Source organism: Allocellulophaga tsushimaensis, assembly GCF_055383085.1.
In genome coordinates this window covers 3,633,298-3,748,640 of record NZ_AP039451.1, presented here as the reverse complement: position 1 = coordinate 3,748,640, position 115,343 = coordinate 3,633,298, and the positions used below count along the sequence as shown (strand labels likewise).

The following is a 115,343-nucleotide window of genomic DNA, read 5'->3' as shown; positions in this document are numbered from 1 at the left end:
CATGTGCAATGCAAATTTTCTGGAGATTTAAATATAGATTTATTTAAGCAGGCATGGGAAGCAACTGTAAAACGACATCAAATTTTGAGGACTTCTGTACATTGGAAAAATATCGAGAAACCAATACAAGTAGTAAGACCCGAAATCCCAACAAATTGGAATGTATATGATTGGTCTGATAAGTCCCTAGAAGACCAAGAAGAGCGTTTAAAAAAGTTTAAAGCAGATAAAAACGAAAGGACTATAGATTTTGAAAAAGGTCCATTAGCTAAACTTAATCTTATAAAATATAACAGTAGTGAACATCTATTCATTTGGAATTGTCATCATCTATTACTAGATGGTTGGTCTAGTAGCATAATTTTAAAAGATGTTTTTACGTATTATGAAAGTTTTTCTACAGGAGATAAGGCATCTTTAAATACACTTCCTTCGCAAAAGGCTTATATACAATTTATTCAAAGTATAGATCAAAATAAAACAAGTGATTTTTGGAAAAACACCTTTAAAAACACGTTTGAATCTTCTTTATTTAATAAAAATAAAAGCGTCTTAAAAAGGGAAAGTGTATATAATCATATGATTATTTCTGAAGACCTTACCAATAGTCTAAATACGCTTGCAAGAAATTATAAAGTAACACCAAATTCTTTATTTTTAGGAATATGGTCTATAGTACTCAGCGCTTACTTTCAAAATGAAAAAATTGTTTTTGGAAATACAGTATCAGGTAGAAACATCCCTTTTCCAAATATAGATTTAATGACAGGTATGTTTATGAATGTTTTACCTGTACATGGACATATAGAAAAAGAAGAAGATTTATCCTCTTTTTTTCAAAACATACAAAAACAACAGCAAGAAGCAAGGAATTATGAACACGTTTCGAATGATGATATATTGTCATGGCTAGAATGGCCCGTAGGAAATCCATTATATGACAGTTTATTTATTTTTGAAAATTACCCATGGAGCAATATAGAAAGTGCTGGAGTAAAGGTAAATAATTTTGAAAGCGGAATTACATCTACTTATCCAGTGACTTTTACAGTAACTATAGGCAAGCAGCTAGAATTTCATTTAATGACAAGCCCCGAGGTTGTCTCTGAAGAAACTAGATTATGGCTTATTAAAAACATAAAACTATTATTAGAAAACCTAGTAAAGATTAACGATGGCACTCAAGGTCAATTACTATTAGAAATACCACCTTTTATTGGAGATAAAGAATATACCCAAAATGATTTAAAAGAAAGTAATAAAAATATTAAAGATTATGTAGCTCCAAAAAATGAAACGGAATTAAAGCTTGCTGGTATTTGGGAGATAGTTCTTGGGCATAAAAACATAGGGATTCATGATAATTTCTTTGATTTAGGGGGGAAATCTCTGTTGGCAGTACAAATGTTTCGTTTAATTGAGAAAGAGATAGGAGTTAAATTACCACCAACTACTTTATTAGAGAATCCTACGATATCCACTATTGCTAGTGTCATAAATGAAGGAAAAGAAATACCCTCATGGAAATATTTAATTCCAGTACGATCTAGAGGGGAGGAGAAACCTCTTTTTTGTATTCATGGAGGAGGTGGTCATGTTTTCTTCTTTAATCCTTTAGCTAGTGCTTTAAATAAAAATACTCCAGTATACGCATTGCAACCCTCAGGGATGAATGAGGAGGATAGTTTGCACAATAGTATAGAAGAGATGGCAATAGCGTATGCTGATGAGATGCGCCTAGTTCAAAAAGAAGGACCTTACAATATTCTAGTGTATTGCTTTAGTACAGCAGTTGGGATAGAAATTTCTCGATATCTAAATACATTAGGAGAAAAAACGCATATGATTATTGTGGATAGTATGCCAGAGCAAGAAAACTTTAGAAATCCATATGTAATGAAATTAAGGATACAAGGATTTTTAAAAAGATTCTTACATAACCCTTTCTCTGCAATAAAGGGAATGATATTAAATCAATCCGTTAAATATTTGAAGCCAATATGGAAACGAATTTTTGCTGCTAATGAAGAAAAAAAATTAGAAAAAGTTCAATCAAATTTATCAAAGGCTTATGTTAATTATTCGTGGTCTCAAAAATATAATGCAAAAACATCTTTGTTATTAACCAATAAACATAAAACAATAAATGATAAATATATTGAAAGTTGGAAAAGATTATCAGATGAAGATATTCAATCTTTTCCTGTAGAAGGCAAGCATTATCAATTATTTGATGGAGAATATGCTAAAAAAATGGCTAAGGTAATAGATCATATTTTACTTGAAAAAAACAAATAAATCTAAAATAAAAACACTTCGCTTCATAAACTTTACTTAATAAGCATTAAATGGCGCATATTGCATTGATTATGACTGGTTTAACAGGTAGTCTTAATAGTAGTTTTGAAATTGCATCTAAATTAATTTCAGAAGGACATACCATTACTTATCTTTCAGTATTAGATGTAAAAGAAAAAGTAGAGTATTATGGAATCAAATATGTACAATTACCTAAAGTACATTTTTCATTTTCTCATGTAAATACAGAAATAAAAAATGCTTCTTGGATTAAAAAATTTCGATACCATCTAAAGAATAAACCTGAAATTTATACTGAAAGTAGAAGAATTCTAGGTTTAGATAAATTCGAAAAAATAATAAGAGCATTAAAGATTGATAAAGCTATAATAGATCAGGAATTACATGATTTGATTTTTGTTTGCTTTAAGTTTAAAATTCCTACTACCCTTTTTTGTTCTTGGTTTTTTAATGATATTGAATACGGATTAAAACTTCCGCCTATGCGAACAGACATAGTGCCAGGTGAAGGGTTTAGAGGAAGTGCTTTAGGAATATTAAAAAGTTGGATAATTATAAAGTTAAGAGTATATGCTAGGATTATTTTACTTAAACTTACTTTTAAAGGGTATAGAAGAGTAACTTTATTAAAATATGCTAAAGAAAATGATTTCCCTATAAAAACACTCATTTCTAGTAATTTACCGGAGTTATTTGTGTACACCAATTTGCCTATTATTTCTTTAACAATGAAAGAGATGGATTTCCCTCATAAACAAGTTAAAAACTTTATTTATGCTGGTCCAATGGTACATGAAAAAAGAGAGATTAAAACAAATCAAAAAATAAATGAAATAATTGATGATGTTGTAAAAATTAAACAAGAGACAAAAAGAAAACTAATATATTGTTCGGCAGGAAGTATATTAACGCCAGAACTGTCTTTTATTAATAAGGTAATTCAGGCAGTTGAAAAAGATGATAATTGGTTACTTATAATAAGTCTGGGAGGTAAATTAACAGCTGATACTTTTAAAACTAAATCTAAAAACATTTATTTGCTTGATTGGGTACCACAAATGAAAGTATTAAAATATGCAGATTGTTGCATTACTCATGCGGGCATTAATACAATTAACGAATGTATACATTATGCCGTTCCTATGCTGGCTTATTCTGGAAAAGTTGCTGATGAAAATGGCAATGCTGCCAGAGTTCATTATCATGGTTTAGGAATCATGGGAGATAAGGATAAGGATAGTTCTTTAGAAATACGAAATAATATTAAAAGAATTTTTGATGAACCTTCGTTTATAGAAAAAGCTCAATTTTTCAGTAAAACGTATCAGGAGTATAGAAAGAAAGAATTAAGCCAATTTCTTAATTAAACTAAACAGATAATATATAGAACTACTTAGATGAAGTTATCAATTTTTCCTTTCGCAAAAATACATGATAACAAAATTCATTTATGGAATATTATAACTTCAGATATATCAGATCAAAAACTACAAGTATATTATGATTTGCTTTCTAAAGATGAAAAGCTTAGAGCAAGTAAATTTCGTTTTAAAAAAGATCGCAAAACGTATATAGTTGCCAGAGGTGTTTTACGAAAACTATCTGGATATTATTTAAAAGAAAAGCCAGAAGCTATTGTTTTTGAATATGAACAATATGGAAGGCCAAAATATAAAAACCACACGCATTTAAAATTTAATGTTTCACATTCTGGCGATAGTATTATTATAGGATTTGTTAAAGAATATGAATTTGGAGTAGATGTAGAAGAAATAAAAGAAGATTTTGATGTGATAGATATTGCTCATAATTTTTTTTCTAAACAAGAAATAGCTAAACTAGATAGTTTACCAAAAACGGAGCAATTTATTGCATTTTATCGTTGTTGGACGCGCAAAGAATCTTTTATTAAAGCTAAGGGTAGTGGACTTTCTTTTCCGTTACATTTATTTTCAATGTCTTTACATACTGATGATTCTGCTGAATTATTGGAAACGCAATGGAATGCTTTAGAGAAAAAAAAATGGAAAGTATTTACTTTTATACCTCAAAAAGGATATCGGGCTGCCATATCTGTGTATGGTAAAGTTGATACCGTTGCTTATTTAGATTGGAGTAATTATAAAGATTAACACGACTAATACTACAATATTCAAAAAATAACAATTTTAATTAATCTTTAAGATTAAAAAAGCTTGTTTAAAAAACTTTTCATAGTACTTTAGCAGATTGATTTTTATACATGATTCAAGAAACTATTATTGCTATATTATGGAGCCTTTCGCCATTTGGAGAAGCTAAAGTGGGCATACCTTACGGTATTTCTAAAGGGATTAATGCTTATGTAGTTTTTATCGTATGCTTTCTTGCAAACGTACTTGTATTCCCCATAATGATGTTTTTTTTAGAAAAAGTAAATTTTTATCTCTTAAAATGGAACTTTTATAAAAAATCAGCCATTTTTGTGGCCAGAAGAGCTAAAAATGGTTCAGGTGATAAAATAAAAAAATATGGTTTTTGGGGACTTATTTTCTTTGTTATGATTCCATTACCCGGAACTGGTGTATATGCTGGTAGTATTGCAACGTATCTATTTAAAATAGAAAAGAAGAAAGGTTTTTTAGCAAATGTAATAGGTATATTTTTCTCTTCACTCATTGTTTGGCTTATTGCTTATTTTTCGATAAAAATATAAGACAGTATATTCTGCTTTTACGCTAAAAAATACCAATTAGTTATATGATAATGAACAGATCAGATTTTATTTTTTAAAATGAAATAATAATATAGCTGTATTTTTGAAAGTAAGAATAATCATTAATTTAAATCAGCTCAGATCGTGTTAAGGAATAGGTGTTTTATGATGAGGTTAGTTTTATTGACACTAATAAGTATCTTGTTTTTTTCTTGTAATAAAACAGAAAAAATAGTGCAAACCAATACCATAGATTTTAATTTTGATTGGAAATTTTCAAAAGAAGAAGGAATAGTTAGTGCTGAACAAATAAGTTTTGATGCTGCTAATTGGAGAAATTTAAGATTACCACATGATTGGAGTATAGAAGGTCCATTTTCTGAAGAAGATGGTGCAGGTGCTACAGCATTTTTACCAGGGGGGATAGGTTGGTATAGAAAGTCTTTTAAAATGCCAAGCGAAGCCAAAGAAAAAGTAACATGGATAAATTTTGATGGGATCTATAATAATTCAGAAGTATGGATTAATGGTCATTTGTTAGGCAAAAGGCCTTATGGTTATATAGGTTTCACATATGATTTAACGCCATATTTAAATTATGGCGAAACCGAGAATATCATAGCTGTAAAAGTAGATAGAACAGCTTTTATAGATTGCCGCTGGTATTCAGGATCTGGGATTTATAGAAATGTAAAACTTACCACTGTAAACAAAATACACATTCCCAATTGGGGAACAACTATAAATACTATAAATGCTACTGCCGAGAAAGCTGAGATTTTAATTAAAAATAAGGTGTTCAATACGTTTAAAGAAGGTCAGAAAATTAAGGTAAAAACAACTATTTTTAATGCTAATCGTATTGTCGTAGCCAGTGAGAGTGAAGATGTGACCATAGCTAGTGGCCAACAAAAGAATATTGAACAGCATATTAGTATTACTAAGCCAAAGTTATGGAATACAGAGACCCCAAATATGTATACTGCAGAAACGCAACTGTTGAAGAATGGCGAAATTTTAGATGTTTATACAAATTCTTTCGGCATTAGAACCATAGATTACAGTAATAATGGGTTTTTATTAAATGGAGAACAAGTAACCTTTAAAGGAGTTTGTTTACATCATGATGCTGGTTTAGTAGGTGCAGCGGTGCCTAAAGACGTTTGGGAAAGGAGACTTCAAATATTAAAAGAAGGAGGCTGTAATGCTATAAGAACTGCACATAATCCACCATCAGAAGAATTCTTAGACCTTTGTGACGAATTAGGGTTTTTAGTACAAGATGAAGCCTTTGACGAATGGAATAATCCTAAAGACAAAAGAAATAATTACAACCAACAGAAAGAAGAAGAAGTTACTAAAGGCTATACGGAACATATTTTAGAATGGGCAGAAAGAGACATTAAAAATATGGTTAATAGAGATAAAAATCACCCCTCTATAGTGATGTGGAGTTTGGGAAATGAAATAGAGTGGACCTATCCAGAACATGCTGAAGCGGTTGGGTATTGGGAAAGTGAGGAAGTAGACTATTATCATGATGAACCACCGCACACCATTGCAGAAATTAAAGCCAGATATAAAAAAGCAGATACTGCCCAATATAAATTGCCATTAATGGCACAAAAATTATCTAAGTGGGTAAAAGAAGAAGACCTCACAAGGCCAGTTACGGCAAATCTAGTGATACCATCGGTAAGTTTCTTTAATGGGTATACAGATGCTTTAGATATCGTAGGTTTAAGCTATAGGCAGTCTGTTTATGATTATTTGCATAAAAACTATCCAGATAAAATGCTACTTGGAACAGAGAATTGGGGACAATGGCATGAATGGAAACAAGTAGAAGAAAAAGAATATGTCCATGGCATTTTTTTATGGACAGGGATTTCTTATATGGGAGAATCTAGAGAATGGCCAAAGAAAGGGAGTAGGAGTGGTTTATTAGATTTTGCAGGCTTTAAAAATGCAAGCTATCATTTGTTTAAAACACTTTGGAACAACGAGCCACATATTTACATGAGTACCGTAAAAATGGAGAATTCACCATATGATCTTGTTGAAGGAAAGTTACTTTCCAAACGCAGAAACGAAAAATGGATTCCAAAATGGGGTTGGCATCAATATAATGAACACTGGAATTATAAAGAAAAACAAGAAGTTGTTATAGAAGTAATGACCAATTGCGAATTTGTAGAATTGTTTTTAAATGGAACTTCTTTAGGAATAGAAAAATTGAGTGACCATAATGATGATAAAATACTAAAGTGGCTAGTGCCCTACACTTCAGGAGAATTAATTGCAAAAGGGACTACCAAAAATGGGAAAGAAATTAGATACTCTATAAAAACAGCTACAGATTTTAAAGCATTAGAAATAAAAGCAGACCGTAAAAAAATAAAAGCAAACGGATATGATGTAGTGCATATAGAAGTTCAATTAACGGATAAATTAGGAAATCCTATAAAAACAGAGGAGAAAAAAGTAACTTTTACAATAGATGGAGATGTAAAATTATTAGGAGTAGATAATGGTGCTATTAATAATGTACAACCCATACAAACAGATCATATAGTAACAGCTAAAGGGCGTTGTATGCTACTCATTCAATCTAACAAAAACGCAGGAAAAGTTAAAATTAAAGCAACGGCAGATGGCGTAGTGAGTCAAGAATTAATGATTGCTATTACAGATAAATAAAAGAATGCGCTACTTTAAATTGAGCATTCTCTATGGTCTACACTAAACTATATCTTTTTTACATATTTAGTAATTAGCACTGTTAATATAGGCCCTACTTTCCCTTCAATAAACTCAGCATTTTCATGATCTACAGAAATTCTACGAACAGCAGTACCTTGTTTGGCAACTTGGCTAGATCCTTTTATTTTTAAATCTTTAATAAGAACAACACTATCTCCGTTTTGTAGAATCACACCATTAACATCTCTATGAATTACTTTATCATCAGGGTCCTCACCTTCACCAGTAGCCTGAGCATATGTAAGCTCATCTTCTTCTAAATACATCATATCAAGTAAGTCTTGTGGCCATACTTTTTTGCGTAAACGCGATAACATTCTCCAAGCAACCACCTTTACTGGCGTATGTTCGCTCCACATACTATCATTTAAACAACGCCAATGGTTTTCTTCTGTAGCCTCAGCATCTTCAATTTGCGTAATACAAGTTTCACAAGCCATAAGGCTATCATTCAAATTTTTTTCTGTGCTAGGAGCAACTACGTAAACATTTAATTTTTCTGTATTTGCACATAATTCGCAAGCATTATTGCTACGCTTTTGTAAATCTCTTTCTAAACTCATACAATGATTTCTAAGAAATCAAAAGTACAGTATTTATTTTGTTCATAATTATTACAGCTTACCTGTTTTTTTTATGAACACAGATTCTATTTTTGTAGCTTTTTAATCATATGAATCAACTTAAAGTAGGAGATAAAGTGTATAATGTAAAACAAGATGGTTTTGCAGATTTTGCTAGATATTCTTTTTCAGAAGTAATAAGACTTACTAAAACTTTAGCGATTTTAAAAAACGGAGTACGCTTGTTAAACCAGCCTAAAACTTCCTATATTATCAGTGATATAGGATATTCGGTCTATAAAAACTACGGAACACATTGGCATCTAGTTACTTTACAAGCTATTAGAGATGCACAAATAGAGAATGCTAAAATAGCGGCTTATGATTGGTTTGAAGAAAAGGAGTTTACCATAAAAGAGAAGCAAATTATTTATCAAGAATTTAAAAAAATGGAATCCTAATTTAATTCACAATCAGACACGCTGTTTTAATACACATAAAAACCTCTTATGATACTATTAATTTCTCCAGAAAACGATATCCCTAATGAAATTGATACCTTACATCAACTTTTTAAAGCGGGTTTAATACATTATCATTTAAGAAAACCTCATAAAACTATTCAAGAATATGAGAGGTATATAGCACAGATCTCACCTGAATATCATAAATATGTGATATTGCATAATTTCCATGAACTTATAGAACAGCATCACAATTTAAAAGGAATTCATTTAGAAGAACAAAAATGGAGAGACACAGCAGATGGTTTAAACAACTATGTTCTTCATTTTAAAAAAAATGGAAATACCGTTAGCAGCTCATATCATGAACCAGAAGATTTAGAAAAACAGCCAGTGATTTTTGATTATTATATTTTAAGCCCTGTTTTTGGTGCGATATCAAAATCTGATATGAAAGGGCGCGGATTTGATGTAAGTCATATGTCAAAATTTATTGTAGGTATGGGTGGTATTAATGCGCATACAACCCCAAAAGCATTAGCATTGGGTTTTAAAGGAGTAGGTGCATTAGGAGGTATATGGAATAGCACAGATCCAATACAAAGTTTTATAGACATTAAAAAAGCGCTAGAAAAATAGCCTTCTACAGCTTAATATTTTTTAACTCATCATATCAATTTGCATATGTAAACTCAAAATTGTAGTTTTAAAAACTTAATATTTTAGTTTACAATGATTCAAACTAACCTTAAATTTATCAGAGAGGAGAAAGGCTTTTCCCAGGAGCAATTTGCAACAGCTTTAAACTGGACAAAATCTAATATCGGCTCCTATGAAGAAGGCAGAGCATTACCTTCTATAGATAAATTAATTCAACTTTCAGATTTTACTAAAATTCCTATTGATATTTTGGTGCGGAATGATTTGAGAAAATCTGGGGCAACATCATTTATTGAAGTGGGTAATCAAAGAGTTTTATTTCCGATACTAGTAGATAGTGATGATGAGAATTTAATAGAAATTGTTCCAATAAAAGCTTCTGCGGGTTATTTATCTGGGTATGATGATCCAGAATATATAGAACAATTACAAAAAATAAAACTTCCATTTTTGCCAACAGGTAAACACAGAGCATTTCCTATTAAAGGAGATTCTATGCTGCCCATGAAAGATGGTTCTTTTGTTGTAGGGCGTTTTATAGAAGATAGGAGTGAAATTAAAACAGGCAGAACTTATGTGCTACTTACTTTAAATGACGGAATGGTATATAAGCGGGTAATGAATAATATTGCTTTAAATAGCTCTTTATTATTAATGTCTGACAATAAAACGTATCATGATTATAGTATTCCTATAGAAGAGGTTTTAGAATTATGGGAATTTACCTGTAGTATTAATACGCAAGAATACAGTGAAGAAGAACTAAAATTAAGTAGCATAATGAATATGTTTAATGCATTAGGAGTAGAATTAAAAGCTTTAGAAAAGGTTTTAAAATGATGTACAGTATCATAGATGTAGAAACAACTGGTAGTACCAATCGTATTACTGAAATTTCTATTTTTAAGTATGATGGTGATCAAGTGGTAGATGAGTTTACCTCTCTCGTAAATCCAGAAATACAAATACCTGTGCATATTACTGTTCTAACGGGTATTGACAATGCTCTAGTGGCAAAGGCACCTACTTTTAGTGAAATTGCGCAGCAAGTACTAGAAATTACAGAAGACAGTATTTTTGTAGCACATAATGTAAATTTTGATTTTAACGTAATTCAAAAAGAATTTCAATTAGTAGATATAGCATTTAAGAGAAAGAAGCTATGTACTGTTAGACTTTCTAGAAAACTTTTTCCAGGATACAAATCGTATAGTTTAGGGAAATTATGCAAAGCTTTAGAAATTCCATTAAAAGACAGACACCGTGCTAGGGGTGATGCTGCCGCTACAGTTGTGTTATTTGAACGTTTGTTAAACGCTCCAGATGCTCAAAAAATATTCAATTCTTTTTTAAATAAAAATTCTCAAGAAGCTACGTTACCACCTAACTTGCCTAAAAAAGTATTTAATGCCTTACCCAGTCTTCCAGGTATTTATATGTTTAAAAATAAAAAAGGAAAGATCATATATGTAGGAAAAGCTAAAAATATCAAAAAAAGAGTTCTGAGTCATTTTTATAGTAAAACCCAGAAATCTATAGATATGGTTAGAGAAATTGCAGATATTAATTTTGAGCAATCAGGAAGCGAATTAGTGGCTTTATTAATGGAAGACGCTGCTATAAAACATTATTTTCCTATATACAATAGCGCTTCTAAAAGAGCACCTCAATCCTATGGTTTATATAGTTATGAAGATAGGAATGGTGTTATACATTTAGCTATAAGTAGTACTAAATTAGTGCAACACCCAATAATTACTTTTTTTACTAGTGCAGCTGCTAGAGCCTATTTAGAAAAGAGTTGTTTAAAGCATAGCTTATGCCCTAAGTATTGTCATTTGCAAGAAGATGTAAAAGAGTGTAACCATTATAAGATAAAAAATTGTAAAGGCATATGCAAACAAGAAGAATCTATTGTTGCTTATAATGATAGAGTAGCACAAGCTATACAAGAAATTAATGCTACTATTTCTAGGGATATTATTTTAAAAGAAAAAGGACGAACTAATGACGAAGATGCATTTATTCTTATTAAAAAGGGGGTTTATGTTGGCTATGGTTTTGTAGAACGAACAGAGACAATAGCGCATACAGATGATTTAAATAATTTTTTAATTCCACAAAAAGATAATATAAACGTGCAAAAAATACTGAGGAGTAAATTACTCTCTGTTCCATTATAAATTTTATCACCTAGTTTAGGACTCAATTATTTAAATGTTAAGAAGTGTATTCTAATTGTTTTGTATTGAATGTAGGGGATCTGTTCTGAGGTAGTTTATGAAATTAAAAGAAATTATCTACTAATTTTTTTCTTCCAGTAGGTAGTAAGCATTAGAATTAAATTACTATCACTAAAACCTTTTCTAATTTTTTTGAATGCTATTGCCATTTGTGCTTCTACAGTTTTTACGGAGATGTTTAATTGTAGTGCAATAGTTTTATATTTTATTCCTTCAACTTTGTTTAAATGAATAATTTCTTTACACCTAGGGGGTAGAGAAGCTACAATCTCTTTCATTTTTTGAATTCTTTTTTCTAAAAGCTCATTGTCTTCCAGTATATGGTCTCTTAAAGCACGTTCCCATATAACATCTAAATTTTTTTCTCGTTTTTTAGTCAATTTTGTGGTATCAATAAAACCGTTATAGGCAATAGTATAGAGGTAATTTTTTGGAGAATTACCTTCTCTTAATTTTGTTCTATTTTCCCAAAGATCAATAAAAGCTTGCTGTACAATATCTTCAGCTTGCGTTTTATTTTTTGTATATGAAATAATATAGGCAAGGATGCGATTGTAGTAAGATTCAAATAAATATTTGAAACCTGCTTTATTACCCTCCTTTAAAGCCTTAACAGCTTTTATATCATCCATATAAATTAAAACTTACTAAAATAGATTCCTCTAAAATATAAAGATTAGAAAAAAAATAAATAATTGTTAGGGGTTTTTTTTCTTTTTCAGTAATAATAATATAAGGTATTATTATAAAACAATTAAAAACAGATAATATTGTGAATTCTATAATCATTAAACTTCTTGATGGGTCTATTACAGCAATAGAAAAAGAACAACTTCTAAAATGGCTCGAGGATTCTGAAAATCAATTGATTTTAGAAAAAATTATTAAAGAAAATAACGATTTAAATCTTGCAACATTAGATGATGATGTATCATCTGCTTATGAAAAAGTAATTAGCAAAATAGAAAAAACAGATAAACCAGTAAAAAGATTACTCCCAGTTTGGGTAAAATATGCAGCGGTAGCAGCTGTTATTTTAGGTTTTGCATTCCTATATCAACAAAATGCTAGTGTAGAAAGTAAACCTAATGATGGTATAGTGCTTAAAGAGGAAGCTATTATCTTAAAGCTAGCTAATGGAGAAATACAAACTATAGATGTTTCAAGTACAAAAGAAGTTAGAGATAAGAACGGTATATTAATAGGCAACCAGACCAAAAGTCAATTGAATTATAGTGCTAATACTTCTAATAAAGAGCTTATTTATAATACATTAGAAGTGCCTTATGGCAAAAGATTTCAATTGGTTCTCTCAGACGGAACAAATGTGCATTTAAATGCAGGAACTTCCTTAACCTATCCTATTAATTTTGTTGCTGATCTCCCAAGAGAGGTGTTTTTAAAAGGAGAAGCTTATTTTGATGTTATGGAAAATAAAGAAAACCCTTTTATAGTACACGCAGAAGAAGTTAATGTAAAAGTTTTAGGGACAGAATTTAATGTTTCTTCTTATCAAGAAGATAAGGTGTTTAGCACTGTTTTATTGGAAGGGAGTGTAGAAGTATATCAAAATGATACAGCACTGAATGATAAAAATAGCATTATAATAGTTCCAGAACAAGGAGCTTTTTGGAATACAGTGGATAAAGAAATGACAGTATCCAAGGTAAATACTAGTCTATATACCTCATGGAGAAGTGGAAGCCTTAAACTTAAAAACACCCCTTTTAAAATTATACGTAAAAAGCTAGAGCGGCAATATAATGTTCGTATCATTAATCATAATAAATTATTAGATGAACAAGTGTATAATGCACATTTTGACATTGAAGATATTGAAGAAATTTTAAAAATTCTAAATGAAAGTTACTCAATTAACTATGAGATAAGAAATAATGAAATTATTATTAATTAAAACCAAAACATGAAATAAAAAAGTAAAAAAGACTCAAAAAAAATCGAGAAATGCGCTAACATTTCTCGATCAAAATAGAGTCAATCAAATAGGCGTCTAACCAATTAACTCAATACTAAATTATGAAAAACTTTCCTAAGGTGGAGGCAATTCACCTTTATCGATTAAAATTTGACTTAAAAATGAAGTTAACCACTTTACTTCTCTTTACAACTCTATTACAATTACAAGCCAATATTGGCTATGGACAAAATCAAAAAATATCATTAGATCTTGAAAATGTAAGCATAGAAAAAGTCTTTGATGAAATAGAGTATTTAACTGAATTTAAATTTTTTGTAAATACAGCTGAAGTAGATCTAAAAAGAATTGTTTCAATAAAAGCCAAGAACGAAAGAGTACTACAAATACTTAATAGACTTTTTAATGCTAATGAAGTTGTTTATAAGGTAATCAATAAACAAATTGTTATAAAAAAAGCATCAGACTTAGGGGGTGGAAGTACAAATTCATTATCAAAACAACCTAATGATACATCATTACAAATGGCCATTAGTGGAAAAGTAATAGATGCTAACGGTTTTCCATTGCCAGCAGCAGCAGTATACATAGAAGGAAAAATAGAGGAAGGAGTTGCAACAGATTTTGATGGTAACTATGAAATAACTGTTAATAATGGAGATATTCTTGTTTTTTCTTTTGTAGGGTATTTTCCAGAAAAAATAACAGTAACTGATGGAGTAGCTATAATAAATGTTACTTTAAAAGAAAATGTAAGCTCTTTAGATGAGGTAGTGGTAGTGTCTACAGGATATCAAACTATTTCAAAAGAAAGGTCTACAGGGTCTTTTGAGCAAGTAAAAGAACAAACATTAGGTGTAAAAACAAACCAAAGTATCTTTTCTAAGATAGAAGGTGAAGTAACAGGGGTTACAACAGATGTAAACGGAAATTTTATCATTAGAGGGATTAGTACTATAAGTGCAAATACAGAACCATTAGTAGTGGTAGATGGTTTTCCAATAGAACAAGGAGTGAATACTATAAATCCTAATGATGTAGAAAGTATTACAATTTTAAAAGATGCTGCTGCTGCTTCCATATGGGGTATTAGAGCAGCTAACGGTGTTATTGTTATTGTTACTAAAAAAGGTAACCGTGCTTCTGGCCTTTCTATAGAAGCATCTGTTAATACAGCCATTACGCCAGAACCTAACTTACTAGATGCACCTATTGGAGATGCGGCTACGCAGATTGCGTACCAAAGAGCGCTGGTAGATGGTGGTTATTATAACCAAAATCAATTACCTTCAGATACGTTAAATGTACTAGCATTACGCGTTCTAAATCCCGCGGCAGAAATTTTATTATTACAAGAACGTGGAGATATAACAGGAGCAGAAGCAGCATCTAGACTCCAACAATTAAGCACTATAGATAGTAGAAGAGAATATGCAGATATAATACAAAGACCAGAAATTTGGAGACAGTATAATCTTGCTATTTCAGGAGGTAACGAAAAATATAATTTTAGATCCTCCATTACCTATAATGGTAACGATAGACAGAATATAAATACCAACGCAGATCAGCTTGTAATTAACTTTACCAATGTCTACGATTTAACCAAAAAGTTAAAATTAAATGGTTCTGTTAATTTTTCGCAATCCAAAGAAAGACTTCCTTTTTCTTTTGTGAATGATGGTGTTTCTACAACTGGAAATCGAATTGCAAATGCGGCTCAGTTTCTTGAATTTGTTCCTGTTACACAGCAAATCTTAGATAATAATGGAAATTTTGTACCTATGGGTGGACCATTGAGCTTTGGGTTAAATCAACAAAGTTCTGATTTGGCGTTAAGTAATGGACTTCCATACGAATGGACCTATAATCTAAAACAAGAATTAGATAATGCAGATAATGTAGCAAGGCAAACAGCTATACGTTTACAAACAGGGTTGCACTATGAAATTTTTAAAGGACTTGATTTTAGTACTACTTACCAATACGAATGGTCACAAAATAGCCTCCGGAACTTTTATAATGAGAATACGCATTTTACCAGAAACAGAGTAAATATATACACACAATTAGATGCTATGGGGCTAGCAACTTCAAACCCTATTCCTCTTGGAGGTATTTTAGATGAGTCTTTTGGCAATCAAAAAGCATATACCTTTAGAACACAATTAAACTTTAACCGTTCTTTTGTGGATAGGAAACATGATATTACGGCGATAGCAGGTTACGAAGCGCGTAGAACTTCTTTTGAAAATTCAACGAGCCGATTATATGGGTTTGATGATCAAACATTGATTAATGTGTCGGTAGATTTTGTAACACAATTTCCACGGTCTCTTGGAAATAGAATAGACCCAATACCAGATAATAGCAACGTTGAATTTATTGAGAACAGATTTATTTCTTATTATGCCAATGCAGCCTATACCTATGATAATACCTATACCATTTCTGCCAGTACCCGTTTAGATGATACCAATCTTTTTGGTGCTTCAGAAAAATTTAAAAATATTCCTTTATATTCTGTAGGTTTAAAATGGAATATAACAAATGATCTATTTACGGATAGTGATGCTATTAATAATTTAAACCTAAGGGCTACCTATGGAATTAATGGTAATGTTGATAGAGGTACTTCACCTTTTTCATTAGCCGTGTCAAGAATTAATTTTTTTCCTTTTCTTAATGCAAGAAGTCTTACTATCAACAATGCACCAAATCCAGAATTACGTTTAGAAAGGACAGAAACCATTAATCTAGGACTAGACTTTTCGCTCTTTAATAATTTTATGAATGGTAGTTTTGAATATTATAAAAAAGATAGTGAAGACCTTTTAACGGCCAGCAGTCTTAATCCCACTTTAGGTTTACCACGAACTTTTTTTAATGTTGGTTCATTGCGTAACGAGGGGTTAGATATCAACCTTAATTTTAAAATAGCGCAATCAAATAATTTTAATTACACAACAACAACTAACTTTAGTGTAAATACCAATACCTTACTCGAAGTAGACCAAAGCAGCAATGACATTAGAGATTTTATAAATGGATCTCTTATTGCGCCAGATATTGCTTTACAAACTATTTATAGTTATAATTTCGGAGGGTTGGATCGTAATGGTGCACCACAATTTATAGATGAAAATAATAGCATAGTTGATGTATCAACTGGTATTGGCAATACGGATGCTCTTATAGAAGAGGGGACTTTATTACCAAAATATTATGGTTCTTGGATTAATGACCTTAGTTATAAGAATTTTTATTTAAGGACATTATTTACATTTAAGGCTGGTCATGTGTTTAGGAATTCTACAGGTAGCTTTATACCATCCTTTGCTCCAGATATTAATGTAGCCTCAAATTTTAATGACCGTTGGCAAGTGCGCGGAGATGAAAACCGCACAAATGTACCCGCATTGCCTTCCCAAAACGAATCTTTTGCGCTGGGCTATGCGCAATATGGAGACACGGATATATTCGTGGATAAAGCAGATCATATACGATTTAGTCAATTAAATTTTGGTTATAATTTCAATACACCTGAAATCTTGGAGCGTTTGGGTATCTCATCTTTAAATATTGGGTTGCAAGCAGATAATATTGCGGTTTGGGATTTTAATAAATGGGGCGTAGATCCAGAAAGCACTTTTATTCCCAGAAGACCAACCTATACGTTAAATATTTCTGCATCATTCTAAAAATACAAATATGAAAAAAATTATAAATAATACATTGCTTTTAATACTATTTATTAGCATAAGTTCTTGTAATAGAGAAGAATTCCTAGATATACAACCAAGAGGGTTTGTAATACCATCTACAATAGAAGATTTTCAACAGTTACTAGATAATACAGAAGTTTTTTTAATTAGTGATTTACCCCCGGATATTGAGTTAACCTTGGAGGAGCGACGTAACTTAGGTATTACAAATGGCTTTGCGCAAAAGCATAGTATTACCAGATATATGTCAGATAATTCTATGTTTACCGATGATTTAGCTGATGCCTTCTTTTTTGGGCCAATAGAAACAAGAGCTTACCTTTATGATGAAACAATCTATAACCCTAATGAAAATGATGGAGATTGGGATAATTATTATGGAGACATTTACTTGGCTAATATTGTCATAGAGGGTTTAGAGACAGCCGAAGGTGAAGTTACGGAGAAAAATAACGTAGAAGCGCAAGCTAGATTGCATAGGGCTTATGCATATTTTGGTCTTGTAAATTTGTATGCTGCACATTACAATGCTCAAACAGCTAGTACAGATTTAGGGGTGCCCATACGAGAAGGAATTAGTTTTGATAATGTAGATTTAACCAGAGCATCTGTACAGGAGGTATATGATTTAATTATAGAAGACCTTCGTTTTGGTATTGAGAATTTAGAAGATTTGCCTGCCGATAATTTAGTTTTTAGGCCTTCCAGAGCAGCTGCCCATGCCTTGTTGGCAAGGACATTTCTATATCAAGGAAGATATGATGAGGCATTGAATGAGGCCAATAATGCTTTGACAATTTTTGGTGCGATACGAGATATTAATAATGATCTCATACAGCCAAATTTTGGAATACGGTTTGCACCAGACGCCGCAAATGATCCGCAAATACTTTGGTTTAAAACGAGTTTAAATCCTTTCGCCAATCAAGTAGCTTCAGACGAATTATTAGGTCTTTATGAAAATAATGACCTAAGACAAGAATGGTATATTCCTTCTAGTTCGTTTTTTGGAGGTGATTTTCAAGCTCTATTTTTTGCACAAGATTTAGTTACACTTGGTGGTGGAGATGGTATTAATACCCCAGAAATTTATTTAATACGAGCAGAATGTAATGCACGCTTAGGAAATATTGCCGCAGCAAATGAAGATTTAAATGCGCTAAGAGTGAATCGTTTTTCACCAGATAATTTTATCCCGGTGAATATTACAGATCCACAAGCATTGCTACAATTTGTAAAGGATGAACGTAGACGCGAATTCCCAGTAGATGAAGAGCGTTTATTTGATATTAAACGCTACAATTTATTGGATAATGATGGGATATCACTTACCCGTTCCTTAAGAGGGCAGACCAATACTATTGAACCTGGTAGCCCAAGGTTTGTCCTTCCAATAGGAAATCTCTACATACAAACCAATCCAGAAATAATACAGAATCCTAGATAAGCTAAAACGATACCGATGAAAAAAATAATATATACTATTACCTTGATTAGTATTTTCTTTTCCTGTACTAAAGAAGATGAAAAACCCCTTATTGTACAGATAGAAAATTTAACAGCAAACTTACCTATCAATGCTAATATTGGTGATGTTATTGGCGAATTTAATGGAACTTCTAATCAAGGCTCTTTAAAATATACGATAATGTCTCAAACCCCCAGTGGTATTTTCACTCTTGGTGAAGATTATGGGGAACTTATTGTAGCTACTGATGCTGTAGACGAACTAGCTATTGGCACTACAGTTCTCTTAGAAATTAGTGTGCGTAAAGATGCTATTACCCAAACTGCTATGGCAGAAGTTACGGTAATTGCTCCACCGCCAGATGTTAGTCCATGGATTGGTCCTTTGTTGGTTGTACAGAGCGAAGGTGGACTCCCGTTTTTCCCTCCAGAAGTACAGGCCATAGCCGAAGCAGGGGATCAAGCTGGTATTTTGGTGCTAAGTGGAACGGATCCCTTTGGCTTGGCTTGTGCTGATTTTTCTCAAGTAACTCTAATATTTGGTCCCTTAGAAACAGCAACAACAGGGCCTGTGACCCTGCAAACAGCAGATTATCCTTGTGCTCCCAATTTTGTTTTGCCAGCTTTACAAGGGCAGGGTTCGTATGATTTAACAACCAATACCATCACTCTGGAATACGCCGTGCCCGATTTTGGATTAGCAGGAGTAAAAACGATTGTACCAAATTGAGTAAATGTTTTGAGTTATACAGAGGTCAGGGTATTAAGAACTATATAAAATAGAATCTCCATTTTCTCTAAACCAAATTTTCAAATTCCGAAAACGATTTTGAATTAGTCTATTAACAAGTAAGAGAGATGATAAAAGGTTGCTGTTTTATCACAGTAACCTTTTTAAAGGTAACATTAATTTAAATTTATATTCATTAATCTTTAGCATAAAAAATAATATACCCTTTAGAATGTAACTAAACCAATTATTTATATGTTTCATATTGATGAATATTATAATTTATTAAAATAATAAATAAAAAAATGATAAAAAAAATAGTACCAGTATTATATATTGTAGGAATGTTATTTACTTCTTGCAAAAATGAAAATCTAACAAACTATAGTGTTGTTTATGGGAAAATAAAGAATAATGAAGCTAAAAGTATTATCATTCGTACAGATAATACTGTTATAGATTCAATAGCTATTGCCCCAGATGGTAGTTTTAGGGATACTTTGTATCTAGATTCAAAAACCTATCAGGCGATAACCGAGCAAAACAGGTATGATTTGCATCTAGAAGCGGGTTACGATCTTAAAATAAACTATGATGCCAATGACCTACATAATAGCATTCTGGTAAGTGGTGAAGGTGCGGTTATAAATTCCTATTTATTTGCCAAAATGAATAAAAAGGATGAATTACAAAATGAAATGCGTAGTTATTTAACGCTTGATGAAGAAAGCTTTGTAACTAAAATCAAAGATAATAATACAGCTATAGAAGCTTTATTAACATCAAATAATACAATTCCTGAAACATTTGTAAATTATGAAAAAAGAAATTTACATTATGAGTTTCTTGGTTCTATGAATGTTTATAAACAAATGCATGGTTTTATTGCGAATGATCCAGAATTTAAAGTCTCTAAAGCTTTTTTAAAAGAATTTGAAAATTTGGATTATAATAATGAAAAAGATTTTGAAGCTTTTGATAGCTATAAAAATCTTGTAAATAATTATTATGCGGATAAAGCATATAAATTAGTAAAAAAAGAAGGGCTTGATGAAGGAGTTGCATCAATGCAAGTTTTTGCTACTATAAAAAATGAAACTATTAAGAATGCATTGTTATTTGATAATGCAAAATATAATATTACATTCACAACAGATTTAGATGAGTATTATAAGAAGTATCTATCTATTTCCACCAATACAGCACATGAAAATGAGATCACAAAAATATATAAAGAATTAAAATTATTAGACGAAGGGCAACCGTCTCCTAAGTTTATAGCCTATGAAAATTATGCGGGCGGAACACAATCGCTTGATGATTTTAAAGGAAAGTACGTGTATATTGATGTTTGGGCTACTTGGTGTCGTCCTTGTATTGCAGAAGTACCAGCCTTAAAAAAAATAGAAAAAGAGTATCATAATAAAAATATTGAATTTGTAAGTATTTCTACAGATAATAAAAATGATTATGAGAAATGGAAACTTATGGTTAAAGAAAAAAGCCTTGGAGGCATTCAATTATATGCTGATAACTCTTTTGATTCCTCTTTTATACAAGAATATAAAATAATGGCAATTCCTAGATTTATTTTAATCGATCCTCAAGGGAATATTATTTCCGCTAATGCTCCTAGACCATCAGAAGCAGAACTAGTTCAATTATTTGATAAACATAATATTTAATATTATTTTAATCTATACCCTCAGAAATTTAAACTGAGGGTATTTTTATATACTGTTTTTTAACTTTAAAATTGTAAGTTGAGATACCCTACTTTTTTAGCGGAATCTTGGTTACAAATCCTCAGCCTTTGAGGTTATTTCCTTATGCTGTGTCCAAGTCTTGTCCAGAGATTTACTCCCTTTTATTTGTATTTATAACTGTAAGCGTTTACACATCAACACTTTATTTGCCAAAAGTACTTTAAAGTTAGTTTCCCTTTGTGAATGTAAAATCCTATGAATAATGGGAAGTATTGAGTGTTAATAATTCCTTTTCAGCACTATTTTTTCAGTTTCACAAACTTTTAACATGTTAATAGATAGTATATGCAGTTATTTTTGTCTGTATCTGTAGATTGGAGGAGTTGTATTAATTCCGCTTTTTAGAAATCTTAAGAATTACTAATTAAAATAATTATTGTATGAAAACAAAATTACTAAGAAAATTTATGCTTTTTGCAGCACTTATACTCTCGGTGGGTATATATGCACAAGCAGATCCAGTGTTTACAGCACTGAACCCTAGTACACAAGAAGTAACGATTACAAATATTGGAAATGCATCAGTAGATATTGGAAGTTATCAGTTATGTACAGATGGCTTTAGATATGATGCAATATCTTCTTTAACTACAGCGAGTACTTTATTAGCAGCAAATACATCAATTACAGTTTCTTGGAATGATATTCCAACCGCTGGTAATGGAACCTTAATGTTATTTGCTAACACTAATTTTAACTCATCAAGTCCTGATGATGTATTAGATCATGTACGTTGGGGTAATAGTAGTTTTAGAGTAGCACAAGGTGTTGCAGCAGGCCGATGGAGTTCAGCAGATGATAGTGTAACTTGCCCAGCACCATATAGTACAGGCGGAACCAGAGGCGGTAATTCAATAGCATGGGGTGATGCAGATGGAGGTACTATAAGTCTTAATGTGGCACAGACCAATGCATTAAATGTAAATGGAACCACTCGTATCGATGGTGATTTAGCAGTGAGTATTTGTGTAGATGGTCGTCCAGATCCAATCGCAGTAAACCATGTTACTCAGGCCACGAATCGTTCTTACCTATATGTAATTACGGATGATAGTCCAGAGGAGAACATTTTAAATATAACAGCAAGTAATGAGATCAGTTTAGATGGCGCCGGAGTAGGCACATGCTTAATCTGGGGTTGGAGTTATGCTGGATTTGGTGGTGTAGCAGGATCATTAGCGACCTTCCAAGGGAGACCTTTACAAGAGATGCGCGATGCTGATTGTTCTTCTGTATCAGAGCAGTTTGTTACAGTAGTAAGAGAAGTTGCAGATGCAGGAACTATCGCTATAGATATAACAGCAACGGGTAATCCAAATAGTACTACAGTAGTTACTGATGAGTTTAATGCTAGTATTTGTGTAGATGGTAGAGCAGATGATATTATCGTTAGCCACAATACCCCATCTACGAATCTAACCTACATGTATGTAGTTACAGATGATAGTCCACAGGAGATGATTTTAGCTATTACACCAAGTAGTGCTATAGATTTAGATGGCGCAGGCCCAGGCACATGTTTAATTTGGGGATGGAATTATCGCGGTTTAGATCAGGCCTCATTTGTAGGTCAGCCATTACAATCCTTACGTGATGCTGATTGTTCAGATATCTCCACACAGTTTATTACTGTAGTAAGAGAATCGGCAAATGGAGGTACCGTATTTATTGATGAAACAGCTACAGGCGATGCACAGGGAACAACAACGATAAACAATGCTACGTCAGCGACTATTGTAGTTGGTGATGCTATTGCAAATCCAATTGTAGTAGGTCATAGTAATCCAGGCTCAGAGACTTTATCATACAGATATGTAATTACAGATCAGGCTACAGGTTTAATTTTAAATGTAGTAGCTACCAATAGTATAGATTTAAATGGTGTAGCACCAGGGATTTGTGAAGTTTGGGGCTGGAGTTATAGAGGAGTACCTAATAATGGATTAGATCAGATAGGGGAACCTTTATCTGCATTAGACAATTTAGATTGTTCAGACATTTCAGATAATGCAGTAATTATCGAACGTGTAGGCGCAGTAGCACCACAAGGAGCAGAAGCAGTGTTTACAGCACTGAACCCTAGCACACAAGAAGTAACGATTACAAATATTGGAAATGCATCAGTAGATATTGGAAGTTATCAGTTATGTACAGATGGCTTTAGATATGATGCAATATCTTCTTTAACTACAGCGAGTACTTTATTAGCAGCAAATACATCAATTACAGTTTCTTGGAATGATATTCCAACCGCTGGTAATGGAACCTTAATGTTATTTGCTAACACTAATTTTAACTCATCAAGTCCTGATGATGTATTAGATCATGTACGTTGGGGTAATAGTAGTTTTAGAGTAGCACAAGGTGTTGCAGCAGGCCGATGGAGTTCAGCAGATGATAGTGTAACTTGTCCAGCACCATATAGTACAGGTGGAACCAGAGGCGGTAATTCAATAGCATGGGGTGATGCAGATGGAGGTACTATAAGTCTTAATGTGGCACAGACCAATGCATTAAATGTAAATGGAACCACTCGTATCGATGGTGATTTAGCAGTGAGTATCTGTGTAGATGGTCGTCCAGATCCAATCGCAGTAAACCATGTTACTCAGGCCACGAATCGTTCTTACCTATATGTAATTACGGATGATAGTCCAGAGGAGAACATTTTAAATATAACAGCAAGTAATGAGATCAGTTTAGATGGCGCCGGAGTAGGCACATGTTTAATCTGGGGTTGGAGTTATGCTGGATTTGGTGGTGTAGCAGGATCATTAGCGACCTTCCAAGGGAGACCTTTACAAGAGATGCGCGATGCTGATTGTTCCTCTGTATCCGAGCAGTTTGTTACAGTAGTAAGAGAAGTTGCAGATGCAGGAACTATCGCTATAGATATAACAGCAACGGGTAATCCAAATAGTACTACAGTAGTTACTGATGAGTTTAATGCTAGTATTTGTGTAGATGGTAGAGCAGATGATATTATCGTTAGCCACAATACCCCATCTACGAATCTAACCTACATGTATGTAGTTACAGATGATAGTCCACAGGAGATGATTTTAGCTATTACACCAAGTAGTGCTATAGATTTAGATGGCGCAGGCCCAGGCACATGTTTAATTTGGGGATGGAATTATCGCGGTTTAGATCAGGCCTCATTTGTAGGTCAGCCATTACAATCCTTACGTGATGCTGATTGTTCAGATATCTCCACACAGTTTATTACTGTAGTAAGAGAATCGGCAAATGGAGGTACCGTATTTATTGATGAAACAGCTACAGGCGATGCACAGGGAACAACAACGATAAACAATGCTACGTCAGCGACTATTGTAGTTGGTGATGCTATTGCAAATCCAATTGTAGTAGGTCATAGTAATCCAGGCTCAGAGACTTTATCATACAGATATGTAATTACAGATCAGGCTACAGGTTTAATTTTAAATGTAGTAGCTACCAATAGTATAGATTTAAATGGTGTAGCACCAGGGATTTGTGAAGTTTGGGGCTGGAGTTATAGAGGAGTACCTAATAATGGATTAGATCAGATAGGGGAACCTTTATCTGCATTAGACAATTTAGATTGTTCAGACATTTCAGATAATGCAGTAATTATCGAACGTGTAGGCGCAGTAGCACCACAAGGAGCAGAAGCAGTGTTTACAGCACTGAACCCTAGCACACAAGAAGTAACGATTACAAATATTGGAAATGCATCAGTAGATATTGGAAGTTATCAGTTATGTACAGATGGCTTTAGATATGATGCAATATCTTCTTTAACTACAGCGAGTACTTTATTAGCAGCAAATACATCAATTACAGTTTCTTGGAATGATATTCCAACCGCTGGTAATGGAACCTTAATGTTATTTGCTAACACTAATTTTAACTCATCAAGTCCTGATGATGTATTAGATCATGTACGTTGGGGTAATAGTAGTTTTAGAGTAGCACAAGGTGTTGCAGCAGGCCGATGGAGTTCAGCAGATGATAGTGTAACTTGCCCAGCACCATATAGTACAGGCGGAACCAGAGGCGGTAATTCAATAGCATGGGGTGATGCAGATGGAGGTACTATAAGTCTTAATGTGGCACAGACCAATGCATTAAATGTAAATGGAACCACTCGTATCGATGGTGATTTAGCAGTGAGTATTTGTGTAGATGGTCGTCCAGATCCAATCGCAGTAAACCATGTTACTCAGGCCACGAATCGTTCTTACCTATATGTAATTACGGATGATAGTCCAGAGGAGAACATTTTAAATATAACAGCAAGTAATGAGATCAGTTTAGATGGCGCCGGAGTAGGCACATGCTTAATCTGGGGTTGGAGTTATGCTGGATTTGGTGGTGTAGCAGGATCATTAGCGACCTTCCAAGGGAGACCTTTACAAGAGATGCGCGATGCTGATTGTTCTTCTGTATCAGAGCAGTTTGTTACAGTAGTAAGAGAAGTTGCAGATGCAGGAACTATCGCTATAGATATAACAGCAACGGGTAATCCAAATAGTACTACAGTAGTTACTGATGAGTTTAATGCTAGTATTTGTGTAGATGGTAGAGCAGATGATATTATCGTTAGCCACAATACCCCATCTACGAATCTAACCTACATGTATGTAGTTACAGATGATAGTCCACAGGAGATGATTTTAGCTATTACACCAAGTAGTGCTATAGATTTAGATGGCGCAGGCCCAGGCACATGTTTAATTTGGGGATGGAATTATCGCGGTTTAGATCAGGCCTCATTTGTAGGTCAGCCATTACAATCCTTACGTGATGCTGATTGTTCAGATATCTCCACACAGTTTATTACTGTAGTAAGAGAATCGGCAAATGGAGGTACCGTATTTATTGATGAAACAGCTACAGGCGATGCACAGGGAACAACAACGATAAACAATGCTACGTCAGCGACTATTGTAGTTGGTGATGCTATTGCAAATCCAATTGTAGTAGGTCATAGTAATCCAGGCTCAGAGACTTTATCATACAGATATGTAATTACAGATCAGGCTACAGGTTTAATTTTAAATGTAGTAGCTACCAATAGTATAGATTTAAATGGTGTAGCACCAGGGATTTGTGAAGTTTGGGGCTGGAGTTATAGAGGAGTACCTAATAATGGATTAGATCAGATAGGGGAACCTTTATCTGCATTAGACAATTTAGATTGTTCAGACATTTCAGATAATGCAGTAATTATCGAACGTGTAGGCGCAGTAGCACCACAAGGAGCAGAAGCAGTATTTACAGCACTGAACCCTAGTACACAAGAAGTAACGATTACAAATATTGGAAATGCATCAGTAGATATTGGAAGTTATCAGTTATGTACAGATGGCTTTAGATATGATGCAATATCTTCTTTAACTACAGCGAGTACTTTATTAGCAGCAAATACATCAATTACAGTTTCTTGGAATGATATTCCAACTGCTGGTAATGGAACCTTAATGTTATTTGCTAACACTAATTTTAACTCATCAAGTCCTGATGATGTATTAGATCATGTACGTTGGGGTAATAGTAGTTTTAGAGTAGCACAAGGTGTTGCAGCAGGCCGATGGAGTTCAGCAGATGATAGTGTAACTTGCCCAGCACCATATAGTACAGGCGGAACCAGAGGCGGTAATTCAATAGCATGGGGTGATGCAGATGGAGGTACTATAAGTCTTAATGTGGCACAGACCAATGCATTAAATGTAAATGGAACCACTCGTATTGATGGTGATTTAGCAGTGAGTATTTGTGTAGATGGTCGTCCAGATCCAATCGCAGTAAACCATGTTACTCAGGCCACGAATCGTTCTTACCTATATGTAATTACGGATGATAGTCCAGAGGAGAACATTTTAAATATAACAGCAAGTAATGAGATCAGTTTAGATGGCGCCGGAGTCGGCACATGTTTAATCTGGGGTTGGAGTTATGCTGGATTTGGTGGTGTAGCAGGATCATTAGCGACCTTCCAAGGGAGACCTTTACAAGAGATGCGCGATGCTGATTGTTCTTCTGTATCAGAGCAGTTTGTTACAGTAGTAAGAGAAGTTGCAGATGCAGGAACTATCGCTATAGATATATCAGCAACGGGTAATCCAAATAGTACTACAGTAGTTACTGATGAGTTTAATGCTAGTATTTGTGTAGATGGTAGAGCAGATGATATTATCGTTAGCCACAATACCCCATCTACGAATCTAACCTACATGTATGTAGTTACAGATGATAGTCCACAGGAGATGATCTTAGCTATTACACCAAGTAGTGCTATAGATTTAGATGGCGCAGGCCCAGGCACATGTTTAATTTGGGGATGGAATTATCGCGGTTTAGATCAGGCCTCATTTGTAGGTCAGCCATTACAATCCTTACGTGATGCTGATTGTTCAGATATCTCCACACAGTTTATTACTGTAGTAAGAGAATCGGCAAATGGAGGTACCGTATTTATTGATGAAACAGCTACAGGCGATGCACAGGGAACAACAACGATAAACAATGCTACGTCAGCGACTATTGTAGTTGGTGATGCTATTGCAAATCCAATTGTAGTAGGTCATAGTAATCCAGGCTCAGAGACTTTATCATACAGATATGTAATTACAGATCAGGCTACAGGTTTAATTTTAAATGTAGTAGCTACCAATAGTATAGATTTAAATGGTGTAGCACCAGGGATTTGTGAAGTTTGGGGCTGGAGTTATAGAGGAGTACCTAATAATGGATTAGATCAGATAGGGGAACCTTTATCTGCATTAGACAATTTAGATTGTTCAGACATTTCAGATAATGCAGTAATTATCGAACGTGTAGGTGCAGTAGCACCACAAGGCGGCGATGCAGTATTTACTTCATTAGATCCATCTACAGATCAGGTAACGATTACTAATATTGGCGATGCATCAGTAGATATTGGAAGTTATCAGTTATGTACAGATGGCTTTATCTATGCAGCTGTTAGTAGTTTAACAACAGCTTCAACGGTATTAGCACCTAATACTTCTATTAGCGTAACTTGGGAGCCTATCCCAACAGCAAGTGGAACCTTAATGTTATTTACTAATAGCAACTTTGGATCATCGGATCCAGAAATCTTAAGAGATTTTGTACGTTGGGGAAGCACCAGTAGTTTTAGAATAGCACAGGGAGTAAGTTCAGGTAGATGGAGTTCAGCAGATGATAGTGTAACTTGTCCAGCACCATATAGTACAGGCGGAACCAGAGGCGGTAATTCAATAGCTTGGGGTGATGCAGATGGAGGTACTATAAGTCTTAATGTGGCACAGACCAATGCATTAAATGTAAATGGAACCACTCGTATCGATGGTGATTTAGCAGTGAGTATTTGTGTAGATGGTCGTCCAGATCCAATCGCAGTAAACCATGTTACTCAGGCCACGAATCGTTCTTACCTATATGTAATTACGGATGATAGTCCAGAGGAGAACATTTTAAATATAACAGCAAGTAATGAGATCAGTTTAGATGGCGCCGGAGTCGGCACATGTTTAATCTGGGGTTGGAGTTATGCTGGATTTGGTGGTGTAGCAGGATCATTAGCTACCTTCCAAGGGAGACCTTTACAAGAGATGCGCGATGCTGATTGTTCCTCTGTATCAGAGCAGTTTGTTACAGTAGTAAGAGAAGAGGCAGACGGCGGAACAGTAGCTATAGATTTAGACGCGACGGGTAATCCAAATGGAACTACAAGTTTCAATGGTGATACAGAAGCAGTAATATGTATAGATTCACGTCCAGATCCAATTGTAGTATCACATGTGAATCCAGGTGCTGAGAACTTATCATATAGATATGTAATTACGGATCAGGCAACAGGTTTAATTTTAAATGTAGTTGCTACCAATAGTATAGATCTTAATGGTGTAGCACCAGGAACTTGTGAAATCTGGGGATGGAGTTACAGAGGTGTACCAGGAAATGGATTGAATCAGGTAGGTGAACCATTATCGGTATTAGATGATTTACCATGTTCAGATATTTCAGATAATGCAGTAATTATTATCAGAGAAGCTGCAGAAGCAGGTACTATTGCAATAGATGTTACAGCAACAGGTAATCCTAATGGAACTACTGAAGTAGCTGCGGATGGATCTAGTGCTACAATTGTAGTAGATGGTCTTGCAGATGATTTAATCATAACAAGAGATACACCATCAGTAAACTTATCATATAGATATGTAATTACTGATAATAGCCCAGCAGCAACAATCCTAAATATCGTAAATAGTAATACTATTAATTTAGATGATGAAGGAGTAGGAGTGTGTCAGATATGGGGATGGTCTTACAGAGGATTAGATCAGGATTCATTTATTGGAGAACCTTTACAAGCTTTACGAGATGCCGATTGTTCAGATATTACTGATGATAGTATTAGAGTTGTTCGAAATACTGGCATAGGTAATCAAAACTTTACAATAGAAGCTATTGGTGAAAGTTGTGAAACTAGTGATGATGGATCTATTACAATTAGTTCTGTAAATGATTTAACGTACAATGTAACGGTAACTTTTAATGATGCAGCACTTGTAACAAGAGAATTCACAAGTACAACAACATTTGCAGATTTAGAGCAAGGAACGTATACGGTATGTATTACTACTGATAGTGTAGATGGATTTGAGCAGTGTTTTACTGTAGTAGTAGATGAACCTCAAAACTTAGATGTTATAGAGAATTTATTTGGTAATGCAGTTACACTTCAGTTACGAGGAGGCGTAAATTATGAAATTGATCTTAATGGTGAGTTATTTACAACAACTGATACTGAAATCACCCTTGATTTAGTTGCAGGAGAAAATAAATTATCTGTACGAACTGATAAAGATTGTCAAGGAATATACACTAGTAGTATTATGATTAATTCAAATGAGTTTACGGTATTCCCTAATCCAGTTGAAGATAATTTAAATATACTATTTGATAGTAATACAACTCCTGAAAACAGTACAGTGATCATTTATGATATTGCTGGAAAATCAGTTAAAAGTTATATCGTTGATACACCTTCTGTACAAACATCATTAGACGTATCAGATTTACCAGCAGGATTATATATCTTGAGTGTGAATGGAGTGAATAATGTTAAAATTTTAAAGAAATAATAAAATGAAAAAAATAAATTTTTTAATAGCAATATTAGCCTTCTCAAGTGTCTTTGTTTCTTGTAAGAACGATGATCCTGTGGAAGAACCTATTCAGCCTGCAGCAGCAATGTTGATATTTCCTGAGGAAGATAGAATATGTACTACTGGGATTTTTGTATCTGAGACAGAGAGTCGTGTAACTTTTTTATGGAGTGCAGCAGAAGATGCAGATACTTACGATGTAATATTGACAAATCTTGCTGATAATTCGGTAGAAACTTTAACTTCTACAACAAATCAGTTAGATATTACTTTACTGCAAAATGCACAATATTCGTGGGCAGTAGTATCAAGATCTAATGAAAGTGAATTAACGGCAGAGAGTCCTACGTTCAGGTTTTACAATGCAGAAGAAGGAGCGAGAAACTTTTCTCCTTTCCCTACTGAGTTATTAAGTCCTGAAAACGGAGAAACAGTATCTGGTACTTCAACTACTTTAATGTGGGAAGGTGCTGATCCTAATGGAGTAGAGAATATTGCATCTTACAATGTGTTTATAGGAACATCTATGGACTTATCTACTCCGCTTAGTAGTACAGAAGCTACTTCTATAAGCAGTGGAGATTTAAGTGCTGGAACGCAGTACTATTGGAGAGTAGAAACTGTTGATCATTTTGGGAGTTTAACAAGTTCTCAAGTATATAGTTTTAAAACGCAATAAGTAAGGGTTTTATAATTTTTGTAAAAGGGATTAACTTTTAAAGTTAATCCCTTTTCTTGTTATTGTAAAAAACTAAAGCATGAGTAAATATTAATTTCCTTACATTTAAAGAAAATATAGATTACATGCTCAAAAAAGTTTATGGGAGTGCTGTTTTTGGAGTAGAAGCTACCACCATCACTATAGAAGTAAATGTAGACAAAGGAATAGGCTATCATTTAGTAGGGCTTCCAGATAATGCCATAAAAGAAAGTAATTATAGAATTGCTGCTGCACTAAAAAATAATGGATATAAAATTCCTGGAAAAAAATTGACCATAAATATGGCACCTGCAGATCTTAGAAAAGAAGGCTCTGCATACGATCTTACTTTGGCTATAGGAATACTGACTGCTTCGGGTCAAATAAAATCAGAAGACATCGAAAACTATATCATTATGGGAGAACTTTCTTTAGACGGAAGTTTACAGCCTATAAAAGGAGCATTACCCATAGCGATTAAAGCAAAAGAAGAAGGCTATAAAGGTTTTATTTTACCCAAAGAAAATGCTAGAGAAGCCGCTATTGTTAGTGATTTAGAGGTGTATGGTATTGAAAATATATCACAGGTGATTAATTTCTTTGATAATGGTGATGCTTTAGAGCAAACTAGTATAGACACCCGCGCAGAATTTTATAAAAGTTTAGATTTTCCTGAATTCGATTTTTCTGATGTAAAAGGACAAGAAAGTATTAAACGTTGTATGGAGATTGCTGCTGCTGGCGGACATAATATTATTCTGATCGGTCCGCCTGGTGCAGGTAAAACAATGCTAGCCAAAAGATTACCCTCTATTTTACCGCCTATGACTTTACATGAAGCATTAGAAACTACTAAGATACATAGTGTAGTGGGCAAAATAAAGAATATGGGACTTATGAATCAAAGGCCATTCAGAAGTCCACATCATACCATATCAGATGTAGCACTTGTAGGTGGAGGCGCATACCCACAACCAGGAGAAATATCCTTATCACATAATGGTGTTTTATTTTTAGATGAATTGCCAGAATTTAAGCGTGGGGTTTTAGAAGTAATGCGACAGCCCTTAGAAGATAGAGAAGTGACTATTTCTAGGGCGCGCTTTACGGTAACCTACCCAAGTAGTTTTATGCTGGTTGCTAGTATGAATCCAAGCCCAGGAGGTTATTTTAATGATCCAGATGCACCAGTAACTTCCTCACCTGCAGAGATGCAACGCTATTTAAGTAAAATTTCGGGGCCATTATTAGACCGTATTGATATTCATATAGAAGTAACACCCGTTCCATTTGATAAACTCTCCGAAGAGCGAAAAGGAGAGGGGAGTGTAGCCATTAGGAAACGGGTAACCGCTGCCAGAGAAATACAAACCCAACGCTTTGCAGCAATGGAAAATGTACATTACAATGCGCAAATGAATACCAAACAAATTCGTGCCTATTGTAAAATGGACGATGCTTCTAAAGAATTGCTTAAAAATGCTATGGAGCGCTTAAACCTTTCTGCAAGAGCCTATGATCGAATTCTAAAAGTAGCCAGAACCATTGCAGATTTAACCGCCTCAGAATCGGTTACAGGTACGCATATAGCAGAAGCCATACAGTATCGTTCTTTAGATAGAGAAGGTTGGTTGGGGTAATAATGAGCACCAGTGAGACACATGATTATTGACCGCAATAGTGCAACTACCGCAAAGCTGCTGAATCACATATAAGCAAAAAAAACACCTATTGAATATTCAATAGGTGCCATTACATTATACTATTTTGTTTTAAAGAGAAGTCGATTTTAAAGTCCACAGCTGTAAGTTTCCTTCAAGAACTTGTTCCTTTTGACCATATATAAGAAACATTTCATCATTAACAATAGTCATTGCATGAATAGTTTCGTTTTCTGGGCTGCTTAGATTAGTTTCAAGCTCAGTAAAGGAGCCATTTTCTGTATTATATACACCTAAGTAGGGTTCTCTATCTATAGGCAAGCCATCTATATCTCTGGTAATAATACTACCAGCAACATAAATAAGGTTACCATATCGTTTTACAAAAGTAAGGTCTAATTTAGTGGGCATTTGTTCAATTGAAACTATTTCGGCTTTAGTCGTATCTATAATATAAATATCATTTGTTGCAGGTGATCCATCAAACTCATAGGTCCCTCCAAAAACGTATAACTTACCATTGACAACTTCTCCCCGCGCACCATAAAGAGGGGCTGCTAAATATATAAAGTCACTTACCGCTCCCGTTTCAATATCAAACTTTGCGATTCTAGCATCTCTACCAGATAAAAGCGCATCTCCGCCGATAAGATAGATATTGTTATCTGAAACGGCAGCTCCAAATCTAGTTAACTGTAGACTATCGTCAAATTGTGCATAATATTGTGTCAGGGGATCTTCAATTATACCTAGATTATAGGTGCTTACCTTTTTACCACCTACAACTAATAGTTTATCTTTATTGATGATTAACTGTTTTGACGCTAAATCTTGAACAAAAGAAATGGCTTCTGTCTGATCTCCACTTGCAATATCCATTTTAATGACCCTTTCTGGCAGTGGTCCTCCTGGATCTCCTAAATCGTCCTCGCGAGTCGCAATATAAAGACTATTATCTACTAAAGAACCTATAATATCTGGAGCATAGCCATCTATGCCATTAGAAAAAAATGAGTTGCTATCTTCAAATTCAAGTCTTGATGTAGGAACTGCTTCATAATCTTCTTCTGACTTTACATTTAAAGTGATTCTTAACTGCGCTCCGCCATCTAGCTGTATTATTAAAGTTATAACACCTTCTTCGGAAATAGTTATTTCAATCTTATTGTCTCCTGCAATCAGATTTAAACCACTATTTGACTGGAATACAAGGTTAAAAATTTCAGGAGATACATAATTTTCAGTCATCGTTTCATCACTATTATTGGCGTTGGTGTTAATTGTATTGTTTTGGCGCCATTCAAGTGTTAAATTAAAATTAGATATGCCTTTTCCTGTTGAAGATGAGTTTTTAAAAATAAACTCGTCATCTTTTATGTTAAAATTATCGGAAACATTAAATGTTCCATTGGTATTGATTAGTTCTGCAACTTCGGCTTTCCAACTTTTTTTAGTATCATTCGTTAACAAATTAACTGAACTTTCTTGTACCTCTTCAAGTGTAGGTGGTGTAGTAGGTTCTTCAGCTTCATTTTCATTTATTGCTTTTTCTTCTTCATTAATGTTAATAACTTCTGTTGTTGTACAATTGTAAAGACAAATAGAAATTATTAATAAGGCTAGGTAAATTTTTGGTTTGATCATATTTGGGTTTTATAAAGGTTATTAAGTTTTATAGTTGTAAAATTCACAAACTATAAAACTTATAAGAACTTAACGAGTTTTTAACATTTTTAGTGTAATAAGCCTTAGAAGACCAGACTATTGGGGGAGTGGTGTACCATGAATGGCCGTTTTTCAGCAGAAATGAAAGAAACAGTGATAACTTGAAAACAATAGTATTTTGAAAAAGTGTATTTGTAGTGAGTTGCCTGTTAATCTTGATGAATACAAACTAATTACAAATAAGTTACGTGTACTTTATGAGATAGTTAATAAGAATATATGTTGTTGTTAAGAACAATTTTTATATCTGTTTGGTAACAACTATGTACAATTAAGTTAAATGTTATTAATTAATAAGAAGCATTTTTCTGCTCATATTCCACATTATTAAAGATTAAAAAACATTTACTCATAAAACAGATTATTCTACACAATAAATCGATCCGTTCACTCATCTCTTTTCTTTTTCACTTGTTAAAGAAGCAAATTTGATTCATCAATATATAAACAACTAAAACATTCAGAATCATGTTAAACTTTACAGGGAATCAAAATGAAATAAATCCTAACCCAAATAATTGTTGTGGTGGATTTGCATTAGCTGCAGTAATCAATCAATTAAATCTTACTGGAGGACTACCAGCTTTGGTTTTACCAAGCCATGGCATTACAGGTTTTATAGCTGGGAAAGATACTGCAAACAATAAACTTGGTGCACGTACTTATGAAGCCATACAGAATATTCAGAACAATTATGGGGAAGGCGGTGCACAAGAAAATTTTGTAAATAATGCAGCTATTATTGTTGATGGAACGAGAAGATCACTACCATCTGCAATAGTAATTACTGCGATTATGACAGGGATAAGTGCAGCAAACATTACGGTTAATTATAATAAGGTTGAGCTGTTGGCATTAGGATTCCCTTCAAACGTAATTAATGCAGAAGTGAATATGCTTAGAAGCTTAGGTGTTACAGTAAACAATATAAAGGATTTAGCATATGATGCTCCTGAAGATGGGGAGTTTGATATCATTTTATGTAATGATGGTGCTCACTGGATTTCAGATGATGCAGCGGCATATTATAATCCACATGATGGCACAAATGATAATCCGCTTGCAGGTATATCAGGCATTTTTTCTGACTTATACATTAGAATTTCTTAATAAAGATTTTTCATAAACTTCATATAAAAACCAGCTATTTCTGCTTCTAGATAAAAGTAGAATTGGTTAAAATAAAGGGATAACGCTTAGCTCCCATCTTAAAGTCTAGGCATCAATAATATATTAAGATGGACATTGAAATCACATTTATCAACAACTCGAATGACATGAACAACTCTAATGTTGTTATCTTTCAAAAAAACGTTGCAACAAACTTTGATTCTACTGCTATTGCATGGAAAGTAATCCAAAATTGTGGACGAGACTGGACACACAAATTTACTTACCCAATGGCATTTGAAGTAGCTGCTGCTGATTCTTATGGGAATGTATCGGACATGAAACCTGCTGTAAATGGCCAAAAATGGTCAGTAGTTCGGTCTAATTCTGGAGATATTCTTCAGTTAGATAGTAACCCGGCAGCTAGCCCAAATGAAGTAGAAGTAAAGAATGAATTAGGAACAAGTTCCATAGATGCACAAATCTATAAAAGTGGAACGTTATTAGCTACCAAGACAGGAATTTCTCCAGAAGAAAAAGGCGTGTTTCAATTTCAACCTGAAATTTATGTTGGTGTAAACTCACAAGTTGAAGAGGGAAAAGAAATAAACTCTGCTATTATAAAAGATTTCAATCAGAAATTTTCTTTGTTCGGTTTAACCAAGGCAAATTTAATTATGACTGGTGGTGGTGTTGGTCCAACAGCAACACCATTTGTTTTTGATTTAGTTCCTACTTCATAAGTAAAACCAAATATATTTTGGGAGAAGTTATTGGACTGGGTGCTTGCAAGAAAAATCATTTAGTGTTATAAAGTCTTATTGCAGGAAAACCTGTGAAAAGAATGGTCTAACAACAAAAATTATTTTAAAACATTTATCAGGTAACACCCAGTTTCAATTAATGCGATCGCTTTCTGAATTTTTGATTTAATCTTTTTATAAAAATACAATGAACACTAAAATAACATTTATCAATAAATCGTTTGATGCAAATAATTCCAAGGTGGTTATCTTTCAAAAAAGTGTTGCTACTAATTTAAAATCTACTTCTACAGCTTGGAAAGTAATAGAACATTGCGGATATAACTGGAGTCATGAGTTTATATACAGCTCTTCGTTTGATGTTGCTGTAAAAGATTCATATAATAATCATTCTGATAAAAAAGCTGCAACTCCAGGTGATAAATGGGTAGTAAAACAAAATCGAAGAGGGAATAGTATTGAGTTAGATAGTAGCAATGCTGTAAACAGAGATGAAGTAGAAGTAAAAAACGAATTGGATTTGGGATCTATAGATGCTCATGTATATAAACAAGGTAGTATCGTAGTTTCTAGAAAAGGAATTCCTCCTGGACAAAAAGCTATTTTTAAACTTGAGCCTTATATCTACGTAGGAGTGCATGCACAGGTATACGAAGGAGAAGCATTAAATGCTGCAATTTTAAACGATAAAAATATGCAATTTTCCTTAAGAGGTATTAATGAAGCACAACTCATTATGACTGGAGGAGGAGTAGGGCGTTCGGCAGTTCCTTTTGAGTTTGAATTAGTTCCCATATCATAAATAAAAACAAAAATAATCTGTAAATAAAAATAATATGCTTAGTCTCAACCCACTAAATAATCAGCTAATAATAGATAATATTATATCATTTCATAGAACAGGAAAACTCCTTAAAGATTCTCTTGCTGAAGGAATAAAAATAAATGACAAAGAGAACCTTCAAATAGATTATGGATTTAATGAAGAAATAAATGGTTCCATTATAATTAAAAGAGGGCAATTTGAAGTAATAGAAGTGACCAACGAAAGTGGAACATTTGTAAAACTGGAAAAGTATAACCATTCAAAACACTCTAATAGAACAAAACAAGATTATACAGAAGCTTTAAAATGTAAAAACTTAAACAAAGACCAAAAAAAAGCCTCTGCATTAATCATTCTCTTGTCCGAATCTTGTAGGTCGGAAATGGTTTTAGCAACAATGATGAAATTGTTAAATAGTACTGTTTTTTCTCCATTGTCAACAGATGTATGGGCTGGTTTAGAGTTTGCTTTTAAAAATTATGGAAAAACTACACAATTCTTAGAGTATAAAATTAAAGCAGGTGAAGAACCTTGGAAGCCATTAATAGTCAAAAATTATCTTGATTATATTGATTCTGATAAATTTACGGGTAAAAAGGCAGAAGTAAGAAAATATATAGAAGAGATAGATGAATACCTTCAAGAAGACACTAATTTCTCTAATCAACCAAATCTTACTACTACTTATCCGTATAGTTATACTTTAGATCTAAGAAGTTCGAAAAAATTTATATTCGAATTTTCATTCGAGAACAATTCGGAAGATATGTGTAACCCATCTATTTCTCGTTATATTTCTTACCGTATATTACGTAATGATTCGCCTAGTGGAGTTAAAGAATGGGACGGTTGTCTTTTTCTAAATAAAGAAAAACCTTTCCATCTAAAATTTGAAGATAAAAATGATTTAAAAGGAACTCTGAAGCTTTTTAGGAATTTTGGTAGAGATTTTATTTGGTTAGACAGTAAATATGGCTATAAGCTAGAAGAGGATATTGAAGGGAATATATTAGAAATCCCTAGAGATTAATTTTATTAAATGCTATTCTTACTTATCATAATGCCTATTATTGGCAGTCTGTAATTTTAGAAATTAACAGTAATTCTCATCAAATTTAAATGCCATGTACACATACGAATTAGACGCTTGCGGAGATAAACAATTTATTTTTGAGTTTTCTTTTGAAAACACATCTGATTGTAATGAATTTAACTCATATTATGTGTCTTATAGACTTCTAAGAAAAGACAAACCCAAAAAGGTTTTTGAGTGGAGTGGATGCCTTTCTACAACTAGTACAGAAACATTTAAACTGTCTTTCCCAGATGAAATTAACATTAATGGGAGTATGTGTCTTTTTAATAATGGTGAAGCAGATTTTATTTGGATTGATGCTTGGTACTGCCAAAATTTAATTGAACATTTTGAGGGGAATATTTTGGAGATTCCGAGTCACATTACTCCACCAACTCCTATAATTCCACCAGTGATTCCCATTGATCCTACAATGCCAAATAATAATATTTCTGAAAAAGAATTTATTTTACCTGCTGAATATGATGATTTATTTCCATACCTATATGTTAGAAAATGGCCAGATCTTACCTTAGAAGAAGAAAGTTATTTTGTAACATATATAAATAATATAGGTGCTACCACTTTATACAACAATTTTTTGTCTCATTTTAATGATGGTGTTCCAAAGCCTGATGCACGTAAATCGATTATAGAAGAGACATTTAATTTTATAAATAGCACAACCACATATCAAGAAGAATATATTGAAAATACGCGAGAGTTAGCATTTCCATTTAAGATATTTCCAGAACTGTATAACACAATTCAAGAATCACATTTCACAAATAAAGCAGAGTTTAAAGCTTTTCTTTTAATGGAATTAGACATGGATCAAGAAGCTATTGAAAAATTTATTTATTCAAAAGATTATGCAGCAGTAAAAGATCGTGTATGGCAGAATGTATTTGCACTTAGTGTACTTGGTTTTTATAATATTAAAACACTAGAGGATGAAATAAAAATGCTATTGGTCTGTAATTTTTTAGAAACTTTGTTTCCCATATCTTATCAACCCCCTGTAATAATAAGTCATTTATTAAAAACTTCTGTTATACTTCCAGAACCAGTTTTTCCATTGCCTTTAGCAAACAACACTAAAACAAAGTCTTTGGAGAGCGAAAAAGTAGTTATTCCATATGCTATTGGAGATCTACATATGATACAGCACAAATTAATTGGCTATAAAACAGGAGAGATTGCACATATAGAAAATGTATTACCAGGAGAAATAAAAGAACGCAGTAATGCATCATCTAATGAAATTACAGAAACCTCTAGATTAGATAATGAGACCATTACAAACAATCATCAAATATTGGAAGGAAGCTTAGAAGCACTTAGTAATGAAATTAAAAATACACTTACTGGTACAGACACAAATGATGATAATTATACTAAATTAGAAACAAGTTATGGCCCTCCAACAACATTAATACTTAACGGTGATGTTACAAAAACAAGGACTCCAGATTTAAAAGATGATACAGTACATACGGACTTTGCAAAAAAAGTACTGAACAAAGCAATAATACGCATGAATCATCTTATAAAGCAGGTTTACACCAAAAAACAAGTTAACAAAACAGAAGAAGCTGTTATTCATACCTTGGATAATAGAAATAATGATTGTAATGTGCGTGGGATTTACAATTGGGTAAATAAAGTATATTCCGCACGAGTTATTGATTATGGGAATCGATTTTTACTAGAGTTTTTAATTGATCATCCTTTACCTAAATTAGAATCTTATATATCACTTACTGAAAAGGGATTAATACCCCTCGCTAAGCGAAAACCTGCAATTAGTTCTTTTAAGTCTATAAAAAGTGATAATTATGCAATGCTAGCAGCGGAATATGGAGTGTTAGATGTTCCACTGCCTCCTGAAGAACAGATAGTTTCTTATATTTTTTTTAATGCAGATAATGTTGTCACTAGTCAAGAAGTTTCTATAGAAGAAGGATATATACCAGTTGAAGCAGATGTAAGTTATTCTATAGACATAGATATGGATTTACTTGTTGGAGCTACCATAATCAAACTAAGTAAAGGAACGCAAACGATACGTAATCCTTTGTCTACTAAAACTAACACTTTGGAATTAGAAGTTGATCAAAAAAAATCATTATTTGTGGAAACTGTTTCTGTGAGTACTACTGCTATTCCTGTAGTATTAACTCATATGACATCATATGCCGCTCCACCAACCAAAGGTTTTTATATATCCATTACGGTAAAGAGCTGCCCTTCTCAAAATTTAATGAACCAATGGCGTATAAGAGTATATGATGCAATTACCAAGGCATATAAGACTAATATTACTAAAAGTAAGCTTGCTATAGATCGGCTGGAGCATAAAAATATGGCTAGAAAGAAAGAACTGTTAAACCAGTCTATTAAAAGTACCTGTAAGAAGATTTTATATGATATTTATTTAGAAAAAAATGAAACAAAAACGATAAAGGAAGTTTTTGTTGATGATTCCTTATATGTAGAAGCAACAGCACCAGAATATGACCAGTTTTTTGAACAAGCAATGGAATGGAATGAGAGTACTTACGAATTTTTTAATTCTGACAATCCATTTTCAACAGCGCTGATCAATAATTCTATAGAAGAGTTTATAACGGACCAATCTTTTCTAGATTATTCCGATCAAAAAAAATTAAGGGTTATGATTCCTGTGGACCCTAATTTTAATTATAAAATACTCTATTATTTAAGTACAGGTTTTATATCATACATACAAAACACTATTAGTCCTTTAGTTGCTGAAGACAAAACTATTGCTGTAGCACTTAAAAAAGTCAGTGAAAGGAATCATAACGCATGCATACATAATCAACCATGGGAAATACAAGTACCAACTAATATGCAATGGTTGCAAGACGAGGAAGAATTACCTATTTGTACTGCGTTTAACAACATAGCCTAAGACAATGAATTTACCTTTTTCAAAAGCCGGAATCGATACGCCTGTAGGTACTGTTATTGCCTACGCAGGGATTATAAATGAAACACAAAAAGATAATACTACAGGCACTATTAATAATATCCAAGCCTATGGTTGGGTGGTTTGCGATGGGAGAGAACTACTTGTTTCTGAATATCCTGAACTTTTTCAGGCTATTGGTTTTTTATATAGCCCAAATGGTGGTGCTCCTATAGATGTTTCAAAACTGCCTGCGGATCAAAAATTTAAAGTTCCAGATTATCGAGGATATTTTTTAAGAGGTGCTTCTGGAAATTCTAAAAATGACCCTGACGCAAACGAAAGAACATTTGCAAATGGCAAAAAGGTTACTGTTGGTGAAAATAAAACAGGTTCTCTTCAGGAAGACGCATTGCAAACGCATCAACATCAATATGAACAGACCAAAGCTAATGTAACAGCCGCTACAGGACCCAATACAATAGCCATCTCTCCAGGAATTATAGCGTTAACATCAGAACCAACAGATTCTGAGGCCGCCACTCCAGGTGGTATACGAGTAAGTTCAGAAACAAGAGCTAAAAATGTGTATGTAAATTACTTGATAAAGTTTGCTTATCTATAATTTACCTTGGAAAATAAGGATTCTTTTTCTTCAACAATTAATTAATTTATAAAATTAAAGAGTAAAGACTATCAATTTATAATTAAAATAAAATGATAAGCGTTAAATAGTTCTGAACTGCCTAAAAATACTGTTCTTATATGTTTTGCTGACTGGAATTTTATTCTTCCCAAGAAGTAACATGTTGCCTTCAAAACCTGTAATGGTAGTTATGTTAACAACATAACTGCGATGTACTCTAAAAAAAACATCCGATGGTAATAATTGTTCAATTTTTTTAAGTACCATTGAGTATAGAAAGCGGCCACATTGTGTATGTATAGTAGTATAATTACTTTCTGCTTCTAGAAACAAGATTTCTTTTAATAAAACACGCTCAAAATGGTTGTCTTTTTTAAGAAAAAGACTTTCACTAATTTTAAGCACTTGGTTAGGAGTAGGTTTAAAATTTGTACTAGCCAATACATTAAGTTCTGGTTTACGCTTGGAAAAATTCTCCAAAGCCATTTCTATAGATACCATTACCTGTCTTTTATTAAAAGGTTTTAAAATAAAGGCGTAAGGTTTAGTATTGGTTTTTACTAAATTTATGGTACGTGTATCTGCATAAGAAGTTAAAAATATATACGGTATGTTATAATGGGTGTCTAAATGTTTTGCAAGCGCTATGCCTGTTTCATTCCCTTTTAACATAATATCTATGAGTACAATATCGATATCTGATTTTTGTATTAAAAGCTGTTTAGCTTTTACAACAGAAGCTGCTATTCCAGAAACCTCATAACCAGAATCTAAAAGTTCAAAAGCAATATCTTTTGCTACTAAATTCTCATCTTCTACAATAAGTAACTTCACTTTTTTAATTTCTCCAATCATAATGAACTTATTTTTTTAAGCAACATTTAATTTTACTTGCCAATGTGTACCTTCATTATCTAATTTTTTTATCGTTCCTTCTAATTGTGCTATTAATGAATGAATTAATTTTAATCCAAAAGAATTCTTTTTCTCACCTTCATTATAATTAAACCCTTTACCATTATCTATAATTTGAATGGTTAAGTTTGCATTAACCTCATTGACTTTTATAGTTAGTGAAGGATTCTCAACATTCTCATAGGCGTATTTAAGGGAGTTTACAACTAGTTCATTTACAATTAAGGCTAAAGGAACGGCAGTATCAATAGAAATATTGATATTCATAAGTTCAAATTTAGGCTCAAAATGGGCATTGTATCCATGAAATAGCCCCAATACCAATTCTTCTAAATATTCTTTGAGCACAATGCGAGTTTCTGAGCCTTCTTGATAAAGCTTTCGGTGTACTAATGACAGTGCTTCTACTCTGTCTTTTCCTGTTTCCAAAGCTTCTTTAGCAGGGTGCCCTACCAATTCACGACTTTGTAAGCTAAGTAGACTGGAAATCATTTGTAAATTATTTTTTACGCGATGGTTCAGTTCTTGAAGTAATAGTGCTTTTTCTTTTTCTCTTTGGCTAATAATTTCTTTTTGTTTTATTAATTGTGCATTGGTATTTTTTACTCGTTTATTTATTTTAAAAATCCAATACAGAAAGGCAAGTGTAGCTAATACGCCTCCGCTCAGGGTCCATAATAAGTATTTTTGATTAGAATTTACCTTATTCAATAAATCAATTGTAGACTCTCGCTTTTCAATTTCATATCCCGCTTTTAAACGTTCTATTTCTTTAATATTTTTTTTGTTGACCAAACTATCTTGATATACCTGAAATAGTTGTTGATAATGTAACGCTCTAGAATATTTTTCTTGACTTTCATAGAATTGAGTCAGCTTTTTACTAAAATCTCTTATTTGTTCTTTAAGTCCTGATCCTTGAGCTATAGTAATAGCTTCCATAAGTTTTTCTTCAGCCAGTTTTGGTTTTTTTTCTTTTCGGTATACCTCACCAAGTTCTGCTAAATAGACAGATGTAGCATAAGAATCACCTAAGTCCCTTAAAATGCGTATGGATTGTTGTAAATTGGTTTTGGCTGATGATAGGCTATCTTGAGTGTTATACACCATGCCTAAATTACCTTTTGCATAGCCCTCTGCAATATTATTTTTTACGATTTTATTATTATCAATAACCTTTTTAAAACTAACCTTGGCACTATCTAAATAATTTGCTAGTCTATAAACTTCACCTAAATTTATTAATGTATAGATGAGATTACTTTCTTGATCATGGTTTTCATAAATATGAATTGATTTTTTTAAGTTTTGGATGGCTGCACTATAATTTTCATTACTTATAAAATTATTTGCCAATAATGAATAGGAAGCCGCTTGCTCTTTTTCAAGATTTAAAGAGTCATAAATATTTAATGCTTCAAAAGTAGATTTTATTGATATATTATTATTTCCTAAAGTATGTTGTTTCACACTAATTACTTCTAATACCTTGGCTTGCAATACTATATTTTCTATTTCTTTTGCTGCAGTTAATGCAATTTTTGAGTAATATAATGCACTATCAATATTTGAATGTGTTAATGCATAATCTTTTAAAGTAGTTATAGATTTTTCCGATATACTTCCCTTTTCTAATAGTTTTAGTATGCTATCAATTCTTTTCGTGTTTTGAGAATTAGCAAAGAGCGAAATAATAGTGGCTATTGTAAATACAATCTTTTTTTTATTAAAACTCATTATTTTAATAGCATTTAAGAATATTATCCTCTACCTGATGAAGTTAAACGAATTACGGGATCTAAAATAAAATAATAGTTTTTTTCAGTGTTATAACCTTTCAATTTTAAGTTTGCCGAAAAGATAATACTATAGGCTAACATGGTATCGGATATTTTTTTACAAGTTCTAATCTTACATTCTCTTTTTTTATTAGGAGCTATATATAAAGTACCATCTGGTGCAGGGTAAATGGTTTTGATGCGCTTGCCATTTTTTTTATAGAGTTTAAAAATAGTAGCCCATGGAGTATCTGGATTTCCTTTTAATCGATCAACATGTTTACGATCTATATTAATCACTTTACAACATACCAATTGCATGTTTTTTATAGTTAGCGATGGATCATTAAAAACAAGATTAATTGTAATCTTTGTATCTGGATGAATAGTGGCATATTCCTGATTTTCTAAATCGATAAAATTATCTACACGTATAGGCGAATATGGGGTGCCTATACCCATGTAACTACCGTCTAAGGCAGCTTTTAACTCTTTTATTTTTATGGTAAACTTTGGCTGGTTTTTTTTGCTTGTTTTTATACTATCATGCTTATCAGCTTTTTCTTCTAAATGTAAATTAATAGTAGCTTCCATATCGGTTTAGAACAAATGGTTAAGATTATTAATTGCTTAAGGTAGGAAAAAGTTTTATAAATCAGTAGTACCATCAATACTTTTGTTAAATTCCTATTTTATGTTTTACAAATAAAAGACTTTACGACCTTAAAAGAGTTGAAAAGTATAAACGTTAGAAAACCGAAACATCTGCAACTACAACTCCGCACGTATTTATAAAAAAACAATTATGAAATATAAACTATTAATCGCGGCTTTAGTATTATTTTCTTTTTCTTGTATAGATACACCAGCCAATGACCCTGATGAACCAACCCCTGCAATTGTTTCAGGGCTAACACTATCTTTAAGCAATTCTTCTTTTGAAGATTCGTATACTGCTTTAAGAAATACCATTGATGCAAATCCTAATATACGCATTATAGCAGAAATAAATCATCAAGCAAATGCAAATTCGGTAGATTTGGAATTAAACCCTGCACGGATTATCTTTTTTGGTAATCCAAATTTAGGAACACCATTAATGCAAAGAAATCAATTAGCAGGTTTAGACCTACCTCAAAAGATTTTAGTATACCAAGACAATGCTGATGATGTATATTTGGGTTTTAATGCTACGGATTACCTAGTTAGCAGACATCAATTAGAAGGCGTAGCAACTTTACCAACAATTAATGATGCGCTTACTAATATAACGACTAATGTAAGTGGTAATGAAATTATAGTATCGCCTAGTACAGTAGTGATTTCTGGAGAACAGATTATGACTAAAATAAGTACCCAGAATTTTGAAGACACCTACAATACTTTAAGAACTACAATTGATAATAACCCTAATCTTAGAATAGTAGCAGAAGTAAATCACCAAGAAAATGCATTGAATAATGGCTTAGAATTACGACCAACACGCTTAATTATTTTTGGAAATCCAAATTTAGGAACTCCATTAATGCAAAATAGCATCACAACAGCTATAGATTTACCACAAAAAATGTTGGTTTGGGAAGATGAAGCTGGAATCGTAAATGTTTCTTATAACGCTGCAGATTTTCTTAAATCACGTCATGGAATTGAAGAAAATGATGCTGTTTTACAAACCATACAAATGGCTTTAGATAATATTTCTAATGCTGCTGCTGGTTTATAGTAGTATCCTATCATAAATTATTTAAAAAAGGATGTGTAATTTATAAATTGTATGTCCTTTTTTGTTTAGTATATCTATGTTACATTTTTGGGCTATTTATAGTATTTTAGGTACTAATTATTAGTATCTCACCTACAGTAATTTTTTTGATTTCAGTTTATCATATATGGGTAAAATTCAAAGGTTGAAAGCTTTTTAGAGGGCTATTACATAGTAATCAATATTAAAGTCAATTAAATTTATTATTTAAATTTAAAATATAGTGCAATAGCCATAAATAACGTGATGCTAAAAAATACTAAATACAGTATAAAACATAGATTTAGATATATTTTTTTAAAACTGATGAAAACTTTTTGGGTACCTAATTTTATAAGATATAAAAAGAAAGCGGGAACAAACAAGAACAAAGGAATGGATACGACCATAACTCCTAAGTTCATTGCAATTTCTGGGTAACCCATCTGCATGTTAGTATACTCAGTTGAAAAATAGAACGCTACAAAATTTAAAATAATTAAAACAAAAACAATTAAAGCTTTTTTCATCTATTTAATCAGTAAAAACAAATATATAGAAAATTAAAATTTAATTGTTTTAAATGCTATTTTTAGTATTTTGTAGAGTACAATACTATCTAATCATCTTTACATTCTCTTTTAACCCTTCTATAATCCCTACAATATTTGCTACCGTTTTATTGAGGTAATATTTTATTAAAGTATGTGGAATACGAATTGTAGTAAAGCCGTTTTTAAAAGAATTCATTGCTTCTTCTAAATCTAAAATGGCTTGCTCATGAGATATGGTATTTAACTCCGTATCTATTTCTATATTTAATTTAACTCTAGAAATTGCAATATCAACAGATTTCTTGCCGTCCCACCATTCTAGCATTGCATTTACACCAACGGCTTTTAAGCCATAGTATAGCTGTATCGATTCTTTTGGCGTTTCTCTAAGTTTTACAAGCTTATCTATACGAACTTTATGCTGTTTGCACAGTTCTACTCCATATTGGTCAAAGGAGTTTTTATGCTCTATATAGCTAAGATGATTGTTACATTCTAAACAATTCATTCTAGTAGGTTAAATTAATTAAGTTTGGGACTATTATAACCGTATCTTTTTAGTAATATTATATTTTTACAAGAAGTTTTAGACGAACGACATTTTTTTAGATGAAATGCATCGTTTTATTCTAATTTAGCAAATATCTTGTAAGAATTTTGCTATAATTTTAATTAGAAGAACTTATATTTATTAATACTGTTTAATTTATGAATAAGAAACAATTTATTTGTTACAGCCTACTAATAGCACTTTTTTTTTCATGCAAAGAAAAACCAACCGTGATAGTTGATACAGAACTAGATCCAATACCTGAGTTAACGCTAAAAGAGGCAAACCGCTTAGCTACGCTACCTCTTGAGTGTATGCAAATAGAATTCCCCAATAGACTAGGGCAAACTTTAAACGATACAACGCATATTGATACTCCAAAAGCACTGCATCCTGCATTTTATGGTTGTTTTGATTGGCATTCTTCTGTACATGGGCATTGGTCTTTGGTGTCTTTATTAAAGCAATATCCAAATTTAAAAGAAGCGGATATCATTCGTAAGAAGCTAATTGCTAATATATCGGAAGAAAACATTAAAGCAGAAGTTGCATATTTTAAATTAAAGGGTAATAGTTCCTATGAGCGAACCTATGGCTGGGCTTGGGTTTTAAAATTAGCAGAAGAAATACATACTTGGAACGATCCCCTAGCTAGAGATTTAGAGAAAAACTTACAGCCTTTAACAGATTATATTGTTGAGGCTTACATTACATTTTTGCCTAAATTAAATTATCCGATACGAGTAGGAGAACATAGTAATACCGCATTTGGTCTTTCTATGGCTTTAGATTATGCAGAAACGTTGAATAATACCTTATTAAAAAAAGAAATTGAAACCTGTGCATTGCGTTTTTATGCTAATGATGTAAGGTGCCCTTTACAATGGGAACCTAGTGGGTTTGATTTTTTATCTCCATGTTTAGAAGAAGCAAACCTCATGAGAAGAATATATGCTAAAGCAGATTTTAAAATTTGGTTTGATCAGTTTTTACCACAATTAACAGAAGCTAACTTTAAATTAGAAGAAGGAAAAGTAGCAGATAGAACGGATGGTAAATTAGTTCATTTAGATGGCCTTAATTTTAGTAGAGCGTGGTGTTTGTATGGTATCGCAAAAACATTACCAGAATACCATCATTTAAAACAAATTGCAACAGAACATATTGCATATTCATTACCAAATATAGTAGATGGTAATTATAGTGGTACACATTGGTTAGGTACCTTTGCACTTTATGCATTAAACACCGCAGAATAATGTTTAAAAAAATAGGACCTGGTGTATTAGTAGCAGCAGCCTTTATTGGTCCCGGAACAGTAACGGCATGCACGTTAGCAGGAGCAAATTTTGGCTACGCATTGTTATGGGCAATGTTACTCTCGGTAATAGCTACTATAGTGTTACAAGAAATGGCAGCAAGGCTAGGCATTGTAACCCAAAAAGGATTGGCAGATGTGATAAGAGAGGAACTTAAAGTACCATGGTTAAGGGCCATAGTAGTTCTTATAATTCTGTCTGCAATTATTGTTGGAAATGCTGCATATGAAGCAGGAAATATTGGAGGTGCAACACTGGGTTTAGAAGCTCTGTTTGGCAACAACTATATAGCGTTTTACCCTATGATAGTAGGGTTAATAGCATTTATACTGCTATTTTTTGGCAACTATAAGCTATTAGAAAAAATACTAGTCTCTTTAGTTATTTTAATGAGTTTGTCATTTATCATTACTGCTGTTGTTACAAAACCCAATATTTCATTATTACTAAAAGGTTTACTAATCCCTAGTACACCAAGAGAGAGTTTATTAACTATTATAGCCTTAATAGGAACTACAGTAGTCCCGTATAATTTATTTTTACATGCTTCTTTAGTCAGTGAAAAATGGAAATCTAAATCGGACTTAAAAAAAGTACGGCAAGATACTTTTGTTGCTATAGGTTTAGGAGGTATTGTTTCTATGGCTATCATAGTAGCAGCCTCTACAATAAGTAAAGGAGAAATTAAAAATATTACAGATTTGGCAGAAAGCTTAGAACCTTTATATGGGAATACTGCTAAATATTTTATGGGAGTAGGACTTTTTGCAGCTGGTATTACATCGGCTATTACAGCTCCCTTAGCGGCAGCCTATGTAGCAAATAGTTGCTTTGGTTGGAAAGCCAGTTTAAAAGATTGGAAATTTAAACTAGTATGGATTCTAATATTGAGTTTGGGCGTGTTTTTTCTTTCTTTCAACATAAAACCAATACAAATTATAAAATTTGCTCAAATTGCCAATGGCATATTACTGCCAGTTATAGCGATACTTTTATTGTGGGTAGTGAATAAATCATCTGTTCTTGGAAGCTATAAAAACACTACTTTTCAGAATTTATTAGGAATTATAATTATTATAATTACATTAATTTTAGGAACAAAAGCTATTCTAAAAGTTTTTGGCTTCTAATTAATGCTAGTCTCTTGTATTAAAATGATAAAAATTGATATAAATTGTGATGTAGGTGAGGGGATAGGAAATGAAGAAAGCCTAATGCCTTATATTTCTTCTTGTAATATAGCCTGTGGGGGCCATTCGGGAGATGCTGATACAATTCATAAAGTCATCAGTTTAGCAAAAACGCATAAAGTTAATATAGGAGCACATCCTTCCTATCCAGATAAAGAAAATTTTGGAAGAAAATCAATACAGATTACTCCAAAAGAATTAATAGAAACCATACAAAAGCAATTAGAATATATCATAAAAATTGCAAAAACTCATAAAGTAACACTACATCATATTAAACCACATGGGGCTTTGTATAATGATGTAGCTAAAAATAGTAGTATTGCAAAATCATTTTTGAAAGCTATAGAGCACTATAAAAAAACACTGTATTTGTTTGTTCCATATAAGTCCATTATATCTGAAGAAGCAACGAAACAAGGCTTTAAAACTAAATATGAGGCTTTTGCTGATAGGAATTATAATACAGACTTAAGTTTAGTTTCTAGAAATATACCTAATGCAGTTATAGAAAATCCAGAAGATGTTTTACAACATATGGTTGGTATGGTAAAAAACCAAAAAGTAAAGACAGTAAAAGGATCACAAGTAAAAATTAAAGCAGATACCTATTGCGTTCATGGAGACACTCCTTCCGCTCTAGAAATAGTTACTTATCTTACTCAAGAATTGCCTAACTATAATATTGAAATTCAATAGTGAAAAAATATGCCATAGAAATAAGACCCTTTGGAACACATGCTATCTTAATTGAATGGCCAAAACGTGTAGATGAAACCATCTTACATGATATTTTGCAATTTAATTTATACCTCAAAACACATGGTTTTCAAGATAAAAATTGGGAATTTATACCTGCATACAATTCATTAACCTTAATAAACAGAAAAAAGCCTTTAGTTTTCAATGAGCTTAAAACACAATTGGAGCATTGGTATCAAAAAAGAACAGCGACAGTATTAGAGGACAATTATGTATGGCGAATTCCAGTTTGTTATGACGAAACATTTGGAATAGACATAGAAGAAACTGCAAATACATTACAGCTAAGTAAAGAAAAATTAATAAAATTACATACTACAAATATATATACAGTTTATGGAATTGGTTTCTTACCCGGTTTTTTATATTTAGGAGGATTACCAAAAACATTAGAAATCTCAAGAAGAGAAACACCTCGCTTAAAAGTGATGAAAGGAGCTGTAGGATTAGCAGGAAAACAAACTGGAATTTATCCTCAAGAATCTCCGGGAGGTTGGAATATTATAGGGAATAGTGTAGTGCCCATTTTCAATGCTGAAAATACCCCTCCATGTGTTATAAAAGTGGGCGATAAGGTACAGTTTTATCAGATTTCAAAAGCAGCATATGATTTGAAAAAGATAGAGGTAGAAGTAGGTATTTATGAACTAGAAAAAAAGAAGATGAATGCTTAATGTTCTAAAAGCTGGTTTTTACACTACTGTGCAAGACTCAGGAAGATTTGGGTACAGAGATAAAGGAGTACCCATTTCTGGCGCAATGGATATTGAAACCGTAACTATTTTAAATAAATTGTTGGAAAATGAGCCAGATAATGCTGTTTTAGAAATAACAATGACTGGCCCTACTTTAGAATTTGAAGTACCTACTTACATTGTCCTTGGTGGTGCAGAATTTCATGCTACTTTAAATAATGAACCTATATACAATTATCAAGTGTATAAAATTAATGCAGGTGACATTATTTCGTACGGAAGACTAGAAAAAGGCTTTAGAGGCTATTTGGCTATTAAAAATGGGTTTCAGACCCCAGTTATTTTAGATAGCAGGTCGTTTTATGATCCAATAACTTCAAGTGCTATAGTACATAGTAAATCTACAGTAAACTATATGCCGATTGATTTATTTGAACCTAAACTAATCGGTTTAAAAGTAGATTGTTTTATAAATGATAAAGTTTTACAGGTTTCACGTGGTCCAGAATTTTCATTATTATCAGATAAGCAATTAGAAAGTTTATTTGCTAAAACATATACAGTTGCTATGGAAAATAATAGAATGGCATATCAATTAAAAGAAACTATTACAGGCCATTCGTTTTCCATGCTTACTTCTGCTACACTTCCTGGAACTATACAATTTACACCTTCAGGGAAATTAATTATTTTAATGAAAGACGGGCAAACTACTGGCGGTTACCCACGTATCTTGCAACTCTCTGATAAGGCAATCGCAATTTTATCACAAAAAAAATCTGGAGATAAAATAAGGTTTAAATTAATGTAGTGCAATTGCGTAATTATTTTAGACTAATTTTTAATTGAACATGTAATACTTTAAAACGACCGTACTATAGCGCATATGATAGAAAATAATATAGAACTTTATCCAGACTCTGAAAAAGTGTTTGTAGATCCATCATTAGGAATATATTTTAGGCCTCTTTTTACATTTTGTACTAAAAAAAACGATAAAAATTATAAAATTCATTTACTCGGAACTGATGGTTTATTTTGTGTAAACAAATACAAATATTCAGAAAATAATTTTTTTGGTTTTAAGTATGAGAACGGATTATATGATTTTTTGGGAGATATAAAAGTATTTAGAAATTATGAATTAATAGCGCGAGTTTATGATTTTTTGCTAAACGACTTTATTAAAGAAAAAGAGTATTACATTAAAAATAAAATAACTATTGAGAATTATTTAAATGTAATTAAACCAAGACTTATTGAAATTGATACTAAAAGGTTTGATGATATTAAATATTATGTAGCAGCATTTTACAGTTATAAATTCACTAAATACTACTATAAAAAATATGGAGTTCATAAACATATATCAGTGTTAACAGAAAACTATGGGGAAAATAAAGAACCATTACTTTTAAGTAATTCCGATTCAATTTTAGAAGAGTTTTTTACAAATCTAAAATATAATTTAGTAAATGAATACGAAATAAATCCTAATATGTATGTTGGTGCAACAGAACGATCTAGGTTTATGTCTGTTATAGGGGGTGGTGATGTATTGCCATGCTAAATACAAAAGAAGAGATCATATACATATTAGAATACCATTCATAAAACATGAAGAGCAATAATTATTATTCATCTTCATAATTCCCTAAATAATCAACATTATAATTTCCTTTTAAAAATTCTTTAGATCGTTAAATGTTTTTACAAAAGAAGAGATTAATTCATAAAGGTCACTTCTCAATAAAAAAATACTTGTTACCCTTTTTAATTTTTTTTGATGTTTTTTCAAAAAATAAGACCGTTAGATATTAAAATCTATATTTTTTCTAAAAAAAACAACTAAAAAGGTATTACTCGCTTTAGTGGTACCTATAATTTGATTGAAGTTTATACTTTCATTCTTAATTAATAAACAACTTCAAGGTAAACCTAAGAGATATTCGTAAGGAAATAACTTAAAAATATAAAAACAACTCTTGAAACGTTTAAATATAGATTATCGAGTAAAAACCTAAAAACAAATCAATGGAAAACGACAAATCAAGACCAAATACGGTACCACAAGAAGCAATCTGGAATGTTTCTCAAAACGAATGGGAACTTGGAGAAAAAAATGAGCAAGGAAAACATATTGGAGAGTGGAAATGGTGGCTAGCTCCAAATGGGCATTTATGCTGCCATACTTTTTTTGATGACAACGGAGTTCTTTTAAGCTTTAAACGATTTCATCCAAATGGGGAAGTTTCTAGATATGGTACCTATGAAAATGGTGTGGAAATAGAAGATGTATATTTAAAATCTTCAGAACCAACTACAGAAATTTTTGCATATGGAAATACAGATGATACCGTTTATAAGGCAGTAAAAAGAGCTGGAGTACCTATTGAATATGATTATTTTGATAAGGAAGGGAATCACCTAAACCCTCCAATTGAAAAGAAAGCTTTAGTAGATGACAAAATTGTTATTGCTACAGAAGAAGAAGTAGCCGAAATAAAAGAGAAAATTCTTGTGAAAGGAAAAAGTTTCTTGAGAAAAGATTTTGAAGATGCATTTTACCAAGAGACTATTTTACCAATGGCTAGAGAGCAAGATCAGCAAATGCTGCATCATATAGCTAGTTCAGGATTATCTAATCAAAAAGATTTTATTTTTCATGATGGAGATTTACATCTTAGTAATTTACATTGTTTAGCTCATTTAGGCATTAGTGTGCTGGTGATAAAAGGTAACTTAATAGTTGATGGAAGCATTAACCTTGAAGATGATTTGATGCAAATGTTATTGGTAAAAGGTAATGTAACCGCTACGAATGTTATTACAAGTGGTGTATTGTTGGTTTATGGAGATTTAGCAGTTTCTGGATGTTTATTGGGTGATTACAACAAAGGTTCTGCTGTTATTGAGGGTAACTTAAGTGCAAAATTCTTTAACCCAGAAGAATACTTTTTTGAAGTTAATGGGACGATCAACTTTACCCACGCTTTTGGTAATTCATGGCGATTAAACCAAAATGAAAACCCAGAGGCTTTTAATTGGAATGAGCGTAAATTATCGGAATTTATAGCAGTTTTACATGAAAATATTCACGAAGCAGCGAGTTTTAAAGAAAATACAAGTTTATTGGATGCTAATTGCGGCGAACAAGGTTTGTTTGAATATATAGATCGATATGAATTAATCACCTATATATTAATTGATAAGCCTGTTTTTAAGAATTAATTTTTTAATCATAAAGGATTCTTTAAAAATAGTTGTATACCATATATTCAAAATGATAAAGGTCAGTATATAATTTACTTGTTGTTCTAGGGGAGCATAATGAAATTTAATTTACTGGCCTTATGGTAATTATATTAAAATAACTTTTTAATCTTCTTTGCTAAAAGTAAGGAAAGTGTGTAAGGTGGATATCTTAAAGGAATATCTAACCAATTTCCTTTTTTAAGAATCACTTTTTGATGTGAAAAGGTATCAAAAGAAGTTTTACCATGGTATGTGCCAATACCACTACTTCCAACGCCACCAAACGGAAGGTTTTTATTGGCAATATGACTAACAGTATCATTAATAGCGCCACCACCAAAACTATAGGTAGCTAGTATTTTTTCTTGAAACGTTTTATTTGTACTGAAAACATAGGTAGCCAAAGGCTTTCCATACTTAGATATGTATCTTTCGATATCTTGCTCATTTTCATAAGCAATAATAGGAAGAAGAGGTCCAAAAATTTCACCTTCCATTAGTTTACTTTCCATGTTAGGTTCATTAATTAACGTGGGAGCTATAAAACGATCAGAATCATCAAAATTACCTCCAAAAAGAATTTCTTCATCCACTAACATACTTTTTAAGTTGTTATAATGAGCTTCGCTCACCATTCTTGCATAGTATTTAGAAGCAACTAATTCATCACCATAAAAACCTGTAATGCTCTTTTTTAGCGCTGTAATTAATTTTTGTTTTACATTTTTATGTACTAAAATATAGTCAGTAGCAATACAAGTCTGTCCTGCATTTAAAAATTTGCCCCAAGCAATGCGCTTTGCTGCTAAGGCAATATGAGCAGTATCATCTACAATACATGGATTTTTACCACCTAACTCTAAAGTAACGGGGGTTAAATGTTTTGCAGCACTTTCATATACAATTTGTCCTACTCTAGAACTTCCTGTAAAAAAGATATAATCCCATTTTTCTTTCAATAGCTTCTGAGAAACTTCAACACCACCTTCAAAAACAATAGCATGTTCTGGTGTAAAAACTTTAGTGATAATAGTTGCAATAATTTTTGAAGTATTTGGTGTAATTTCAGATGGTTTTACAACTGCAGTATTACCTGCAGCAATGGCACCAATAAGTGGCGCTATTGCTAATTGAAAAGGGTAGTTCCAAGGTGCTATAATTAATACCGTACCATAAGGTTCATTGTATATATAGTTAGATGAAGGCCAATTAACCCAGGTATCTCTAACTTTTTTAGGACGAGACCATGAATTCAATTTTTTAATGGCTAAACTTAATTCCGCCAAAACAAATTGTGTTTCTGCTATGATAGTTTCAAATTTCGGTTTTTTAAAATCAACATAAATAGCATCACAAATAGCATCTTCTTGTGCTATAATTTCATTTTGTAAAGCAAGCAGTGCTTTTTTTCTAAATACAATAGATTTGGTTTGCTGTGATCTAAAGAAAATGTGTTGTTTTTTTAATTTCTCTTCCATTATACAAATTTACTTAAATCATATTTTTTTGGGATATAAGTTTTCTTTTACTTATTTTTATCCTAATGAAAAATACAAGCATCAATAATATTTTAGTTGTCATTATTCCATTTCCGGGGTGATGTAGCTATATATTGATCATAAAAAGCCTGCATCTTAACCGTTAGATGCAGGCTTTTTTTATGCATTTTAATGAAAAAAAATAAGGATAAAATAATCTTTAAAAGTATTGAATATGGGATATAAATACAGTTTAAAATACTGATTATCAAATAATTAAATATATAATAACAAAATTGAATTTGAACTAGTAGAAAATGTTAAAAAATTATGATTTTGTAAACATTTATCTTTGAAAAGATAGAAGAAAACCAACAAATACAAAGAAATACAAGTAATATTCTAAATGGAATTAAATAAATATAGTAAAAGCGTCACCCAAGATTCAACCCAACCTGCAGCCCAAGCAATGCTATACGCTATAGGTTTTAAAGATGAAGATTTTAGCAAACCACTTGTAGGTGTAGCTAGTACAGGTTTTGAAGGTAACCCATGTAATATGCACTTAAATGATCTGGCAAAATTAGTCAAAGCTGGAGTCAATTCTGAAGAAGCTGTTGGATTAATTTTTAATACGATTGGGGTTAGTGATGGTATTTCTATGGGAACTCCAGGAATGCGTTTTTCTTTGCCTTCTAGAGATATTATTGCAGATTCTATGGAGACTGTGGTGCAAGGCATGTCTTATGACGGTCTAGTAACGGTTGTGGGTTGCGATAAAAATATGCCCGGTGCATTAATAGCAATGTTACGTTTAAATCGTCCATCCATATTAGTGTTTGGAGGAACAACAGCCTCTGGTTGCCACAATGATAAAACATTAGATATTGTTTCTGCTTTTGAGGCATGGGGAGAAAAGGTAGCAGGAACAATGCAAGAAGATGAATTTAAGAATATCATAAAAAAATCTATTCCTGGAGCAGGAGCCTGTGGTGGTATGTATACAGCTAATACTATGGCATCTGCAATTGAAGCTTTAGGAATGGCTTTACCCTATAACTCTTCTAACCCAGCTATCAGCAAAAATAAAGAGGTTGAGTGTATCGAAGCTGGTAAAAAAATGTTCTATTTATTAGAAAATGATATCAAACCATTAGATATTGTTACACGCAAATCATTAGAAAATGCAATCCGCCTAGTAACTATTATGGGAGGGTCTACTAATGCTGTTTTACATTTTTTAGCCATTGCCAGAGCAGCAGATATTGATTTTACTTTAAAAGATTTCCAACATATTAGTGATACCACACCTTTTATTGCAGATTTAAAACCGAGTGGTAAATATTTAATGGAAGATGTGCATCGTATTGGTGGTATTCCAGCAGTACTAAAATACTTATTAAAAAATGGTTTATTACATGGCGATTGTATGACGGTTACTGGAAAAACATTAGCAGAAAATTTAGCTGATGTTCCAGATTTACAAGAAGGTCAAGATGTTATAAAAACATTAGAAAATCCTATCAAGGCAACAGGTCACTTACGTATGCTATATGGAAATTTAGCAACCAATGGTTCTGTAGCAAAAATTACCGGGAAAGAAGGTTTGTTGTTTAAAGGTACTGCTAAGGTTTTTGATAGTGAATATGATGCTAATGACGGCATTAGAGACGGTAAAGTGCAAAAAGGAGATGTTGTTGTAATACGTTATGAGGGTCCAAAAGGAGGTCCGGGAATGCCAGAAATGTTAAAGCCCACAGCAGCTATTATGGGCGCTGGCTTAGGTAAAGATGTAGCCTTAATAACAGATGGTCGTTTTTCTGGTGGTACACATGGTTTTGTTGTGGGTCATATTTCTCCAGAAGCACAAGAAGGTGGTGTTATTGGCTTAGTACAAGATGGTGATATCATTACTATAGATGCAGAAACAAATGCTATTAATGTAGCAGTTACAGATAAAGAATTAGCGAAACGTAAAGAGGCTTGGATACAGCCAGAATTAAAGTTTAAAAAAGGGGTATTATACAAATATGCTCGTTCCGTATCATCAGCAGCACAAGGTTGTGTTACAGATGAATTTTAAAAAAAGCCTATGGAAGTTATAAAGGAAAGAAAGGCAAAAATTAATACAAAGAAAACAATGAAAATAACTGGAGCAGAAGCAATTATACATTGCTTATTAGCAGAGGGAGTAGATTTAATCTATGGATATCCTGGAGGAGCTATTATGCCAGTTTATGATGAATTATATAAATTTCAAGATAAACTAACGCATATATTAACACGCCATGAGCAAGCAGCTGCACATGCAGCACAGGGTTATGCCAGAGTTTCTGGTAAAGTTGGTGTAGCTATGGCAACCTCAGGCCCTGGAGCCACTAATCTGGTTACAGGTTTGGCAGATGCCCAAATAGATTCTACTCCAATAGTATGTATTACAGGGCAGGTGGCATCTCATTTATTAGGTTCAGATGCATTCCAGGAAACAGATATTGTTGGTATTTCCACACCAATTACCAAATGGAATTATCAAATTACGAAAGCAGAAGAAATCCCAATCATATTAGCAAAAGCATTTTTTATAGCAAGATCTGGTCGTCCAGGACCAGTTTTAATTGATATTACAAAAGATGCACAATTTGCAGAATTCGATTTTTCATACGAAAAATGTAAAGGAGTTCGAAGTTATGTTCCCGTTCCAAAGCCAGAAATTAGTGCAATAGATGCAGCGGCAGCATTAATTAATAATGCTAAAAAACCTTTTATTGTTTTTGGTCAAGGTGTTATACTAGGCAAAGCCGAAGAAGAACTGAAAGCTTTAGTGGAAAAAGCAGGTATTCCAGCTGCCTGGACTATACTAGGATTATCTGCAATGGATACAGACCACCCTTTAAATGTAGGGATGGTTGGGATGCATGGAAATTACGGACCAAACTTGTTAACGAATGAATGTGATGTGCTCATTGCTATTGGAATGCGTTTTGATGACCGAGTTACCGGTAGTCTTGATACCTATGCAAAACAAGCTAAAGTTATCCATTTTGAAATAGATCCTGCAGAAGTTAATAAAAATGTAAAAGCAGATGTAGCCGTTTTAGGGAATTCAAAAGAAACCTTAAGCTTACTCTTACCAAAGATTCATAATAATAGTCATGAATCTTGGCATGAAGCCTTTAAAAAGAAATACGAATTAGAGTTTAATGAAGTGATTAAAACCGATTTGAAGCCTACTAACGATGGTATTAGTATGGCTGAAGTAATCGAAGAAATCAATATTGCTTCAAAAAACAAAGCTGTAATAGTTACAGATGTTGGGCAACACCAAATGGTAGCTTGTAGATATGCTAAGTTTAGCCAAACAAAAAGTAATATTACCTCAGGAGGTTTAGGAACTATGGGCTTTGCATTACCCGCAGCAATAGGCGCTAAAATGGGCGCTATGGATAGAGAAGTAGTAGCTATTATTGGTGATGGTGGTTACCAAATGAATATTCAGGAATTAGGAACTATTTTTCAGAATAAAACACCAGTAAAAATTGTAGTGCTGAATAATGATCATTTAGGAATGGTACGCCAATGGCAAGAGTTGTTTTTTGAAAGTCGCTATGCATCTACAGTCATGGTAAATCCAGATTTTGTAAAAATAGCGGAAGGCTATGCTATAAAATCAACTAGAGTAAAAGAACGTAAAGATTTAAAAGCAATTGTAGCAGAAATGATGGCATCTAAAGATGCTTATTTCTTAGAGGTATGTGTAGAAAAAGAAGAAAATGTTTTTCCAATGATACCCACTGGAGCTTCTGTTTCTGATATGCGTTTAAAATAAGAACATATTTTATGAACGATTCTAACATACAAGACATTCCAAAATTACATAATGCTATTGCACGTAAATCCGAAGAAATTGGATTTACAATGCCGTCGGATTTGTATATAGGAACATTGTTAAAAACATTGATTAGTTCTAAACCTAAAGCAAGGCTATTAGAGTTGGGTACTGGTATAGGTTTAAGTTTGTCTTGGATGATAGAAGGCATGGATACTGAATCTAAACTAATTTCTATAGATAATGATCCAGCGCTTATTGATATTGCAACAACATATTTTGGATCGGACAAACGAGTTGAATTGCTATGTGAAGACGGTTCTAAATGGATTAAAAATTATAAAGGCGAAAAATTTGACCTTGTTTTTGCGGATGCTTGGCCTGGAAAATATAGTGAACTAGATGAACTTTTAAGTTTTATTAAAGTGGGCGGATTTTATATTATTGATGATATGACGCCTCAGCCAAATTGGCCAGAAGGTCATGAAAAAAAAGCAAAACGGTTAATAGACTATTTAGAGAACAAACAAGATTTTAATTGTACAAAACTAAATTGGTCTACAGGAGTAATTATAGCTGTAAAAAAAGAATAAATATCGCTCTCTATTACGATAGATAGTGGTTTAGAAATGTAGTAGTAAAATGGAAAAAAAGTGGTTTACGATTTCAGTATATTCTGAAAATAATGTTGGTTTATTGAACAGGATTTCAGGAATATTTTTAAAAAGACATATTAATATAGAGAGTTTAAATGTTTCAAAATCTGAAATAGAAAATGTCTCTAAATTTACTGTTGTAGTACATTCAGGAAATGAAATTGTACGTAAAATTGTGAGTCAGATAGAGAAACAAATAGAAGTGATAAAAGCCTATTATCATGTAGATGATGAGACTATTTATCAAGAATCAGTAATGTTTAAAATAGACTCTAGTTTATTGTTTGATGAACGCAGTATTCAAAACATTATTAAAGATCATAATGCTACTATAGTAACTGTATCTAGAGCTTATTTTGTTTTAGCAAAAACAGGCAGAAAACACGAAATAGACCAAATGTATAACGAGTTAGTTCCTTACGGTATTATGCAATTTGTACGTTCTGGAAGAATAGCAGTTACCAAGGAAGAAATGCCAGTTACAGCATTATTAGAAAGATTTCAAGAAAATTAAATAATCAATAAATAAATCAAACGAGTTTAGAAAATGGCAAATTATTTTAATACACTATCATTAAGAGAACAATTGACCCAGTTGGGGAAATGTAGATTTATGTCATCCAGCGAGTTTTCTGATGGTGTATCCGCTTTAAAAGGTAAAAAAGTTGTTATCGTAGGTTGTGGAGCACAAGGCTTAAACCAAGGCTTAAATATGAGAGATTCTGGTTTAGATATCTCTTATACTTTGCGTGAAGCAGCGATTAAAGAACAACGTCAATCTTATAAAAATGCGACTGAGAACAATTTTAATGTGGGCACTTATGAAGAATTGATACCAACTGCAGATGTAGTAGTTAATCTTACACCAGATAAGCAGCATACAGCTGTTGTTAATGCAATTATGCCATTAATGAAAAAAGGAGCTACTTTATCGTATTCTCATGGTTTTAATATTGTAGAAGAAGGGATGCAAATCCGTGAAGATTTAACGGTTATTATGGTAGCACCAAAATGCCCAGGATCTGAAGTAAGAGAAGAATACAAAAGAGGTTTTGGAGTACCAACACTTATTGCTGTACACCCAGATAATGACCCAGAAGGTAAAGGGTATGCACAAGCAAAAGCCTATGCTGTAGCAACAGGAGGGGATAGAGCAGGTGTTTTAGAATCTTCTTTCGTAGCAGAAGTAAAATCAGATTTAATGGGAGAACAAACTATTTTATGTGGTTTGTTGCAAACAGGTTCTATTCTTTGTTTTAATAAAATGATAGAAAAAGGGATAGATGCTGGTTATGCTTCTAAATTAATTCAATACGGATGGGAAACCATTACAGAAGGATTAAAATATGGTGGTATCACTAATATGATGGATCGTTTATCAAATCCTGATAAAATTCAAGCCTTTGAGATTGCAGAAGAATTAAAGACTATTATGCGTCCACTATTCCAAAAGCATATGGACGATATTATTCAAGGAGAGTTTTCTAAAACAATGATGGAAGATTGGGCAAATGATGATAAAAACTTATTGACATGGAGAGCTGCAACAGGAGAAACCGCATTTGAAAAAACACCAGCAGGAGCTGTTGAAATATCAGAACAAGAATTTTATGACAATGGTATATTAATGGTAGCTATGGTTAGAGCAGGAGTAGAGCTAGCCTTTGAAGCTATGACAGATTCAGGAATTATTGAAGAATCTGCCTATTACGAGTCATTGCACGAAACGCCATTAATTGCAAATACCATTGCAAGAAAAAAACTATTTGAAATGAATAGAGTTATTTCTGATACAGCAGAATATGGCTGTTATTTATTTGACCATGCTTGTAAACCACTGTTAGAAGATTTTATGAAAACAGTAGATACAAATGTAATAGGAAAACCTTCAGGGAAAGGGAATGGAGTAGATAACGCAAAATTAATTGCTGTAAATAAAGCATTGAGAGAACACCCGGTAGAAATAGTAGGTGCTAGATTAAGAGCATCTATGACCGCTATGAAACCAATAGTTTAATTTGAATTAGTCTACTTTATTAGGGCACGAAATAATCCTAATAAAGAAAATTTTACGATGGTGTACTTCGGCAGCTTTAACTAAAAGCTGCCTTTTTTATAACTTTTATTCAGAAATGATGAATGAAAAATTAAAACCTATTCATTTCCCTAGTATTACTGCTATTAAAAAAGCAGCTAAAACCATACGGCAAGTAGCAGATGTAACGCCACTAACTAAAAGTATTCGCTATTCTAATGCATATGGCGCAAATGTTCTATTAAAGCGAGAAGATCTTCATAGAGTGCGTTCCTATAAAATAAGAGGTGCTTTTCATAAAATTAGTAGTCTTTCTAAAAAAGAAATGGAAAATGGTATTGTATGTGCTAGTGCTGGTAACCATGCGCAAGGCGTTGCTTTTGCCTGCAATCATCTCGGAATACATGGTGTTATATATATGCCTTCTGTAACTCCTAAGCAAAAAGTAGAACAGACAAAGTTATTTGGAGGTGATAAAATTACTGTAGTTTTAGAAGGAGATACTTTTGATGATGCATCATATGCTGCAAAAGAATTAAGTAAAAGAGAAGAAAAAACATATATCCATCCTTTTGATGATATAAAAATAATTGAAGGACAAGCTACTGTTGGTTTAGAACTAGTAGTACAAGCTAAAGATCCGATAGATTATATTTTTGTAGCTGTAGGAGGAGGAGGGCTAGCCTCAGGTTTATGCAGTGTTTTTAAAGAACTTTCTCCAGATACTAAAATTATTGGAGTAGAACCAGAAGGAGCCGCATCTATGACAACTTCTATTACAAATGGTAAAAATACGGCCTTGCAACATATTGATAAATTTATAGATGGTGCAGCAGTAAAAAGAGTAGGAGATTTAACATTTGCTATTTGTAATGATTACCTTAATGAAATGATAACGATTCCTGAAGGTAAAGTTTGCCAAACAATTTTAGATTTATATAACAGGGATGCTATAGTAGTAGAACCAGCTGGGGCATTAACGGTAACTGCATTAGATTTCTATAAAGAAAAGATTACAGGAAAAAACGTAATATGTATTATTAGTGGTAGCAATAATGATATTACGAGAACAGCAGAAATTAAGGAACGGGCACTTTTATATGGGCAATTAAAACATTACTTTATTATTAGGTTTCCGCAACGAGCAGGAGCATTAAAGCAATTTGTAGGATCAATTTTAGGACCCAACGATGATATTACACATTTTGAGTATTCTAAAAAATCTAGTAAAGAAAATGCCCCAGCCATAGTTGGTATAGAATTAAAAAGCCCAGATGATTTACAACCATTGATTCACCGGATGAAAAAAGAAAAGTTTTTTGGAGAATACCTTAATGATAAACCAGATTTATTTCAATATTTAATATAACAAAACAACACATATGAGCACTATTCAAACAATACCTTCAGCATTTCAGATCACAGAAACAATAGACCAAAGAGCATATTTGGTGAATGGAGAACTTAAAGAATGGAAAGGGAATACTACAGAGATTTATTCTACCATATCTTCTACAGAAGCGTATCAACCAACAGTACTGGGAAGTATTCCTGATATGGGAGAACCAGAAGCTTTAGAAGCTTTAGATGCCGCTTTAAATGCATATAGCAGAGGACAAGGAGTTTGGCCAACCATGCATGTAAAAGATAGAATTGAATGCATGGAAAACTTCGTTAAAAAAATGGAGACGAAGCGAGAAGAAATTGTAAAATTATTGATGTGGGAAATTGGTAAATCCCTACCAGATTCTCAAAAAGAATTTGACCGTACTGTAGAATATGTGTACGATACCATTGAAGATTATAAACAGCTAGATCGAAATGCTGCTAAATTTCAAAAACATGGGGGTGTTTATGCACATGTAAAAAGAGGTCCATTAGGTGTTGTTTTATGTTTAGGACCATATAACTATCCGTTAAACGAAACATTTGCATTGCTTATTCCTGCAATTATTATGGGTAACACCGCTATATTTAAACCCGCAAAACATGGTGTTTTATTAATTACGCATCTGTTAGAAGCTTTTCAAAGCTGTTTTCCTAAAGGGGTGATTAATATTTTATTCGGTAGGGGTAGAGCTGTTGCTGCGCCTATTATGAAAACAGGAAAAGTAGATGTGTTGGCATTAATTGGTAATAGTAAATCTGCTAATGCACTTCAAAATCAACATCCTAAAAGTAATAGATTACGCCTTGTTTTGGGCTTAGAAGCAAAGAACCCAGCCATTGTTTTACCAGATGCAGATTTAGATTTGGCTATAGAAGAGTGTATTGCAGGAACCTTATCGTTTAATGGGCAACGTTGTACCGCTTTAAAAGTAGTTTATGTTCATGAAGATATTGCAGAAGAATTTAATAAAAGATATGCAGCTAAAGTAGATGCGTTAAAATTTGGAAATCCATGGGAATCTGATGTTAAATTAACACCATTACCAGAACCCAATAAACCAGCTTACATACAAGAACTTATAGATGATGCCCAAGCTAAAGGAGCTAAGGTTATTAATAAAAAAGGAGGACAGCATTCTGATAATTATATTTGGCCAGCTGTTTTATATCCAGTCTCTAAAGATATGCGAGTATACCAAGAAGAACAATTTGGACCAGTAGTTCCCATACTTTCTTTTAAAGATATAGAAGAACCTTTAGATGATATGGCGGCTTCTAATTATGGACAACAAGTAAGTTTATTTGGTAGAGATGTATATGCTTTAGCACCTTTAATAGATACTTTGGTGAACTTAGTTTGTAGAGTAAATTTAAACAGTTCTTGCCAAAGAGGACCAGATGTATATCCCTTTACAGGAAGAAAAGATTCTGCACAAGCTACTCTAAGTGTGCATGATGCTTTACGTTCTTTTTCTATAAGGACCTTTGTAGCTTTTAAGGATAACGAATTAAATACAGCAATTGTAGAACAGTTATTAGATGCTAAGTTATCTAATTTTGTAAGTACAGATTATATTTTATAACGAATAAGAAAGCTCTGCATAACTAGTTATGCAGAGCTATTCTTTTTTATTCTTCTAAAGCGCCACCATCTATCCAGGCTCTAATTAAGTCAATATTTTCTTGTGGTAATCTACCAGAAGGAGGCATAAAACCACTATTTGTATTTCTGAAAATACTTTCGGCTCTACTGCTTACACTTTCAAAAGATACCAAGTCAAAAGGAGCTCCTCTCGTTGGAGGATCGGTATGGCATGCTAAACAGTTGTTAGAAATAAGGGGTGCAATATCTGCGTTATATGTAATTGCTGTAGTATCCCCATTATCAGTGTTTCCATTGCTAGTATCTCCGTTCCCTGTATCTTCATTTCCTGTGTCGCCATTGCCAGTATTCCCTTCAGCATTTGCATCTGGTTGTTCAACAACTTCTTGATCAATTGGTAATTCAGATTCAGTAGTGTCATCATTAGAGCAGCTTAAAACAAAGAACGCTACTATTGGCAGTAAAAATTTTAATTTATTTTTCATAGCTATATTAAATATATTATTTTCTATTTTCTATTTTCTGTGTCAAAGAAACAATATAGTATCAGGCACTACTTTATAAAGTTTGGTGAGCTGGAAAATGGACCTTTAAAAATGAATAAAACTTGAAAAATAGATATCTAGAATATTCATTTAACTTCATGATGAATTTCCGATATGCCATAAATATTAGTGTTTTCTTTGTTAAGTATTACAATCAATTTCAATTTAAAAAAGAAAAGCCCCGTTAAACGAAGCTTTAAATGTTAGCTGTAATATGATAAAAAATTTAGATGTTTTTTGCTAGCCAATCACCAACTTCACTGGTTTTATGTCCTTTAGCCCCTTCAGCTAAATCTTCGGTAACTACACCTTGTTCTAAAGATTTATTCACAACAGCTCGTATGGCTGAAGCTTCTTCGGTTAGTTTAAAATCTTCAAATAACATAGCCGCAGATAAAACGGTAGCTAATGGATTTGCAATATCTTTACCTGCTGCTTGCGGGTAGGACCCATGAATAGGTTCGTATAATCTAGCCTTTTCTCCAACTGAAGCTGAGGGCATTAAACCCATAGAGCCAGAAATAACAGAAGCTTCATCCGTCAAAATATCTCCGAAAAGATTTTCTGTGATCAACACATCATATGAATTTGGCCATTGTACCAAACGCATAGCAACTGCATCAACAAACTCATAGGATACTGTTACTTCTGGATAGTCTTTTTCCATTGCTTGTACAGTTTCTCTCCAAAGTCTTGAAGATTCTAATACATTAGCTTTATCAACACAACATAGTTTTTTTGTACGTGTCATAGCTAACTCGAAACCTTTTTTTGCTAAACGTTGTATTTCTTCTCTAGTGTAAGTACAGGTATCAAAAGCGGTATTCCCATTATCTTTTCTACCTCTTTCTCCAAAATAGATTCCGCCAGTTAATTCTCTTAGGAAGACTAAATCTGTTCCTTCAATGCGTTCTTTTTTTAATGGCGATTTATCAATTAAGGAAGGGAAGGTAAATGTAGGTCTCACATTAGCAAAAAGCCCTAATTTTTGACGCATTTTAAGTAAACCCTGCTCTGGACGTACTTTTGCAGAGGGATCATTATCAAATCTTGGATGTCCAATTGCACCAAAAAGAACCGCATCAGATGCAACACAAATTTCATGCGTACTGTCTGGATAAGGTTCTCCTACAGCATCAATAGCAGCAGCACCTGTTAATGCAGGTGTCCAATTAATTTCGTGATTGTATTTTGTAGCTACAGCATTACAAACTTTTACTGCTTGATCTATTACTTCGGGTCCTATTCCGTCTCCTGCAAGTAGGGCAATATTTAATTTCATTTTTTAAGCGTTATATGTATTTGGTTAGTTAAGACAATTGTAAAAATAGAATTGCCTATGTATTTTTAATTATATAATATTCAACATTTTTTCAGTTGCTTTTATTGCAGAAACTGTCTGATCAGAATCTAACCCACGGGTAATAAACTCTTTCTTGCTATTTTCCCAAGTAATAATAGTTTCACATAATGCATCAGAATTACTACCTGGTGGAATACGAACGGCATAATCTATTAAATTTGGAAGCGGTATTTTTTTAGCTTTATACACTTTTCTTATGGCATTGATAAATGCGTCAAACTGACCGTCCCCTGAAGCATGTTCTTCATAGGTTTCACCATCTATTTCAACCGATACTGTAGTAGAAGGTTGTAAACCTTTAGAATGTGTTAACACATATGATTTTATGATAACCTTCTCTTGATAGCCTTCACTATCTAAAACATCTGAGATGATATATGGTAAATCTTCTTTGGTAACTCGTTCTTTCTTGTCTCCAAGTTCAATAATACGTTGTGTAACTTTTTTTAACTCATCATCATTTAGGGTGAGCCCTAATTCTTGTAAATTTTTTAAAATATTGGCTTTCCCAGAAGTTTTTCCTAGTGCATATTGTCTTTTTCTCCCAAAACGTTCTGGTAGTAAATCATTAAAATAGAGGTTTTTTTTACTGTCTCCATCAGCATGAATACCAGCGGTTTGTGTAAAGACATTTGCACCAACAATGGGTTTGTTAGCAGGGATTCCAAAACCAGTAAATGCAGACACTAATTTACTTACTTTAAAAAGAGACGATTCTTTTACAGCAATTTCTACATCTGGCATAAAATCATTTATCACAGCAACAACACTTGCTAAAGGGGCATTACCAGCTCGTTCCCCCATTCCATTAACCGTTAAGTGTAATCCATGGCAACCTGCTTTTAAGGCTTCCATTACATTGGCAACACTTAAATCATAATCATTATGTCCATGAAAATCAAAATGGAGTGCTGGGTATTTTTTTACAATAGCAACAATATAGTCAAAGGTTTCTGTATGTGTTAAAACACCCAATGTATCTGGTAATAATACCCTGCTTATGGGTTGTGTTGCTAAGAAATCTAAAAATTGATATACATATTCTTGAGAGTTACGCATTCCGTTACTCCAATCTTCTAAATATACATTGGTTTTTATTCCAAAACTTTCGGCTAATGCAATGGTTTCTGCAACCTCAGAAAAATGCTGTTCTGGCGTTTTTTTAAGCTGATGTGTTAAGTGATTTAATGATCCCTTTGTTAAAAGATTTTGAACTTTAGCTCCAGCTTTTTGCATCCAACCTAAAGAGACACCTTTATCTACAAAGGATAATACTTCAACTTTATCCAAATAATTATTTTCTGATGCCCATTCGGTTATTTGCTGAACTGCCAACAATTCGCCATCAGAAACTCTAGCAGAGGCAACTTCTATGCGGTCTACTTTTAATTCTTGTAGTAATAATTTGGCTAAGGTTAGTTTTTCTGAAATTGAAAAAGACACTCCTGAGGTTTGTTCCCCATCACGAAGTGTGGTATCCATTATTTCAATTTTTCTTGTCATTCTTGGATTGGTCTTTCAGGATAGCATTTCTCAATAATAAAAAAGTATCATTAAGATCATTTATTCCAGTAATTTTTTACAAAGGAGTATTTGCTGCAAATGTTTTAATTTCTTCTCTAATATTGGTTAAGTAATCAATATCATCAAAACCATTCAACATGTTTTCTTTCTTATATTTATTGATATCAAAAGATTCACTTTCTCCAGTGGTTAATAAAGTTACTTTTTGTTCTGGTAAATTTACTTCTATTTCAGTATCTGGATTTGCTTTAATAGCACTAAATATTTTGGCTGCAAATGCTTCACTAACTTGTACTGGAAGTACACCAATATTTAAGCAATTTCCTTTAAATATATCTGCAAAGAAACTAGAAATTACACAGCGAAAACCATAATCATAAACAGCCCATGCTGCGTGCTCACGAGAAGATCCAGAACCAAAGTTTCTACCACCTACAAGAATTTTACCAGAGTAAGTAGCATCATTTAATACAAAGTCAGTTTTTGGAGAATCATCAGTATTGTATCTCCAATCACGGAATAAGTTATCTCCAAAACCAACACGTTCTGTTGCTTTTAAGAAGCGTGCAGGAATAATTTGATCTGTATCTACATTTTCTATGGGTAGGGGTACAGCGGTACTTTTTAATATTTCGAATTTATCGTATGCCATTTTTGATTAGCTTTAGGCTATTAGCGCTTGGCTATAGCAGTATTTTATATTTATTTTGGCTAGAGGCGAATTGCCAGTAGCAAGAAGCGAATTAGCTATGCCAATTCTTTTTCCATTAACTCACGTGGATCTGTAACTTTTCCAGTAACTGCTGCGGCAGCTGCAACTAGAGGTGAAGCTAGTAAGGTCCTTGATCCAGGTCCTTGACGCCCTTCAAAGTTTCTGTTACTTGTACTTACAGCTAGTTTTCCAGCGGGTACTTTATCATCATTCATTGCTAAACAAGCCGAACAACCTGGTTCACGTAATTCAAAACCAGCTTTATGAATAATGTCTAGAATACCTTCAGCTTTTATAGCAGCTTCTACTTGGTGAGACCCTGGGACTAACCATGCCGTAACATTAGCCGCTTTTTTACGCCCTTTAATAATAGATGCAAACGCTCTAAAATCTTCAATACGTCCGTTTGTACAACTTCCAATAAATACAAAATCAATTGGCTTGCCTATCATGTCTTCACCTTCATTAAAGGCCATATAGTTTAAAGATTTTTGATAGGTAGCAACAGCACCTTCTACATCAGTAGCTATAGGAATACGTTTAGAAATTCCCATTCCCATTCCTGGGTTAGTACCATAAGTAATCATAGGCTCTATATCTTGTGCATCAAAATGTAATTCTTTGTCAAAAATAGCTCCATCATCAGTCTTTAAAGTTTCCCAATAAGTCATTGCTTTATCCCAAGCTGCACCAGTGGGTGTAAACTCTCTCCCTTTTACATATTCAAAAGTTTTCTCATCAGGAGCAATCATTCCACCTCGGGCACCCATTTCTATACTTAAATTGCAAACGGTCATTCGCCCTTCCATGGTCATGTTTTCAAAGACATCACCTGCATATTCTGCAAAGTAACCCGTTGCACCAGAAGTAGTTAATTTAGATATGATATAAAGTGCTACATCTTTTGGAGTAACGCCAAAGTTTAGTTTTCCATTTACGTTAATACGCATTTTTTTAGGTTTAGGCTGCATAATACATTGCGTAGCTAATACCATTTCTACTTCAGAAGTTCCAATACCAAATGCAATTGCTCCAAAGGCACCGTGAGTAGAGGTGTGCGAGTCTCCACATACAATTGTGGCTCCAGGTTGGGTAATACCATATTCTGGACCTACTACATGCACAATTCCATTTTTTTCATGACCCAATCCCCAATGGCTAATACCATGTGCTTTTGCATTTTCTTCTAAAGCTTTTAGTTGATTAGCAGAAAGCGGATCTTTAACGGGTAAGTGTTGATTGATTGTGGGCGTGTTATGGTCGGCAGTAGCAAATGTTTTTGAAGGATATAAAACATCGATTCCTCTATTTTTTAAGCCTAAAAAGGCAACAGGACTCGTTACCTCATGAACCATATGGCGATCTATAAACAATACATCAGGACCATCTTCTACATGTTTTACTACATGCGAATCCCAAACTTTATCAAATAATGTCTTTTTTGTACTCATAATCTACTTTGAATTCTGGTAAACAAAACTATTAAAACGAGTTCTTTTACGAAATTTTCATGTTCATAAATTACGATGTTCAACGGCGCTTATGATTCCTTTTTATTACAGATTAAAATATCTTTTTTTGGAGGGTTAAAGTAGATAATTTAACAGAACTGTAACAGGTATAGAAGATTGAGGATGTTATTTTCGTAGCCTAGTATTTTTAATCAATTGTTTAACACACTATTTAATTATGAAACATTTCAACTATAAAACGTATTTGAGTTTAGCTGTTTTACTTTTTTTGACAGCTTTCACAACAATTTCAGCACAATTAACTGTACCGGCAAGTAGCCAAGAAGCGGCCGTAACCCAGCGAGTAGGAATTACCGACATTACCATCCACTACAATAGACCTTATGTAAAAGGAAGAAAAATATGGGGCGGATTAGTTCCTTATGGTTTTAATGATTTAGGTTTTGGAACATCTAAATCAGCACCATGGAGAGCAGGAGCAGATTACAATACTACTATAGCATTTACACATGACGTTGTTATTGAAGGAAATCCTGTAAAAGCAGGAAAGTATGGATTGTTTTTTGCTATTGAAGAAAACGGAGAAGTGACCGGTATTCTTTCTAGCAACACTACTTCATGGGGTAGTTATTTTTATGACGAAAAAGAAGATGTTTTACGTTTTAAGACGACGGCTAAAGATACCGAAGTATCTAAAGAAATATTAACTTATGAGTTTAATACTGTTGAAGCAACAAACGCAACTGCATCATTGCTTTGGGAAAAGAAAGAAATCCCTTTTAAAATAGAAGTTGATGTTCAAAATATAGTTCTAGAAGGTATTGCAAACGACTTACGTAATCCAAACGGATTTCAGCAGTCTGCTTGGGATCAAGCAGCTAACTATGCCTTTAATGCTGGAGAGTTAGATAAAGCTTTAGAATGGGTTAATAGTTCTATCAGTGGTCAGTTTTTCAGTAAAGAAAGCTTTAATAACCTTTCTTTAAAATCTAGAATTTTAGCTAAACAAGGAAAAACTTCAGAATCTGATGCTTTAATGGATAAAGCGCTTACAATGGGAACTTCTAATGAGATTTATCAGGTGGGGAGCCAGCTTTTGGCTGCTAAAAACTTAGATAAAGCCTTAAAAGTGATGAAGACTAATGTAAAAAATAATAAAGGTGCTTTTCCAAGTAATTATGGATTAGCAAGAGTATATTCAGCTAAAGGAGATTTTAAAAATGCTTTAAAGTCAGCTAATAAATCTATGACAGTTGCTCCAGAAAATTTTAAAAGAAGATTACAAGGTGTAATTGATAAGCTTAAAAAAGGAGAAGATTTCAATCAATAATCATTTTTGATGCAATACTTCGAAACAAATTTTCGTGGTATTTTATAAAAATCATGTTCGTATTAAAAAATCCCAATCGTTTTCGGTTGGGATTTTTTATTTTATGCGAATACCAATTGCCATAATAAGTTTAATGTTATTTATGATTTAAGTTTGTATAGTTAATGGAGGTAGTTACATAAAGGTTAACCTTTTACATATGGAATTATAATTTTAGATACCACTTTCTCTATTTCATAAATTTTTATTGTTCTCAACCAAAGAAGATCTCATATAAATACCTTCCAGGAAAAAAAGTAAAGCCGCCTGCAATAAGAATAGCACCAAAATACAGTAATATCATTTTTCTTTTATGCGATTTTATATTTCCTTTTTTTATGGCAGTGTAGGCTGTTGGAACGGTATAAATTGTTAGAAAACTGAAACAATGTATCCATCCAAAATGATTTAATATTTTTGGACCCACTTGTGCAGGCATAAATAAGGTAATAACAGCTGTTACTAGCATTAATATCATATATATTCTACCCGCTTTTCTATGGAATATAGTTCCTTTTTTTATTAATAATAATACCGTTCCAATAACAAAACATGGAATAACAGTAAGTAAATGAAAAAACATTAATTCTTTATATTCCATAACATATTACCTAATTTTTAATTTAGTTTTCTGTATTTATCAAATAGAGTACTATATCATCTGTATAAAGCTTTAGAAAACGAGTACCCTTACTTAAAAGTAATGATATTTATGTATAATGTTAATGGGTAAATTGTAAAATCAGTAAACTCTTGTCATGGAGCACCTTAAATGAATTGAAAATAATAGCAAGATGATTTCAACTATATTTTTCTATTTTTGAAATAAGATACCTATTTACATGAGTAAATTTTTAGATAAGCTTTATAAAAATCAATCTATAGGATATAAGTATTTTATTTATATCATATCTACAGTATTAATTGTTTTCTTTTTTCCTAAAGGCGGTAAATTTAAATATGAGTTTCAAAAAGGTAAACCTTGGCAGTATGATAATTATTATGCTCCTCTTGATTTTTCAATAAAAAAAAGTGAAGCAGAAATAATTGAAGAAGAGCAAGCAATAAAAAACAATCAAATTTTATATTACACATACAACCAAGATATTGTTGAGGAAGTTTACCGTATGTTCTCTTCGGAAATAAAAACCATTTTTGTAAACGATAGTATTAATACAACCCAAAGGCAAACATTAACTAGGTTGGGAAAAGAAGTACTAGATAATATTTATAAATATGGCGTGCTTGATGCCGAGCAAGTAAACGTAAAAAAGAAGACCATAAGTCTTTTAAAAAATAAAGAAGAGCAGAAAATTAATTCCAGTCAGTTATATGTTCTTAAAGATGTGAATGCTATTATTTCAAGTATTTTAGAAAAAAGAGGCTACATAAATTTAAAAACACAATACCAACAACTATTTTTTGGCATTATTAAGCCTAATGTTTTCTATAATGATATACTTTCTAAAACGGCTTTAGAAGCAGAACTCTCTAAAATTTCTTATACAAGAGGAACAATAGATGAAGGAAAATTAATTATAGCAAAAGGAGAAGTTGTTGAAGCAGAAAATTTTAAAATATTAAATTCTGTCAAAGCTGAATACGAATCAGAATTATGGAGAGCCAGTAACTACTATTTTATCATTATTGGTTATGCAATTTTAGTTGCATTAGTACTAATGATGTTGTTGCTTTTTTTAAAGAAATATAGAAGCGAGATTTTTGAAAATAATACTAAAGTAACTTTTATTTTCTTTAATATCATTTTCATGGTTTTTTTAACTACCATGGTAGTAAAGTATAATGGAGACTATGTTTTTGTAGTTCCATTGTGTATTTTACCTATGATATTGAAAACCTTTTTTGATGCTCGTTTAGGGCTTTTTGTGCATGTATTAACAGTGCTTATATTGGGTTTTGTAGTGCCTAATAGTTTTGAATATATTTTTCTACAAACAATTACTGGTATTGTAACCATACTTACCGTTTCTGAATTTTACAAAAGAGCAAATTTATTTATATCGGTAGGGCAGATCACATTAATATATATTATTGGTTATTTAGCTTTTCATGTTATACATGAAGGCGATTTAAAAAATATACAATGGTTGGTTTTTGGATTATTTCTACTAAATGGATTAATAACGTTAGTAGCACATCCTTTGATTTATATTTATGAGAAAATTTTTGGTTTAGTTTCCGATGTTTCTTTGTTAGAATTATCAGATACAAACTCAAAATTACTTAAAGAACTTTCCGATAAAGCTCCGGGAACTTTCCATCATTCATTGCAAGTAGCTAATATAGCAGAAGCTGCTGCTAATGAAATTGGAGCTAATGCTATGTTGGTTAGAGTGGGTGCTTTGTATCATGATATCGGTAAAATGATTAATCCTAACTATTTTACAGAAAACCAAATTACCAATGTAAACCCACATGATGAATTACAACCTAAAGACAGTGCTAGGATTATAATAGATCATGTTATTGGAGGGATAGAAATCGCTAGAAAAAATAACCTTCCGGATAGAGTTATTGATTTTATTAGGGTACACCACGGAACTAGCTTAGTTTACTATTTTTATAAAAAGCAAGAAAGTATTGATGAGAAGGTAGATATAGAAGATTTTAGATACCCAGGCCCAATTCCATTCTCTAAAGAAACGGCAATTTTAATGATGGCAGATGCTATTGAAGCGGCTTCTAAGAGTTTAAAAAACCCAACATTTCTAATGATAGATGAGTTTGTAGAAAAAATAATTACAGCTCAAATGAATGCAAATCAATTTTTAAATGCAGATATCACATTTAAAGAAATAGAAGCAATTAAGAAAATTTTAAAACAAAAACTCACTAATATTTATCACTTAAGAGTAGAGTATCCAGAATAATATTTTTAGGATAAAAAAAATTAAAAAAAAGTTGTGTTATAATCTACTAAAAAGTACATTTGCAACCGCATTTTAATGTGCATTTTAAAAAATGGAGAGGTGCCTGAGTGGCCGAAAGGAGCGGTTTGCTAAATCGTCGTACCTAGAAATAGGTACCCAGGGTTCGAATCCCTGTCTCTCCGCATTATAAGGATAACCTTCGGGGTGTAGCGTAGCCCGGTTATCGCGCCGCGTTTGGGACGCGGAGGTCGCAGGTTCGAATCCTGCCACCCCGACAAAAACAAAACCTGTAAATCTTAGATTTACAGGTTTTTTGTCTTTAAAAAACAAGTGTAAGAACCAACGTTAATTGTTTTGTTTTTTGCTTTAGTATTTGCTTTGTAGTTATCTTCAGTATTGTTGCTTTTGGATTTTAAAAAATTAAGAACATTAAATCACGCATCTATTTTATAATTAATAGTAACTCGTGTGCCTTCTCCAGGGATGGTATTGATAAATAAGCGTCCATTAATATAGCTGATACGTTCTTTCATGTAAAAAAGCCCCATACCACCATCACTATCGTTTTTTGGTGTTTTTTCTAAATCAGTCATATTAAAACCTTTACCGTCATCTGATATCACTAGACTTAAAATATCTTCTTGATGTTTTATATTTACTAATATATAGTTTGCATCAGCATATTTTATAGCATTATTAACGGCTTCTTGTACTGCTCTGTAAATATTTGTTTCAGCTAAAGAGTCAAATCGAATAGTGGTTTCTGTGGTATTTTCGAAAAGAATATTCTTTCCTGTTAATTTAGAAAGTTCAATAGTCATTTTGTGTAGGGCCGGAAAAATACCATGATCACTAAGTTCAGGAGGGGTTAAATTAAAAGTAGCAGTACGTACGCCTTTAATAAGATCAGCCGTAAGTTCTTTTAGATACGAAACCTTTTCAATAGTTTTTGCTTTGTGATCTAGGTTTATAGATTCTATATTAAATTTTAAAGCAGTCAACATTTGTCCAATTCCATCATGAATGTCTTTAGCGATACGTTTGCGCTCTTCTTCCTGGCCTTCAACAACAAGGCTGGCTTGTAATTTTTTTTGTGAAATGCGCTCTTCAAAACTTTGTTGGGTAAGCAGTGCTAGTTTTAATTCGTTCTTTTTACGGGCAGTAATATCAGAACATAGAATTAGAATACTTTGCTTTTCAATAGACTTTTGTATGGGAACAATAGACATATCTAACCAAAATTCTTGCTTGTACTTTGTTGTTATTTTTAATTCTTCCGAACGAATTACATTTTTCCGATTACTTTTTAAAACTTCTTTTAAATACTCTTGCTGCCCTTCATCTGTAGTTAAGATCTCTGATAATGGTTTTTTAATATCATTTTTTTGATACCCTAATAGGTTTAAAAATTTCTTACTAATAAAAACAATACTCCCGTCTTTACGGATACTAGCAAATAATGCAGCATTATCGATAACAAAATTGAGTTCTTGTAGTTCTTGTAACGATTTTTCTTTTTCTAAATAAAGATGTTCAATTTCTTTAGCATTTGTTTCAGATTTTTTCTGACTTGTAATAAGATCAGTAATTGTATTTCTAATTTGTACAGATAATGGTTTAAAAATAAATATGATTTCTAAGAGTAAAATTAGTAGCGAAAAGGCAACTAGCAAAAATTCTTTGTGCTTTAAATTTTGTAGTTTTTCTTTACTTCTCATATCATAAGTATTCACAATCGTATCCATTTTTTGTAAAAAAGAACGTTCGTTAGCTAGTAGTATACCCGTGGCATTTTTGAATTTTTCTTCTGAAACTATAGGGGTTACAAGAATATCCTCCACAGCAGTTACCATTGCGGTGTAATTTGGAGCTGCTTTTTTAAAGAGTATTAAAATTTCAGAATCCTTTTCTGCTACTAATTTTAAGGAGTCATTACCAAACTGTAATGCATTATGTGATGTTTTCCATATGGTTAATGTAGCTTTTATTTCATTTAAAATTTTTGCTTTTTCTATTGGGAATGTGGTTTGTCCCAGCAGTAAAACTTCTTTTGTTAATTTTTGACTAAAAGCACGTTGTCTCCCTGCAATATTAATGACTTTAGAATCATTTAATTGCAAATTTAAGTGTCTTTGTATTAATACCTGAGAAATTACTATGGTTAAGGCGATACAAGCAAAAGCTAATAAATACCATTTTCTGATTCTCAGAAATGTACTGGTATCTAATGCTTTATTGCTCTTAGCAGTTTTCATTTAAAATGTATGAATTTTTTATAAATTCCCTTAAGAAATTGCTTTAGTAATGAGTGTTACTGCGTTTTCAGATAACGGAAGTTTTAATGCTGTTTTTTGCCCATTCTCAGACATTTTACGCCATGTTTTTTGAACAATGTCTATTGTTTTTTCTTCTGGGTGTTTTGCCGCAAAGGGTTCAAAATAATACTCTAGAAAAACCAAACAGATGACATCTTCTAAGACCTGTGTTTCTTCGTTTTTTTTTAACTGCTTTTTCTGAATCAAAAAAGAAACTTTATCAATACTATCTTGTGAATAACCAACATCGGTTAAAATAGCTGCTGCTTTTTTAGCATGATATACTTTTAGATCTTGCCGCCATTTTAAATAGCCAGTACGGTTCATTTCATAACTATCTCTAGCAATCTCCCATCTGCAAATATGCTGGCAACGTGCTGTTAATTGTAATTCTTCTGAGGCATTGGGTGCAAAATCATCTAATTTAGTCGTCATACGCATGGCGTATAACAATTCTTTGGGATAGGTTTTTCCTTGGTAAACTTCTGTATTAGGGTCTTTTTGGTTTGCTGCATCAAAAAGTGCAAATGCTTTTAGTTGTTTTTCTGATTTTGGCATGTATTATTCTTGTTTTACTCAAAGATACAAAGACCTATTTAGCTTTTTTAATACCAGAATAGATAATCTTGTTCTTATTCCGAAAAGCCTACATAGACAACATCATTTTCAATTTTTACAGGATATGTAGCTATTGCATCTAAAGTTCCGTTTAGGTTTTCGCCTGTTTTTAATGAAAACGTATTTTTGTGTAAGGGGCAGGCTACTTTGGGCTCCATATTGTCTTCACCAATCATCCCGCGAGAAAGCACCATTTCCATCTTATGTGGACAAAGGTTTTGACAGGCATACCATTTGCCTTCTCTTGTAAAATTAAAAACCGCTATTTGTTTTTCTTTGTACTTAATACAAGCACCACCATTTTTTGGAAATTTAGATATTTCTGCAGCTTTAAACCAGACTTTCACTTCTTCTACAGTTGTTGCTTTATATGTTTCCAATCCTATCATTTTGTTTAGTTTATTAAGTAGTTTATGAGTTTAGGGGTTTATAAGTTTAAAAGGTTAATAGGGTTGGGTTTTATACATTTTAAAAATTATTTTCCTCTATTCTCTATTCTCTATTCTCTATTCTCTATTCTCTATTCTCTATTCTAGTTTATGAGTTTAAGGGTTTATAAGTTTAAAAGGTTGATTTTTTGCATTTTAAAAATTATTTTCCTCTTTCCTCTTTCCTCTTTCCTCTTTCCTCTTTCCTCTTTCCTCTTTCCTTTTTCCTTTTTCCTCTATCCTCTATCCTCAATTTTAGTTTAGATAGTTTATGGGTTTAAAAAGTTTATTTATTTTCTAATGGAGAAAAACTATTTTCCTCAAACCTCAAACCTCAAACCTCAAACCTCAAACCTCAAACCTCAAACCTAAGCCCATTCCTTAGGCATTTTCTGATCTCTTAATGCCACAAACTCAATATTTTCATCAGTATCTTCAGAATTTACAAAATGGGTATAGCGCGCTCTTATTTCAGGGGTTTCTACTGCTTCTTTCCATTCACACTTATACGTGTCTACCAAGTTTTGCATTTCTTTATCTAATTCTGCTACAATACCAAGAGAATCATTAATAACCACATTTTTAAGATAAGTAATTCCTCCCTCCAGTTTATCTAACCAAGGAGCAGTTCTCATCAATGGCTGAGCTGTTTTAATATAGAACATAATAAACCGGTCTACATATTTAATAGCCGTTTCTTTATCTACTTTTTCTGCTAATAGTTCAGCATGTTTAGGATTTGCACCCCCATTACCACCTACATACACATTCCAACCACCTTCTACAGCAATAAAACCAAAATCTTTACCACGTGCTTCTGCACATTCTCTTATGCATCCAGAAACCCCGCCTTTAAACTTATGTGGTGAACGGATACCTTTGTATCGGTTTTCTATTTCTATGGCAAAACTAACGCTCTCATCCATCCCATATCTACACCAGGTAGACCCTACACAGCTTTTTACTGTACGTAACGATTTTCCGTAAGCCTGACCTGTTTCAAAGCCTTCTGCAATGAGTTCCTCCCAGATAAGTGGTAGTTCGTGCAATTTAGCACCAAACATATCAATACGTTGTCCGCCCGTAATTTTTGTATATAAATCGTATTTCTGTGCAATTCTTCCCATGGCCATCAATTGTTTTGGAGAAATTTCTCCGCCTGCAACTCTAGGGACTACAGAATAGGTGCCATTTCGTTGGATATTGGCTAAATACCGATCGTTAGTATCTTGTATGGTATTTTGTTTATTAGCCGTTTCGTTATAAATACTCGCAAAAATAGCAGCAACCGCAGGTTTACAAACCTCACAGCCATTTCCTTTGCCTACAGTATCTAAAAGCTCATCGTAATCTTGTATTTGCCTTAGTTTTACCAAATCAAATAGTTCTTGTCTGGAATATTCAAAATGCTCGCAAATTTGAACTTTTACTGTTTTTCCTAACGTTTTTAGACTTTCGGTAACTAAATCAGAAACCATAGGTTTACAACCACCACATCCACTAGTAGCTTTAGTAGCTTTAGAAACAGCTTTTACCGTTTCGTTACCATCATCAATAACAGAGCAGCAAATAGCTCCTTTTGTAACCGCTTCACAAGAGCAAACCACAGCTGTGTCTGGTAAATCCATAGCACTACCAAAAGAAGTATCACCTTCACCACGGCTACCTAAAATAAGGTCTTCAGGGTTCTCAGGTAGAGCCATTTCATTTTGGTATAATTGCAATAACATATTATAATCTTCAGCATCGCCTACCAGAATACCACCTAATAATTTTTTTCCATCTTTAGAAACATTAATTCGTTTATATAAACCTTGTAACTTATTTTCAAAAACAATAGCATGGGCTTCTTCATCAGAGGTAAAAGGATTTCCAAAACTAGCAACATCCACACCAATTAATTTTAATTTGGTAGACATGTCTATACTTTCTGCCATGAGTGTAGTTCCGCCTAATATTTGTGAAACAGCAACACTAGCCATTTCATAGCCTGGCGCTACTAGTCCATATATCATTTCTTTATATAAAGCAACTTCACCTATTGCAAAAATATTTGGATCAGAGGTACGCATGGTATGATCTACTACGATACCGCCACGAATACCTACTTCTAGGTCACATGTTTTAGCAAGTTCATCTCTAGGTCTAATTCCTGCAGAAATCACTAACATATCTACATCGAGATGATCACCACTATTAAATTCCATTCCAGTAATAGCACCATTTCCGGAAATTTGGCTAGTAGCTTTATTAAGGTGAACTTTTATTCCTAATTCGTTCATTTTAGTTTCTAAAGCTTGACTCCCAACATCATCTAACTGTCTTGGCATTAAACGGGGCGCAAATTCTACTACATGTGGTTCTAAGCCCATATCCATAACAGCTTTTGCAGCTTCTAAACCTAGTAATCCACCACCAAGCACAGCAGCTTTACCACCTTTAATGGTATCTGCATATGCCATAGTTTCTTCTAAATCCTCTATAGTACGGTATACAAAAACACCTTTTTTTTCTACGCCTTTTATCGGTGGAACAAATGGCGCGGAACCAGTAGCAAGCACTAAATAATCATAAGAAAATGATTTTCCGCTAAGTGTAGTAATTGTTTTTGTAATACGATGTATATCTGTAACTCTTTCATTAGTGTATAACGCTATATTATTTTCAGCATACCATGATCTTGGTGCTAGGCTTAAGCGTTCGGCATCTCCATTTTCAAAAAATTCACTTAAATGCACTCTGTCATACGCTACACGAGGTTCTTCTCCAAAAACAATGATTTTGTATTGCTCTTTACCAGCTTCAGCAATAAATTTTTCACAAAACTTATAACCAACCATTCCATTTCCGATTACTATAATAGTTTGCATACGTACTTATGTTTAGTTTATGAATCAAAATTAAGTATTATTACGTATTTTTTTATTGATTTTATCGAAATAATCAGATATCCTTATTGCGAAATCAACAAAACTTACCAGTATATTTTGAAAGTATGAAACTCAATGAATACTAAAATATTCTTCGAATCCCCTTAAATACTTATGATTTTGAAGTTTTTTTATTTGTAGCTCTATTTTTTTGATGTATCATACGTATTTCAATATTACTATAGCATTAAAATGAATTGTTATCAACCTATAAGTTTGGATTTTTCTCATGTATGATTACTGACTCATACTGTTTATAGGAGTTAAAGAAGATGTATATAATTCGTAAAAATAGATATATAAATTTATAATTCTGCAAATACAACATTCAGAATATTGTTTTATCGTAATAATACGTATTAAAAATCATTTTAATTTACTATAATACGTATTAATACGTATTAATTGTTTTACTTTGTTTTGCTAACATGATATTAATGAATACAACACCACAAAAAGCAACCACATTAAATTTATTAAACTTTAAAAGTATCTCTACCCGTACTTTTTGGATTACATCCATAGCATTTTTCATTTGCTTCTTCTCCTGGTTTGGGATTGTTCCTTTTATGCCAGACGTAGTAAAAGATTTGGGTTTAAGTCCATCGCAAAAATGGAACTCCATTATATTGGCAGTAACAGGTACTGTATTTGCGAGATTGATAATTGGTAAACTCTGCGATACATACGGACCGCGTTTATGTTATACCTATCTGTTAATCCTTGGCGCTATACCCGTTATACTAATAGGTTTTGTGCAAACACCATTACAGTTTTTAATCTGTAGATTATTTATAGGGTTTATAGGCGCATCATTTGTAATAACACAATTCCATACTTCTATAATGTTTGCACCCAATATTGTAGGAACAGCAAATGCTACTTCTGCAGGTTGGGGTAATTTAGGTGGAGGCGCTAATAGATTAGGAATGCCTTTAATAGCCGCTGCAGTGGTAAGTTTTGGTATTGCTGATGAAATTGCTTGGCGTTACTCTATGGTGATAGCAGGTGTTATTTGTTTACTAATGGGAATATGCTATTATTTCTTTACACAAGATACACCACAAGGTAATTTTAAGGAATTAAAAGCAACTGGTAAAATGCCAACCTTTAAAAAGGATGAAGTTTCTTTTGTGTCAACGCTTAAAGATTATAGAGTTTGGATTTTATTTCTAGTTTATGCAGCTTGTTTTGGAATGGAGCTTACCGTTTATGGCACTATGGACGATTATTTGCAAAATACCTTTGGTTTAGAACGTACAACAGCTGGTAACCTAGTATTGTCTTTTGCACTAATGAATATTTTTGCGAGAACATTAGGTGGTTTCTTTGGAGATAAATTCGGGAAATTAAAAGGCTTACGAGGAAGAGTCCTTTTCTTATCCGTAATCTTAGCGGTAGAAGGTATTATGCTTTCTATCTTTTCAACAACAACAAGTTTTGTTATTGGGGTACTGTTTTTGGTGCTTTTTAGCCTAACGGTTCAAATGGCAGAAGGAGCCACATTTTCAGTAGTTCCTTTCATCAATAAAAAAGCAATAGGGTCTATATCTGGAATTGTAGGTGCAGGGGGTAATGTAGGCGCATTTTTAGCTGCATTATTATTAAAATCTAAATCTGCTATTGCTGAGAGTAATGCTATAGCAGCAAATCAGTCTCTTGGCAAAGAAGCTATAAAAGCAGCACAATCTTTAGCGGCAGCAAATGCAGTTTCTAGTGGATATTTTATAATTGGTTGCTTAGTAATTGTTTGTGCAGTAGCAACTTTAGCCATTAAATTTTCTACAGCTGATGAGAATGCTGTAGCGGAAGAAGTAAAAAAAGAACCCGTATTAGTTTTGGCTGATAAATAAGTAAAACCAATTAAATGACAGATAGCATCACAACTTTAAACAAGTCTACCGCGAATACTAAAAAAGGATCATTAGTTGGGTTTTCTTGTTTGGCGTGTGAAAATAAGCGTTGTTTAATTAAAAGAAATATAGGATCGCCTATAGTATCTAAATTATCGCAGACTAGTAAAACAGAAATTCGTTGTAAAAAAGGACAACAATTTATTATAGAAGGAGCACCTGTTAATGGCCTTTTCTTTATCCTAAAAGGGAAAGTAAAAGTATTTAGAACAGGGATTAATGGTAAAGAACAAATTGTTCGTTTTGCTAAAGAAGGTGAAATTATAGGGCACAGAGGCTTTGGAACTGCCGAATATTATTCCATAGCAGCTATTGCTTTAGAAGATAGTGTACTGTGCTATTTCTCTAAAGATATTTTACAAGAAGTGTTGCATAGCGACCCTACTTTCACGTATGATTTAATGCTCTTTTACGCCAATGAGCTTAATAAGAGTGAAGCAAAAGTAAAATCGCTTTCTCAAATGACGGTTCGCGAGCGTGTTATTGATACTTTATTATACATCAACCGAAAATTTGGACAGACTAATGGTTTTTTAAATTTACCGCTTAGCCGAAAAGAATATGCAGATTATGCAGGAACTACAGAAGAGCAGGTCATTCGTATTTTCTCAATCTTAAAGAAAGAAGAACTCATAATGGCTAAAGCAAAAAAAATTGGTATTGTTGATGTTGCTTTACTCAAAAAGGAAATCTCGGAGCATAACTTTTATCTGGATTCTTAATAATTCATACTTTAATTTTTTTTAGAATTTAAGTTTTATCATAGTTGTTAACATTATAATAAATGAAACTTAAAAAAAATCACTATTAAAATATTATACGCAATACATTATAAAATCAATTGCTAATAAAGTTTATTTTAAAAAGAAATTTAAAAACATCATTTTTATTTAATCCTTAAGCTCTTTTTCCAATATCTACAATTTTGGATAATGGATTAAATAGATTCACTTTTAAGGCATTATTTTTGGTATATATTTTAGTACACATTCTAATTAAAATTTTAAATATTAGATTCTTGTTTTGTGTGTAAAGAAGTTAGGTTTAATTAAATAAATCAATATGAAGTTCAAAATTATTATTACCATTGTATTAACAGGAATTGTACAAAGTGTATATGCCTATCCAATTACTCCTAGGCCTTTGCGTAATTTGGTAATGGAATCAGAATTTATTGTTTATGCTGATGTAATTCGAATAGAAAAAATAGAAACTGAAAACTATTGGAGTCAAACAAAAGCAATATTGGTTATTAAAGAAATATTACAAGGGAAAATAAAAAAAGACACTTTAGAGGTAATTTTTAATTCTAATATGATTTGTCCTTCACCAGCTAGATATGAAAATGGAACAACTGTGTTAGCTTTTTTAGATAAACAAAAGAATAACTATTCAACACATGCGCTTTCATATGGTTCAAAAACAATTGATGCAATTGCATATAAATCATACAAGATTAGAATTATTGAAATGCAAAATATCTTACAAATAAAAAATGAAGAGGAGAAGATTCAAAAAACAATAGATTGGTTTATAGCTTGCGCTATTAACACAAATACAAGATGGGAAGGAGTTTATGAGCTTTCCCCTCGAGGTGATTTTATGTCATATTATGATCAAGATAAAGATACTATTATCAGAAAATATGAATTGAATGATGCTCAAAAGTTAAAGCTGAGAAAAGCACTTTTTGAAATAGGTAAATTAACTTATGCTGATATAGGTTTAATTGATTTAGTTGAAGATAATAATGACAAAAAAGTAACTGATTTCCTTATTAGAAAACTAAAAGAAAAAGATTTAGAAAAAACATGGTATCAAAGCTTTTTAATGAAAAGAGTTGCTGAGTGTATGAATAGAGATGATTTAAGGGGAATTGTTTTAGAAATAGAAGAACTTGACTATAAGGATAAGAAAAGAAAAGAAAAAGAGAATGAATTAACTAAAAAGTTTTTGAAAAAAATATAAAACTATATAACAAAAATGTAGAGTTCATAAATTCTAAAATATTTAAAATCTATACTGAATTTATAAGTGATTGAAAAACAATAAAATACTCTTAAAACCTGCTTTTTAGCAGGTTTTTTTATGGTGTAAAAAGCTAGTTCTTTATGGTTGATGACATGAAATAGAAATGCACATACGTATAAATTTGCCTTGAATAAGTATTAATACGTAGTTTAATATAAAACGAGACCAATATGAAATCAACCTTAATGAAATCAACTTTTTTAGTAGCAGGTGCACTTTTACTTTTTGCCTGTGGAGGTAAAGAAAAGAAAAAAGAAGTTACAGATGAAGCAGAAACAACTTCAAAAACGGAAATGTTAACAATAGAAAAGCCACAATTAAAGTTTGGTTTTATAAAGTTAACAGATATGGCACCATTAGCCATTGCTAAAGAAAAAGGCTTTTTTGAAGATGAAGGTTTATATGTTTCTGTAGAAGCACAATCTAACTGGAAAAATATTTTAGATAGAGTAATTGATGGTCAATTAGATGGCTCGCATATGTTAGCAGGTCAGCCCATTGCAGCTCAAGCAGGTTTTGGACGTCAGGCAGAATTGGTAACGCCATATTCTATGGATTTAAACGGAAATGGAATTACTGTTTCTAATGATGTTTGGTCTAAAATGAAACCTAATGTAAAAAAAGATGCCGCTGGTAAACCTGTGCATCCAATATCAGCTGAAGCATTAAAGCCAGTCATAGAAGAATATAAAGGGAATGGTAAGCCGTTTAAAATGGGGATGGTTTTTCCGGTATCTACACACAACTATGAAATTAGATATTGGTTAGCAGCTTCTGGAATTCACCCTGGGATGTATACAGCAGATAATATCCAAGGACAAGTAGATGCTGAAGTATTATTATCAGTAACACCACCACCACAAATGCCAGCTACTTTAGAATCGGGTACTATTTATGGCTACTGTGTTGGGGAGCCATGGAACCAACAAGCTGTATTTAAAGGTATTGGAGTACCAGTAACAACAAACTATGATATCTGGAAAAATAACCCTGAAAAAGTTTTTGTTTTAACAAAAGAATTTACTGAGAAATATCCCAACACTACAATAGCAATAACAAAAGCTTTAATTAGAGCAGGTAAATGGTTAGATGAGCCAGGGAATAGAACAGAAGCTGTTGAAATTTTATCTAGACCAGAATATGTAGGTGCACCAGTAAATGTATTGGCCAATTCTATGACAGGTACCTTTGAGTTTGAAAAAGGAGATAAAAGAGAGATGCCAGACTTTAATGTATTTTACCGTTACGATGCAACATATCCCTTTTATTCTGACGCAGTTTGGTTTTTAACACAAATGCGCAGATGGGGGCAAATTCCTGAAGCAAAACCTGCAGATTGGTATGCTACAAAAGCAAAGGATATTTATCGTCCAGATATCTGGAAAAAAGCAGCAGAATTATTAGTAGCTGAAGGACAAATTCCTGCATCAGATATTCCAACTACAGACGGTTACAAACCAGCTACTACAGATTTTATAGATGGTAATAAGTTTGATGGTAAAGATCCAATAGGCTATATCAATAGTTTTAAAATTGGAAATAAAGAGCAATAAAAAATAAATTTTGGTTTTAGGGAGTGTTGAATTTTTCAACCATAAGATATCAGGAGGAGTATGACTAGCTTCTCCTGATTTCACTAAAACTTTAAAACCAGTAGTCCCATTTCATTTTTTTAAAAAAATCAATTCAATACGTTAATTCCCTAAAAAAACGATTATGAAAGATAAGTCAATACACCTTTTAAACTTTGTAGGTTTAAGTTTTTTTGAGCCAGCAATTCGCATAGCAGCGGGAGAAGAAATTAAAAAAAATGCAATAGTACTTTTTCGTAAAGTAATACTTCCTATAATATCCATTATAGCATTCTTACTCCTATGGTCATTAGGAGCAAAGCAATTGCATGATATGGAAGTTTCTTACAAAAGAGAGGCTGCATTTAAAAGTGGAGGCGAAGTAGCAGCGCAACAATTTGATGCCTGTTTAAAATCTGGAGGAAAAGAATGTGAAATTACCTCATTACCAACTCCTACAGAAGTTCTAGGTGCTTTTTCTACCCTTATAGCAGATCATAAAATCATAAGCGCTAAAAAAGATGCTTTTGAAGAAAAAACAGCTGCAATGAATGAAAAACGAATTGTTGATGGCTTAGCGCCAATTACGTATACAGGTAGGCCTTCATTTGTAGATCAGATTTTAACCAGTTTAAAAACGGTATTTTCTGGTTTCTTTTTAGCCTTATTCCTAGCGGTTCCTATAGGGATGATTTTAGGTTTAAGCGAAACCTTAAGAGCTTCCTTTAATTGGTTAATACAGATTTTTAAACCAGTATCGCCTGTGGTATGGTATTTATTAGTGTATATGATTGTAAAAACTATGTTTTTAGGCTATGATGGAGACACTTCTTTTATCATCTCTTTTATTGCTGTGGGTTTATGTGCTATGTGGGCCACTTTAGTAAATACTACTTTGGGGGTTTCTTCGGTAGATAATGACTATATCAACGTAGCAAAAGTATTAAACCTAAGTGTAGGTCAAAAAGTGTTTAAAATAATTTTGCCTTCATCATTTCCATTAATATTTACAGGATTACGCATTACTATTTCTGTAGCCTGGATGGTATTAATTGCTATAGAATTATTATCTCAAAGTCCAGGTTTAGGAACATTTGTTTGGGAAGAATTCCAAAACGGAGCAGGAGATTCTAATGCTAAGATAATAGCGGCAATGTTTGTAATTGGAGCAATAGGCTTCTTATTAGATAGATTAATGTTTTCGGTACAAAAGCTGATGACTTTTACAGAGCAATAAAAAACAATAATCCATCTAAAAACTAAAGAAATGGCACATATAGAACTAAGAAATGTATCTAAATCTTACGGGACAGGAGCTGAGCGTGTAGAAGTACTAAGAAACATTAATTTACGTATTGAAGAAGGAGAATTTGTAGCTATTGTAGGTTTTTCTGGAAGCGGCAAAACCACATTAATTAAACTCATCTCTGGTTTAGAATTCCCAGATGAAGGAGAAGTATTGTATAAAGGCGAACCAGTTACAGGTCCTAGCCATGAAAGAGGCGTAATCTTCCAAAACTATTCCTTATTGCCCTGGTTAAATGTGCGTAATAATGTAGGGATGGCCATAAAAGAAAAATTTAAAAAATGGACCAAAAAACAAATCGGTGAGCGTATTGAAAAGTATGTAGATATGGTAAACTTATCTCATGCTATAGGAAAACTACCTAAAGAATTATCTGGAGGGATGCGTCAAAGAGTATCAGTTACCAGAGCATTGTCTATGAGTCCAGATGTTATTCTAATGGACGAACCTTTAAGTGCATTAGATGCTTTAACAAGAGGAACATTACAAGATGAGATTTTAAATATATGGAGTGCAGATAAAAAAACTGCTTTATTAATTACAAATGATGTAGACGAAGGGATCTATATGGCAGATAGAATTATTCCACTACGCCCAGGGCCTAAAGCTACATTGGGACCTGTTTTTAAAGTAGAATTAGAACGTCCCAGAGATAAAACCGCCTTAAATACAAATGAAGAATTTAAAAAACTTAGAAATTCAATTTTAGAGTATTTAATACGTATAGGAGCAGAGCGCGCAGCTAAAGTTACTAAAGAATACAACTTGCCAGAGATAAAACCAGTTATCAGAAACCGATCTTTTAGAAGAACGAGAGCCTAATCAGTAAAAAGAAAAATTATGGAACAAACACTAGTTGAAAATAGCACTCGTACTCAAAATAATGGATTGTTTAGAGACGATTACATGCTGGACATCAGTAAAGTCACTAAAATATACCCTACACCAAAAGGAGATTATGTGGTTTTAGATGATCTAGATTTAAAAGTAAAACACGAAGAATTTATATCAATTATAGGACATTCAGGTTGTGGAAAAAGTACATTGTTAACGATGATTGCTGGTTTAAATCCAATTTCTAAAGGAACTATTGTAGCGGGTAATACCAATATAGTAGGGCCAGGACCAGACAGAGGCGTTATTTTTCAATCGCCAAGCTTATTACCATGGATGACCGCTTATGATAATGTAATGTTAGGGGTAAAACAAGTATTTGCACATGGCACCAAAAAAGATAGAGATGATATTGTAAAATATTACTTGGCTAAAGTAGGACTAGAAGATGCTATGCATAAAAAAGCAAAAGACCTATCGCAAGGAATGCAACAACGTGTTGGTATTGCAAGAGCATTTGCATTAAAGCCTAAAGTACTGTTATTAGATGAGCCTTTTGGAATGTTAGACTCTCTTACCCGTGGGGAATTGCAAGATGTTTTAGTAGAAGTTTGGAATCAAGAAAAAATTACAGCGGTAATGATTACACATGATGTTGATGAATCTATTCTTTTAGCAGACAGAGTCATTATGATGACCTCAGGACCACGAGCTAAAGTAGGCGATATTTTAGAAATAGATTTTGCCAGACCACGCAATAGAGCAGAACTTATAGAACACCCAGATTATTACAAATACAGACAACACCTTATTAATTTTTTAGAACACTAAATTATCATATAACCATATAAAACAAATAAAAAATTTAAATCGCCAAATTATGAAAAAACAAATTCTTTTAATTTCACTACTATTTTCAGGCATTCAGGTTACAATGGCACAATTTACACTAGACGGACAGTTTAGGCCAAGAACAGAATACCGTAATGGTTTTCAAACCCTTATTCCAGATGGTGTAGATGCAGGTTTTGCAACTAATACAAGAGCACGCTTAAATGCGGGGTATCAAACAGAATCGTATAAATTTTTTCTAAGCCTGCAAGATGTTGCCGTTTGGGGAGAAAATCCACAACTAATCCCAGTGGATGCAAATAACTCATTTTCTGTTTTTGAAGCTTGGGCAGATTTAAAATTAGGTGGTAACTGGTCTACTAAAGTTGGTAGGCAAATGCTTTCTTATGATGATCAACGATTTTTTGGTGGCTTAGATTGGGCACAACAAGGGAGAAATCATGATGCCGCTTTAATAAGACATAAGTCAGCTAAATTTTCTTTTGATTTTGGACTAGCATTCAATCAAGATTTAGATGAGGAACCAGGTCCCTTATTTGGTTTTAAGAACCAAGGAACAGAATTTCCAGCAAATAATCCTTTTCAGTATAAGACCATGCAATTTGTACATTTAAATCAAAAATGGGAGAATTTCTCAGGAAGTTTTCTTGCTGTAAATAATGGTTTTCAGAATTTTGATGATGCTGGTGTAGCTGATGGTATAAATAGTACTTACACTTTAGGAACACATTTAAAATATAATAAAAATAGCTTTGGAGCTTCTGCAAATGCATACATCCAAGGAGGGGAATTTTTTACTGGTTTAGATATTAGCGGAGCGTATTTATTAGGCTTAGAGTTAAATTATAAAGCGACTAGTAAAGTAGGTTTAGGATTAGGAATAGAAATTATTAGTGGTGATGATGCCACTACAGTTGGCGAAACAGAAGCTTTTTTACCAACTTTTGGAACAAATCATAAGTTCAATGGTTTTATGGATTATTTCTATGTTGGGAATCATATCAATAAGGTTGGTTTAATAGATATCCACGCTAGCGCTAATTTTAAATTAGGAGAAAAATCTAGCTTGTTAGCTAAAGTATTAAACTTTAGTGGAGAACAAGAATTAGCAAGTGGTGAGAAAGCTCTAGGTACAGAATTAGATTTGGTATACACACAAAAATTTAAAGGATATGCCTTAAAAATAGGCTATTCTCATATGTTTGCAAATGATGGTTTGTATGAGTTAAATGGTGTTGCAGAAGCAGATGCTAAAGACATACAAAATTGGGCTTGGGCCATGTTAATTATAAAACCTAAATTTTTAAATACTACAAAATAGTAATTTAATTAATTATTATGTTAGCTGATAAGCTATCACAATTTCGGTTGTGGTGGCTTATTTTTTTATTTAGTTATAAGTTTATTAGAGTATTGTCTCCTTGAGAGGACTTTAGGGGTGTAGAAACTAATGTTAGTTAAGTTTATAAATTTATAAAAAAGTTTAGGAGTTTATTTGTTTAGTAGTTTAACTTTTTTATTTAATCGCCCTTGCCCTTAACGAAGTCTAAGACAACAACAACAAAAAGTGATAAGCGAAGCAGAAGGAAACAAATAAGTAGTTCTACGTAATTTCTTATATTTAACCCGCTTTATATATTAGAACTTCGTAATGAAGCTTTGGGATAGAATAAATACTGGTGTTTTCTTAATTTTAGCATAGCATCGCTATGGTTAAATTAAAAAATGAATTAGAGTGGCAGTATTTGAAGGATGTCGAAGATGTAATAGATTTTCTAATGCATGAAGCGGGTTTAACCCTTTAAACAACACAAATTGAGCAGTAAAATACGTATTATATTAGCAGATGATCATGCTTTGGTTAGAGATGGCATTAGAGCCTTATTAGAAAGTGAACAAGATTTAGAGGTCATAGGAGAAGTTTCTAACGGTATAGAGGCTATAGCAATCGTTAAAGAAAAAAAACCAGACGTATTAATTATAGATATTAGAATGCCAAAACTTACTGGCATTGAAGCGGTGGAGCAGCTTAACAAAAATAATATCCCGATTAAAACAATTATTCTTTCCATGCACGATTCTGAGGAGTATATTTTAAAATCGGTAAAAGCGGGAGCTAACGGCTATCTTTTAAAAGATACGGGCAAGACTGAGTTTTTAAAAGCTATACATACTGTACAACAAGGCGGAAAATATTTTAGTGGTGCTATTTCTAATGTATTAGTGAATAATTTATTGAATTCTACAACAACAGAGGTAACAGAAAAACCCGCTGTAAAAACAAACAATGCTTTTGATTTAACCAATAAAGAATTACAAATACTACAATTGGTTTTATCAGGGTTGACCAATAAACAGATTTCAGAAAAACTACAAAATAGCAAACGTACGGTAGAAACCCATCGGTTTAATCTAATGCGTAAAATGGAAGTAAAAAATTTGATTGATTTATCTAAGAAAGCACAGGAGTTTGGGTTGGTTTAAATTAATTAATGGTAAAGTAAAAATATATATAATTTATATATTAATATTTCTGACTTTTAGTTGTGTAGACAAAAAGAAAGATTCTGAGAACATTTCCAAAAGAATTGAATCAAATATGGAATTGGAAAAGTTATCATTAGATAAAGACTCAAATAGTACCTTGAAACAATGGGTAGAATTTTATCAAGAAGTAGATCCTAATTTCCGATTAAATTATTTTGAACTTAAGTCTATTGATTCTATGACAATAACTCAAGGAGATGTTTTTGGGAATTTTGATAAAAATTTTGATCCAATCTATTCAGATTTTTTAGTTTTTAGAGCTGATAAAAAACAATATATTGATTTTGATAGTTATCAATGGACTTTTAACAAAGACAAAACCCTTTCTTATTCACCAGATCAAGCAATAAATTTAATTGATATTGAAACCAAGAAAGTATCTCGAATTGGATTTAGAGGACCTTCACAATGGGTTGAAGATGTGTTTTGGGAAAATGATTCAACGATTATCCTTCTTGAAAATTCATACGAAAAGCAATTAATGATCACTAAAATTCAATTGAACAGTAAAATAACTAAAACATTTGAATATAGAGATACTATTAATTTTGCACCAAAATATTCTGAATTTCGATTTAAGAAAATGGGATTTAAGCATCAGTAGAAATTAATATAATAATAGCTAACTTTAATTATTATATATGTTCGTTAGCAATAACAATTCAGAGATTGTTATAACCATACTAATTTCTATAGGAATTCCAATTCTTGTAGCGACCTATTTAATAAGACATAAAAAAAATGTTTTAGAAAAGTACTTAATTGGTACACTTCTACTTTTTTTAATTATTTATTTTCCTATACTAGAATATTGGTCTATATGGTTTTCATGGAGTTTTTGGCCAGATGACTTTTATCATGCTAGCGGACATATTTTACCAAATAATGAAGAACCATTTCTTGGATATTATCCAAAACTAAGTATTATCTTTTTTACTCTTAGTATCATTTCTCAGACGCTAATGTTCCTTTCAATGATTCTTTTTGTAATTGTTCTAAATCAGCATATTATTCATAAAAAGAAATATTTAAATTGGATTCCACTGGTAAATATTTTTAGTTTAGGGTATTATTTATATAGCTATTTTACTACTAAAATAATATATAAAGTGCTTACCATATTATGGGTTTTTATTTCATTAGTATTTGTGTATTATAGATTTGTTGCAGGTCCTATAACATTAATTGGATTTAATACGATTTCAATTGTTGGAGATCTTTTTTTTTGAAGATCCAAGCCCAAATACACTTAATAATTCTGAATATTTTGATACAAATTTTTCCATTTTATCAGATTATATCAATATTATAACACCAGTATTTGCATATGGTAGTGGACTACTTACTTTTTTAATAACCAGAAAAATTAAATCCTCAAAGCATTAAATTTTTGGTGATCTATTCCATAAATCCTATTTTCACTTGCAAATAATTATCATTCTCCCAGAATATAGAATAACTATTGCGAAATAAACACTACGTATTTATACGTATTTTTGTAATTTCCCATCTTCAAACAAGATCTTAATATAGATTTATTTGCTTTTACGTATGCAAAAAGAAAACCAGCATAAAACAATTTGTTCCTATTGCGGCGTTGGCTGTGGTATTTTAGTGGATAAAGATACTAAGGGGAATATTAATGTGGAAGGAAACCCAGACTACCCAACCAATAAAGGAATGCTCTGTTCCAAAGGTAAAAACCTAAACTATGTAGCACAAGATACTACAGACCGTATCTTGTATCCAGAAATGCGTTGGAGTAGAAACCACCCTATGCAAAGAGTATCTTGGGATACCGCTTTAGATAGAGCTGTTGGCGTTTTTAAAAGCATTATAGAAAAACACGGACCAGACAGTGTTGGCTTTTATGTTTCTGGGCAATGCCTAACAGAAGAGTATTACTTAGTAAATAAACTAACAAAGGGATTTATAGGAACCAATAATATAGATACCAATTCCAGACTTTGTATGAGTTCTGCTGTGGTAGGCTACAAAAAAACCGTAGGAGAAGATTCTGTTCCTATTGCCTATGAAGATATAGAATTGGCAGATTGCTTTTTAATTGCAGGTGCAAACCCAGCATGGTGCCATCCCATTCTCTTTAGACGTATAGAAAAACGAAAAGAAGAGCATCCAGAAATAAAAATAATAGTTGTAGATCCTAGAAAAACGCAAACTTGTGCCACAGCAGATTTACACTTGCAAATTTTACCGGGTACTGATGTTATTTTGTACAATGCTATCGCCAGATGGTTAATAGAGAAGCGTAAAATAGATAAGAATTTTATAAAAAACCATACTTCTAATTTCACAGCAGTAAAAGAAATGGCGTTTTCACTATCCATACGTAAAGCAGCAGAAAAGTGTGGAATAACTGCGGCTGAAATTCGTAAAGCAGCGGATTATATTGGAGATGCGGGGAATTTTATAAGCATGTGGACTATGGGGCTAAACCAAAGCGTTATTGGAGTACCCAAAAATGTATCTTTAATAAACCTTTCCTTACTAACTGGGCAAATTGGAAAGCCAGGATCAGGACCATTCTCGTTAACAGGACAGCCCAATGCCATGGGGGGGAGAGAAGTTGGCGGAATGGCAAACCTGCTAGCAGCACATAAAGATTTAGGAAACGCTAAACATAGAAAAGAAGTTTCCGATTTTTGGGGAAGTAAGCCCATACAACCAAATCCAGGATATACGGCAACAGAAATGTTCGATGCCCTAGAGAAAGGTAAACTAAAAGCCATTTGGATTATTTGTACCAATCCGGTAGTAAGTATGCCAAATGCGCGTAAAATAGAACGGGCTTTAGAAAAAGCCAGTTTTGTAGTGGTACAAGATATTTCAAAAAATTCTGAAACCAGTACCTATGCAGATCTCGTATTGCCTGCAGCAGGCTGGTTAGAAAAAGAAGGAACCATGACCAATTCTGAACGTAGAATTAGTTATTTGCCAAAAGTAATAGATGCTCCGGGAGAAGCCTTGCCAGATGCAGAAATTCTTTGGCGTTTTGCGCAAAAAATGGGTTTTAAAGGTTTTGATTATAATAATGCCAGTGAAGTATATGATGAGCATTGCCTGCTTACTAAAGGAACACATATAGATATCTCTGGGCTATCGTATCACCGTTTGCAAACTGAAGGCAGCTTCCAATGGCCAGTACCTCATAAAACCCATAAAGGTACTCCACGCCTTTTTCAAGATAAAGTATTTTATACCAGCGATACCAAAGCACATTTTAATGCGCCATCTGTATTGTATAATAAATCTGAAGAAACAAATGCTGATTTTTCATTAATTCTAAATACTGGAAGAATTAGAGATCAGTGGCATACCCGTACCAAAACAGGAAAAGTAAAACGATTGCTTACTCATATTCCAGAACCTTTTTTAGAAATGAATTTGGTAGATGCACATGTACGTCAATTAAAAGATGGAGATATCGCAGTGATTAAGAGTAGAAGAGGAGAAGTACAAGTAAAAGTAACGATTAATCCAGATATTAGAGAAAGAGTAGTGTTTTTACCCATGCATTGGGGTAAAATTTTAAATCGTGATTTTGGTAGGGCTAATAACCTAACAAATGATTTGGTAGATCCAATATCTAAAGAACCCGATTTTAAATATTGTGCTGTAGAAGTTAGCAAGTACAAAAAAGAACAACAGAAAGTTGTAGTAGTTGGAGCTGGTGCTGCAGCCTACAGATTTATTCAGAGCTATAGAGAAAAAAACCAAGTAGACGAATTGCATGTATTTTCTAAAGAAGATAATCCGTTTTATAATAGAGTATTATTACCAGAATATGTTAGTGATGAGCTTTCTTGGGAATCTTTAGAAAAACTTAAAAAAGGAGAATTAAATAAATTAGAAGTTACATTACATCCAAATAACGGAATAGTAGCTATTGATGAGGAAAATAAAATAGTAACTGATGCACAAGGAAAAGAGCATTCTTATGATCTATTAATCATGGCAACTGGAAGTAGAGCTTTTGTGCCTAGTGAAGTTCAAATGGGGCAAAGCGGTAGGTTTACCATGCGTGAAAGAGGTGATGCGGATCGGCTTAAAAAATACCTTGCAGCTACCCAACTACCAAAAGAAGAGCAACATGTAGTTATTGTTGGGGGTGGACTTTTAGGCCTAGAACTCGCTGCCGCACTAAAGAAAATAAATATCAATATTAGTATTGTACAACGTGCACCGCGTTTAATGGAACGCCAGTTAGATAATGTAGCGAGTAGATTATTAGCAGAAGATGTTACCGAAAGAGGCATTAATTTATATTTTGACAATGAAGTAAGTACTGTATTTGAAGAAAAAGACACCAATTTTTCATTATTAGTCAATTTAAAAACAGGGAGAACCATTCAATGTAACGCCATTGTATATGCTATAGGAACACGTCCTAATATAGAACTTGCAAAAAAAGCAGGATTAAAAACAAGAAGAGGCGTACTTGTAAACTCATATTTACAAACCAACAATCCTTCTATTTTTGCATTAGGAGAAATTGCTGAATACAACAGCTCACTTTTTGGAATAACTTCAGCAGCAGAACAACAAGCTGATATTGCTGCAAATTATATTTTAGGAGATTTAAGCAGCAGGTATAATGGTTCCGTTTTAATGAATATTTTAAAGTTCGAAAATTTGGACCTCTGTAGTATCGGAATGGTAAATGCACCAAAAGAAGATTCTAGTTATGAAGAAATTATTTTAATGGATGTTCGGAAACGTTTTTATAAAAAGTGCATTGTTAAAGACGATATTCTTGTTGGAGCTATTTTAATGGGAGATAAAAATGAATTTGCTGAGTTTAAAAGATTAATTGAAGAGGAGATAGAACTTTCTGAAAAACGAGATGAATTATTAAGAGGAGCAACAAATGCAGTACCATTAAAAGGAAAATTAATTTGTTCTTGTAGTCAAGTAGGAGAAGGCAATGTTATTGATGCTATCCGAAACGGATGCGATGATTTTAAAGAATTATGCGCACAAACTGGAGCCGGTTTAGGATGCGGAAGTTGTAAACCAGAAGTAAAATATTTATTAGACGAAGAATTGCAAATAGCAAAATAAGATTTGTATGAATGATGATTTACATCGTATTTTAATCAAAGGAGGCGTTACCTCTCCAGGAGAACTTAAGGACATTATTACAATGCTAGAAGCAGCAGGACTAAAAGAAGTGTATTTTGGTTCTAGACAAGATTTGCTTTTTCCGTTAAATGATGTAAAAGAAGAACAACTAGAAAGTCTCTCTAAATATAATACTGATATTATTGGAGAGCGCAGCTATCAGAATATCGTTTGCTCTTATGTTTCTGCAGATATTTTTGATATGACCTATTGGTTAAAAGGATCTACCTACCTGTATATCTTAGAACAGTTTGATTTTTCGCCCAAACTAAAGATTAATATTACTGACCCAAAACAACGTTTAGTCCCCATATTTAATGGAAACTTAAACTTTATTGCTTCAGAAAATGAAGACTATTGGTATTTAAATATCAACCTTCCTAATTGGAAAGCAGCTGCTTTTTACCCAGTATTAATTTACAGTTGGGATATTAATAAAATTGCCAAAGCAATAGAAGTCATATATGAAGATGTTGGAGACGTAGAAGAGCTATTTTTTATCTTGAATAAGAATATAGACACCAATAATAAAACAATAGAAAAACCATTAAACGCACCATATTTAACCTTTCCTTATTATGAGGGAATGAACCGTATGGGGATAGACCAGTATTGGTTAGGGCTCTATTGGCGTAATAATAGATACGATTTAAGCTTTTTAAAAGAACTCTGTGGTTTTTGCTTAGATAATGCAATTGGTAAGATTTGTATAACCCCTTGGAAATCGTTTATTATAAAGGGAATAAAAAATAAGAGTAGGGTAGCTTTAGAACGTCTCTTAGGCAAACGAGGCATAAACGTACGGCATTCTCAATTAGAGATGAACTGGCATGTACCCGTTGATGATCTAGAAATGTTAGAGCTTAAAAAGTTTTTGGTACGTAGTTTTGATCAGAATGATATTAGTACCTATGGACTTACTTTTGGCTTAACCAATGATGTTGGGAAAAGATCGCATTTTGCATCTATAATCATAGAAAAAAACTCACAACCCACTTTAGTACAAGGTTTTGAAGTAAGACCAACCTATAACGTACTTCATTTTAAAAATTTTAATCCCAATACCTTACGTTATGAGGCCTATGCTTTAGATGTAGATAAGATAGAACTCCCAGGCTTATTGATGGAATTGAGTAAAAAATATTTTGAGTCTTTAGATCAAGAAGAAACAAAAGAAAAAATACTTGAAGAGCCTGTAAAGACAGCTAATGAAGTATACCAATGCCGAGACTGCTTTACAGTATACGATGAGCAATATGGAGATGTAAAAGCAGGAATTGCTAAAGGGGTTTCTTTTGAGGCACTACCAGACGTATATTGTTGTGCAGTGTGTGAAGCACCAAAAACAAGGTTTAAGAAAACGGAGTTGCAAATACAATAAAGTTTAGCCATAGAAACATTGTGTTTGCATATAAAAACAAAGCGAGCAGTCTTATTACAAGACTGCTCTTTTTTTTATCTGGCTAGATGTTTTAAGTCATAATACTTTGAATGGCTTTAATTTTTATCTTACAATAATTTTTCTAAGTGTATTTCCTTGTGGTGTTTCGAGTAGTACGGCATATACTCCAGCGGGTACACCAGCAATATCGAATTCCATTTTATAAGAATCAGTACCTCTATCTTTTTTATTGGCAATCATTTGATTGTTTGCGAAGCTGAAGATTTTAATAGCGATATTTCCTCTTTCAGGGAGGTTTACATCTGCTGTAAATTTTCCTGAAGTAGGATTGGGGTAAACGATAAACTCTCCAATGGGTTTTGTATTGTTTTTTTCTTCGATAGCAACAGAAGCATCACGATCAATAATGATAATAGTTTTGGTTTGGCTTTCCGTACAAGCTCCTCTTTGCGTCATTAAAGTTACTTGATATTCACCAGGTTGCTCAAACAGCATTTCCGCCTCATCTTGGTTTTGATTAATTATGGTTGCACCTTCAGGTAATATCCAAGCAATCGTTTCAGGTCTTGGGTTGCTCGTATCAACCGCATAAACGGTCTCCCCAGTAAAAGCTTGGCTAGAGATTACAAATTCCGCTGCAATATCCTCTGCACTAGTTGTAATACTAATACTTCCGGTAGCAGTACACCCAGAAGCAGTAGTAACTATTAGCTGATAAATACCTTGATCAGTAAGCGTTACCATAGGTTGTGTGCTGGTAAAACCATTATCAGCACTCCATAGATAAGTAGCATCAGTTCTAGTTACATCAAGTACTACAGATTGCCCAAGGCATAAGGTTCTATCTTCCCCGAGTGCTACGGACAAGGGTTCAGGATCTAACAAAGTATAGGAACGTTCTAGAGTACCATTAGGTAATCCAGTTATAATTACCGAGTAGGTTCCTGCAGCCAAATCCGTTATGGTATTGGTAGTTTCACCATTACTCCACAGGTAAGAGAAATTACCATTCCCTTGATTTACCTGTAAACGGATACTCCCATTCGCTTCTCCATTACAGATGGGATGCACAATGTTCTCTTCCACAATATCCGGTTGTGTAATTTCATACGTCTGTGTTAGTGTACATCCATTGGCATCCGTTATCAATACCGTATAAAAATCAGCATTTAAGTTGGTAATACTCTCAGTATTCCCCACATTAGCATTATCAGAAGCTCTGGTCCACGCAATGGCATAGGGGAGTGTTCCCCCAGCGAGAGATAGTGCAATACTAGCATCATCAGCCAGATATTCAGAAGCATTTGTTTGGTTTACATCAGCAATAGCCAATGGATTATTAGGTTCCTCAATAGTAACTTCAATAGCGGCACTACAGCCATTAGCATCTACCACATCTAACATATATACCCCAGAAGGGATTGCATTTAAACTTTGGGTAGTACTTCCATTACTCCAAAGATATCGATAAGGTGTAGTCCCTCCACTAACTGTTAGATCAATAGCTCCGGTAGCTAAACCTTGACAAAGAATATCCGTTTTACTATTGAGTAAAATGTTAAGGCGATCCGGTTCCGTAATAACTATACTTGCTGCATTAGCACTAATAGCATTGGCATCGGTAACCCTTACAAAATATTCTCCAACAGCCAGATCAGCCAGAATAGTAGAAGTTTCATTCAGAGGTGTATTCCTCCCATTATTTACTTGGAACCACTGATAAGAATATGGAGGCACACCACCTTGCGCATTGGCGATAAGTTCGGCAAAGTCATCATCTTTACACTCTAAGAAAACACTTTGATTGATCTCGGCTAATAATACACTAGGTTCCTCTATGACAAAAGATTGGGAATACGTACACTCAGCATTGAGAGCGATATTGTAGTTAGCATCCTGAATTACAAGAGTATACCTACCACCAGCTAAGCCACTAATATTTTGCTCGGTAGAAGAGAACCCATTATCTGCAGTCCAACTAAAACTATAAGGCGGAGTTCCACCAAAGGGTGTAATAGCAATAGCGCCATCATTAGCATTAGCTGCCAAAAGATTTTTTTGTGTATCGATTAATAATCCCATCGGTTGCGGTTGATCAATACGGATAGGATTCGGAATAGTAAACGCACAATTATTAGCATCTCTTACCGTAGCAGTATAACTTTGAGCCCCCAGATTGGTAAAATTATTATCCGTACCAAAAGCTCCTCCATCTAGCGCATAGGTATAAGGCGGCGTACCACCACTGGCATTAATTTGTATTCTCCCATCAGTAGCCTGATTACAAGTTGCATCAAAAGCAGCACCAGTTGCTGATAGTACCTCTAAAGGCTCATCGATAGTAATATCTAAAGTCACTGGAGGATTTGCTGTAATGTCAGCTATAGTTAAGGTATATGTACCTGCAACCACATCTTGTAAGGTATTGGTTGTAGCACTAGCAATTACTGATCCTCCAACACTCCAAGTATACGATATAGGAGCATTACCAGAAACCGTAGTCACAATAGCACCAGTGGCCTGTCCTTTACAGGTTACATTAGTAACCACAACATTATCAATAGATAGGGGTCCAGGTTCTGCTATAGAAAAACTTTGGATAGCATAACACCCACTGGCATTATTTATATGATTAGCATCACGTACTTCTAAGGTATAGGTGCCAGCCCTTAACCCAGAGATATTTTGAGCGGTACTAGAGAATCCAGGCCCGGTCCAAGTAAGGGCATAAGGTCTGGTACCTCCAGAAATAGAAACCGCTAAAGCCCCATCAGCACCACCAGATGCCGATACATCTGTAGTATTATCAAGATTTACAAGGAGCATTTCAGGTTCTCCAATTATTGCTGTAGTACCAAATCTACAGTTGTTTGCATCACGCACATCAATAGAGTAGGAGGCAGGTCTTAGATTTGTAAAGGTATTACCTGATTGCAGAGCACCTCCATTTAAAGAGAATGTATAAGGAGCAGTTCCCCCAACAGGGTTTATTGTAATAGCCCCATTAGTAGCGCCAAAGCAAGATACATTTGTTGGTATAGGAGTAGCACTTAAGGCAAGCGCAGGCTCGGTTATGGTCACCTCAAGCCTTACCTCTGGAGTAGGTGTTGCGTCAGTAAGCCTTAAAGCATAAGTACCCGCTTCTAACCCCGTAATAGTTGCTCTATTAGGAGCCGTAAAACCAGGGTCTCCTTGTTTTTCCCAAACAAAATTAAAAGGAGGTGTACCCGTTACAGTGGCCGTTATAGCTCCTGTATTTTCTCCTTTACACAAGACATCATTCTTACCATTGGTCAAGGATGTAATCTCTAAAGGACCAGGTTCAGTAATTACAATTGGAGCAGCAATGCTAGCAGAACAACCATTTGCATCGCTAACCGTAAGTCCATAATTCCCCGCAGGTAAATTAACCAAGCGAGTATTTGTAGACCCGGTTGGAGGGGTAAAGGCAAGCCCATTACGAGTCCAGTTATATGTAGTTATTCCGCTATTATTGGCTATAGCTACTTCCAATACTCCAGTAGTCCCCGCATTAATGGTATTATCAACATGAGCAGCCAAAACTTCATTAAGTGTAATAGCAGGTGGTTCAATGATGCTTAACGATCCAGAATAGATCGCCTCACAATTATTAGCATCCCGAATATATAAAGGATAGTTCCCAGCAGTAGCCACAGGAATAGAAACAGCATTTCCAGAAAAAGGAGTAAACCCACCAGCATTCGCAATACGATAGCGATATGGAGCAGTACCCCCGTTAACATTAACATTTATAGCCCCATCATTCTCCCCAAAGCAGGAGATAGCATTGGCGACAGCATTAGCTATGGTTAGCTGTGCAGGATTATTTAATACAATAGTACGCATTGTTGTAGCCGCAGGAACTGTTAATGGCGCACCTAATGATGCAACAGTTAGGGTATACCTACCCGCACTAAGATTACCACGGATAAATGAGCCACCAGAGAAAGTACTATTCTCTAATTCAGTACCATCTTTAGACCAACTAAAATTATAAGGTGCCCTGCCCCCAGATACAGTAATAGCAATATCACCATTAGCATCATTAAAACAGGAAATAGGAGTTATCGAAGGCGTTCCTATGTTAGGCACAGGGGTAGTCGTTACTGTAACAGCGCTGTTAAATATAGCACTACAACCATTAGCATCTACCACACGTATGGTATATGTGCCGGCAGGAAGCCCTGTAATATCCGCAAAACGGTTCGCAGAAGAGGAACTGGCTATAAGAGTACCATTAACACCACCACTTCTTGCTTCATAGGTAAAATTAGGAGCTCCGTTAGCAATATTCACACGGACAATACCATCAGAAGCTTCTGTATAAGAGGCCTCTTGAGTTACCGTAGCAGTATTAACTACAATCGGATTGGATATCGTATTTATAGCCACACTAATATTTGTTGGTGAGATACATGCTACGCCCCCTGTAAAAATGAGCCTGCTTCTAAAGGTATAGGTAGTTCCTGGTGTTAGTCCTGTAAAGTTTGGTGATGCTTGCCAAGTAGCACCATTATCTCTGGAATATTGATAAGTACCCCCGCTTTTACCACCAGTGGCAGTAAGGCTTACCGAACCTGTATCACCACTACAAATGGGTTGTACAATAGTATTGGTAGCAACAGTTACCGCACTAGGACTATTGACTACAAAAGCTTCTGTGATACCTGTACTAGTAGGGGTATCATCAGCACTACCTGGCCCATTGAGTAAAAAAGACTGATAAATAAGCTCATAGTTCCCAGGGGCAATTCCACTAGGCCAAACAAAAGTATTACCAGGACCAAGGATTAAAGAAGCTGCATCAGATTCTGGAATTCTAAGCCCTTCTGGTGTTAGGCCTCTTAAAGTCATACGAAGTTCTTCATTAGTGTCTAAAGGTCTATCAAAAGTGAGTGTAAACCCTCCATCAGAACTATCAGAACAATTAGTGTCTGTAACAATAGGTGGACCACTTAGGTTTGGTGAACAGGGAATATAGGAATAGGTGAGGACATCTGAATATTCAATGGTTCCTGTGTTGTTGTATTGCAATCTTAATCTTAGATTTTCAAAATTATCTAAGCCAGGAAAATCACTTTTTTGAAAACTAAAAGAACTAGATCTCCTTCCATAAATAAGTAATGTTTGCCAAACTGAACTACTGCCTATCTGGTATTGTACGGCATATGTTGCAGTACCGCAAGAATTTCGATACACCTGTAATGATGATGTTTCACATTCAGGAATAGTTGTATTTAGCGAACTGTAATTATTAACTGTTGAGAAAGTCTCGATCAGATGGACGTTAAAATTATAAACATCACCGCGATTACCCATCAGCCATGTATTATTGCTTGGTATATCACAAAAATCATAATAACGATTACCTGTTGTTATTCCTGTATATAGCTGATTCGATGAAACTATTCTGTCAGATTCTATGTAAGCTGTTTCAAGCGGACCATTTTGTACCGTTGTACTAAATATTTGGGGACCACTGGTATCGCCTACAGAATTAGCGAGCCTAACTGAAAAGCGTTGTGTTGGGCCTGCAGACGAGAAAAATACCTCTAGTTCATAATCTACTTTATATCTGTATTGCGCATAAATAGTATTTCCAAAAAAAAGGAGGAATGTTAAAATGCATAAAAGTATTTGGGACTTTTTCATAATATCAATTTTTATTAATCAATAAATTACTTTAATTTCTTTTATTTGGGATTGGGAACCATCTTTTTCTACTAACCTTAAACCGTATTTATAATTTTTATTAATCACCAAATTACTGTCAACATAATTATTTTTTTCAGCACTTATAGTTTTGTAAAGCGTTAACGGATTATCATCTGTAGCACGATAAATAAGAAATTCTGAAGCATTGGTACTTTCTGCTTTCCAAGAAAGCCGAATAAGCCTAAGTTCTCTATCTACAACACCATTAAAGCGTGTTATAGCACTAGCAAACAATTTTTTAGGCGCTTTAATGACCAATTGATTAGAAGGCGTACTCTCCCAACCAGTTTTATCTTTGGCTACAAGTGTGTATGCATAGGATTGGTTGGAAGAAATAGCGGCATCAGTATATAAAGTTATATTTTCTTCTGTAGAAATTACTGCTAATTGTTCCCAACGCTCTTCTTCACTTGATAGTGCTTTTCTATAGATTACATGTCCAATTACATCTTCACTTGAACTTGGCACCCAGTTTATTGTTATCCCTTTTTCAGTACTTGTATACTCTTTTATTACGGGTGGAGAAGGGGGAATAAGGTCTGGTTTTTCTATGGTCAACATTTCAGAAAGGTCTGACTGATTATAACGTTGATCGACAGCCATAACTTTATAATATAGATTTGTATTTAAATTACGGATCTGAACAGTATCTGTATATGTATTTTCTCTTGTTGGTTTTAGAGTAAGTTGTGAGAATTCTGCATTTGGGTTATTTGCTCTAAAAATGCGATATCCAGATATATCTAGTTCCTCATTTGCTTTCCAAGTAAGTTGAACGATGCCAGTAGTGTCAATAGTTCCTAAAAGTGCTACAGGAGGTTTCGGCGGAATAGAATCTACGGGCTGTATTATTGCTGGAAAGGAAGGTTTTTCGGTTCCATTTTTTCCTATAGCTACTACAGAAAAGTAATTAATTCTGCCTAAACCAATATAATTTGCTTTTCTAGCTGTTGGGGCAATATTAGCGACTACGGTTTTATAAGGACCTTCTGCTTTGCTAGCTTTCCTCAATTCAAATCCAGAAATAACTGCATTCCCTTCTTGGGCAAATTCCCATTCTATTTCTACGGCTGTATTTGTAGCTATTCTTTTTCTAGTGATATGCGGTGTATAATCCAGAACTTCTCTACCCATACCCGATTCTACAGCTGAAGGTGGCCCAACATCACCAAAAGGTGTAAGTCCCTTTACACGATAATAGTAGGTTTTATCATTAGAGATTGAATCGTTATAAAATAAAGATACTTGCTGCCCTTGTTTGGTATCTTGCGCATTAAAAATGGGTTGTCCATTTACTTTTTTAAAAGTATTGCCATCTATTGATCTTTCTAGCAGGTAACTACTATAGGTTTTTTGTAATAGATTAAAATTCCAATTGAGCATCACATTGCTATCGGCAAAAATACTAGTAAAGCCTATAGGCTTTGGCAATTCTTCAGCAAAGTCTAGACTAGCGTATACACTACCTTCTTTTACATTATATTTACTATCAATGGGTAGGGCTATTTTTATTTTATAGAGGTATTTTTCTCCTGGGTTTACGTTTTCATCAATATAAGCCCAACCTGCTATTAATGAGGCATCAAAGCTTTGTTCAGCAGCCATTAATGCAAAGGTAAAGCGCTGTTCTAACTGATCGTTTATGGCCATAATTTCGCCCATTCCACCACCAGCATCTACATCAAATCCTTCTCCATGAATAGCTTGCGCTATTACAGCAGCATTATCATCAGTAGTGGCAATGGTTTCCCATTCTGCTAAAGGTTTTGGTAATAATGGGTAGGCGGTGACCATAGTACCCTCTACAGGCAAAACAGCTTCTCCATTTTTTGAAATGGTATACCTTTCTATTAAATACCCATACTCATTGCCTTTTTTCCAAGCTAAGGGCTCATTAGCTGCCCATCTTAATTTAATACTATTAGCGCTAGAATAGGCCAATACTTTTACAGCAGCTTCTTCTTGACCTAATAGAGTATATGAACATAGCATAAAGCATATAAGACTTATTGGTGCTAAACCTTTTGAGGGAATTAAAAACGATATGTTTTTTAATATATAAATCATTATTAGTATCTGTTAGTTGTCGTTTACAAATTTTATTTCATATTTTGAAGTATGTATATTACCTGGCGTTCTATAGATAAGATAGGTCTTATAGCTACCTTGTGGTATAGCAGGGAATTGTCCTTCAATTAAATATTTATACTTTTCGTACATAGTTTGGTTGGGTGTACCATTTATATATCGATTGACTATAGTGTATTGTAAATGCACAAAATCGTCTTTATAGTAATAAGGTAAATTATACATAAAGGGATATCGTTCAGTTACATATTGAGATGTAGGTTGTTCTCTCAAATAAAATTCATACCAATTAGGAACATCTAATCCTCTAACAGGAGGAACACCCAAAAGTTGCTCTTCTCTATTCACTCGAATACTACCATCTAAAGGATAATTTTTATAGTTTAAAGGATAGATTTGCTTTTTGTAATAATTGTCTTTTAATATGGCTTCACCATATACCAAAGACTTACCTCCAGAATATTTGGTACCTAATATTTCTGTAATATCAAAATTCTCATAGCGTTGTAAACGTAAATGAATTGTATGTACATCAGGTGCAATAATATCCGTTATATTATCAATAATTGATAAGGATCGCATTTTACTTTTAAAGGTATTGTGAACACTAGTTTTATAATTAAAAGCTAAAAGTGATTTAGGTTTTGCATTAGCTACTGTAACATTAGCCGCTTTTTTGTTAGCTACAGTAACACTTGCTCCTGTATTTTCGGTATTCTGGCTACCAGAATTTGGATCGTACCAATTGGTATCACCTGCTTCCTCATCAAAGCTAGTTGACGTTTCTTCTACTACAATTTCCGCTTGTACATTCTCTCCAGGAGGAAAAGCCATAATATCTATGGAATAGTTGCTAGCGTTAGTCATATCCGTTAAATTAAAATTCAGCATTTTTTCTGCAGAGTTGTATGATAAATCAGTACGTGTTCCAGTACCATTTTCTGTCGTTTGTGCTTTTATCGTGTAACCACTTTCAAAAAGATAGGTCTGTCCTCTTTTAAGTTTTACATAGCCTTTATCATATTCCTTAGGATATACATTTTGTTGATCCATAACGGGGTACATATAAGCTATGTTTTCTAATGGAATGTGATCTGGAGCAACATCGGTTACAAATTTGGTTTCTCTTTTTTCGGTAACAGGTTGCCCACTACTTTTAGTTACCACTCTAAAGCTACCGTTTATTTTTTCTTGAAAACTTACGGATACTTCCGCATACACCTCTTTTTTAGAAGGAAGTACTTCATCAGGAATAAATGTTACGGCATCACCATCATTATTCCATTCCAAAGTACCAGGAATTACTTTGCCTTCAGATTTTACGATAAAGTCTTTTAGTTCAATTTTAAAGGTTTCCAAGCCTTCTTCAGTATCAATACTAAAAGCTTGCCCTACCGTATAATTAAATACGGCTTGGGGGGCTGTAAAAACATCCACATCATCCGATCCATTTATGGGGGTAAGATCAGAAATGATTGGCACTTCGGTAAATGGATTGATATTTTCTAGTTCACATTTATCTCCAATGCTAATTTTTAATCGTAATCGCCCTTTTACTAGACCTCCTAAAACCCTAAAATACATTCCTACATAACCTTTAAAATAGGCAGGGTTTGGGAATTGTCCATGAAGGAGTGCTGCTATTCCAGCTTCACCAATTTTAATTTTTTTCTTGATAAATAATAGCTTTACTCGAACCCCAAATGAACCATAGAGCCAAGCATAAACATTACCTGTAGAATACCAACCATTATTTCCTACAGGGCCAGACCGCCCTTTACAGCGTACGTCTGGATATAAACGATGCATCACATCAAAACCAGCTCCAATTTCTAAAGTAGCATAAAATATTAAGTGTTGAAAAGTTTGCCTATATGTAAAACTAAGCCCAAAAGCAAAACCACTACCTCGTGTTAATTCATTAGGGCTTCTATTACTATCTAAAATACCATCTCCTAAAATCTGAATTACCCTTGGATGTGGGGCCAATTGCGTAGGTAGCATATTTCCTGTCATAAAGTAACCGCCAACTTCTATTTCTACAGCTCCTAAACCAAATACTAAGCCTAAGCGATCAGTAGGGGAGCCTACATGTAAATACCATTCGTCTGGACTAGTGTGTAATGTAGCAAAGCCTGCTTTATTATTTGGGCCAGCTCCTCGTAATCCAGAAGTAGAAAGGTACAGCTCAAAAGTACCGTGAAATGTATTGGTTGTAAAGTCTCTTTCGATTCCTAAATAAACCCCAATTTTACCTGAAGAGGCTACTTCTCGTATGGGGATAGCTTCTTTTGCTGGATCTAGAAAATTACCATTTGCTATGGCGGTTTGGTAGAGTAGTGGATTTTCTTTTGCCCATTTCGTTATTTCTTCTTGTACTTTTTTTAGATCTTCAGCTGAAATTTCTTCTTGATCTTGAGCACTCATAAAAGCACCTTCTCCAGCAAATCCAATACGATTTAGACCTCCACCAGAATTATACACCATTTCTAAAACTGCGGTTCCTCTGAACGTAGATTTTTTTTGCACCCCAATACTCACTCCAGCTCTTAAACCTAGTCCTAGTTTTTGATCAGGGACATAGATAGATTTTGTAGGTGTCCAGACACTATTTTCATCTGTACGCCGCATATGGTTAGAAATTCCTCCCATAAATGCATCTATGAGAAATTTACCATCACCTCCTTTGGTTTTCTTTTGCCATGCATCTACAAACCAGTACCGGAATCTTTCCTCACTATTGGCTTCAATAGGTTTTGCGCCAAACATCCCTTTACCACCTACTTCTAGGTTTAGTTTTTCTATTGTAGCTACCAATTCTCCACCAAATCCATCACCGAATTGGGGATTATCATTCAGAATTTCAAGCTCGCCTTGAATTCGCATTCCTCCGCGATCAAAGTCCACTCCAATTTTGTCTATGGTTACTTTATCAAATTTCCAGGTATGTAATTTATTGGCTTCGTCTAATTTTCCGAGAATGCTCATAGAAGTTTGGGCACCTCTTCCGTTATCATCCAGATGCAATGCCATATCAAATTTTAAGCCAGCAAGGGTATTACCTTGTGTAGCTAATTGCACATCTGAAACAGTTACTGGAAAAAATAACAATTGAAATTGTCCTTCAAAACCAAAATATTTGGCGGAGATAAAAGGTTTGTCTGGTTCCGTTTGTAAGACCAGTTCTTGAAATTTTATTCCTTCAAATTCAAAGCCATTAGCTCTTTTTGGTGGATCTGCTTTTTTTGGTTTAGGATCATCTTTTTTCTCTGAATCTTCTTTTGTTGTAGCCGAGCTTGTTGGAGTTGCAGGAGTTTCTTCTGCTTTTTGGTTTATTGCTCCTGCAACAGTTATAGTTCCCGTAAGATTAGTTGAAGGATAAAATTTGTCCTCTTTAACTTTTAAAGCAATGATAGAATTTGGTTCTAATTCAATAGTACCTAAAAACGCAGGAGCATTAAAGACTCGTTTTTCGCCTAGTGCAACCGAAAGGCCGTATTCATTTTCTGCTATCCAACCTCTGTAACCAAGGGGTTCTTCTTTACTGAGTATAGGAACGGATATGTCCCCTGTAAGTTTACCTCCAACTACGGTATTCACAGCAAGATTAAGGCCTAGAGAGTCAATAGTTATACCCCATTTTCCTGCTCCGCCTTCACCTTTTTTTAAGATGTTTGTTGCGGTAAACTCCCCAGAAAGGCCAAAACTATCTATGATTAAATTATTCGCACGAAAGTCTACACGTTCTTCGTTACCTGTTATTTTTTCAAAAGCTTTTGGAAGTAAAACACGAACCTCTTTGGCATACAAGCCACGCCATAAATTCCTGTTTTCTGAGGGTAGTAACTGGTTGTATACTTCTGGAAATATAACATTATCCGAATTACGGGTATCACTTAAATCGAGCACCGCATTTTCTACATTAAACCCCCAATTTTTTAATCCTACCATTTCAAAATTGGGTAGGGTAACATCAATTAAAACATCGTTCCAACCTGATGATACTACGCTAAAAGAGGTTTCTACATAACAGCTACCATCCCGAGCCTTTTTATTTCCTTTATCATCCTCAGGAAAATTTTCTTTAGAATCACCACACATATAAGATCCATCCTCCTTTAAGGGAAGTAAAACATTTCTTGATACTTTTAGGTTTCCATCTAAGCTAACTTCTTTAAGCCCGTTACAATCTATAGAAATATAACTTTTACTAGTAAAATCACCCGTTTTTAAGTTCTGATCTCCTTTCAGTGTTAAAAGCCAGTTGTTTCCATTAAATGCAATCGGAAAATCACCCAGTAACACCAATTTTGCATCGCCTACGAGCGCCCCTTGTCGTGAGAATTTCACTCCTTCCGCACCAAAAATTAAAGATTTATTGCTTTGAGGGATGTCCATCTTAGCCCAAAGTTTTAATTCTGCGTACTCTGGATGAAAGCGGACACTACTCACAGCAATCACAATTTCATTACCAGAAGTAGGGTCTTTTTTACGCAACCCCACAGGTAGCGATAACAAGTCTTTACCTGTTAGTACATCAACAAAATTGCCAAGCTCTTTTAGTTTTCCAATAAGTTGTTCTGCCTTTTGTTTTAGGGTGTCAACACGACCTGATTGCACAAAACTTTCTTCTAAATAGCTTTGATTAAACTCAGGTTCAAAACTTTGATCATAGTTGAAATGAAAGGCTTTGTTAACCGCCAGTTGTTCATCGAGTTTTGGAAAAGATTTAAAAGTTTTTGCTGTAGTGGGGCTATAGTTTTCTAGTCCTAAAGTAGCCTTAGAACGCAGGGCTAGTTGCTGCATGCGTAGTTGTACCGAGGCGTTAACCTTGTTTTTAATTTTTGTACTGTCTTTAGCTTTTGTAGCGCCTATAGGATTATCCATAGGTGCTGCGGCTAGCCACTGAACAAGTAGCAGTAGTAGGATGAATATATTTTTTGGGGCGGTTTTCATAATTTATTTAATTTTTTTCATGATGCTTAGCTACAGTAATTTAAATAAGGGCATCTCAATGAGATGTTGTTTCAAAAAGTTCGCTCCTTTTTTAAAATTTATTATTTCTAATATGCTTAAGTTATAATTACTTTTTCCAGGATTAATCCAATCTTTCATTATTAACCATTGATCAAAATCTATGTTTATTTCATTAAAAAAATTACAACTCATTAGATAAGCTAAAAATTCACAAATCTCATCATCAAATATTTTTTTAGCTTTAATTAACTTATAGTTGTTTTCAAGTTTATCATAATTAAATTTCATAATTATTGATATTTGATTGTTTTGTAAATAATTTTGATATTCTTTTTTATTCATTTTAAAAGCATTATCTATAAAAACTCTTTTAAACTGATTCCATTGATTTAAGTTTGGTGCTGTATAATATTTTTCTAAATAGTGATCAAAATCCATATTAGCTGCATCATACATTTTTTTATATGAGCTACCATTTGGATAATTTTCGTAAATACTATATTCTTCTCCTTTTATTAATCGACCCATTTCAATATCGTGTTATTCTTTATTATTAATCCAATGATATATTTTAGAATTTTGTTAATCACCATTCAGATTTTAAAATGACGAATTCTCCTGTATTATTAGAAACATGTAACTCATCCATAACTCTAAGGTGCTCAAGAGCTAAATTTGAATCAAGACTATTTCTTACTGCAACCATAAAATCTAATTTATTCATAGTTTGATAACTACCTCCATTAATAATTCTTATTTGTCCAATATGTTTAGGGTAAGCTATTTTCATCTCATTTGATAACTTGGCTGGCTCTGTAAACTTATTTCTAATATCTTTAATTCTGTCAATTACATTTCGTTCTGCGCCACCCGAAACTCTTTTACATTCAACTATACCTCTATTAGAACCAGTTTGAATTCTCACATCAATTTCATCGATATTGTTTCCGAATTGTTTGGATATATAAACATCCTCTCCTTGTCTTAAATATTTTAACCCAACTTGAATTTCATTGAATTGATTTAATACTTGTTGAATTTGTGGAATGACATTATTAACATCTTCAGCATTTATAACCGCATTAATATTAGCATTATTTAGCCAACCAAAAATATCTTCTGGATTTTTAAAGTTGTTATTGACTGCCAACTCACTAATAGCATCTGCAAATAAATTATTACCAATTTTGTCGTCTAATAATAAAATTTTTATTGCTATATCTTCGGCATCGGACTCTGAAACACCTCTCAAGATTAACTGGGCTTCTGCTTTTGATATTTTAAACCATTGTGTTTGACTTACAATTTTTTCAGTAAAAAGTACTATATTCTTATAATCTTGTGTACCACGTGCTCCTGGTACTATAATACCAGAATAACCCTTTATCCTTGCCCAATCGGCAATTTCATTGGTAAACTCATACATTATGGATTTATCTCCATTAGGATCAATTTTTAGAAGTTGTTCCCGTGATACACGTAAAGTATTAATTACATTTGGATCCGTAATATCTAATAAATTTGATAAATCTACGTTCGGGAATTTATAGGTATTGTAATTATCCCACGAGCCATAAGCCGCTATTTCCTGCTTATTTCCTTTAAGTGTTTGGCTTAAGTACAGCGCATTTTCTGCACCATCTAAATCGTACCGCCCCCAGTTACTATAAACTGTATGTGGAGTAATTATGTTAGGTGTTAAATTGTAAGTTTGTTCAGCAGATTTATTTAATGAACGATATAAATTTGTTGTAAGATTAGTTCCTTTTGGAAGGTCGGTTATCGTATTCAAATATGTTCTTAACGCTGCTCCTGTTTTATAAAAATTTACACCAGCGCTTACCACCTTAATATAGAATTGACCTAATTGACCTAAATCTTCAACTATTTCAATTTTACCAACTTTGGCAATACCATTCTGAGTAAATCCAATTTTATCAAATTGAGCAACAACCCTAGTTGAAGTTGTTACATTTGGGTTTAACCATCTTACATTCCCTGTTAATGTCGGAGTATTATCAATGAAATCAATTTTGGCTACTGATAAATTAGTATCTGTATTTTTAACTATTAGATACGTATTATCAACAATAATGTTTGTAAAATCACCTAGTGTCTTTTCGACTTTAAATCGAACTTCTAAAAGTTTTTCAAACATTTGCCTCTTGTTTACTAAATTGGCAAATGCAGGTGTTTTCAGGACTGTTAATAATTCATCTATTTTGTTTAAAAAGTCCGTTTTCTTTTCTAGATCACCAGTTTGAATTAAATTTTCTGCTAATTCATCTAAACGATTTAATTGCAGTTGCATAGAAGTTATTTTATGGTCACCATTTACTTCTTTTGTCTTAAACTTGAAAAAGCCTCTGCCAAATTGATAAATATTGTAAAGTCCATAAGTTGCGTTCCAAAAGGTTATGGCACCATCACCATATTTAGCTCTGATTTCATCTTCCTTTAAGGCCATGTAAATATCAATAGTGGCTGCTGCTACTTCAATTAATAAAATAACAGTTGATCCTCCTGCGGTTAATGGTGCTAAAGCAATTGCTAAAACATTCATTCCAACTCTAAATGCGGTTGCATTCAGGTCAGCTCTTCGTGCTCTTACAAGCCAATGAAGGTAAATTGATGGTACAATCCCATAAGCACCTTCTATTAACTCCGAGTTATATTCTTTGAATTTATTATCGTCTAGATAAACAAAAACTGGATCAAACGGAGACAAATTTCCCCTTAAAATTGCAAACCTCTGAGAAGATGAGCCATTGATGTTATTTTCAACAAAGTGATGATAGAAATCAAAAGTACCATCATGACTGTCGTTAAATTTAGAGCGAAAATTGCTGAAACCAGTTTCTGTTTGATTAAACCAATTAGAACCAATTAGCTTATATTGTTCTACATCATAATAGATGTGCGATCCATCATTATTATAATTTATATTATTAAACCATATGTCAAATTCATTATAAGCCGTTTCTTTAGCTCTATCATTGGCATAAACTGAGGGATTCAATTCACGAAGCCAGTCAAATACTTCCTCAACAAAATATACTGCCTGTTTATTGTAGTCCAACGAATCAAATATATA

76 protein-coding genes and 2 tRNA genes (2 of these 78 only partly in view) are annotated in these 115,343 nt (G+C 33.3%); 55 read left to right on the top strand and 23 right to left on the bottom strand.

The window, feature by feature from the left end; translation table 11 throughout:
- The 5 genes from ACZ451_RS16075 to ACZ451_RS16055 all read left to right on the top strand — a co-directional run.
- Window positions 1-2,298, top strand: partial view of a condensation domain-containing protein gene (locus ACZ451_RS16075; protein ID WP_464214239.1) — the 3' portion only. 195 nt of this gene lie to the left of the window's left edge; 2,298 of the gene's 2,493 nt are visible here — the last part of the coding sequence; the start codon falls outside the window, past its left edge; its stop codon occupies window positions 2,296-2,298.
- A 50-nt stretch (window positions 2,299-2,348) separates the two neighbouring features.
- On the top strand, window positions 2,349-3,686 hold the full coding sequence (locus tag ACZ451_RS16070; RefSeq protein WP_464214237.1) for a nucleotide disphospho-sugar-binding domain-containing protein: 1,338 nt from the start codon (window positions 2,349-2,351) through the stop codon (window positions 3,684-3,686).
- A gap of 30 nt (window positions 3,687-3,716) precedes the next feature.
- The gene (locus ACZ451_RS16065; RefSeq protein ID WP_464214235.1) at window positions 3,717-4,451 is read left to right on the top strand and encodes a 4'-phosphopantetheinyl transferase family protein; all 735 of its coding nucleotides are present in this window, start codon (window positions 3,717-3,719) and stop codon (window positions 4,449-4,451) included.
- Window positions 4,452-4,561: 110 nt separating this feature from the next.
- Entirely contained in the window at window positions 4,562-5,014 is a 453-nt protein-coding gene (locus ACZ451_RS16060; protein WP_464214233.1) for a COG2426 family protein, read from the top strand.
- Between the two features lie 234 nt (window positions 5,015-5,248).
- Window positions 5,249-7,714, top strand: a complete 2,466-nt coding sequence (locus ACZ451_RS16055) for a glycoside hydrolase family 2 TIM barrel-domain containing protein (protein ID WP_464214231.1) — start codon at window positions 5,249-5,251, stop codon at window positions 7,712-7,714.
- Between the two features lie 47 nt (window positions 7,715-7,761).
- Here the strand turns inward: ACZ451_RS16055 and ACZ451_RS16050 are convergent, their stop codons facing one another.
- Entirely contained in the window at window positions 7,762-8,340 is a 579-nt protein-coding gene (locus tag ACZ451_RS16050; protein ID WP_464214229.1) for a PhnA domain-containing protein, read from the bottom strand.
- A gap of 110 nt (window positions 8,341-8,450) precedes the next feature.
- On the opposite strand from ACZ451_RS16050, the gene ACZ451_RS16045 reads away from it, so the two are divergent.
- From ACZ451_RS16045 to ACZ451_RS16030, 4 genes are all read left to right on the top strand, one after another.
- Window positions 8,451-8,801: a pyruvate kinase gene (locus tag ACZ451_RS16045; RefSeq protein WP_464214227.1), complete on the top strand. Its 351-nt coding sequence runs from the start codon at window positions 8,451-8,453 to the stop codon at window positions 8,799-8,801.
- 48 nt (window positions 8,802-8,849) lie between these two features.
- Window positions 8,850-9,443, top strand: a complete 594-nt coding sequence (locus ACZ451_RS16040) for a thiamine phosphate synthase (protein ID WP_464214225.1) — start codon at window positions 8,850-8,852, stop codon at window positions 9,441-9,443.
- A gap of 93 nt (window positions 9,444-9,536) precedes the next feature.
- Window positions 9,537-10,304: an XRE family transcriptional regulator gene (locus ACZ451_RS16035; protein ID WP_464214223.1), complete on the top strand. Its 768-nt coding sequence runs from the start codon at window positions 9,537-9,539 to the stop codon at window positions 10,302-10,304.
- Entirely contained in the window at window positions 10,301-11,647 is a 1,347-nt protein-coding gene (locus tag ACZ451_RS16030) for an exonuclease domain-containing protein (protein ID WP_464214221.1), read from the top strand. Before ACZ451_RS16035 ends, ACZ451_RS16030 begins: the two co-directional genes overlap by 4 nt.
- A gap of 113 nt (window positions 11,648-11,760) precedes the next feature.
- On the opposite strand, the gene ACZ451_RS16025 is transcribed toward ACZ451_RS16030, so the two are convergent.
- Window positions 11,761-12,339, bottom strand: a complete 579-nt coding sequence (locus tag ACZ451_RS16025) for an RNA polymerase sigma factor (RefSeq protein WP_464214219.1) — start codon at window positions 12,337-12,339, stop codon at window positions 11,761-11,763.
- A gap of 140 nt (window positions 12,340-12,479) precedes the next feature.
- Here ACZ451_RS16025 and ACZ451_RS16020 point away from each other — a divergent pair, with 140 nt between their 5' ends.
- From ACZ451_RS16020 to ACZ451_RS15985, 8 genes are all read left to right on the top strand, one after another.
- Window positions 12,480-13,622, top strand: a complete 1,143-nt coding sequence (locus tag ACZ451_RS16020) for a FecR family protein (RefSeq protein ID WP_464214218.1) — start codon at window positions 12,480-12,482, stop codon at window positions 13,620-13,622.
- 182 nt (window positions 13,623-13,804) lie between these two features.
- Window positions 13,805-17,344 carry a SusC/RagA family TonB-linked outer membrane protein gene (locus ACZ451_RS16015; RefSeq protein ID WP_464214216.1) on the top strand — a complete coding sequence of 1,180 codons (3,540 nt, stop codon included), beginning with the start codon at window positions 13,805-13,807 and terminating at the stop codon, window positions 17,342-17,344.
- Between the two features lie 10 nt (window positions 17,345-17,354).
- Window positions 17,355-18,815 carry a RagB/SusD family nutrient uptake outer membrane protein gene (locus ACZ451_RS16010; RefSeq protein WP_464214214.1) on the top strand — a complete coding sequence of 487 codons (1,461 nt, stop codon included), beginning with the start codon at window positions 17,355-17,357 and terminating at the stop codon, window positions 18,813-18,815.
- Between the two features lie 15 nt (window positions 18,816-18,830).
- Window positions 18,831-19,565, top strand: coding sequence for a cadherin repeat domain-containing protein (locus tag ACZ451_RS16005; RefSeq protein ID WP_464214212.1), 735 nt, complete (start codon window positions 18,831-18,833; stop codon window positions 19,563-19,565).
- Window positions 19,566-19,870: 305 nt separating this feature from the next.
- Window positions 19,871-21,250, top strand: a complete 1,380-nt coding sequence (locus tag ACZ451_RS16000) for a TlpA family protein disulfide reductase (protein WP_464214210.1) — start codon at window positions 19,871-19,873, stop codon at window positions 21,248-21,250.
- A 461-nt stretch (window positions 21,251-21,711) separates the two neighbouring features.
- Window positions 21,712-30,471 carry a T9SS type A sorting domain-containing protein gene (locus tag ACZ451_RS15995; RefSeq protein ID WP_464214208.1) on the top strand — a complete coding sequence of 2,920 codons (8,760 nt, stop codon included), beginning with the start codon at window positions 21,712-21,714 and terminating at the stop codon, window positions 30,469-30,471.
- 4 nt (window positions 30,472-30,475) lie between these two features.
- A complete protein-coding gene (locus ACZ451_RS15990; RefSeq protein WP_464214206.1) occupies window positions 30,476-31,174 on the top strand; it encodes a hypothetical protein in 699 nt (232 codons plus the stop codon).
- A gap of 125 nt (window positions 31,175-31,299) precedes the next feature.
- Window positions 31,300-32,835: a YifB family Mg chelatase-like AAA ATPase gene (locus ACZ451_RS15985; RefSeq protein ID WP_464214204.1), complete on the top strand. Its 1,536-nt coding sequence runs from the start codon at window positions 31,300-31,302 to the stop codon at window positions 32,833-32,835.
- 132 nt (window positions 32,836-32,967) lie between these two features.
- On the opposite strand, the gene ACZ451_RS15980 is transcribed toward ACZ451_RS15985, so the two are convergent.
- A complete protein-coding gene (locus tag ACZ451_RS15980) occupies window positions 32,968-34,500 on the bottom strand; it encodes a Kelch repeat-containing protein (protein ID WP_464214202.1) in 1,533 nt (510 codons plus the stop codon).
- A 549-nt stretch (window positions 34,501-35,049) separates the two neighbouring features.
- On the opposite strand from ACZ451_RS15980, the gene ACZ451_RS15975 reads away from it, so the two are divergent.
- From ACZ451_RS15975 to ACZ451_RS15950, 6 genes are all read left to right on the top strand, one after another.
- Complete coding sequence (locus tag ACZ451_RS15975) at window positions 35,050-35,691, top strand: hypothetical protein (protein ID WP_464214200.1); 642 nt, start codon at window positions 35,050-35,052, stop codon at window positions 35,689-35,691.
- A gap of 128 nt (window positions 35,692-35,819) precedes the next feature.
- Entirely contained in the window at window positions 35,820-36,434 is a 615-nt protein-coding gene (locus ACZ451_RS15970; RefSeq protein WP_464214198.1) for a hypothetical protein, read from the top strand.
- A gap of 208 nt (window positions 36,435-36,642) precedes the next feature.
- Complete coding sequence (locus ACZ451_RS15965; protein WP_464214196.1) at window positions 36,643-37,257, top strand: hypothetical protein; 615 nt, start codon at window positions 36,643-36,645, stop codon at window positions 37,255-37,257.
- 34 nt (window positions 37,258-37,291) lie between these two features.
- Complete coding sequence (locus ACZ451_RS15960) at window positions 37,292-38,311, top strand: hypothetical protein (protein WP_464214194.1); 1,020 nt, start codon at window positions 37,292-37,294, stop codon at window positions 38,309-38,311.
- Window positions 38,312-38,405: 94 nt separating this feature from the next.
- Window positions 38,406-41,294 (top strand): hypothetical protein, encoded by a 2,889-nt coding sequence (locus tag ACZ451_RS15955; RefSeq protein WP_464214192.1) that lies wholly within the window; start codon window positions 38,406-38,408, stop codon window positions 41,292-41,294.
- A gap of 4 nt (window positions 41,295-41,298) precedes the next feature.
- Entirely contained in the window at window positions 41,299-41,916 is a 618-nt protein-coding gene (locus ACZ451_RS15950) for a tail fiber protein (protein WP_464214190.1), read from the top strand.
- Between the two features lie 102 nt (window positions 41,917-42,018).
- Here the strand turns inward: ACZ451_RS15950 and ACZ451_RS15945 are convergent, their stop codons facing one another.
- From ACZ451_RS15945 to ACZ451_RS15935, 3 genes are read right to left on the bottom strand one after another with little or no spacing between them, the layout of a single operon-like run.
- Entirely contained in the window at window positions 42,019-42,792 is a 774-nt protein-coding gene (locus ACZ451_RS15945) for a LytR/AlgR family response regulator transcription factor (protein ID WP_464214188.1), read from the bottom strand.
- Window positions 42,793-42,807: 15 nt separating this feature from the next.
- Window positions 42,808-44,589 (bottom strand): tetratricopeptide repeat-containing sensor histidine kinase, encoded by a 1,782-nt coding sequence (locus ACZ451_RS15940; RefSeq protein WP_464214186.1) that lies wholly within the window; start codon window positions 44,587-44,589, stop codon window positions 42,808-42,810.
- Window positions 44,590-44,612: 23 nt separating this feature from the next.
- Window positions 44,613-45,224 (bottom strand): hypothetical protein, encoded by a 612-nt coding sequence (locus ACZ451_RS15935; protein ID WP_464214184.1) that lies wholly within the window; start codon window positions 45,222-45,224, stop codon window positions 44,613-44,615.
- Window positions 45,225-45,435: 211 nt separating this feature from the next.
- Between ACZ451_RS15935 and ACZ451_RS15930 the strand changes: the two genes are divergently transcribed.
- Entirely contained in the window at window positions 45,436-46,353 is a 918-nt protein-coding gene (locus tag ACZ451_RS15930) for a DUF302 domain-containing protein (protein WP_464214182.1), read from the top strand.
- Window positions 46,354-46,986: 633 nt separating this feature from the next.
- Here the strand turns inward: ACZ451_RS15930 and ACZ451_RS15925 are convergent.
- A complete protein-coding gene (locus ACZ451_RS15925) occupies window positions 46,987-47,433 on the bottom strand; it encodes a hypothetical protein (RefSeq protein WP_464214180.1) in 447 nt (148 codons plus the stop codon).
- Between the two features lie 200 nt (window positions 47,434-47,633).
- On the opposite strand from ACZ451_RS15925, the gene ACZ451_RS15920 reads away from it, so the two are divergent.
- The 7 genes from ACZ451_RS15920 (at window position 47,634) to ACZ451_RS15890 (ending at window position 54,672) form a co-directional block, all read left to right on the top strand.
- Window positions 47,634-48,734 (top strand): DUF2891 domain-containing protein, encoded by a 1,101-nt coding sequence (locus tag ACZ451_RS15920; RefSeq protein ID WP_464214178.1) that lies wholly within the window; start codon window positions 47,634-47,636, stop codon window positions 48,732-48,734.
- Window positions 48,734-49,924, top strand: a complete 1,191-nt coding sequence (locus tag ACZ451_RS15915; RefSeq protein WP_464214176.1) for an Nramp family divalent metal transporter — start codon at window positions 48,734-48,736, stop codon at window positions 49,922-49,924. Before ACZ451_RS15920 ends, ACZ451_RS15915 begins: the two co-directional genes overlap by 1 nt.
- A 24-nt stretch (window positions 49,925-49,948) precedes the next feature.
- A complete protein-coding gene (gene pxpA / locus ACZ451_RS15910) occupies window positions 49,949-50,683 on the top strand; it encodes a 5-oxoprolinase subunit PxpA (RefSeq protein ID WP_464214174.1) in 735 nt (244 codons plus the stop codon).
- On the top strand, window positions 50,683-51,420 hold the full coding sequence (pxpB, locus tag ACZ451_RS15905) for a 5-oxoprolinase subunit PxpB (RefSeq protein WP_464214172.1): 738 nt from the start codon (window positions 50,683-50,685) through the stop codon (window positions 51,418-51,420). The genes pxpA and pxpB overlap by 1 nt, the downstream gene beginning before the upstream one ends.
- Window positions 51,413-52,252 carry a 5-oxoprolinase subunit C family protein gene (locus tag ACZ451_RS15900; RefSeq protein WP_464214170.1) on the top strand — a complete coding sequence of 280 codons (840 nt, stop codon included), beginning with the start codon at window positions 51,413-51,415 and terminating at the stop codon, window positions 52,250-52,252. The genes pxpB and ACZ451_RS15900 overlap by 8 nt, the downstream gene beginning before the upstream one ends.
- 75 nt (window positions 52,253-52,327) lie before the next feature.
- Window positions 52,328-53,011: a hypothetical protein gene (locus tag ACZ451_RS15895; protein WP_464214168.1), complete on the top strand. Its 684-nt coding sequence runs from the start codon at window positions 52,328-52,330 to the stop codon at window positions 53,009-53,011.
- A gap of 464 nt (window positions 53,012-53,475) precedes the next feature.
- The gene (locus ACZ451_RS15890) at window positions 53,476-54,672 is read left to right on the top strand and encodes a bactofilin family protein (RefSeq protein WP_464214166.1); all 1,197 of its coding nucleotides are present in this window, start codon (window positions 53,476-53,478) and stop codon (window positions 54,670-54,672) included.
- 134 nt (window positions 54,673-54,806) lie between these two features.
- Here the strand turns inward: ACZ451_RS15890 and ACZ451_RS15885 are convergent, their stop codons facing one another.
- Complete coding sequence (locus ACZ451_RS15885) at window positions 54,807-56,174, bottom strand: aldehyde dehydrogenase (RefSeq protein ID WP_464214164.1); 1,368 nt, start codon at window positions 56,172-56,174, stop codon at window positions 54,807-54,809.
- Window positions 56,175-56,580: 406 nt separating this feature from the next.
- Between ACZ451_RS15885 and ilvD the strand changes: the two genes are divergently transcribed.
- From ilvD to ACZ451_RS15850, 7 genes are all read left to right on the top strand, one after another.
- A complete protein-coding gene (gene ilvD, locus ACZ451_RS15880; protein WP_464214162.1) occupies window positions 56,581-58,257 on the top strand; it encodes a dihydroxy-acid dehydratase in 1,677 nt (558 codons plus the stop codon).
- A gap of 9 nt (window positions 58,258-58,266) precedes the next feature.
- Window positions 58,267-60,000, top strand: coding sequence for a biosynthetic-type acetolactate synthase large subunit (ilvB, locus tag ACZ451_RS15875; protein ID WP_464214160.1), 1,734 nt, complete (start codon window positions 58,267-58,269; stop codon window positions 59,998-60,000).
- A gap of 11 nt (window positions 60,001-60,011) precedes the next feature.
- Window positions 60,012-60,593, top strand: a complete 582-nt coding sequence (locus tag ACZ451_RS15870; RefSeq protein ID WP_464214158.1) for an O-methyltransferase — start codon at window positions 60,012-60,014, stop codon at window positions 60,591-60,593.
- Window positions 60,594-60,642: 49 nt separating this feature from the next.
- On the top strand, window positions 60,643-61,170 hold the full coding sequence (gene ilvN / locus ACZ451_RS15865) for an acetolactate synthase small subunit (RefSeq protein ID WP_464214156.1): 528 nt from the start codon (window positions 60,643-60,645) through the stop codon (window positions 61,168-61,170).
- Between the two features lie 33 nt (window positions 61,171-61,203).
- Entirely contained in the window at window positions 61,204-62,673 is a 1,470-nt protein-coding gene (ilvC, locus tag ACZ451_RS15860) for a ketol-acid reductoisomerase (protein ID WP_464214154.1), read from the top strand.
- Window positions 62,674-62,791: 118 nt separating this feature from the next.
- Entirely contained in the window at window positions 62,792-64,060 is a 1,269-nt protein-coding gene (gene ilvA, locus ACZ451_RS15855; protein ID WP_464216934.1) for a threonine ammonia-lyase IlvA, read from the top strand.
- Between the two features lie 13 nt (window positions 64,061-64,073).
- Complete coding sequence (locus ACZ451_RS15850) at window positions 64,074-65,663, top strand: NADP-dependent glyceraldehyde-3-phosphate dehydrogenase (protein WP_464214152.1); 1,590 nt, start codon at window positions 64,074-64,076, stop codon at window positions 65,661-65,663.
- Window positions 65,664-65,709: 46 nt separating this feature from the next.
- On the opposite strand, the gene ACZ451_RS15845 is transcribed toward ACZ451_RS15850, so the two are convergent.
- The 5 genes from ACZ451_RS15845 to leuC all read right to left on the bottom strand — a co-directional run bounded on the left by ACZ451_RS15845 (window position 65,710) and on the right by leuC (window position 71,278).
- Window positions 65,710-66,168, bottom strand: a complete 459-nt coding sequence (locus ACZ451_RS15845) for a hypothetical protein (protein ID WP_464214150.1) — start codon at window positions 66,166-66,168, stop codon at window positions 65,710-65,712.
- Window positions 66,169-66,454: 286 nt separating this feature from the next.
- Window positions 66,455-67,510, bottom strand: a complete 1,056-nt coding sequence (gene leuB / locus ACZ451_RS15840; RefSeq protein ID WP_464214148.1) for a 3-isopropylmalate dehydrogenase — start codon at window positions 67,508-67,510, stop codon at window positions 66,455-66,457.
- 69 nt (window positions 67,511-67,579) lie between these two features.
- Window positions 67,580-69,094 (bottom strand): alpha-isopropylmalate synthase regulatory domain-containing protein, encoded by a 1,515-nt coding sequence (locus tag ACZ451_RS15835; protein WP_464214146.1) that lies wholly within the window; start codon window positions 69,092-69,094, stop codon window positions 67,580-67,582.
- A gap of 76 nt (window positions 69,095-69,170) precedes the next feature.
- The gene (gene leuD / locus ACZ451_RS15830; RefSeq protein WP_464214144.1) at window positions 69,171-69,767 is read right to left on the bottom strand and encodes a 3-isopropylmalate dehydratase small subunit; all 597 of its coding nucleotides are present in this window, start codon (window positions 69,765-69,767) and stop codon (window positions 69,171-69,173) included.
- 95 nt (window positions 69,768-69,862) lie between these two features.
- Entirely contained in the window at window positions 69,863-71,278 is a 1,416-nt protein-coding gene (gene leuC / locus ACZ451_RS15825; RefSeq protein ID WP_464214142.1) for a 3-isopropylmalate dehydratase large subunit, read from the bottom strand.
- 238 nt (window positions 71,279-71,516) lie between these two features.
- On the opposite strand from leuC, the gene ACZ451_RS15820 reads away from it, so the two are divergent.
- Window positions 71,517-72,629, top strand: a complete 1,113-nt coding sequence (locus ACZ451_RS15820; protein WP_464214140.1) for a DUF2911 domain-containing protein — start codon at window positions 71,517-71,519, stop codon at window positions 72,627-72,629.
- A 253-nt stretch (window positions 72,630-72,882) separates the two neighbouring features.
- Here the strand turns inward: ACZ451_RS15820 and ACZ451_RS15815 are convergent, their stop codons facing one another.
- The gene (locus ACZ451_RS15815; RefSeq protein WP_464214138.1) at window positions 72,883-73,269 is read right to left on the bottom strand and encodes a DUF2306 domain-containing protein; all 387 of its coding nucleotides are present in this window, start codon (window positions 73,267-73,269) and stop codon (window positions 72,883-72,885) included.
- A 241-nt stretch (window positions 73,270-73,510) separates the two neighbouring features.
- On the opposite strand from ACZ451_RS15815, the gene ACZ451_RS15810 reads away from it, so the two are divergent.
- From ACZ451_RS15810 to ACZ451_RS15800, 3 genes are all read left to right on the top strand, one after another.
- Complete coding sequence (locus tag ACZ451_RS15810; RefSeq protein ID WP_464214136.1) at window positions 73,511-75,559, top strand: HD family phosphohydrolase; 2,049 nt, start codon at window positions 73,511-73,513, stop codon at window positions 75,557-75,559.
- 93 nt (window positions 75,560-75,652) lie between these two features.
- A tRNA-Ser gene (locus tag ACZ451_RS15805) sits at window positions 75,653-75,741 on the top strand.
- A gap of 18 nt (window positions 75,742-75,759) precedes the next feature.
- A tRNA-Pro gene (locus ACZ451_RS15800) sits at window positions 75,760-75,834 on the top strand.
- Window positions 75,835-75,993: 159 nt separating this feature from the next.
- Here the strand turns inward: ACZ451_RS15800 and ACZ451_RS15795 are convergent.
- From ACZ451_RS15795 to nirB, 4 genes are all read right to left on the bottom strand, one after another.
- Window positions 75,994-77,814, bottom strand: a complete 1,821-nt coding sequence (locus ACZ451_RS15795; protein ID WP_464214134.1) for a PAS domain-containing sensor histidine kinase — start codon at window positions 77,812-77,814, stop codon at window positions 75,994-75,996.
- Window positions 77,815-77,844: 30 nt separating this feature from the next.
- On the bottom strand, window positions 77,845-78,432 hold the full coding sequence (locus tag ACZ451_RS15790) for a DUF4202 domain-containing protein (RefSeq protein WP_464214132.1): 588 nt from the start codon (window positions 78,430-78,432) through the stop codon (window positions 77,845-77,847).
- Between the two features lie 74 nt (window positions 78,433-78,506).
- The gene (gene nirD / locus ACZ451_RS15785) at window positions 78,507-78,881 is read right to left on the bottom strand and encodes a nitrite reductase small subunit NirD (RefSeq protein ID WP_464214130.1); all 375 of its coding nucleotides are present in this window, start codon (window positions 78,879-78,881) and stop codon (window positions 78,507-78,509) included.
- Between the two features lie 407 nt (window positions 78,882-79,288).
- Complete coding sequence (nirB, locus tag ACZ451_RS15780; RefSeq protein WP_464214128.1) at window positions 79,289-81,790, bottom strand: nitrite reductase large subunit NirB; 2,502 nt, start codon at window positions 81,788-81,790, stop codon at window positions 79,289-79,291.
- Between the two features lie 497 nt (window positions 81,791-82,287).
- On the opposite strand from nirB, the gene ACZ451_RS15775 reads away from it, so the two are divergent.
- The 13 genes from ACZ451_RS15775 (at window position 82,288) to ACZ451_RS15715 (ending at window position 99,427) form a co-directional block, all read left to right on the top strand.
- Entirely contained in the window at window positions 82,288-83,703 is a 1,416-nt protein-coding gene (locus ACZ451_RS15775; protein WP_464214126.1) for an MFS transporter, read from the top strand.
- Window positions 83,704-83,717: 14 nt separating this feature from the next.
- A complete protein-coding gene (locus tag ACZ451_RS15770; RefSeq protein ID WP_464214124.1) occupies window positions 83,718-84,485 on the top strand; it encodes a Crp/Fnr family transcriptional regulator in 768 nt (255 codons plus the stop codon).
- Between the two features lie 340 nt (window positions 84,486-84,825).
- Complete coding sequence (locus tag ACZ451_RS15765; protein ID WP_464214122.1) at window positions 84,826-85,731, top strand: hypothetical protein; 906 nt, start codon at window positions 84,826-84,828, stop codon at window positions 85,729-85,731.
- Between the two features lie 233 nt (window positions 85,732-85,964).
- Window positions 85,965-87,347, top strand: a complete 1,383-nt coding sequence (locus tag ACZ451_RS15760) for a CmpA/NrtA family ABC transporter substrate-binding protein (protein ID WP_464214120.1) — start codon at window positions 85,965-85,967, stop codon at window positions 87,345-87,347.
- A gap of 163 nt (window positions 87,348-87,510) precedes the next feature.
- Window positions 87,511-88,602: an ABC transporter permease gene (locus ACZ451_RS15755; RefSeq protein WP_464214118.1), complete on the top strand. Its 1,092-nt coding sequence runs from the start codon at window positions 87,511-87,513 to the stop codon at window positions 88,600-88,602.
- Window positions 88,603-88,632: 30 nt separating this feature from the next.
- The gene (locus ACZ451_RS15750; RefSeq protein ID WP_464214116.1) at window positions 88,633-89,493 is read left to right on the top strand and encodes an ABC transporter ATP-binding protein; all 861 of its coding nucleotides are present in this window, start codon (window positions 88,633-88,635) and stop codon (window positions 89,491-89,493) included.
- A gap of 18 nt (window positions 89,494-89,511) precedes the next feature.
- Window positions 89,512-90,336 carry an ABC transporter ATP-binding protein gene (locus ACZ451_RS15745; RefSeq protein WP_464214114.1) on the top strand — a complete coding sequence of 275 codons (825 nt, stop codon included), beginning with the start codon at window positions 89,512-89,514 and terminating at the stop codon, window positions 90,334-90,336.
- 49 nt (window positions 90,337-90,385) lie between these two features.
- A complete protein-coding gene (locus ACZ451_RS15740; protein WP_464214112.1) occupies window positions 90,386-91,678 on the top strand; it encodes an alginate export family protein in 1,293 nt (430 codons plus the stop codon).
- A 494-nt stretch (window positions 91,679-92,172) separates the two neighbouring features.
- Window positions 92,173-92,841, top strand: coding sequence for a response regulator transcription factor (locus ACZ451_RS15735; RefSeq protein ID WP_464214110.1), 669 nt, complete (start codon window positions 92,173-92,175; stop codon window positions 92,839-92,841).
- A 115-nt stretch (window positions 92,842-92,956) separates the two neighbouring features.
- The gene (locus ACZ451_RS15730) at window positions 92,957-93,508 is read left to right on the top strand and encodes a hypothetical protein (protein WP_464214108.1); all 552 of its coding nucleotides are present in this window, start codon (window positions 92,957-92,959) and stop codon (window positions 93,506-93,508) included.
- A gap of 37 nt (window positions 93,509-93,545) precedes the next feature.
- Window positions 93,546-94,133, top strand: a complete 588-nt coding sequence (locus ACZ451_RS15725) for a hypothetical protein (protein ID WP_464214106.1) — start codon at window positions 93,546-93,548, stop codon at window positions 94,131-94,133.
- A 322-nt stretch (window positions 94,134-94,455) separates the two neighbouring features.
- A complete protein-coding gene (locus tag ACZ451_RS15720; protein WP_464214104.1) occupies window positions 94,456-97,986 on the top strand; it encodes a molybdopterin-dependent oxidoreductase in 3,531 nt (1,176 codons plus the stop codon).
- A gap of 7 nt (window positions 97,987-97,993) precedes the next feature.
- Window positions 97,994-99,427: a rubredoxin gene (locus ACZ451_RS15715; protein WP_464214102.1), complete on the top strand. Its 1,434-nt coding sequence runs from the start codon at window positions 97,994-97,996 to the stop codon at window positions 99,425-99,427.
- A gap of 123 nt (window positions 99,428-99,550) precedes the next feature.
- Here ACZ451_RS15715 and ACZ451_RS15710 read toward each other — a convergent pair whose 3' ends face one another.
- The 5 genes in view from ACZ451_RS15710 to ACZ451_RS15690 are tightly spaced (at most 58 nt apart) and all read right to left on the bottom strand, a layout consistent with a single transcriptional unit that may run on beyond the window.
- Window positions 99,551-105,121, bottom strand: a complete 5,571-nt coding sequence (locus ACZ451_RS15710) for a T9SS type A sorting domain-containing protein (RefSeq protein ID WP_464214101.1) — start codon at window positions 105,119-105,121, stop codon at window positions 99,551-99,553.
- Window positions 105,122-105,139: 18 nt separating this feature from the next.
- Complete coding sequence (locus tag ACZ451_RS15705) at window positions 105,140-107,251, bottom strand: fibronectin type III domain-containing protein (RefSeq protein WP_464214099.1); 2,112 nt, start codon at window positions 107,249-107,251, stop codon at window positions 105,140-105,142.
- Window positions 107,252-107,263: 12 nt separating this feature from the next.
- Entirely contained in the window at window positions 107,264-112,228 is a 4,965-nt protein-coding gene (locus tag ACZ451_RS15700) for a hypothetical protein (protein ID WP_464214097.1), read from the bottom strand.
- 30 nt (window positions 112,229-112,258) lie between these two features.
- The gene (locus ACZ451_RS15695; protein ID WP_464214095.1) at window positions 112,259-112,777 is read right to left on the bottom strand and encodes a hypothetical protein; all 519 of its coding nucleotides are present in this window, start codon (window positions 112,775-112,777) and stop codon (window positions 112,259-112,261) included.
- Between the two features lie 58 nt (window positions 112,778-112,835).
- On the bottom strand, window positions 112,836-115,343 hold the 3' portion of the coding sequence (locus ACZ451_RS15690) for a hypothetical protein (protein ID WP_464214093.1). Its footprint extends 3,942 nt past the window's final position; only the last 2,508 of its 6,450 coding nucleotides appear in the window; its start codon lies beyond the right edge, outside the window; it ends in the stop codon at window positions 112,836-112,838.

Coding starts and splice junctions, on each gene's coding strand:
- ACZ451_RS16030 (WP_464214221.1), top strand. CDS start 10,301: ATGATGTACAGTATCATAGATGTAGAAACAACTGGTAGTACCAATCGT.
- ACZ451_RS15960 (WP_464214194.1), top strand. CDS start 37,292: ATGCTTAGTCTCAACCCACTAAATAATCAGCTAATAATAGATAATATT.
- ACZ451_RS15705 (WP_464214099.1), bottom strand. CDS start 107,251: ATGATTTATATATTAAAAAACATATCGTTTTTAATTCCCTCAAAAGGT.
- nirD (WP_464214130.1), bottom strand. CDS start 78,881: ATGATAGGATTGGAAACATATAAAGCAACAACTGTAGAAGAAGTGAAA.
- ACZ451_RS15770 (WP_464214124.1), top strand. CDS start 83,718: ATGACAGATAGCATCACAACTTTAAACAAGTCTACCGCGAATACTAAA.
- leuD (WP_464214144.1), bottom strand. CDS start 69,767: ATGGCATACGATAAATTCGAAATATTAAAAAGTACCGCTGTACCCCTA.
- ACZ451_RS15915 (WP_464214176.1), top strand. CDS start 48,734: ATGTTTAAAAAAATAGGACCTGGTGTATTAGTAGCAGCAGCCTTTATT.
- ilvB (WP_464214160.1), top strand. CDS start 58,267: ATGGAAGTTATAAAGGAAAGAAAGGCAAAAATTAATACAAAGAAAACA.
- ACZ451_RS15835 (WP_464214146.1), bottom strand. CDS start 69,094: ATGACAAGAAAAATTGAAATAATGGATACCACACTTCGTGATGGGGAA.
- ACZ451_RS15930 (WP_464214182.1), top strand. CDS start 45,436: ATGAAATATAAACTATTAATCGCGGCTTTAGTATTATTTTCTTTTTCT.
- ACZ451_RS15925 (WP_464214180.1), bottom strand. CDS start 47,433: ATGAATTGTTTAGAATGTAACAATCATCTTAGCTATATAGAGCATAAA.
- ACZ451_RS15695 (WP_464214095.1), bottom strand. CDS start 112,777: ATGGGTCGATTAATAAAAGGAGAAGAATATAGTATTTACGAAAATTAT.
- ACZ451_RS16015 (WP_464214216.1), top strand. CDS start 13,805: ATGAAGTTAACCACTTTACTTCTCTTTACAACTCTATTACAATTACAA.
- ACZ451_RS16070 (WP_464214237.1), top strand. CDS start 2,349: ATGGCGCATATTGCATTGATTATGACTGGTTTAACAGGTAGTCTTAAT.
- ACZ451_RS16060 (WP_464214233.1), top strand. CDS start 4,562: ATGATTCAAGAAACTATTATTGCTATATTATGGAGCCTTTCGCCATTT.
- ACZ451_RS15790 (WP_464214132.1), bottom strand. CDS start 78,432: ATGCCAAAATCAGAAAAACAACTAAAAGCATTTGCACTTTTTGATGCA.
- ilvD (WP_464214162.1), top strand. CDS start 56,581: ATGGAATTAAATAAATATAGTAAAAGCGTCACCCAAGATTCAACCCAA.
- ACZ451_RS15730 (WP_464214108.1), top strand. CDS start 92,957: ATGGAATTGGAAAAGTTATCATTAGATAAAGACTCAAATAGTACCTTG.
- ACZ451_RS15715 (WP_464214102.1), top strand. CDS start 97,994: ATGAATGATGATTTACATCGTATTTTAATCAAAGGAGGCGTTACCTCT.
- ACZ451_RS15745 (WP_464214114.1), top strand. CDS start 89,512: ATGGAACAAACACTAGTTGAAAATAGCACTCGTACTCAAAATAATGGA.
- ACZ451_RS15740 (WP_464214112.1), top strand. CDS start 90,386: ATGAAAAAACAAATTCTTTTAATTTCACTACTATTTTCAGGCATTCAG.
- ACZ451_RS15990 (WP_464214206.1), top strand. CDS start 30,476: ATGAAAAAAATAAATTTTTTAATAGCAATATTAGCCTTCTCAAGTGTC.
- ACZ451_RS16035 (WP_464214223.1), top strand. CDS start 9,537: ATGATTCAAACTAACCTTAAATTTATCAGAGAGGAGAAAGGCTTTTCC.
- ilvA (WP_464216934.1), top strand. CDS start 62,792: ATGAATGAAAAATTAAAACCTATTCATTTCCCTAGTATTACTGCTATT.
- ACZ451_RS16050 (WP_464214229.1), bottom strand. CDS start 8,340: ATGAGTTTAGAAAGAGATTTACAAAAGCGTAGCAATAATGCTTGCGAA.
- ACZ451_RS15885 (WP_464214164.1), bottom strand. CDS start 56,174: ATGGAAGAGAAATTAAAAAAACAACACATTTTCTTTAGATCACAGCAA.
- ACZ451_RS15815 (WP_464214138.1), bottom strand. CDS start 73,269: ATGGAATATAAAGAATTAATGTTTTTTCATTTACTTACTGTTATTCCA.
- ACZ451_RS15900 (WP_464214170.1), top strand. CDS start 51,413: ATGCTTAATGTTCTAAAAGCTGGTTTTTACACTACTGTGCAAGACTCA.
- ACZ451_RS15935 (WP_464214184.1), bottom strand. CDS start 45,224: ATGGAAGCTACTATTAATTTACATTTAGAAGAAAAAGCTGATAAGCAT.
- ACZ451_RS15810 (WP_464214136.1), top strand. CDS start 73,511: ATGAGTAAATTTTTAGATAAGCTTTATAAAAATCAATCTATAGGATAT.
- ACZ451_RS16010 (WP_464214214.1), top strand. CDS start 17,355: ATGAAAAAAATTATAAATAATACATTGCTTTTAATACTATTTATTAGC.
- ACZ451_RS15895 (WP_464214168.1), top strand. CDS start 52,328: ATGATAGAAAATAATATAGAACTTTATCCAGACTCTGAAAAAGTGTTT.
- ACZ451_RS15980 (WP_464214202.1), bottom strand. CDS start 34,500: ATGATCAAACCAAAAATTTACCTAGCCTTATTAATAATTTCTATTTGT.
- ACZ451_RS15945 (WP_464214188.1), bottom strand. CDS start 42,792: ATGATTGGAGAAATTAAAAAAGTGAAGTTACTTATTGTAGAAGATGAG.
- ACZ451_RS15700 (WP_464214097.1), bottom strand. CDS start 112,228: ATGAAAACCGCCCCAAAAAATATATTCATCCTACTACTGCTACTTGTT.
- ACZ451_RS15845 (WP_464214150.1), bottom strand. CDS start 66,168: ATGAAAAATAAATTAAAATTTTTACTGCCAATAGTAGCGTTCTTTGTT.
- ACZ451_RS15985 (WP_464214204.1), top strand. CDS start 31,300: ATGCTCAAAAAAGTTTATGGGAGTGCTGTTTTTGGAGTAGAAGCTACC.
- ACZ451_RS15795 (WP_464214134.1), bottom strand. CDS start 77,814: ATGAAAACTGCTAAGAGCAATAAAGCATTAGATACCAGTACATTTCTG.
- ACZ451_RS16000 (WP_464214210.1), top strand. CDS start 19,871: ATGATAAAAAAAATAGTACCAGTATTATATATTGTAGGAATGTTATTT.
- ACZ451_RS15890 (WP_464214166.1), top strand. CDS start 53,476: ATGGAAAACGACAAATCAAGACCAAATACGGTACCACAAGAAGCAATC.
- ACZ451_RS15820 (WP_464214140.1), top strand. CDS start 71,517: ATGAAACATTTCAACTATAAAACGTATTTGAGTTTAGCTGTTTTACTT.
- ACZ451_RS15940 (WP_464214186.1), bottom strand. CDS start 44,589: ATGAGTTTTAATAAAAAAAAGATTGTATTTACAATAGCCACTATTATT.
- ACZ451_RS16025 (WP_464214219.1), bottom strand. CDS start 12,339: ATGGATGATATAAAAGCTGTTAAGGCTTTAAAGGAGGGTAATAAAGCA.
- ilvC (WP_464214154.1), top strand. CDS start 61,204: ATGGCAAATTATTTTAATACACTATCATTAAGAGAACAATTGACCCAG.
- ACZ451_RS15725 (WP_464214106.1), top strand. CDS start 93,546: ATGTTCGTTAGCAATAACAATTCAGAGATTGTTATAACCATACTAATT.
- ACZ451_RS15965 (WP_464214196.1), top strand. CDS start 36,643: ATGAACACTAAAATAACATTTATCAATAAATCGTTTGATGCAAATAAT.
- ACZ451_RS15750 (WP_464214116.1), top strand. CDS start 88,633: ATGGCACATATAGAACTAAGAAATGTATCTAAATCTTACGGGACAGGA.
- ACZ451_RS15920 (WP_464214178.1), top strand. CDS start 47,634: ATGAATAAGAAACAATTTATTTGTTACAGCCTACTAATAGCACTTTTT.
- ACZ451_RS16065 (WP_464214235.1), top strand. CDS start 3,717: ATGAAGTTATCAATTTTTCCTTTCGCAAAAATACATGATAACAAAATT.
- pxpA (WP_464214174.1), top strand. CDS start 49,949: ATGATAAAAATTGATATAAATTGTGATGTAGGTGAGGGGATAGGAAAT.
- ACZ451_RS15950 (WP_464214190.1), top strand. CDS start 41,299: ATGAATTTACCTTTTTCAAAAGCCGGAATCGATACGCCTGTAGGTACT.
- ACZ451_RS15760 (WP_464214120.1), top strand. CDS start 85,965: ATGAAATCAACCTTAATGAAATCAACTTTTTTAGTAGCAGGTGCACTT.
- ACZ451_RS15970 (WP_464214198.1), top strand. CDS start 35,820: ATGGACATTGAAATCACATTTATCAACAACTCGAATGACATGAACAAC.
- ACZ451_RS15975 (WP_464214200.1), top strand. CDS start 35,050: ATGTTAAACTTTACAGGGAATCAAAATGAAATAAATCCTAACCCAAAT.
- ACZ451_RS15850 (WP_464214152.1), top strand. CDS start 64,074: ATGAGCACTATTCAAACAATACCTTCAGCATTTCAGATCACAGAAACA.
- ACZ451_RS16005 (WP_464214212.1), top strand. CDS start 18,831: ATGAAAAAAATAATATATACTATTACCTTGATTAGTATTTTCTTTTCC.
- ACZ451_RS15765 (WP_464214122.1), top strand. CDS start 84,826: ATGAAGTTCAAAATTATTATTACCATTGTATTAACAGGAATTGTACAA.
- ACZ451_RS15995 (WP_464214208.1), top strand. CDS start 21,712: ATGAAAACAAAATTACTAAGAAAATTTATGCTTTTTGCAGCACTTATA.
- ACZ451_RS16045 (WP_464214227.1), top strand. CDS start 8,451: ATGAATCAACTTAAAGTAGGAGATAAAGTGTATAATGTAAAACAAGAT.
- leuC (WP_464214142.1), bottom strand. CDS start 71,278: ATGAGTACAAAAAAGACATTATTTGATAAAGTTTGGGATTCGCATGTA.
- ACZ451_RS16040 (WP_464214225.1), top strand. CDS start 8,850: ATGATACTATTAATTTCTCCAGAAAACGATATCCCTAATGAAATTGAT.
- leuB (WP_464214148.1), bottom strand. CDS start 67,510: ATGAAATTAAATATTGCCCTACTTGCAGGAGACGGAATAGGACCCGAA.
- ACZ451_RS15710 (WP_464214101.1), bottom strand. CDS start 105,121: ATGAAAAAGTCCCAAATACTTTTATGCATTTTAACATTCCTCCTTTTT.
- ACZ451_RS15720 (WP_464214104.1), top strand. CDS start 94,456: ATGCAAAAAGAAAACCAGCATAAAACAATTTGTTCCTATTGCGGCGTT.
- ACZ451_RS15775 (WP_464214126.1), top strand. CDS start 82,288: ATGAATACAACACCACAAAAAGCAACCACATTAAATTTATTAAACTTT.
- nirB (WP_464214128.1), bottom strand. CDS start 81,790: ATGCAAACTATTATAGTAATCGGAAATGGAATGGTTGGTTATAAGTTT.
- ACZ451_RS15870 (WP_464214158.1), top strand. CDS start 60,012: ATGAACGATTCTAACATACAAGACATTCCAAAATTACATAATGCTATT.
- ACZ451_RS15755 (WP_464214118.1), top strand. CDS start 87,511: ATGAAAGATAAGTCAATACACCTTTTAAACTTTGTAGGTTTAAGTTTT.
- ilvN (WP_464214156.1), top strand. CDS start 60,643: ATGGAAAAAAAGTGGTTTACGATTTCAGTATATTCTGAAAATAATGTT.
- ACZ451_RS15955 (WP_464214192.1), top strand. CDS start 38,406: ATGTACACATACGAATTAGACGCTTGCGGAGATAAACAATTTATTTTT.